The sequence below is a fragment of the Sediminibacterium sp. FW305-C-49 genome (assembly GCF_058231085.1).
Map to the genome: position 1 here is coordinate 1,354,866 of NZ_JBIQXS010000002.1, position 115,343 is coordinate 1,470,208.

Sequence of the window (115,343 nt, forward strand, 5' to 3'; positions counted from 1 at the left end):
CGAACCATGGCATCCAGAAAAGGATCTCCCGGAATGAGTGATCTACCGATATAGAGTTTTTTGTCGGTCGTCTGTTGACCAAATACATCGGTCAGTTCTTTGGGAATTTCTTTTGATTCACCTACCACTTTTCCATCCACATAAGTAACCAAAGATTTTGAAGGAATATCGATAACGATGGTAAGATGTACCCATCTGTTCAGTTCTATGACTGGCGCTGAAATACCTTTTTGGTCTCCTGTTGTCAGGGCTGTAACCAATCCCTGCTGTGAGTTCACTCCAGCGGGTGCTGCAAAAAAATGTTTGGTGGCATTTTGTCCGAAATCGAAGAAACGCTGACCTGGTTTTTGAGACCTGAGGTTGATCCATCCTGAAATACTAAGCGATTCCAGATCGGTGAGTGCTTCACCTGGTATACTGATATAGGAACTACTATCGCCGGATAATGATAATACTTTTCCAAAACGGGGATCATCAGCAAACTTTACCTGGGTACCCGGACGTCCATGCAGGTTGTTTCTCGACCAGTCTCTGGTATCTCCATTAAAAAGATACCGTGCCATCAATCCGGTTTCGCCAATACCATCCAGTATCTGGTCACCATTTTGTGCAGAAACAGTAGACATTCCATGAACCAATACTGCAACAAACAGTACAATACGCAAGCAAACTTTGTACATTTTCATAGTTAAATCGTTTTCATCAAAACACTGATCAAACAAGCTATCCTGACGGATAATTGTTTGTTTGACAATTAACCATAAAACTATAAAGATTCGCGGAGTTGACAGTAAGTCTATTTTAACTAATACTTACATGATATTAACAGGCAGGAATAGAAATGAAGTTTCGAATGATCATTTTAAACCTATGATGGTCTTATCTTAGTAAAATATACCATCTGTAATTACAACAGCTTTGTCTACAGTGTCTTTTTCAACTTTACCGACATTTTTTCATCCGTTTTTTTGATACTGACAATTTTTTTGATACCCGCTACGGCATTAGTGCCATATTTATAGGTTTCCGTATTGGCAGACGATCCCTGGAACATTCCGTTGATATACGTGTCGGTATAACCCACTACTTCTGTCCTCGTGGTAGTATGCACATATCCAAACTCAGTATAGAGTAAATATTCGCCGGGTTTGAGATTGGTGAATTCAAAATGCCCGTCATTGTCATATACGGTTGTCGTTTTAATACAAGCGGCTGCTTCTTTTGATAATGGTAATGCCCGACCCTGTTTTCTGAATTTTTCATTGAGTGATACCCATTCCTTGAAATAAGCAGTATAGGGTATAAGTATTACCGTTGTACCCATTTTAGCAAATTGCTTTTTATTGATGTTCAGTATGGCCATGCCCTTCAGTATGCCTTCATTTTCATTGTCTCTTGCAAATGCCTGCCCTTCAATGGTAGCCGCCCCCTCCTGTATAAGACTTAAAGTTTCTGCTTTGTTAAAAGTGGTAGTGAAAGGATTGTAGTCGAGTTCCTTATCCAGCATTAAAAATCGTTGTCCGTTGGCTGAGAGAATTTCAATCTTCCATAATCGCCTGCTGTCTTTGTCAATATAGTATTCATATTTTTCTCCTGTTGCCTCTTCCCATACACTGACCTGCCAAACCGCATGCTCACCGGTCATTTCACTTTTATACATATTTGTTTTGACTTCCTCTATCCTTGTTGTTTTTATATGGCTGTTGCTGGCTGGTTTGTAATCGTACACTTTCATGCTGCCCCTGTAACCTGACTGTAGTGGAAGTGCTCCCAGCAGATAAGGATAGATATAACCATCAAAAAAAAGATCTTTGACGGGTTCGTTAACAGATTGTTTCTTTTGGGTTTGTTTATCCAGGTAATAACCCTTTACTATTTTATCAAACTTTAATTCGAGTACCCTGTTAGGATTTACAGATGAACGATACAGTGGTTTGAAATCATTTGCATCGGCTATGCTTGAATCAATCCACTGTTCATTTGTACTCAGCATTGTTAAATTGGTATAAACACCCACTATTTTGGCGTTCACATTTACCTGAACAGCAAAAGAACTCACCTGTACCAATTGCTTTCCGTTAACAGCAAAACAGGCCATTTCATATTTAGCATTTTTGATCCATCGCTTATTAAATGCATTTACCCCCGGTGCAAGCATTTCCTGTGAAAAGCACTTGCCTGAGGAAAATAAAACAACACTGAGCAATAAAATATATTTGTTCATAAATGGTAAGGATGATGCACACTTGCTGCCTCATGTAAGCAATACATGAAACAGCAAGTATTTTATGCACGCTTTCTTTCTATTGAAATTAAAAAGTAATTACCGGAGCAGCTTTTGAGAAACTACCTGATCCATCTGCGGTGGCAGAAGTAGTAGAAAGCTGGGTATTCCCTTTTTTCACCACGACTGTTACCTGCTGACCCGCAACTCCCCCATTACCGGTTATGGCGATTATGGCTGCAGTTACGTTTGCGGCATAAACTATTTCTTTCTGCCAGGGAACACTCAGTAACTGTTCATTTTGCGTGCCTCCGTTACTGGTAGTATAGGAGGCAAATAAGGTGCCTGAATAATTACCTGTTATGGTATAAGTAATTTTTCTTTCACTGCTACCTGAAGGTGTATCTGACTTGCTACAGGAGAAGAACACAACAGAAAGAAGCAGCCATACAATTTTAAATCGATTGAGTGTTTTCATTTGATATGTGATTTTAGATGTTCAATATGTTTCCGGCAGTTGTATTTTAGATACTCAGTCCAAAAATGATCAGGTTATTATCCGGATCAAGTAAAGAGAACTCACGCTGTCCCCATGGCTTAGATTGCAAAGGACTGTTTAGATGTATCGACAGTTTACTGCGAAGTAATGACTGATACAGTTCGTCGATATTATTGGTTCGTATGTATACCTGTCCGTAATTTTCCAAAGGACGCAGTGTGGAATGTTCAAAAAAGTGAATTTTTAAATTGTCTTTTTGAACAACTAAATAATATTCATATTCATCGCTCCCAACATATTCAAAGCCTAATTGATTCACATAATAATCTCTTGTGATGGCTTTGTTACGCATGGGTAGCCTTGGGCAAATACCTGTGAGCATAGTTTGATTTATTTTTCCTGACAAGGATAGAATAATACATATCTTAATAAATTAACTTAAGTTAATTTATACTATCAGACTAATACATGTCAAATAGCCGATTAATCGCAATAAGTGTTTATTTTTTCTCTGCTCTTATACTTCCGTTGGGCTGAACAAGTATAAAAGCGATTATTTCGGCTTTATTATTTGCTTCAAATTTTACACTATAACCATTCACTCCCTTAATGGTAAACTCGTCTTTACTACCCGCTACAAGTGTGTACTCTGGCTGTCCGGGTATGACAGACATAAGTGAGGCTCCCTTTAGATAAACTTTAACCGTTTGTCCAGCCATATTATACTCACCAACATATTTTACAAAATCATTGTAAGTAGTTGTTGGTTTATTTTCCTGGCTCAACATAGCTGTCTCTTCTACTTTACCAGTTCCTACTTTCTTGACCCTGAACGTTCCATTGGGTTGAATGAATAGACCTGCCAGGATATTCCCCTTTTCATCTCTTTCAAATTTTATACTAACGCCTTTTGCCCCTTGTACTGCAAACTCATCCTGTTTTATCGGGAGCAAATCAAACTCGGGCTGACCGGCCACCAAAGCTTTGAGCCTGTTTCCATCGGTAACATAAATTCTGGCGATGGTTCCATTAAAATCGTAGTCTCCGATGTATTGCGTTACATCTACCTTAACAATCTTGCTGGCTGATACCTGTTTTTTAAACTCTATATCTTTTACACTGCTTTCAAAAGGCATTTTCAATGAAGCAACAGCGCCATCAACAGTAACAGTAAATTCGCCCTTTATTGCTTCGCTACCATCAAATACTTTTTCATCAATAGAGAATGTAAAATAGTTGTATTGAAAATGCTGAATCTTCAATTTCCAACGGTTAAATGTTCCGGTTAAGCCGTCTTTATTCTCATTGATAACAATTGTTCCATAGGCATCATTTTTATATATGCCACTGAAATCAGCAAATGTGTGAGAAGGTTTTGTTGCTTTATTATTGTTATCTGCAGTTACGGACTTATTATTTGCCTGCATCTTCATCATACCATTCCAGTCTCTGTAACCGGCACCAATCATCCTGTCAGCAATCAGGTTGTGAAGAATGCGAGGCACTTCAGAATTGTTTTGGTTAACAGATATAAATATTCCTATACTGTCGGTTGGCAGAAAAGAAGCAAAAGAACTAAACCCGTTTACATTACCAGCGTGCCCAACGCCATAATGTCCCCTGTAGTTAGCCGTATACCAGCCCAGACCATAATTGAAAAAATAATAATCAGGCATGTGTTTCGATGGCAAATTGGCTGAAGCAATCATTTGAGAACTGATGACCTGCTTATAATAATCGGGGGTGATGATTTCTTTGCCTTCAAACTTTCCCTCGTTGGTCCACATCAATAACCAGTTGGCCATGTCTTTTGCGGATGAAACAATACCACCTGCCGGGGCAATACCACATAAAGACGTTGGTAATACATCCAGTTGCTGTACCTGACCATTTTTATAGATGTACCCATAAGAGAAATCGGCTGCCTCTAAAATAGAACCAGTTGTAGAACTCCTCATTCCCAAAGGCTTAAAAAACTTTTCTTCCACAAGCTGTTCCCAGCTTTTCTGATAGGTTCTTTCCAATAATCTGCCAATAGCAACATAAGTCAGGTTATTGTACTGAAACCTTTGGCGTAAAGGAGCACTGGGTTCCAGGTAACGAATCAAACGCACCATGCTGTCTCTGTTACCCATGGCACCACTATACCAGGCATAATCATGTCTTGGTAAACCTGTACGATGGCATAACATATCCCTCACCGAAACATGGGTAGTGAGATCGTTGTTATAAAATTTCAATTCAGGAAAGTATTGGTGGATGGGTGCATCCAAATCAAGCTCAAAATCCTTTACCAAATAATTGACCAATGATGCCGTAAAAGCTTTGGTACAACTGCCAATGGCAAAAAGCGTATTTTCTGTAACAGGTTTCTGATGCTCCCTGTCTTTGAAGCCATAACCCTTTGCCATCAGAATTTTGTTCTTCTCTACGACCGAAATGGAAACACCTGGCACATTCCATTCTTTTAAAATCCGGTTTACCATACTGTCTATACCCGCTAAACGGGTATCATTTGTTTGTGCTTTAACTGTCATGGAAAGGCAGATCATCAACAGCGTTGTAATAGTTTGTTTCATTTTTGTTGGTTACTTCGTTTGAAATCTGATGGAGTGAACCGCTGATTCGTTCCATCATTTGTTTGCTAATCATGTTTTTTATCGGCTGTAAAAATCATTACACCTATTAGCTTTGAAGACCTGCCCTGCAATGAGAGACCGTTTCAAATAGAATTGAAAATCAATGTTTTATAAAAAAGATCAGCTAAGATTGACTTATATTACAAGATGAACCTTATAGAATGAAATAAACAGGTTATACCGGCTAAGATTTTTTTGCAGCATACTTAATATTATATGCTACAAAATGCCATTTCACATTTTGTATCCATTCACTTAAGTTGATATCAGCGTAAACGATACGTTAATACATTGCAGCATATTATTCGTTCATGAAATATTGCCAGGTTCTATGGTTTCCTGCACCTGATATGAAGAAAATAGGCTACAACCGTGGCACTTTGCAAGGATGGCTTTTCTTTTAGGATTTTATCAGATGGGCTCGGTTCATTGATCTCCTCAATTAAAAACCCAGCTTTAATAACTGCATTCATCCAGAAAGTCAAGGTTCTGTGAAAACGTGGCACCTGGAACTGTGGTGTTTTTAATTTTAATAATGGTGGGGTATTCCCAAATATCCACTGTTCAATTTCGCCGTCATTACCTGAAAAATACCTGCCTACTTCAACCGCATAGGTTTTCCCCTGGGTATCGCGCAACTTTTTTAAATAAGGTGGTTTAAAACATGGATGCTCTATGGAGAACTGGAAAAAGCCGCCCGGTTTTAAAACCCTGTATGCTTCCTGTATGGCTTTTTCAGGTTCAGGTAAATCCATCAGGCACATAAATGAAGTCGCAAAATCAAAACCTTCGTTTTGAAAAGGTAACCGAGTGGCGCTGGCTACTGTATAATTTATGCCTTGAGGAAATTCACGCTCTATCTCCTTGGCGTTTTCAATGAAAACAGGTGCAATATCAATAGCCTCCAATATTGCACCCTTGTCTGCCAACAACCTTGTATTATAACCTTCCCCGCATCCAATATCAATTCCTTTTTTATTCTGTATATCCGGTAATATGGCAAAGAATGCAGGTGTATTCAGGTAATCCCTGTACACATCATACCCTGACCTTACCAGGTTTGTCCAAACAGGCGCATTCTTGTTCCAATATTGACCTACTTCAGTTTCATTCATAAACTTGTATTTTTTACAGGCGTAATAATTAAAAGAATGGCGGCGATAATTATCCAACTGACAAGACTGAAAATAAATAAGCCGAAACCCCATACTGTAGTGAAATTAAACTTCATCAGAAGCCCAATCAGCGTAACAAGTACAATCAGCAAACCATAATAACCCAGCCATTTGGAAAGTTGGCCGTTGACTATCACAATAACCGACCAGATTAAAATGGCCATCGAAAGAGCTACAATAAAAAAATAATCCATGGATTTTCCTATAAGCCAGCCATAATCACGTATTGCCTGTAAAACAGAACCATCTACTGAACTGCCAGCGTAATTTGATGCAAAAGAAGGCAATACAAAACCGTTAACGGTTCCAGCCATCATTACCGCTATTAAACCAAAAAAGGTAACAGAAAATGCCAGGAATGATATGTTGCTTTTCGTTGTCAAAACTGTGGCCAATCCCCAAAAACCAAAGCAGATAAAAGGAATACTCACAATCGCTAACGCGTGTGAAAACATAAATATTCCTTTTTTCGTAGCGATCTCTGCCATACTACCACCTATTGGGTGCATCGCCATAGTAAGCGTAGCAAGAACCGCACCTGATAATAAACTAACCCCTGATGCCTTTTTAAATTGCTTTTCCATTTTATATTTTTTGAAAAGCAAAGATTGGAATGGGGTATTAAAGCATCACTTGACGAATGTCAATAAATGAAAACTATTTTCTTCCCCGAATGCGGCTAAGTGTTTCCGGAGCAATTTTCAGGTAGGCGGCAATCATTTTTAGCGGAAACTTCTGGAACAGTTCTGGTCTTGATGAAAAAAGCTGACTATGTTTTTCTTCGGCTGTATTTGTCTGATCAAAATACCGGACTCTTGATACGGTTTGTTCCAGCACTTTACCCAATTGAAAGAATGAAGGTGAGAGAGCGATTAATTCATGAACAGATTTCATCGGCAGCTCTAAAACTGTCAGATCAGAATATGCTTTGATGGTTAACGCAGAAGGCTTTTGGGTAACAAAGCTTGAATGATTAAGGCACCAATCATTGTTAGTATGAAGATCAATAATATTTTCGTCAATATCATTATACGAGAACTGGAATGCTTCTCCTGCAATAATATAATAAGCCGATTTACATACATCGCCTTCATTGAGCAGTATTTCATTCTTTTTAAAATTTCGACTGATCGCTTTTTCAGTAAAAAGGATTATTTCTTCCGCAGTGAAACGACCAATATTTTTAAGTAATTCTTCTGTTAGTCTCATATGTAACAGCTTTGATTGCCACTTTAAGTACCATGTCCAGATAACAATTTACGCTTTCCCGGAAAGCTGTTCCATATAGGCGGATGGTGACTGTCCGGTTACTCTTTTAAAGTTCTTGTTAAAAGAAGATTTAGCATTAAAACCACATTCATATGCAATACTCATGATGGTAAACTGGCTATTGGAAGGCAGCGCTATCAATCTTTTAAATTCTTCCACCCTTAACCCATTGATATAATCAAAGAAATTTTTGTTTTCTCTTTCATTGATTACCTGAGAAAGATAATTGGAATGAACGTTTAACCTGGCGGCAAGAGTCACCAGTGACAATTCGGGTTCTGTATAAAGTTTCTCCTCTACCATCAAATGCGTTAACCTGCTGTGCAAAGTTGTTGCCATCTCAGCTGTGAGACCTGAATTGGCATATTTTTTTCGAAGGTTATTTTCTGCCGTTTCTTTTACCTGATCTGTATTAATTGACTGTGTCAATTCGGGCAAGTCCGTCCCCTCTTCAGATTCCGCTTTGTTATCGGGTGCGAAAACCTGGTTTTTCCCAAATATGCCTACCTGCCTGATGCCGAGAAACCCGATCAGGGTAACAAAAACAACACCTGCCCCGAAAATGATTGAATTCTTTTTTAAGATAATAATGATTAACCAGATAATCAGCAGTCCATATATCAGGTAACGCAGCCAGTTGAGGTTAATGCGTTCCTCATATGAAAACTGCTCTCCTATATTCCGTTTATGGTTTCGCAATAAAATGAATGACCAGGTGACATATACCAATCCAGACAATTGAATCAGGGTCAGTAAAATGGTATTAGCTGTTTCGTACCCTTTTCCATTATTACGGTAAACTTCCATTTTCTCTTCGGCACTCAGCAGGTACAATGGTATGAGGTAAATAATAGTAACTAATGCCGGTAAAAAATGCATCCACCATTTCCTTTTATTAGAAGGAAGCTGGTTAGTAGAAGCTGCTGTGTACAAATAAAGAAAAGGACCATGTAAAAGCGGGAAAGCACTCGCTGTAGACATTATCCAGTGAATATTATGAATAGTTACCGGTTCGAGGTTAATGATATAAAAAACAGTATGCAGTGCAATAACAAAGAGCCATACAGCTAAAATAGTATCTGCAAGGTTTTTACCTTTCTTAGTAACCAGAAGCAAGAACAGAAAAAAATTGATACCTAACCCTATGTAGTAAATCATTTCGTTGACAATAACTTAGATTTTATCCCGCATTTCAGCTAAAGTTAGTTCAAAAAGTTAACCCAATAGCCCAATTAAAACCCCTAAAGTCTTTACCGATAAGTACGTTCGAATAAAAAAGAGTCCTAATTACTTAGAACTCTTTCCTGGTCGGGACGACTGGATTCGAACCAGCGACCTCTTGCACCCCATGCAAACGCGCTACCGGGCTGCGCTACGTCCCGTACTATTCTCCCTCTTTCAAATCAGACATCTGACATCAGCCATCCGTCATCCAAAAGGGGCTGCAAATATAGGGGTAAAACAAAAATTCAGGTTATATTGCACAAAATTTTATACCCGCTACATGAAGATCCTCATCAGGCAGGCTAAGATCGCCGATTCAAACACTTCAATCAATGGACAGGTCAGGGATATTTTAATTGAGGACGGTATCATTACTACAATAGCAGCGAACATAAATGTATCGGCCGACAAAGAAATGGCCGCCGATGGCTTAACCGTATCACCCGGCTGGGTCGATATTTTTGCACATGGCTGCGATCCAGGTTATGAATACAAGGAAACCCTCGACACACTGGCTGCTGCTGCAGCAGCAGGTGGTTATACACAAGTATTTGCTCTTCCCGATAATAAACCTGTTACCGATAATAAGGCCCAGGTAGAATACATCAGGCTGGGTTCACAACATTTACCCGCCAGCATCCACCCTATTGGTGCCATCACCAAAAAAATGGAAGGCAGTTCATTGGCAGAAATGTACGATATGCGCAATAGTGGCGCCATTGCTTTCTCCGATGGACTCAATCCCGTACAGTCACCCGGACTTTTCCTCAAAGCCTTACAATATGTAAAAGCATTTGATGGGGTATTGATTCAATTACCCATTGATAAAAGTATTGGCGCTGGTGGATTGATCAATGAAGGCATTGTTTCTACCAGACTGGGATTACCGGGATTACCCACATTGGCAGAAGAACTGTTTATTAAAAGAGACCTCGATCTTCTCAGGTATACAGGTTCCAGATTGCACATTACAGGTATATCTACCGCCAACAGTGTTTCGCTCATCAAAGCGGCTAAAGCAGAAGGTTTGTCCGTTAGCTGCAGCGTTACCCCCTACCATCTGTTCTTTTGTGATGAAGATTTACAACAATACGATACCAATCTCAAAGTAAACCCTCCCTTACGTTCAAGAGCAGATATGTTGGCTTTGCGAAAAGCGGTGGAAGAGGGTGTGATTGATTGTATCGCTTCACATCATATACCACAGGATTGGGATCACAAGACCTGTGAGTTTGAATATGCGGCTTATGGCATGCTTGGCTTACAGACCGTTTTTGCCGTCTTGAATGAAACCATACCCGGGTTAAGTAATGAAACACTGGTTGCACTGCTATCAGATAATGCCCGTAATATTTTTGGTTTGTCCAAGACCAATATACAGGAAGGTGTGCAGGCAGAACTGACTTTGTTCTCCAGGTCGGCCAACAGTATGCTGACAAAGGATACCCTGAAAAGTAAATCTGCCAACTCTGCTTTTATGAACAGACCCATGAAAGGCGCTATAGTGGCTACCATCCATAAAGGTCAAATTCATCAACCATAAACCAACTGATACATGAAACCCAACTTCAATCAAGCAGCCATTACGTATGGCGTGATTACCGGTTTAATTTTTCTGGCACTCAATTTTGGCGGCTGGGCCATGGCTAGTACAGATACATATGTATCGCTCATAGGTATTTGCACTTTTGTTCCGTATGTAATTGTAACACTCATCGTGGCAGGTATTAAACTGCGTAAACAAAATGGCAACCTGATGACTTTTGCAGAAGCCCTGAAATTTACTTTCCTGGCTTATGTAGTGTATGCTGTGATTGAAGCCATCGGCAATTATGTATTATATGCAATGGTTGATCCTGACCTTACCGCAAAAGTAATGGAGATCAGCCTCCAGAAAACACAGAAATTAATGGAATCTTTTGGTGCTTCTGAACAACAAATTGAAGAAGCCATGACCAAGGCCCAGAATGAACCACCGCATACTTCTTTCAAACAGGTATTCCTTGGTCTGGGTATAGGATTGATCTGGAACTTTGTTAAATCTTTACTCATCAGTCTTATTATCAGAAGAGAGCCTAAATTCGAGGATCAATTATAAATTCAACTATGGATCTGTCAATAGTCGTTCCACTTTATAATGAAGATGAGTCGCTACCTGAATTATGCGGGTGGATTGAATCTGTGATGAAGCAGAACGGCTATTCCTATGAAGTGATCCTGGTAGACGATGGCAGTACCGACGCCAGTTGGGAAGTCATTCAAACCATCGGGGTAAAAAATTCAAATTTCAAGGGCATCAAATTCCAGCGTAATTATGGCAAGTCAGCCGCGCTGAATGAAGGTTTTAAAGCTGCCACTGGCGACGTAGTCATTACCATGGATGCAGACATGCAGGATTCTCCTGACGAGATACCTGAACTTCGTCGCATGATCATTGAAGAGGGTTATGATATGGTGAGTGGATGGAAGAAGAAAAGATTTGATAACACACTCACGAAAAATCTCCCCTCCAAATTGTTCAATGCTGTTGCGCGGAAAAGTTCAGGTATCCGTTTACATGATTTTAACTGTGGCCTTAAATCCTACCGTAAAAAAGTAGTCAAGAGCATTGAGGTATATGGCGAAATGCACCGTTATATTCCTATTCTGGCCAAATGGAGCGGGTTCAGGAAGATTGGTGAAAAAGTAGTGGAGCATCGTGCCAGAAAATATGGTGTCACCAAGTTTGGCTGGCAACGTTTTATCAATGGCTTTCTCGACCTGGCCACCATTATGTTTCTTGGTAAGTTTGGAAAAAGACCCATGCAATTTTTTGGTTTACTCGGCACCCTGTTCTTCCTGGTTGGCCTGGGAGCCAGTATTTCGCTGGTCATCGCCAAATTTCTTTCATCCGATTTCTCACTCACCAACAGACCTAGTTTTTACATAGCCTTAACAACCATGATAATTGGTATGCAATTGTTCCTCACTGGTTTTGTGGCAGAACTGGTAGCCCGTAATGCTGCCGAAAGAAATGTATACCTCATTGAAGAAAAATCGGGACTGGACTGATTGAATGATGCATGAAGAAAAAAATTATCATCATCGGATCTGCCTGGCCACTCAGAGGAGGCGGCATTGCTACTTTTAATGAAAGGCTGGCCCGTGAATTTATACAGGAGGGGCATGAAGTCATCATTTATAGTTTCTCTTTACAATACCCTTCTTTTTTATTCCCCGGTAAATCGCAGTATGGCAATGAACCAAAACCTCCTGATCTTACCATACGGTCTGTTATCAATTCTATCAATCCTTTCAACTGGATACGTATAGGTAATAAGATCAAAAAAGAAAACGCTGATCTGGTGGTGGTACGTTATTGGCTTCCATTTATGGGGCCGTGTTTAGGCACTATACTTCGTATCATCCGCAGAAATCGTTGTTCAAGAATTATTTGTATTGCCGATAATGTAATACCACATGAAAAAAGAGCCGGTGATAAAGCTTTTACACGCTTCTTTGTACAACCGGTAGATGCATTTATTACGATGAGCGAAAAAGTGCTGGATGACCTGAAACAGTTCACACAAAAACCGGCTATTGCTACTGTTCATCCATTGTATGACAATTTTGGAGCGCCCATTACAAAAACGGCAGCCAGAAAAATACTGGATATCCCTACAGATAAAAACATCATCTTATTTTTTGGTTTTATCAGACAGTACAAGGGGCTTGATCTTTTACTGAAAGCCATGGCTATACTGAAAGAAAAGAAAGTTGCCCCTACACTGTTGATTGCCGGAGAATTTTATGAAAACGAGCAACAATACCAGCAATTGATTGATGAATTAAATATCCGGGATTTACTCATCCTTAGAACTGATTTTATACCGGACAATGAAGTGCGTAATTATCTCTGTGCCGCCGATTTTGTGATACAGCCTTATCGCCACGCTACTCAATCCGGTATCACACCACTATCCTATCATTTTGAAAAGCCTATGCTGGTAACCAATGTAGGAGCTTTACCCGCCATGGTACCACATGAACAGGTTGGGATCGTTACAGCATCCGATCCTGAAGCCATTGCCAACGGCATTCAACAGTTATACAGTTTAGGCGAAGAGCATTTTTTGTTTCATCTTCGCAATGAGAAAAAGAATTACAACTGGCAGGGACTTACAGACAGTATCTGGCAGTTGGTTGAAAAAAGTAAAGTATAATCATATGGCAACACGCATCCATGACATCATCGCCGCCTCCATTGCAGTGAAACAAACCATATTGAATGATGATCAGTTACAAAATACGGTACAACAAATAACAGATGCTGTTGTGGCCGCATTTGAATCAGGACATAAAGTAATGTTCTGTGGCAATGGTGGCAGTGCCGCAGATGCTCAACACCTGGCGGCCGAATTTTCCGGACGTTTTTTTAAAAACAGAAGGGCTTTGCCTTCTGATGCGCTTCATTGTAACAGCTCTTACCTCACTGCCGTGGCCAACGATTATAGTTATGATGATATTTATAGCCGCTTAGTGGATGGCACCATGGAAAAAGGAGATGTATTGATCGGTATCAGCACATCAGGCAATTCACCCAATATTGTAAAAGCATTTGAAACTGCTCGTAGCAAAGGCATTACTACCGTTGGCTTTACTGGCGCTTCAGGTGGTAGGATGAAAGACTTATCAGATTTTTTACTCAATATTCCTTCTACCGATACCCCACGTATTCAGGAGAGTCATATTATGCTGGGACATATTATTTGTGAGTTAACCGAAGCTGCCATTTTTAAAGGATAAGATTATGTTAGCACTGGAACAGGTAACCAATGACTGGACACTTTTTTTAGATAGGGATGGCGTGTTGAATCATGAAAAGAACAATGATTATGTGCTGAATTGGGCTGAGTTCATGTTTTATGACACTGTGCCGCAAGCACTCGCATCACTGAATAAACTTTTCAAACATATTGTCATTGTTACCAACCAGAAAGGTGTTGGTAAAGGGGTGATGAGCCTTGATGACCTGGAAAATATTCATCGTAACATGTTATCGGTCATCGAAAAAGCGGGTGGTCGTATTGACAAAATATATTTCTGCTCCGATCTGTCTGACGACTCCCCCAACCGTAAACCACAACCCGGTATGGCATTCCAGGCACAACAGGATTTCCCGGGTATCGATCTTTCGAAAAGCATTATGGTAGGCAACAGACCCAGCGACATGAAATTTGGCAGAAATGCGGGTATATATACCGTTTATCTGGCTACTACGCACCCTGAAACAGCTTTTCCACACCCTGATATCGACCTTCGTTTCAACAGTTTAGCAGAATTTGCTGCGGCGCTGACCACTGTATAAGAAAAACATAAAACTACTTTTCATCGTTTTGATTGATTTAATTTTACAGTCATGAGAGTTTTACTGTTTGCTTGTTTATTGCTTACCGGTGGTCTGGCCCCGGCAGCGGCGCAGGACGATCGTATGCGTATGCAACAAATGGAGGACGAAATAAAACCCCTTGCCTACAGCATCATGAACGAAGACGATTTTACAACCCGTTTTCGTGCCGACAGCGCTTTTATCCGCGGACTCGTAAGGGCTTTGCGTACACCTCATTCTTTTCGCTACCGTTTCGATTCGCTTACTACCATATCACAACTCTATGCACCCGATAGCAGTTTCCGCATTTTTACCTGGCAGTTGCAGATGGAGGACAGAAATCATTTCTGGCAGAAGGGCGCCATTCAAATGCGCACCACCGACGGATCGCTGAAACTTTTCCCATTATTCGATGTATCGAAATATACAGAGGCCCCGGTAGATTCTGTTCGTAATGCACAGAACTGGATTGGTGCAGTGTACTATAATATCATTCAAACCAAATACAATAACCGGAATTATTATACACTGTTTGGCTATGATGAAAACGATGCACGAAGCACCAAAAAATGGATGGAAGTATTAACTTTTGATGCGAATGGTGCGCCTATGTTTGGCGGTCGTTATTTTAATTACCGGGAAGATGACCTGAAACCCAAACAACCTGCGTTCCGCTTCTGTGTTGAGTTTAAAAAAGAAGCCAATGCCAAACTGAACTACGACCCTGAATTAGATATGATTGTACTCGCGCACCTGGTGAGCGAAGAAGGCGACACCAAAAAGAAACACACATTGGTGCCTTATGGAACATTTGAAGGTTTCAAATGGCTGGGTGGAAGATGGGTGCATCAACCCGATATCAAAGAAGCAAACCCGGATGCAAGGGTAAATCCGGATCAGACGAGGGGGAGAAAACAGTGAAATAGGAAATAAAAAATAGGAAGTAGGAAATAAGAAAGTTAAGTTGTCATTAAAATCATTTCCTACTTCCTATTTCTTATTTCATCAGTCCAGCTTCAGCACTGCCAGAAACGCTTCCTGTGGTACTTCTACGTTTCCGATCTGGCGCATACGTTTTTTACCTTCTTTCTGTTTCTCCAGGAGTTTACGCTTACGGCTGATATCACCACCATAACATTTAGCGGTTACATCTTTACGCATGGCACTGATGTTTTCACGTGCAATGATTTTGGCACCAATAGCGGCCTGTATGGCAATCTGGAATTGTTGTTTAGGCAATAACTCTTTCAATTTCTCACATAACCTTCGTCCAAAATCCTGTGCGCGACTGCGGTGAATCAAGGCGCTTAAAGCATCTACTTTATCATTATTCAGCAGAATATCCATCTTAACGATATCTGCTTCACGATAACCAATCGGGTTATAATCGAATGAGGCATAACCACGGGTTGAACTTTTTAATTTATCGTAGAAATCAAATACGATCTCTGTCAAAGGCATTTCAAAAATCAATTCCACGCGTGAAGGAGTGAGATAACTCTGGTTGATGAGTATACCCCGCTTGCCCAAACAAAGGGTCATAATATTGCCGATATAATCCGGCAGTGTAATGATCTGTGCTTTAATAAAAGGTTCTTCAATACGATCAATCTTCACCACATCAGGCATTTCGGCCGGATTGTTTACAATGATCTTTTCACCTCGGGTGGTGTATGCACTAAAACTTACGTTCGGTACAGTAGTAATAACTGTCTGGTTGAACTCCCGCTCCAATCGCTCCTGGATGATTTCCATGTGCAGCAGGCCAAGGAACCCGCATCGGAAACCAAAACCCAGTGCCTGTGATGTTTCCAGTTCGAAAGTGAGTGAAGCATCGTTCAACTGCAGTTTATCCATACAGTCGCGCAGTTCTTCAAACTCATCTGTGTTTACCGGAAAGATACCGGCAAATACCATGGGTTTTACTTCTTCAAATCCGTTGATCATTTCACCGGGATTGGCGGCCAGTGTAATGGTATCACCCACTTTTACTTCTTTGGCATTTTTAATCCCTGTGATGATATAACCCACATCACCTGCTCTAACTTCATCTTTGGGCGTCATGGTGAGTTTTAACACCCCTACTTCATCGGCAAAATAATCGTTACCGGATGCTACAAAGCGGATCTTGTCTCCTTTTTTAAGTACTCCATTCAGGATACGGTAGTACACGATGATACCACGAAAACTATTGAATACACTATCAAAAATGAGCGCCTGTAACGGAGCTTCGGTATCGCCTGAAGGTGAAGGAATACGTTCAACAATGGCTTGCAGTATTTCTTCAATGCCAATACCCGATTTACCACTGGCCAGTAAAATATCTTCCTGTTTACAACCAATCAAATCCACAATCTGGTCTGTTACTTCCGGGATTTTAGCCCCATCCATATCAATTTTATTGATCACCGGGATGATTTCAAGGTCATTCTCAATGGCGAGGTACAAATTACTGATCGTTTGTGCCTGTATACCCTGTGAAGCATCTACCAGTAGCAATGCCCCTTCACAGGCTGCCAGTGCACGGCTCACTTCATAGCTGAAATCTACGTGACCCGGGGTATCAATCAGGTTTAATACATATTGTTCTCCTTTGTAGGCATAATTAATCTGTATGGCGTGGCTCTTGATGGTAATCCCTTTCTCACGTTCCAGGTCCATATCATCCAGCACCTGATCCATCATTTGACGCTCGGTAATGGTTTTGGTATGTTCCAGCAAACGGTCTGCCAGTGTACTTTTACCATGGTCAATATGCGCAATAATGCAAAAATTCCTGATCTGCTTCATAAGTGCGCAAAGATACACTGAAAAGGGTCAGTAGCGAAGAGACAAGGCACAAGGTTATTCAGATTTCTGCCCTTGTTAGGTTCATTTTGATGGTTCTTCTTTCTTTCAATAGTCTTTTCTACTAAATTACGGGCATAACCCGGCAAATTATGCTGATCAGAAAATGGAACAAAAGGGCCCAGTTAAACAATGAAACAGGGCTGGGCACCAATACCACCCTCAGTGGAGGGGCACGTTTTTTCAACCGCGATGGTAATCCCAACATGCAGGTGGTGGGGATGAATTTATGGGGGCGTCTGAATATTTATCATTCACTGCTCACCATGTCGATGTGGAAATTTCTGCTGGTGGTGGTGGCTTATTTTCTCGGCACCAACCTCATTTTTACAGGTATCTATTACCTGATTGGTATTGAACACCTCGGTGGTTTATTACAGGTGAAAGGATTGGAACTGTTTGGCGAAGTTTTTTTCTTTAGCGCCCAAACATTTACCACAGTGGGTTATGGACGTATTAACCCAATGGGGTTTGCGGCTAGTTTTACTGCATCGATGGAAGCATTAACCGGGCTGATGACTTTTGCCATTGCCACCGGTATTATGTGGGGACGTTTTTCAAGACCGAAAGCTTATATCCGATATAGTAAGAATGCCATTGTTGCCCCTTTTAAAGATGGCATTGCACTCATGTTCAGAATGGTGCCTTTTACGCGGAATTATCTGGTGAATGTAGAGGTAAAAGTTACGCTGGCTATGCAGGTACAGGAAGAGGGACAAACCAAAAACCGCTTCTTCAATATGCCGCTCGATATCGCCAAAGCCAATACCATGACGGCGAACTGGACATTGGTACATGTTATCAATGAAGAAAGTCCCATTTATGGTTTCAGTAAAGAAGACCTGGCCAATGCACATGTGGAGATGCTGGTGTTTGTGCAGGGTTTTGATGAGAGCTTTTCCAATACGGTTATCTCACGGACTTCTTACACCTATGAAGAGTTTGTGTTTGGTGCAAAATTCCTACCCATGTATCATCCAAGTGAAGATGGTATGAAAACAGTGCTGCACCTTGATCAGTTGGATGCGTATGAACAAGTTGTATTACCAAATAAGCAATTTTAAGCGAAAGGAACTTGGATGATCATCCAAGTTCTATTTATTTAAGTGAATCAATAATCACTTTAAACTCGTCAGCCAATAGTGAAGCTCCTCCTACCAGACCACCATCTACATCAGGCTGGGTAAAGAGTTCTTTGGCATTGGACGCTTTTACGCTGCCTCCATATAATATGCTGATTTCATTGGCTACTGCTGCGCCATATTTGGTGGCTAACTGCGCACGGATATAGGCATGCATTTCCTGCGCCTGCTCACTGCTGGCCGTTTTGCCGGTACCGATGGCCCAGATGGGTTCATATGCAATGACCACCTGTTTGAGTTGATCTGCAGTAAGGTGATACAGAGATTCTTCCAATTGTTTTGCTACATATGTATTCTGTGTACCTGCTTCTCTGATTTGTAAAGGTTCTCCACAACAGAATATGGGTGTGATGGAATGTTCCAGTGCTATATTTACTTTTTCGGCAAGGAAATGGTTGCTCTCGTTAAAATATTCTCTTCTTTCAGAGTGTCCTAATACTACGTGAGAAACCTGAAGTGACTGTAACATCAACACAGAAATTTCTCCTGTATACGCACCGCTTTTTTTACTGTAACAATTCTGTGCAGCCACGGCTATATGTGCACTACCAGAAACTTTGGACTGTGCCATGGCCAGGTAGGGAGCCGGAACTGCAAATACCACCTGCCTGTTTTCATTCAATGCATAATGATTCGACAATAACTGATCGAGCAATTGTTCTCCTTCTGTAATGGATAGATTCATTTTCCAGTTGGCGGCGGCTATTTGTTTCCTCATTGAATTGTTTTTTGAGATGGCGAAAATAAGTGTTTTCTTCTGTGTTTCTCTGTGTTCTCTGTGGCAATTAAATGCCACTGAAGTCACAGAAGGACACAGAAATTATTTTTCATTTAGATGTATCAGTATCTTTTTTTCTGCTTCAGTTAAAGTAGCACTCTTGAGTTTCTTCCAGTTATCAATATCGTTCAAAGCTTTATCCATATTGTATTTTATCCCTTTACATCCCCAGCTAAAATCGGGGATGATATTGGGCAGCAACCCATCACCAAATACATTCGACGAAATACCAACTACCGTTCCTGTGTTGATGGATGAATTGATGGCTGTGCGTGTATAATCGCCCATGATTACGCCACATTTATATCCTGCATCGAGATAAGTATTGGCAGCTTCGTTCCATACTTTAACCATACCTGCTGTATTTTTCAGGTTGCTGTTACTGGTACCGGCTCCCCAGTTACACCACTCACCTATTACAGCATCGCCCATATAACCATCATGTGCTTTATTGGAATACCCCATCATAATACTGTTCTTGATTTCTCCTCCACCCATACAAAAAGGACCTAAAGTAGTGGCGCCATAAATACGACTGTTCATTTTTACAACTGAATGTTCTCCAATGGTAAAAGGCCCCCTGATGGCAGTACCTTCCATGAGCTCCGCATTTTTTGCCACATAGATGGGTCCGGTAGATGCATTAAGTATGCAGTGTTCAATGCGGGCTCCCTCCTCTATAAAAATCTGACCGGGATTGATGAGTTTGTTGGTAGCAGATAAGGTTGCTGATTGGCGTCCCCTGGTAATCTTTTCAAAATCGAAACGAAGCATGCGATCGTTCCACTGCATCAGTTGCCATGGGTATTCAATGCGTTCGGATAATGGGTGATCATGTATCAGCGTAAATGGTTGTATACTTTTTGTTGCATCAAAATCAGCAAAAGCCATATCCGTTTTACCAATGATCAGTCCTTTTTCATCGGCCCAACAGGAGCCGTTTGATAGTCCCTGTATTTTATCTATTAAATCTTGTGAGGGTAAAAGAGCCGCATCAATCCAGATATGTTCCCCTGCACCAGGAACTGTATATAAATCCTGCAGGTAGGCCTCGGTATGTATGTGTACAGACATGCCGGTTAGCTGTTGCCATCGTTCTGCCATGGTCCAGATACCCATACGTAAATGAGCCACAGACCTGGTTTTGGTGAGGGGAAACAATGCGTTGCGGTTGATTGAATCGAATAAGACGATTGCCATATATCAAACCTACAGGAAATTGATGAAAGATGGATTACCGGGCATACCTGTAATGTCCGATGATGGGATAACTAAACAAACAATCTTCCAGTACCTGTCCGTCGCCAATATTATGTACCATGAGATGTCTTTTTCCATCTGCCGATCTTGCTTTCACAACCAGCCCTATATGTTTCATGCCCCGTCTTAAAGACCAGCAAACAATGTCTCCGGGTTGATAATCGGCTGCATGATCGGTAACCGGTAACGAAGCGCCTGAACGTTTAAAAAATACCATGAGATTGGGCACCCTTCTGTGATCAATATTTTTATCAGGTCTGCTCAGTCCCCATGCATGTGGGTATTGACTGAAATGGGTACGCATATCTTCATGCACCAATGCCTGCAAATCGATATTTAGTTTTCTGTAGGCACGAATGATGACATCGGTGCAAACACCTCGATCCTGGGGTACATCTCCGTTGGGATAAGCGATGGAAAAGTATGAAAGATCATAGACTACTTTTTGTTGGGTAAGTGTAAGCGCAGCATCTGCCAGACGGGAATGGAAAACGGGTTGTGCAAATAATAACGTAGAAAAAATGATACAGCATACAATAACCATCCAGCTTTTCTTTGACAAAAACATAGCAGTGTGTTTGTATTGAAATGCAGGCTCACTGTTTTTACATAGAGAGAATTGTTAATGTTAGTTTAATCAGTTGCAGGGGTTGATCAGAGGGTACCCGGTACGGGAATCAAACCCGTCTTTCCTGAAAACAAAAAAGTCGCTCAAAAATGAACGACTTTTTGTGCCCCAGGCGGGAATCGAACCCGCACTCGCTTTTTCGGCGAACAGGATTTTAAGTCCTGCGTGTCTACCAGTTCCACCACCAGGGCAGGTGGTCAAAAAAAATCCCGTCACGCATGACGGACGGGAATGCTGAGCGGAAGACCGGGCTCGAACCGGCCACCCCGACCTTGGCAAGGTCGTGCTCTACCAAATGAGCTACTTCCGCAATCGATATAAGAACTAAATCGGGAGTGCAAAAATAGGATTCTACAGCTCCTGACAAAATTTTTTATGGATTTTTTATTTGTATTCAGGGTTGTATTTACTGCTTCCCTGTACCTCTACATCGGGTTTCCCTTTGTAGCGCTGGTTATACAGACGATAACATCCACCTAAAACAAAAGCAAGGATACAAAACACTTGCAGATAGAAAAGAAAACGTGATGAATTCACCCAGTTTCTGGTGAAGTCTTTTTCCTGTGCAGCTTGTTGTTCGTTCGACATATTTTTGAATTGCTTTGCAAAAATAAGGCAGCAGGTTTGATTATAAAATCTTTCTGCCAATAATTTCCTGAAAACGGGTCTGTTTCTTGATAAAATACTTCCATACAATCGTGCCCAAATACACGCCCTCCAACTGTTTCATCGATTTTGGCTTCAACTGTTTCCCCCCAAACCCTCTTTTCCACCAAATACCTACCACGGCCCAATGTGCTTTTACAATGGCCTTGAAAAATGCTGTATCACCTGTCAGCAATCCTTTCCAGCCAGATATGCCATCCAATGTAAAACGCAAAGGCAGTTTCCATATTTTCTCTGTCCAGGCAAGGTTCTTACCCAGCATCAGCAAATTGTTCCTGAAATTCAGGAATACTTTACGCCCACCCCTTGGCAATGTGCCCGCTCCAACATGGTACACAACAGACTGCGGACAACTCATGATCCTGTAACCGGCTAATTGCATGCGCCAGCAGAGATCGATTTCTTCCTGATGCGCAAAAAAACTGTCGTCGAGTCCACCCAGCTCATGGTATACTTTTGCCCTTACAAACATGGCTGCTCCCGATGCCCAGAAAACAGGCTGCGGATCATTGTACTGCCCCTCATCTTTCTCACAAACATCAAATACACGTCCGCGCGAAAAAGGATAACCCAGACTATCGATCCAGCCACCGGCAGCACCGGCATATTCAAATAATTCAGGCTGGTGATAGGATAATATTTTGGGTTGACAGGCGGCTATACTTTTATCTGCCTCCATCAGTGTAATAATGGGATCTATCCAGTCGGCAGTTACAGATACATCCGAATTGAGTAATACATAATAATCTGACTGCACCAGTTTAAGTGCCCAGTTATATCCACCGGCAAAACCTTCATTGGTGAGATTGTATAAACATTCAACAGATGGATAATTGTTTTTTACCAATTCCATAGAATCATCTGTCGATGCATTGTCGGCCACTATCACTCTTTTGTTTGAGTACGCAGATGCCAATACAGCTGGAAGAAAAGTTTCCAGGTAATTCCTTCCATTATAATTCAGGATAACAATAGCTACAGACGGCAGAGACAATGACAAATGGTTTAGTTGCGAAAATAGGGAGAAAGAGGCAAGAGACAAGCTGCAAGCCACAAGCTACCAGCCACTAGCTTCCTAAAAAAGAATAGGGTACAAAAGTCTTGACTATTTTTCCATTCATCATTGACGATTCACTCCTTTCATTTTCCAATTCCCCAGTTAATAAGGTATCTTACTTCTTTCGGAACGGTTCTTTCGCGGATTTTTGAGGCTTTCTCGCCTAAGCGTACAATGATTGTTTTTTTAGAGGGAATAACAATGATGTACTGCCCCAATATACCTCTTGCATAAAACACTTCAGGGTTAACAGGATCCAGCCACCACTGGTATCCATAGTAATCACATGACTTTCCTTTCAAATCAGTAATACCACAGGGTTTAACAGAATGAGCCCAGTAGCTGCTATCAATGATGGCTGTACCATTCCATTTACCACTATCCAGCATCAGTTTGCCTATACGTGCAAAGTCGCGCACATTTGAATTAAAACAACAGTAAGCTTTAATATGTCCATTCTCTTTATCGGTACTCCACAAGGCAGGATGCTCTGCGCCCATGGGCTGCCAGAGTTTTTGAGATGCATAATCGCTCAGGCTTTGTCCGGTTGCTTTCTCCAGTAAAAGTCCCAGCAACTGGGTATCTCCGCTTTTATAAGAATGAAGGGTGCCGGGTTTGTCTTTCATTTTTACGCCGGTTGCTGCTGCATAGACATCATGCCCATAATAAGCTTCTGAGGTTACAGAAAACAGGTTCCAATACGATTCGTCCCAGTCTGTTCCACTACTCATGGTAAGCAGGTCTAAGATTCGAACGGCTGCCTTATCTCCTTCTTTAAACTCGGGCAGGTAATTCCCTACCGGTTCTTCAAGCGATTTTATTTTTCCTTCTTTTAACGCAACTCCGATTAATATACTGGTAATGCTTTTAGCAACAGAGAATGAACCTGATTTAGAACTATCGCTATATCCTTTCCAGTATTTCTCAAATACAACCTGGTTATCTCTTATCATCAGTAATCCTACAGAGCCCAGCTCTTCCAGTAGTGCGTTCAATGAATCGGGGTATGCTATTTTGTTATAATCGGCAGCTTCGTTCCAGGGTTGTGGAGCGGCTACAGCCACTTCATTGTTACTGAATTTCTTGTAGTCATCTATGTTGGCAAAATTGTATCGGATAGCAGTAAAAAGAAAAGTTTTTCCGGAGATAAATACATAACTGCTAAATCCAATAATAGACAGTGTCAGGGCCAGCAATGTTATTTTCAAAAATTTTGGCATGCTAAAAAATTGTGATTTGAAAATACGCAATTTTAAGCATTATTGATTGTCGTTTGTAAATCGGCAGTTAACCATCCTCTTCATGTCAACATTTGTCCGTATCTTGCCAGCATATATATAAGACATGCGTTTTCTTCTCCTCAATCTTGATTTTCTTGACCATCCTTTTCTCTAAGGATGTTTTGCATGTAATTTTTTTTACCGACACTATTTTTTACTTACCAATAAGAAGCAATTTATGCTTACTCATACTATTTCAGCCAATACCGCTGCGTATTTGCAGTTGGAAGAACAATACGGTGCACACAACTATCACCCACTTCCGGTAGTACTGGAAAAAGGACAGGGTGTTTTTTTATGGGATGTGGATGGCAAACGCTATTACGATTTTCTGAGTGGTTATTCCGCCGTGAACCAGGGGCATTGTCACCCACGTATTATTCGTGCACTGACCGAGCAGGCACAAAAACTTACGCTTACTTCCCGTGCTTTTCACAATAACCTGTTGGGAGCATATGCACGCTTCATCAGTTCCTATTTCGGATACGATAAAGTGCTGCCCATGAACACCGGTGTGGAAGGTGGGGAAACGGCCATTAAACTAGCCCGCAGATGGGCTTATACTAAAAAGGGTGTGCCGGAAAACAAGGCCAAGATCATTTTTGCAGAAGGCAATTTCTGGGGAAGAACACTGGCTGCCATTTCTTCCTCCAATGACCCCAGCAGTTATAAAGGTTTTGGGCCGTATATGCCCGGATTTGAGCTTGTTCCTTACAATGATACCATCGCTTTGGAAAAAGCATTCCAGGACAAACACGTAGCCGCTTTTATGGTTGAGCCCATTCAGGGAGAAGCCGGCGTGGTAGTACCAGATGATGGCTACTTAACTAAAGTAAGATCACTATGTACGGAATATAATGTATTGTTTATTGCTGATGAAATACAGACCGGACTTGCACGTACGGGAAAAATGCTGGCCTGTGATCATGAAAATGTGCAACCTGATATACTTGTATTGGGCAAGGCATTGAGCGGTGGTGTATTACCTGTTTCTGCAGTACTGGCCAATGATGATATTATGCTGAATATTAAACCAGGCGAACATGGCTCAACCTATGGGGGTAATCCACTCGCCTGTGCTGTTGCCATGGAAGCGCTCACTGTATTAAAAGAAGAAAAAATGGCTGAAAATGCTGCCGTAATGGGCGATTTATTAAGATCGGAACTTCAGCAACTACAGTCGCCTTTTATCAAAACAATCAGGGGTAAAGGATTACTAAATGCCATAGTAATTGAACACCCAAAAGCTGATGCAGCCTGGGATTTCTGTCTGGCACTGAAAGAAAACGGTTTACTCGCCAAACCCACACATGGCGATAAAATTCGTTTTGCTCCTCCACTGCTCATCACAGCAGAGCAGGTGAAAGAAGCGGTGAATATTATTGGCCGATCGTTGGAAACCTTGGGGTAACAGGAGAACAGAGAAACAGAAGAACAGAGGAAGTAAGGTCAAAATTATTCGACATTCGAAATTCCTCTGTTTCTCTGTTCGTTATTTCTTCCCCCCAACGGGCATCTTAGGAAAAAGTACCATTAATTGTATAACAATGGCGCAGCCCAGTATGGCATAAAGTGCAGGTTGTTTTTCAGGACATTCTCCCAACATACAACTTGATACGAGTATATAATTACGAATGGCCCAAGCCAGGTTAACGGCTCCTACAAATACATTGGTTCTTTTGGCCCAGATACGTGGAATCATAAAAAACAAAACAGCCGCTGAGCAAAAAATCAGATGAAATAAACCTGGTCTTCCAAAACTGGTACCTTCTGCAGCAAAACCGGAAACACTCAGGTTTTTACTGATGATAATGCTCCAGGGAAAGAAACAACATACAATTAATCCGATAGCTGCCGCTATACCTATCTGTTGAGAATATTTCATGATGAAAAACTTAGGCTGCGAAGCTAAAGATTTTTAAGGAGCTGTGCGTTTTGAGCTGCAAGCTGCCAGCTACAAGAAGATGTTCCCATTTTATAGTATCCGATAAAATACTTATTTAAGAGTTCTTCTATTTTATTTTAGGCTAGCAGCTAGAAGCTGGGAGCTAGTAGCCGCTACCCTGCCTGCTCCCATTTTCACCAACTGAACAACCTTACGTTCTGTACCCTGTGTCCATTCAACGATATATTGTCCGGCTGCATACGCTTGTCCAAACTGGATGGTGCTGTTGGCAGATAATGACTGGCGTTGTTCCACCAGCCTCCCATTCATATCAGCAATACGCATGGATATGGGCAGATTGGTTAGCCTGCTTTTGAGCTGTACGGTGAAGTAACTGGTAGCTGGATTACCCAAAATAACAGGCGCCAATTTTTCTGTTGTAGCAGTCTGCTCAATGTTTACAGCAAAAGCGACCCGCTGACTCGCTACACCATTCTCTACACTCGCCACCCAAAATCTGTAATTGCCTGCTGTATTTTTCACCAATGGATCTATGGGTTTTGCATTAGGCGAAGCTGTTTCAAAGAATTGTAATGAGGTACCTGCTTTAGCAGTTACCTGATGATCGAAGCGAATAAAAGCTTGTTGTGCAGCTTGATCGTAACTGGCATCTTTCACCAATGGTGCTGCAGGTTGAACTGTTACAGGGATGGTTGTTTTTACTTTACACCCTTGCTGATCTATTGTTTCGAATGACACAACTGTGGTACCCGGACGATCAGCTTTAACGTATCCACGCTGATCAACCGTTGCGATTTGTGCTACCTCACTGCTCCATATTCCCTGAACTGCACCTACACTTAATTGCGCTGTATAACCGGTTGTTATTTTGTTATACCCCTGTATAACAGGTGCATTTGAAGGAGCCAAAACCACAAAAGTATTTTTGCTTTCAGACACACAGCCTTCATTTTCTGCCCTGTATGAAATAACCACCTCTCCTGGCCGGATAGCCTGAATCTTTCCTGCTTCGATTATAGCGATATTACTATCACTGCTGTACCACTTACCTGGTAATAAGATGTTGCTTAATGCTGTACTGCTCCCTGCACAAATCTGTTGTGTGTTGAATGATGCGCCAGTTGACTGTAGTAAAAGTTCAGGTGCCAATGTCAAAGGTGGCAATACCGGTGAAGCTTTTACTTCAATGGCTTTTGATACTGTATTTACACAACCAAACAGATCTTTAATTTCATAGGAAATCACTGCCTGTCCGTTTTGTTTTCCCAACAGCAATCCTTTTTCACTTATCTCCGCAATGGCGCTGTTACTGCTCATCCATTTACCGTCTTTGGCTTCTACTGTTAACTGGTATTCTTTCCCAGTGCAAAACAATGCAGCTGATACAATGGGTGCTACAGATGGCAGATCACGAATTTCAATCGGATCTGACACTTCTGTTTTTCCGTTTCTATATACGATATCAGCATTGTATATACCGGGGCGTGTTGCTTTCAAACGAAAACTATACCTGGTTGTTGATTCAGGATTCTGAAAGAACTGTATGCGGTGGTTGTACTGATCGGCCACATAAATATTATCTTCTGCATCTATACACAATCCATAAGGATAATTAAATTGATTCATCGTATTACCCTGGCCATTTCCGCCTGCAACCGTAATACCTGTTTTGGCGCCGGGTGTCCAGCGCTGAATACGCTGATTGGTCTGATCGGAAATAAACAGATCACCTGCTGCATTGATAACAATATCGGTAGGAAAATATAATTGTCCCATTCCTTTACCTCTTCCGGCTCCACCTGCCACTGTAATACCAGTTGATGCTGCATTTTTCCAGGCCTGTATTCTGTCGTTGGCCGCGTCTGCAATAAATAGTGTTCCGTTTTTATCGATTTTTACGCTACTGGGGTATTGTAACTGGTTGGCTGCATTCCCCTTTCCATTACCGCCCGCAACCGTAACACCGGCAGTTGCTCCATGAGCCCAGCGTTGAATACGATGGTTATAATTATCGGCTACATAAATATTTCCTGCCTCATCCAGGCAAATACCAAAAGGCATATTGAATTGTCCGGCTCCGTTACCCCTGCCATTACCACCTGCCACTGTAATACCAATAAACGAGCCGGGTGTAAACATTTGTATACGGCTGTTGGCCGCATCACTTACATAAAGATTTCCTTTTTTATCTACAGCCACTGCCATTGGATAATTCAACTGATCGGCACCGTCTCCCTGTCCGGCCAGACCTGCAACGGTAATACCATTAGATGCACCGGGTACCCATTTCTGTACGCGGTGATTAAACTGGTCGGCTACATATATATTACCGTCGGTATCTACTGCAATACCGGTTGGAAACCTGAACTGGTCCTCTTCAACACCCTCTCCTACACCTGCTACCGTTTTTATTAAAGCAGGCGTAAATGAGGTATGTAGTAATTGACCGTTGTGTTTCCAGTCAATACGTTCCACTTTTGGAGAAACAGCGTACATAGTAAGTTCTGTATTGATACAGAGACTGCTGCTGTTTAATACCGGCTTATTACCTGCATGTAACGTGCTATCGGTAGTTGATGCACTTACAAGAAAACAAATCATCATTATCCATATCAACAGCCCTGCTTTCAACAGAGGTGTTGATCTTTGATAAGATGTTTTGCTGTTTTGCATAAGGGCTGGTGTCGCTTTGGATTATACAATACAAAGTGACTTCACAGTGCTCCTCTGGCCTATAACAGCATCCGTGAAAAAGTAGTAGTAGCGAAAACCGGTATGGTAGCAACGGTACTACATTATAAAAAACATTACTATGCACCAGGGCAGTTATCCAATCCGATCAGTGGAAAGAAGAAAAAGATATTTGTAGTGGAAGGTGCAGCAAAATCAGGTATTTCAGCACACCTACAAACAGGTGCGTACTGAATGCACTACAAGGGTGTCGTTTAAAAATTTTTGATACGTAGTTAGGCTGCTACCAGTTCATCATTCCCATAAAAAGAAAAAGAGCGGTTCCTACGGAACTGCTCTTCTCTTTGGGGTTTTTCTGGACAGGTTTCTAAAAGATGATGGGGTTACATCAACAAGTTGAAATTATTTCACTTTCATCAGTTGAACCACTTTTCTGCGGCTTCCCTGTGTAAATTCTGCATAATAAGTGCCAGTGCTCAGGTTCTGACCAAATTGAACTGTACTGTTAGGTAACTGGTTGGCTTTGGCTTCAACTGCTCTTCCATACATATCAAATACCCTGATCTGTACCGGCTGGTTATGTTTGCTTTCGATCTTAACTGTAAACAAGGTTCTGCTTGGGTTACCCATTACAGTGAGTTTCAGGTCTTCGCTGGTTTCAGTCTGACTTTGTTTCACTGTAGCTTTTACTGATACAGTTTCTTCGGTTGCCGTAGCTGTGTTACCAAGGGCACCTGTACTTGTAGCAGCATTTGACACACAACCACCTAATCCTTTTCCAAGTATATCATTCGGATAGCGTTGTAAATGTGAGGCAACATCACTGGTCTTCACTTCCATCACATTATAGTTATTGCTATTGCCATTTCTTCTGGTGATATATACTTTTTGTGTATTACTGTTGCTGCCATTGTAGTAGCTGTACAACCATGAATACCAGCCCCAGTCGTTACAATCATCTTCAACCCTGATATCTTTCACACAAATACTTACCTGACTTGTGCTGGTACAACCCGACTGCGCAGTTACTTTTACTTCGAATGTATAGTAACCTTCGTTTGACGGTGTGAATACAGGTTGAGCGCTTGTTGTATTACTTAATATACCACCACCAGACAATGCTCTCCAGCTATAACTATAGCCAGTGCTTCCGCTTGCATTTACCTGTAATGTTACTTTCTGAGGTCCATAACCTAAGTACAGGTTTGTTGGTACGCCACCAGTATAAGTAGTATTCTCAGGTACAACCGTAATACTGCTGGTACATACAGGAGCCGGTGGAGGCGTTACCGCACAACCCTGGTCAGCGCATGAACCCAGTCTGTCACCAGGATGGTTAGTCAGGTGTGCAGCTACTGCATTGATACTGACTTTGAGTGTTTGCGGATTACCTGCGTTACCCGGAGGCACATGACAGAGGTATACCTTATAATTGCTGTCATCTTCGTCATCCTCATCGTGGTCGTCGTTATCCTGGCTATTGTATTTGTTTTTGCAAGACGATGAGCTATGCGATTTGTGATCACAATTATTGTGTCTGTGACCTTTGTGTTTACAGTTTTTATAGTCATGGGTCTTGTGATCACACTCATCATTATCATCATCGCCATCATCATATTTATCCTTACACTTGTCTTTACTGTGTGATTTGTGATCACATTTTCCATGGTTATGTTTACCATGTTTACAGTCTTTAGAACTGTGCGATTTATGATCACACTTATCATCATCCTGCTCTTTCACCCTGATATCTTTTACACAGATGGTTACAGTACTGGTAGATACACATCCGTTTTGTGCCCTAACGGTTACTTCGAATGTATAGTTACCCGATGTAGTTGGTGCAAATACCGGCTGTGAACTGGTTGTACTGCTGAGTGTACCATTACCTGCTACAGCTCTCCATGTGTAAGTGTATGATGTACCACCTGCTGCATTTGCTTTCAGTGTTACTTTTTGTGGTCCATATCCGATATAAATATTGGTTGGAATACCACCGGTAAATACTGTGTTTTCAGGAGTTACAGTGATAGAACTGCTACATGAAGTCGGGTTGGTTACCGTTACAGTTTGTGTAGCTGAAGCTGTATTACCAGCCGCATCTGTTGCTGTCCATGTAACCACTGTTACACCTACTGGATAAGTTGTTGGTGCATTGTTGGTAATAACAGGTATTCCACAATTATCAGTAGCGGTAGCTGTTCCAAGATTGATAGCCGAACCAGCTACCACACTAATATTTGCCGGAGCCGTAATTACCGGCGCCTGGTTATCGGTGATGGTTACGGTAAAGCTGCTTGAAACTGTATTTCCACTGGCATCTCTTGCCGTTACTGTTACCGTTGTTACACCAACAGGGAATACAGTTCCTGAAGCCTGGCTATAAGTATAAGTGATCGGACTTGCACATGCATCAGTTGCGCTCACTGTATAGTTTACAGTTGCTCCACAAATACTTGCTGCACTGTTTGCCGCAATATTTACCGGTTGTGAAAGTACTGGCGCTTCTGTATCGCTTACGGTTACCGTTCTTGTTTCACTGGTACTGTTTCCGGCTGCGTCTGTAGCTGTCCATGTTCTTGTAATGGTGTAATTATAGTAATTAGCCTGCGCAGGATTGGTTCCTCTGTTACTTGATTCAGTAAGTTGAACTGTTACCTGTGCATCATAATTATCAGAAGCTGTTACGGTACCTGCTGCAGGAATATTTCCACAACTTACCGTTACATTGGCTGGCACACCTTGCAGTACCGGTGCAGTGATGTCTTTCACGATCACCAGTTGCACACCTGTAGTGGTGTTTCCGGCAGCGTCAATGGCTGTCCAGATAACACTGGTAGTACCTATATTATATACTGTACCTGTTGCATTATTGGTAAGTGATACCAACTGAACATTATCAGTTGCCTGGGGATTACCAAGTGATGTAACTGTTGCTGTATTTGTACCAGGAGCTGCATTCACCACAACATTGGTTACTCCTGTAATTACTGGTGGCTCAGCATCTACTACCGTGATAACCTGTACCGCAGTTGTGCTGTTTCCTGAAGCATCAGTAGCAGTCCAGGTAACATTGTTAGCACCTAACTGGTATTGAGCAGGAGCATTGTTTGTAATAGTAACAGATCCACCACTATTATCTGTTGCAGATGCTGCACCCAGGTTTACACCTGAGGCATAATTCACACCTGCATTGGTATTTACTACTTTATTAGATGGTCCGGCCAGTGCAGGAGCCTGTTTGTCTTCTACAATAACTAATTGTGTAGCTGTTGCTTTGTTACCTGCTGCATCGGTTGCAGTCCAGGTTACAATTGTTGTACCCATTGGATATTGTACCAGTGCATTATTGGTTACAGTTACAGCACCACTGTTATCAGCGGCTGTAGCCGTACCCAGGTTTACACCTGAAGCAAATGCCTGGTTATTATTTGTAACAGTGATTACTGTTGGAGGCGCTGTAATGGTTGGCAATTCAGCATCCACTACTGTTACCAACTGAGTAGCAGTGGCTGCATTACCGGCAGCATCAGTTGCAGTCCAGGTAACCGTTGTTTGTCCTAATGGGAACTGTGCAGGTGCATTATTGGTAATCACTACACCAGATCCACTGTTATCAGATACAGTAGCCATACCCAGAGCAACAGCAGTTGCATAAGTAACACCCGGGTTGGCATTTACCGTTACATTGGCTGGAGCCGTAATGCCCGGTGCCTGGTTATCTACCACTACAACATTGAAACTAGCTGTTGCTGTATTTCCAGCTACGTCTTTCGCCGTAACATTTACAGTAGTTGTACCAATCAGGAAGAATGAACCAGAAGGCATACTGTAAGTGTACACAATTGGGCTTCCGCATGCATCAACAGCATTTACTGTATAGTTTACATTGGCACCATTTGTAGTGGCATTTACAGTGATATTATTCATTGAACCAAATACAGGAGCTGCATTATCAACCACCGTAATTACCTGAGCAACAGTTGCGGTGTTCAGACTTGCATCGGTGGCAGTCCATGTTCTGGTGATGGTATAATTATAGTGACCAATATTATTCGGATTGGCATCTTGTGTGCTTACCTGACTAAAGCTAACAGCAACCGGTCCGTCTGTTTCATCAATCGCAACCACAGTTGCAGGTGCAGGAACAGCAGTACAATTAACTGTAATATTAGCAGGGGCTGTCATTGCCGGAGCAGTTACATCAGATTTAACGATTTCAACCTGCTGGGTCTGAGAAGAGTTATTACCATTACCATCCGTATAATTCCATGTAATAGTATAGGTGCCGGCAATGGTATAAACCAATGGATTGCTGGTGGTTGCTGTAACCAGTCCTACACAATTATCATTGGCTGTTGGGCGGAATGTAATGGGTACCCCTGTACTACCAGATAATAACGGTAATGAAGCAACAGTTGGAACCGGAGCCAGATTATCTACAACCGTTACACTGATTGGGGCAGATATCTGCAGGTTACCATTCACGGTTACACCTACTGTATAACTACCTGTTTGTGTTGCCGGATAAGTTGCTGCATTCGAATTAGGAATGGCCACTTCATTCAGGTACCACTGATAAGTTGTACCAACAGTTGAAATAGACAACTGAACATTAGATGATGGGCAGATGGTAGTAGGTCCGTTGGCCTGTATGGCTGGTAATGGCGTTACAGTTAAACGTACACTTCTGTAGATCGTACAATTAATGAAAGGAACTGCAACAGTATATGTACCGGTGTTAACAGCCTGGGCATTCATGAGGAAAGGATCAGGCACATTCGCTGTAAAGCTGTTCGGACCAGTCCATGCATAAGCTGTACCACCGTTTGCAAACAAACGTATAGTGCTACCAATTCCAAACACAGCAGCATTGGACTGCGCAGTTACTGGAGGTTCTGAATATGTTGAACAGGTACCGTTTACTTTAAATTCAGACCAGTTTGAAGAAAGGCCATTCAATGCGAAACCGCCCAGAACACCATTGTTACCATTGGTACTTGCATCGATTAAATTGGTTTCAGTTGTATTTGGGGCATTTACATATCCCTGGTTGAACTTGTAATATGCAACCAGTCCAGTTTGAGCGGGCTGCAATTCACAATTCATGTTATTTATAATCTCACACTGGTTCAGTGCCCTGTTCCAGATTTTAGCTTCTTCTACTTTTCCTTTATAGTATTCCACAAAACCAATCTGCTGACCAAATACGAGGTTATTGGTATTGGTAGTTATTTCACCTGAAGCTTCTGTAGATGCAGCCAGAACACCATCAATATAAATACGCATGAAATAGCCATCGTAGGTAGCAGAAGCATGATGCCACTGATTGATACCAGGATAATTGGCTGTTAATACTTTCCACTGACCATTCAAATGGAGGAAGAAAGAGATCGTTTTCCAGCCATCATCCGTACGTGGGAAAATATAGCCGTTGTTATCTTTAGCGGTTGATTTACCCATTACATTCTGGATCGCCCTTGTATCATCAGTAGGGTAAATCCATGATTCAAGGGTAATATTCTGGCTGATGTTTAATGAATTGCTGTGAGCAACCAATACAGAATCATCATTACCATCAAAATCGAGTGTACCAGCCTTGTATGCTACTGTAATATTGGCACTGGCTGTACTGCTACATGAACCGCTTGCTACTGTTACTGTATACAGGCCAGAATTATTGGTTTGTGCGTTGGGGATTGTAGGGTTTTGCTGATTGGAGGTAAAGCTGTTTGGACCCGTCCATGAATAACTCGTTCCTCCTGAGGAAGCCAAACGGATCGTATTTCCTACTTCTAAAATAGGGCCGTTCACAGTAGCAGTAGACGGAATAGGTGTGAAAGGAGCACAAATCCCGTCACCTACATTACCGGTTGTCCAGTTGGAAAAAACGCTGGTCAGACCAAAACTTGTAAGGCTACCATTATTGTTATTCCCACTCTCATCTTCAACAGTGGTAACATTTGTGTTATTTACGCCAATCAATCCTTTATTAAAACGATAATAAGCAGCCAGTCCTGATTGTATAGCAGGATTAAGCTGACAACTCATGTTGTTATCAATTTCGCACTCATCCAATGCACGGCTCCAGATACGCACTTCATCTACATTACCAGCAAAAAATTCGCTACTAAATCCAGGCTGACCACCAATGGTTACCGGATTCTCATTTGATGAAATGGTACCGATTACTTCTTTTGTTGCTTTTAATTCCCCATCAAGATAAATCTTCATGACAAAGCCATCATATGTAGCGGCAACATGATGCCATTCATTCACACTTGGATAGGTGGCTGATATGATATTCCAACCCTGTCCAACAAGGTGTACATAAAAGGAAAATGATTTCCACCCATCATCAGTACGTGGGAAAATATAACCTCTCTGCTGTTCCGTAGATTTTCCGACTACACTCTGAGAAGGTGTAATCCCATCTGTAGGATATACCCATGTTTCAATGGTGATACCTGTTCCGGGATTCAATGAATTACTATTCGGAATATTTACAAAATCATCAACTCCATCAAAATTCAATGCACGTGCAGGTGTGGAAACCTGAATGGTAATACTTGCAGGAACAGAACAACCGGAAGCTGCTGTTACCGTTACTGTATATAACCCTGCATTTGAAAGAGACATATTATCAATAACAGGGTTCTGGTCTGTAGAAGTAAAACCATTCGGACCAGTCCAAGAATAACTGACACCACCTGATGCCGCAAGTTCCAATCTTCCACCAACTGCTATAGAAGGTGCATTACTTCCTATTGTTACAGCGGGAGGCGCAAAGGGAACACATGAAACGCCATTGGTTACTGCACCGTTGGTCCAGTTAGAGATAGCGCTCAGTAAACCAAAATCAACCAGTTCACCATGGTTAGCATTCGGCCCCGAATCAGTTAATTTATTTTCCAGGAGATTGGCTACACCACCCAATAAACCCTGGTTAAATTTATAATAAGCCACCAGTTTGTGCATGTCAGTAATCTCACAATTTCTATTAGCGGCAATTTCACAGGGATTTAAGGCACGATTCCAAATTCGTACTTCGTCAAGTTTACCTTTATAATATTCGTTGGTATATCCGTTCTGATAACCGAGGGTTAAGGGATTTGTATTAACCGTAATAGTACCGGTAATGGCCATCTGGTTAGCAAGCACCCCATCAACATATATACGCATATAAGCCCCATCATATGTGGCGGCTACATGGTGCCAACTGTCTTTACCTGGGAAAGGAGCAATTAACTGCCTCCATCCAAGTCCATTAAAGTTGATCAGAAAAGCAATATTGTTCCAGTTATCGTTTGTACGAGGGAAAATGTATCCGGTTTGCGCTGCGGTTGGAGATTTTTGTGATTTGGCCAATACAGACTGTACGTTGTTAGCGGCACCACTTTCTGGATAGATCCATGATTCAATTGTGATTACATCACTGATATTGAATGAGGTATCACCAATGGCAGTATTACTTGGGGGAGGTGTAGTGGCTCTGATCACACGCACTTTATCATTCACGCCATCAAAGCTGAGTCCGCCTGCAGTCAACTGACTCATAGCGGTAACTGAAATCATTAATGATAATGAGGTGAAGAAGGCTGTAAGAATTCTCTTTCTGGTAAAAAGGCGCATAATTAGTTCTAATTGCACTGGTTGATTTTATCAACAGCGATTTTCTGTTGAGGCTACACAGGATAAAAGAAAAATCAGTTTTGCTGATCAGTGGATAAAGGAATTCAAGCGATGGTTAGTCAGAGGATTTTCGAATTTTAACAGAGCTCAGCACAATCCAGTTTGCACAATGAACAATCGTTAGCTTTTGTTAATGAAATCCAAAACTAATCGAAATGCGTCAGAACTGCAAACATGATGCACTTTTTTTTTCATACATATTCGAATTAATAAATATGTTTAACGCTAAGGTTTTCGGAAACATGCAATCCACCTCTCCTGACTGGCCAAAAATAGATCTAGTAATTAATATCTAAATATTTGATTATAAATGAAATATATCGTATTTAAGTTACCTTTTTTACAAGTTTTTTTTGATCACACTTAAGGCTATTTTGGAGAGATTATAATTTGATTAAAATTTACATAAGAAGCAAAAAACAGCAGATATGCATTCAAAAAATTTGAGGAATTACGTGTTTTCACGTATCACCAACCGTGAAATCCACTACAAAAAATGGCATTATCACTACAATTAATAATCAATGACTTATAAAGAAAAAGGATCGCTAATGCGATCCTTTCAGAGGTCCCGAGCGGATTCGAACCGCTGTAGAAGCTTTTGCAGAGCTCTGCCTAGCCACTCGGCCACAGGACCATTTTCTGTAGCAGGCTGCGAAAATAAAGCAATCAAAGGAATTTCAAAATTCTAAATGCGAAAACCCGAAATTTGTCGGCATTAAGTCTTGAATATGAACAGAATTGCAGAAAGTGAACTGATAATCAATAACAGAGGAGCTGTTTACCACCTGAATGTAAGACCGGAAGAACTGGCGCATACCATCATCACCGTCGGCGACCCCGACCGCGTTGCCGAAGTGAGTAAACATTTTGATAAAACAGAGGGCAAATACCAGCACCGCGAATTTGTAACACATACCGGCTGGGTAGGCCATAAAAGAATTTCAGTGGTATCAACCGGTATCGGGACAGATAATATCGATATCGTACTCAATGAACTGGATGCGCTGGTGAATATTGATTTCGACACACGTACCATCAAACCACAACTCTCCCACCTGAATATCGTTCGTGTAGGTACTTCGGGCTCATTACAAAAAGATATTCCTGTAGACAGTTTTGTAGCGAGTACACATGGACTGGGTATTGATAATCTCCTCAACTTTTACCAGCAGCAGAACAATCCGGCAGAGAACGAAATTTTGGGAGCTTTTGCCAGCCAGGTTCAAATTGGCGGAGGTTTTGCATCTCCCTATATCGCTACAGCAGGTTCGGCATTGCTGAAACATTTTGTAGAAGGATTTCATCATGGCATCACCGTTACCTGTCCGGGGTTTTATGGTCCGCAGGGCAGAATTTTACGACTCGGACTAGTGAATACGGAACTGATCGACAGACTTACCGGCTTTTCCTATGGCAATCATCGTATCAGTAATTTTGAAATGGAAACAAGTGGCATTTATGGCCTTGGAAAATTATTGGGACACCAGTGCCTGAGTTTAAGTGCTATTGTTGCCAACAGAATCAGCCAGGAATTTAGTAAAGACAGCGCAGCCACGATGGAAAAACTGATTACACATACACTGGATATCATCGGGCAGATCAAATAGTAAAAGCATGACGATTCAATTTTATAAATACCAGGGCACCGGGAACGATTTTGTGATCATTGATAACCGCAATGGCAGCGTGCATCTTAACACCTCACAGATCAATCATATTTGCGACAGACGATTTGGTATCGGCGCAGATGGTCTCATGTTGTTGAATACACTGGGGGGGTACGATTTTGAAATGAAATACTACAATGCCGATGGTAAAGAAAGCAGCATGTGTGGTAATGGTGGGCGTTGCTTAACCCGTTTTGCCTATGACATGGGCATACACAAAACGACTTATCATTTTCTGGCCATCGACGGCGATCACGATGCAGAAATGGATGAACATGGATGGATCAGGTTGAAGATGAAAGATGTAAATGAAGTAACCGATTTCCATGGCGATGCAGTATTAAATACAGGCTCTCCACACTATATAAAGACAGTACAAAACATCATGGAACTCGATGTTTTTCAGGAAGGCCGTAGCATCCGCAACAGCAAAGATTTTATAGCAGAAGGTATCAATGTAAATTTTGTTGAACCTGAAAACAAACACATCATTGTTCGTACCTATGAACGTGGTGTGGAAGATGAAACCTTTAGTTGCGGAACAGGTGTAACAGCCGCCGCCATTGTATTTGCACATAATGAAAAAGGATTCAACCGTGTAGAAGTAAAAACTAAAGGCGGGAATCTTGCCGTCGAATTCGACAAAATAAACGATCAGCAATTCCAAAACGTCTGGCTCTGTGGTCCGGCAGAATTTGTGTATAAAGGAGAGATCAATATTTAGTGATGTGAGATGGCAGATATCAGATTTTTTTCCTTGCCATCTGATATCCGACATCTGACATCTGACATCAAACAATCATCCCATGATTCAATACTTCAAAAATATCAATGGTCAGACTGCGGAGATCGACAGGGCTGAAATGGGTGTATGGGTAAACCTGGTACCACCATTTAAAGAAGAAGAATTTATTCAACTGGCAGATGATCTCGAGATACCCATCGAATTTTTACGTGACTCACTCGATATTGATGAACGTCCGCGTTACGAGATCGAAGACAATGTGAAATTTGTTGTAATAAAAACGCCTACAGAGAATAATTCTTTTAACGACAGCGAGGCTTTTTATATTACCATACCCATCTGTATTATCCTTACGCATACACAGATCATCACTGTTAACTCTTTCGACAATGGTGCCATCAAGAAATTCCTGAACTCTTTTCAGAAAAGACATCCTGATAAGAAGAACATGATGATTCTGAAGGTATTTGAGAAAGTGGTGCAGAATTTCATGGAGTTCCTGAAAGAAATTAATCAAAGACGAAACCAATACGAAACCAGTTTATACCAGAGCAACAGTAATGTGGATTTGCTTAACCTCATGCGTATTCAAAAGAGTCTGGTATACTTTGTTACAGCATTGAGAAGCAACGAAATGCTGATGATGAAACTGGAAAGAACAAACTTCCTTGGATTGAATGAAGAAGAACGCGAATTCCTGAATGACCTCATCGTAGATACCAGCCAGGCCCTTGAAATGGCGAATATTTATACCAATATCCTTACCAGTACACTCGATGCATTTGCCAGCATCATCAGTAATAACCTGAACAATGTAATGAAACGACTTACGTCCATTACCATTATTCTTTCCTTACCGGTAATGGTAGCAAGTTTGTATGGTATGAATGTCGACAATATCCCTTGGGCCCACTCCTCTTATGCATTTTATGTTCCCATTGGTTTGTCCATAGCCATTGCAGTCGTGATCAGTTGGTATTTCATGAAAAAGAAATGGTTTTAGTATGCCCTTGTTCAATGTACGTGTATATGGTATTTTGTTAGACGAAAAAAAACGTTTGCTGGTAAGTGATGAATTTATTCGTGGCGCTTACATTACAAAATTGCCGGGCGGCGGACTTGAATTTGGAGAAGGTACCAGAGATTGTTTAAAAAGAGAATTCAAAGAGGAAACAGGGCTGGATGTAACCATTGGCGACCATATTTATACCACTGATTTTTTCCAGATCTCTGCATTCAACCAGAAAGACCAGATTATATCCATCTATTATTATGTTCATCCAGATGAACCTGTTTTATTAAACACCAAAACATCTGCTTTTGATTTTGCACCCGATCAAATCAGTGACCCTAATGGCGAGAGTGAAGTTTTTCGTTGGATTGAGTGGGATGAATTAAACGCAGAAAGTATGACACTGCCGATTGATAAAATAGTGATCCAGCTATTGAAAGCACAATAAGGATTTAAGCTGCAAGCCACAAGCTACAAGAAACTTGCGGCTTGTAGCTTGTGGCTTGCAGCTTGCAGCTTCCTACTCAGCCTCCTTCCCCATTGCCTGTAGTTTCATTTTTCTGGCAGTTTCTTCACCGAGGTAGCGATCAATTTGTTTTTCTGCAAAGTATATAACAGGTGTGAGTATAATAGCCATGCTGAATTTGTATAAATAATTCACCACACAAATGGCTAGTACCAGTTTCCAGCTCCAGCCATTACCAATTTTAAAGGCTATAAACAATACGATAAAACTATCTACCAGTTGCGATACAAAAGTTGACCCGGTTGCCCTTAACCAAACCCATTTCTGACCGGTTCTTTTTTTGATTTTGTGGAATACAGTTACGTCCACAATCTGGCTTACCAGAAAAGCGATGAGACTACCCAGAATAATCCACATACCCTGACCGAATATTCCGCCAAATGCATCCTGCATATTGGGTATACCTTCTGCCTGTCTTGATCCGATCCAGAAATCAGCGGGCGGGATATTCATGGCCGCATAAAACATGATAAAGGCATAGGATATTAAAGCAACAGCCGTATAACTGATGCGTTTAACTGCTTTGGGGCCATAATATTCATTCACGATATCAGTAATCACAAATTCAAGTGGCCAAAGCAGTACACCACAGGTAAGATTGAAGGAAAGACCGGTTTGTCCAAAAATGGTCATATCGGCTGGTTTCCATCCAAATATTTTTTCAAGAGAGAATATTTTACCACCAATACATTCGGCGATCAAAGCATTCGCCACAAAAAAAGCAGCAATACTGATAAAAAGTTTGGTGGGTTTGTCTTTTAAAATGGAATGTATCATGCTGGAAGTATGATGTAAAAAAAGAGCTGTCCAATTAAAATAAATACATTGAATAAGCGTAACCACAAGGGTCCTGTTACCTGCTTTTTACCCAATAACAACAGCAGGTACCAAAGGTTCACTCCCATGTTAATGATAGGTGAAAGCACCAGGCCCATAATCACTACTGTATTTCCAAACAACCCAAGTTCCTGCGCCTCATCCAAATGCATGAAAATACGTGCTGCCATGGCTCCCAGAAAGAATACATTACAGATGAATGCTAAACGCGACATAAAAGAAAAGCCTTTCATAATTCCCGGGATACTTGATGAACAGATTGGTTTTTACACAAAATACAATCAAACTCTTTCAATTGAGCCCAAACAGGTAAAAATGAAAGAATTTTTCCTGTAGGTTTGCTGATACTAGAAAAAAACAGCATGAAGCAGTTCCAATGGAAATCTCTATTACCACATGTCATTGCAGTGGGTATCTTTTTAATTATTGCAGTTATTTTTTGTAAGCCTGCCCTTGAAGGAAAAGTATTAAGCCAGACAGATGTATCGCACTGGAAAGGCATGGCGCAGGATCTGTTCAATTACAAAGAAAAACATGGCAACTACCCACTATGGAACAATAACCTGTTTGGAGGAATGCCTGCTTACCAGATTGCCATGGAAGCAGCTAATCCTATTACGCCTATTTATTTCCACCAGTTGTTCATGTTGTTCATGGGCAAACCCATTGGTTACTTTTTCCTGCTTTGTATTGGTTTCTATTTTCTTTCACAGGTCATCGGTACCAAACACTGGATTGGTATACTTGGGAGTATTGCCTATGCTTATGCCACATATGACCCGGTTATTCTTTCTGCAGGACACGATACCAAAATGCAGGCCATGGGTTATATGCCCGCATTACTGGGAGCACTTTGGCTGATCTATAAAAAAGAATATTGGTGGGGAGCAGCATTAACGGCCCTCTTTGCTTTCCTGTTAATTGCCATGAACCACTTGCAGGTGACTTATTATTTCCTGATCATGGCCGGGTTTATGACCGTTGGTTTTATCATACAATGGATCAAACAGAAAGATTACAAACACATGGGTATTTCGCTAGCACTGGCAATATCCATGGGATTATTGGCTGTTGGCCCGAATATCGTATCACTGGCCACTACCAAAGATTATTCAAATGCAACCATGCGCGGTAATGCTACCACGCTCGATTCAACCGGAAAAACAACAGAACGGAAAGGTCTACAAACTGATTATGCTTTTTATTATGGCAGTTATGGTATTGCAGAAACATATACGTTCCTTGTTCCCGGCATTTATGGAGGAAGCAGTGGCGGCGAGCTTGATATTAATTCCAATTTTGCCAAAAAAGCCATCGAGAAAGGTATTCCGGAAGACCAGGCTGCGGCGTTTGCTGGATATATGTCCACTTACTGGGGCCCTCAGCCTATGACTTCGGGTCCTGTTTATTTTGGTGCTGTCATTTGTTTCCTTTTCATACTCGGGTTGGTGTACCTGAAAACATGGCATCGCTGGTGGATACTGGCCGTTTGTGTATTGGCAGTAGTGATGAGCTGGGGAAGCAATTTACTTTCCTTCAATACTTTCCTGTTTAACAACCTGCCACTGTACAATAAATTCCGTGCTCCCAGTATCATACTGATTCTTCCACAACTATTGTTTCCACTGCTGGGGATCTTGGCACTGCAACAATTTTTATTTGAAGAGAAAAACAAAGCGGTTGCGATGGCTGGTTTAAAGAAAGCTATTTATATCACCGGTGCATTTTTGTTAGGTGCAGTACTCCTCTATTTATCATTTGATTTTATTGGTAAGAATGATGAAGCTGTAAAAAATGGTTTAGCTCAGTCATTGGGCGGCAATCAGGACGAAGCGAATAATTTCTATAACGCACTTAAAGAAGATCGCCGTTCATTGTTTGGCAGCGATTTACTAAGAAGTATTTTATTTATCGCTGCCGCAGCGGGTCTATTATGGCTGGCTATTAAAGAAAAATTGAAAACCATTTATGTGCTGATTGCCATACTTGTTTTAAGTTCTGCCGATCTGTTCACCGTAGGCAAGCGCTACCTGAATGAAAGAAATTTTCAGGAGGCAGAAATCGCAAATGAAGGTCAGTTTGCACCAACGGCCATCGATCAGCAAATACTCAGCGACACCACAAAACCACGTGTTTTAAACCTTACAGTAGATCCTTATACAGATGCCTACACTGCATACCATCACCGTTCAGTAGGCGGTTATCATCCGGCTAAACTCAGTATTTACAACGACCTGATCACCTTCCAATTGGCTAAACAGCCCATGAATATGGGTGTGTTGAATATGCTGAATACGCGTTATGTGATTGTTCCCAATCCACAGAACGGTCAGCCTTCTTTACAGGTGAATCCATCGGCACTGGGACATGCCTGGTTTGTAAAGGGTATCCGATATGAAAAAGATGCAGGTGCTGTGATGAAAGCCATGAACCAGTTTTCACCTGCAGATACTGCTATTGTAGAAGAACAATATAAAAATGCAGTACCGTTTGCGCCTGTGTACGATTCTACAGCCAGCATTACACAAGTCATCAATGACAATGATGTGGTTCGTTATCGCTCTATCAGCAACAGTAACCAGTTTGCTGTATTCAGTGAAATTTTCTACGACAGGGGTTGGAAAGCCACCATCGATGGCAAGGAAGCCCCGATTGTAAAAGTGAACTATGTACTACGTGGTCTTGCCGTTCCAGCAGGTAATCATGACATTGTATTTGAATTTAAACCGGCCTCTTATTATAACAGTGCGACGATAGCCGTGATTACATCAGCACCGATCTGGCTATTATTGATATTGGCTGCCTTCTTCTCACTCAGGAAAAAAAGAGAAGAAAAAGCCTGATGAAACAACCCGTTGTTCTCGGCATTATTTCCTATCCGGTGTTTCCGGCACAAATGGGTGGACAGAAATGCGTGGAGGGTTTTTATAAGCAACTCTCCACGCAAACCAAACTGGTACTCGCTGTAGCAAAACAAAACAGAACAGACTGTATACCAAATGCGCATACGGAAAACTTTCTTTTCGATCACTGGAAAGGGTTATTGAATATTGTTTACCTGATAAGACTAATCAGGCTGATCCGCAAACAAAAAGTAGATATCATCATTATTGAACACTCCTACTTTGGATGGCTGGGTCTGCTCCTCCGTTTTTTTACCGGAAAAAAAATGCTGATCCGGTCGCATAATATTGAAGCCTATCGTTTCAGGGATTTACAGCGACCTTTCTGGAAAATTTATTACCGGTATGAACGTTTTGTTCACCGCAAAGCAGATCATAATTTTTTTATCACCGAGGAAGATCTTGGTTATGCCTTGGACAACTGGAAACTCGATCCCAAAAAGTCCAGCGTTGTTACCTATGGTGTTTCTTTAGACAGTGCTGTTCTTGATCTAAAACCTACCCTTCGTAAACGACTCGTTGAGTATTTTAAAATACCGCATAATTGTACCCTATTCCTCTTTAATGGCACACTCAATTACACACCCAATATTGATGCTTTACATGTAATAGTATATGAATTGCTGCCCCGTCTGAGAAATCAACGCTTGTCATTTAGGATTTTTATTTGTGGTAAAAACCTGTCTGTACAATGGGAAAAGGTATTGAAAGAGCAACCCGAACTTATTGTAACAGGTTTTGTAGATGATATATCCATTTTCATGTCGGGTACAGACTGCTCCATTAACCCTGTTACACTGGGTGGAGGCATTAAAACCAAACTGGTAGAAGCATTGGCCTATCACCAGACAGTTATCACCACACAAACAGGAGCAAAAGGCATTCTACCACAATTAACCGGCAATAAAATGAGGATTATTCCGGATTACGACTGGGAACTGTTTGCCAATGCCATGAGCAATTTCAATCCGTACCAGCAGGCCAATACACCTGATCCATTTTTTGAGCGGTATCACTGGCCGGCTATTGTAGAGAAAGCTCTCGTATCTTTGAATCGTTTATGAACATGTCCGTACAGATATCTGTTGTCATCTGCACCTATAACAGGGCTCTCTATTTGTCGGAGGCGCTGGACAGTTTATACCAGCAAACACTTTCAAAAGATTTGTTTGAAGTGATCATTGCCAATAACAATTCAACCGATCATACTGAACAACTGTGTAAACAGTATATAGACACACATCCCGACATGCGGGTTATTTACCTGAATGAAAAGGAACAGGGAGCTTCATTTGCCCGTAACACCGGAGCAGCTATAGCTACATCTCCTCTCTTGTGCTTTATGGACGATGATGCTATTGCGAATGACGACTACTTAAGCCGTATTGTTCAGTTTTTTGATACACATCCTGACTCCGGTGGTTTGGGAGGAAAAATCATTCCCAGGTATATTCCTGCTGAACCGGAATGGATGAGCCATTATGTATCCTCGATGGTGGGCAACTTCGATTATGCACCCCAGGTAGCTGCTTTTAAACCCGGTAAGTACCCGCTCGAATCTAATATGATTGTCCCAAAACGTCTTTTTGACAAAGTGGGCGGTTTTAATACGGCTTTACCCGGTGTAAAAGGCGAATTAAGGATTGGCGGTGAGGGCAAAGATTTCTTTTTCCGTTTACAGGCTTTAGGACACCACATCTATTATGATCCGAATATTGTCGTTCATCATGTGGTGGAAGTAGCTAAGCTTACACCTGCTTACCTTTACCGCGTAGCAAGTGGTTATGGAAGAGGTGAGCGTGTTCGTACTTTACAGAAAAGCATACTGGCTTACCTGTTTAAGATTGTCGAATACCTGTTCAAACTCGGAGCATCATTTATATTGGGCATTTTATACCTGTTACGCGGACAAGCGGCTAAATCATGGCCGGTAATCCGTTTCAGGATTGATGCATTAAAAGGATTATTTAATTTATAAATTTCCCTGCACCGGACTTAAGTCGGTGGTGCAGGGAGTATAATTCATACATTTAAATATGAGTCTGGCAATTACACTGGAAAGAAAAATTAAAGGAACACTAAGTCGCTGGTTTGGCATGCGCTTCGTATCTCCCTCAGAAACATCGAAAGTTCGTCACTGGGTGGCCGCTTATTGTGTGGGCAAAGGTTGTGATATTGGTTTTGGTGGCGATAAAATCATGAAAACAAATTGTGATGGTATCGATTTCCCCCAACCATACACCCATACAGGAAAAGACAAGGTTGATATTGGTGTTGATGTCATCAACAACGAAATACCTGTTCCAGATAATACCTATGATTATGTTTATACGAGTCACCTCATAGAAGATTTTACTGATACGGGTGACGCATTGCGTAAATTCATACGTATTCTGAAATCGGGTGGCAATCTTATTCTGGTATTTCCTGATCAACCCAAATACGAAGTCTATTGCCGTGAAATGGGTATTCCGATGAACCCTTATCATATTCACGCCAATATGGGCTATGACCTGATGTTACAAAAAATGAATGAAGTGCCCGGCATACACTACGAAATATTATTCAGTAGTAACTGTGAGATTGATTACAATGTGGTCATTGTTTTAAAAGTTACCAAACAGAACCAGGCCTGATGTCTTTATTGAAAAAAATATGGATCGACTGGAAACTTTCCTACAATCACCGGCAGAAGGAAAAAAGTTTCGTGAATGGCATTACCCATCCACCACAGGTATTAGCACCGCTTGTACCCATTACAGGTGATACTGTTCACTTTAAACATACAGGTCATGCTGGTGATGTTATCTATTCCATTCCAGCCATGAAAGCACTGGCGAGTGGGAGAAGAATTCATTTGTATTTCGAACTGCATCAACCCAACCGTGACTTTACCAAACAAATGAAGCACCCGAACGGCAACGTAATGCTGAACGAAAAAAGTGTTGCCATGTTTGCGCCTCTCCTGCAGCAACAGCCCGATATTCATCATTTTGGTGCCTGGAGTGGCGAACCCATTCATTATGATCTTACGGCTTTTCGTTCCTTCCCTTTCGATTACCGCATGTATAGTATTACCCGTTGGTATTTTCTCACATTTGCAGTAACTGCCGATCTGGGTAAGCCATGGTTACAGGTGGAGCCCAATAAAAATTTTGCAGACAAAGTTGTACTCGCGAGAAGCAGTCGTTACCATACACCCGGTATTTCATATTCCTTCTTATCACAGTATGCCAACCTCGTTTTTGTAGGCGTACCCGATGAATATGAAGCCATGAAAAAAGAAATTCCCGGGCTACAATATCAATCTGTTAACAATTTTGCCGAACTGGCATCTATCATTGCAGGATCAAAATTATTTATCGGTAACCAGTCATTCCCTTTTTCGCTTGCCGAAGCATTAAAAGTCAAAAGAATACTGGAAGTGTACCATCAATGTCCGAATGTAGTACCTGAGGGGCCCGATGCCTACGATTTTTGTTACCAGCCACAATTTGAAAAGATTGTGTCAGATATCCTCAACAGGTAGTAATATTGCCAGACAACAAGGCCTTTTAAAGTATCTGTATGCGCAAACTGATAAGATCCCTGTTCAATAGTATAGGGTATGATATTGTAAAAGTGAATGTTCACAGTCATAAAAAAGTGAACAGGATCAAGAAAGTAACTGTTGGAAATTATATACTGGAAATGCCCGGAAACAATCCGCAGATCAGTACCTACAAATACGATCCGGGAGCCAATAGCCAGTTAGGACGTTTATCGGCCTGCGTTGCTCAAAAGTACCCCTCCTTATCTGTACTCGATATCGGCGCCAATGTTGGCGATACCATTGCCATTATTAAAACGGCCATTGAATTACCTGTGATCGGTATTGAAGGTGATGATTTTGCTTTTGAGTTCCTGAAAAGGAACACCATGGCATTAAAGAATGTAACGCTGATCAAAACATTCCTGGGAGAAAAAATAGAAAGTAAAAAAGTATCGATGGAAAAATCGGGATGGAACACCACCCTGATTCCCAATGACGATAATGGAGAAACCATCCATCTAAAAACACTGGATGAAGTGCTGGCAGAAGAACACCTGCAAAACAGAACACTGAAATTATTAAAGATAGATTGTGAGGGGTTTGATACCATCATCATTCGCGGCTCCGCCAAACTCATCCGTGAAAAGAAACCGGTTATCTATTTTGAATACAACCGTACCAATATGGATGCCATTGGGGAAGATGGTTTATCTACCCTGCTTACATTAGGAGCAGTTGGTTACCGAAATGTTATTTTCTTTGATAACAAAGGCCGGTACCTCATGAGTGCGCCAATAGACCAGGAAAATGTAATTGCAGACCTGCACCGTTATGCACAGGCCGATAACAGTTGTATTGCCTATTACGACATCTGTCTGTTCCATGAAGATGACAGTGATCTCGCTCAACAATTCATTGAATCGGAAAACAGCTTACAACCCTAATTGCTAAAGGCATGAGTGAACTGAAAAAATTTCTGGTAAAGATCAAGGGATATTTCAAAAAACGTACACCAACACAACGTTTACTGAATCGTATTCATACGCAGGAAATACTGGGCAATATTTTTCACCTCGGATTTTCTTATTGGGGTCCATTTTTTACTGCCTACCAACCCGATTCACATACGGCATTCCAGGCACACCCGGAATTCAAGGAACTGCAAAAAAGATTCTCTGCACATAACCGGCGAAACAATGGTGGTGATACCGCCCGTTTATGGAGTTTTATATTGAACTGTAAACAGGTTTTATCAGAAAATATCCAGGGCGATTTTGCCGAACTAGGTGTCTGGAGAGGTAATACTGCTTCCATTTTAGCACACTATGCAAAAGAGCATAATAGAAGTGTTTTCCTGTTCGACACCTATGAAGGTTTCAGTAAAAAAGACCTGGAAGGTATTGATGCATCCAAAGACACTGACTTCAACAATACATCGATTGAACTGGTTAAACAGGTTATTGGTCCTGCCGTTACGCAATGTTCATTTGTAAAAGGTTTTTTCCCTGATACCATTACCTATGAACATGCCGGCAGACAATATGCCATTGTAAGCCTGGATTGCGATCTGTATGCCCCCACCAAAGCCGGACTTGAGTTTTTCTATGAAAGAATGCCCAAAGGCGGCCTGTTTCTTTTACATGATTACTCCAGTCTCCACTGGGATGGCTCTAAGAAAGCCATTGATGAATTCTGCAAAAGCTCAGGCGAGCATGTAATACTCATGCCCGATAAAAGCGGAAGCGCTTTTATGCGAAAAACAAAAAACTAATTATTTACAAACTGATTGTACGCGGATGTCCCGGTTTGGTATACAGGTGATACCTGGGTGGTTCGTAATGATTGGCTGCTGTAAAGGGGCCTGTAAAATGTGATCCCATAACATCTTCTCTCACGAAATACGCATTTACACCTGCAAAACAGCAAGCGACCAGTTTATACCCCTTCTCTTCACCCAGTTTACAGAGCGATTCAAGACTGGCGCCTGTATTGCTTGACCCATCCCACATGGCAGCAGCGTCATAGTCTACCACAAATTCACAACCTGGCCGATACACTGCATTGTATTCAAGAATAGCCACACGAGGGCGATAACGCTGTATGGCTTTCCATACATGATAATCGTTACGATCAATATCGATCGATAAAAGATCAGGCTCAGCAGGAACACCTGCTTTTTCAAAGAGGTATTCAATGTTTTCAGCCGTTATGAATGCCTGTACCGCTTTCAGATCGCCACGCGCAATCGCTTTAGAACAAGTGGCATGGATAGCTTCAATATTGGACTCACTCCCATCCATCCATAAGCCTTTCCAGCCTTTGTACAATAAATAAGTGCTGTTGGTTTCACTGCCGTTTTCAACCCCAAACTCTACAAAATACTGATTGCTGGTACCAATTCTTCTGAATATTTCTTCGATGATGCCATCATCACCCACTTGCGAAAATGCCTGAAACTCGTAGCGGTTGAGTTTATCGGCCTGTTGGTAGCGTGGATTGTTATACAAATGTGTTTGCAGGTAATCTTCCACCTGTAACATGTTTACCCGGTTCAGTTTGCTATCAATCTGTTCCAGGTTCAGCGTCCGGCGGAGTTTGGTATAGAAACGATTCTTCAGATCACCCAAAAAGCCCATTGTTATAGATTTAATGAGGGTAAAAATACGCATCGTGGGCCAAGTCATAAAATCTGACTTCTTCTGTATTCAGATTGTACATTTGTAAGGATTAGCAAGATTCATGTTAAACCGCATTAAAGGAATTATATACGACTGCATAGTATGGCTGGCCCGTTCGGGTTACAGGCAAAAACCGCTTAAAAATAAACTGCTGATTATTCGGGTGGATGAAATAGGCGATTATATGCTTTGGCGTAATTTTCTGAACGAGATAACCTCTTCTCCCAGGTACCGCGATCACGAAATTCATTTTTGTGGTAACAGAAGCTGGAAAGCTTTGTTTGAGCAGTTTGACAGTTCAACTGTTGATCAACATTTCTGGATCGATAAAATTCGTTTTAAAAAAGAGATCAGGTACCGTTATCGTTTTCTCAGGATGATTTACCTGCAGGGCTATACAACTGTGATCAACCCTGTTTATTCACGCGACAAACGTTACGACGACAGCATTGTAAGAGCGGCCAAAGCCAAGGAAAATATTGGTATGCTGGCCAATACGGAAAGTGTACAATCTTATGAATTGGGATACGACAAAGGTTTATATACGCGGCTTTTTGATCATCCTCACAAACCCCTGTTCGAGTTTTACCGGAACAGAATGTTTACAGAATTTGTAACAGGTATGTACTCATCTGTTGTTGATACAAGTGTCCCTTCCGCTTTATTGCCGGCTTACCAGGGTTTGCCTGAAAACTATGTCGTTATTTTCCCCGGGTCAAGAAGCAAAACAAGAATATGGCCTACGGACAATTTCATTCAGGTGATGTCTTATCTCTATGAACAAAAAGGATCAACAGCCGTGGTTTGTGGTGCTGCAGGTGATAAACCATTTACAGATGCTTTTTGCAACGCGTATAACTATCCGCTACTTAATCTTACCGGGAAGACTTCCCTACCTGAAATGCTCTCCGTGCTGAAAAAGGCATCTATGTTATTATCAGTAGACACTGGTTCTGTTCACCTGGCCGCTGCTGTAGGATGCCCTGTAACCGGCATTTTCAATGGATCGCAGTATAAACGTTTCGCGCCTTATCCAAAAGAATTGTCACCAGATTTTATCGCAGTTTATCCCGAGCAGATTCAATCAGATTTGCAAAATGAAGCAACAGTAAGAACCAACTATGAATTTGTGGTAGACATCCCTTACGATTCAGTAACAGCAGTGCAGGTAATTGATAGGATCAGGAATAGGTTATAGTTTTTTTTGGCTGCGAGCTATGAGCCGTGAGCTACGAGCTTCAATATTATTATACTCGCTGCTCACAGATCATCGCCACAACAAAGCCCTAGGCTTCACCAGTTCTCCAGTCCCATTTTTTTCTTCCACCTAAACAGCCATTGACCAAAACCACTTTGCAGTAAATAATGCAGAAGCTTCAAACGTAACTGCCACAATTCAAGTTTCAGTGAGCGGCCAAAATATGATTCGTATACTTTTTTACTTTCAGCCAGCGATCGGAGATACTGCGTGGAGCTGATACCGGTATCATCAAAAACGGCAATGGTGGCAGGTATATATTGATAGGGTTCGTTGCCCATACGACACATCATATCATAATCCATGGCAATTTTATACTCCGATTTAAAACTGCCCACTCTTCCATACACTTCCTTTTTTACAAACCAGGTGGGGTGCAGAACACTCCGCATACCTCTGTATAATTTTGTTCGTTCAAAAGGCTTTCCTACCACTACTTTTTCTCCGCCACGTATCAGTTCAATATTCCCACTGATCCATTGCACATCTGGATGTGTCTGGAAAAATGCTGCCACTACCGAAAGCACTTCACTACGCGCATAGATATCTCCTGCATTCAGCAAGTGTGTAACAGGCCCGGCTGCTTTTTGTATTCCTTTGTTGAAAGCATCAGCAATCCCCTTATCTCTTTCATTGATCCATTTACGGTAAGATGGCTGGGGTGTTTTTTCTAACCAGTCGGCTATCTCATTGTTTGTAGACCCATTGATGATCCAATGCTCTTCCGGATAAACCGTTTGTGCATCTACAGATGCACAGGTTTTTTGTACATCAGTCAGGTTATTGAAACAAATGGTGATTACTGAAATACCTGCCATAGCGTTATCAGAGTTGAGCTAATTTTTGCAGAAACAGGTCAAGCCCTTTCCGTTTCCTTTCATCTAATGTATAACTGATATTCTGTGTATAGTATTTTTTGAGGTCATAATCTGTAAAATCCAATCCATCTACCACCTCATCTAAATGCTGGATACCATATGCATTGGCCCGGTTAAAAGCATCTTCAAAAGCTTCATCAACAGGTTTATTGGCTATCCATGCCGCAAATACAAAGGGTAAACCGGTGTGTTGTTGCCATGCTTCACTCAGATCGTAATAATAAGCCGATTTTTTATGTTGCGATAATGCCCTGTCGCCAATGACTACTGCAGCAGTCGTTCCCTTAATCAGGTGCCGGTAATCTTCGCTGGCCTGTTCAATCGCTACTTCCTTTTTCCAGTATTCCTTTAAGAGAATCCTGGCAAGGTTCACCGAAGTCCTGCTCTGGTAATCGAGTATCAGTGTCTCCACCTGCTCAAGCGCCACTTCACTGAAGATACCCACCGATTCAACCCTACCCACTGCACCAATACAATAATTAGTAATGATATGCGCTTCCTGTAAGCGGGGTATTATGGCTACAGGAACCAGTCCTATATCAATTTCATCGTTCAACAGCATGGAAGCTATATTGGCCGGGAAATCGGCCACTAAGTCTACTTTCTGTACAAGACCTGAACGTTGAACACCAAACATCATCGGGCGGGTATTCAAATAACTAACGGCTCCAATCCTTAATCTCTTGTCCAATTCAGCTAAATTTGCATGCAAAGAAAACCAATAATCAATAAATAACCTCAAAAACGCAGATGGAACTCACACCACTTACCGCTGTTACACCTATTGATGGCCGTTACCGTAAACAGGTGCAGCATTTAGATGACTTTTTTTCTGAGTATGCGCTCATCAAGTACAGGGTACTGGTTGAAATAGAATATTTCTTTTTCCTGGCCGATAAACGCTTTTTCAAACTACCTCCCAAAGCACGTATTCAGCTCAAAAAAGTACTGGATGGTTTCAGTATCGACGATGCCCAGCAGATTAAACAGATTGAATCTGTTACCAACCATGATGTAAAAGCAGTGGAATATTTCCTGAAAGAACAGTTAGACAAAGCAGGTATCAGCCATCTGAAAGAGTGGATCCATTTCGGACTCACTTCACAAGACATCAATAATACTTCCATACCACTGAGCTGGAAACATTGTATGGAACATGAATACCTCCCTTCACTGATTAACCTGCAGAATCATTTATACCAGTTGGCCGTTCAGTGGAAAGATATTCCCATGCTGGCCCGTACCCATGGACAACCCGCTTCTCCTACCCGTTTGGGTAAAGAGATCATGGTCTTTGTTGAAAGACTGAACCACCAGGTAGAGTTATTTGCCAGTATTCCTTATGCTGCCAAATTTGGTGGTGCCACAGGCAATTTCAATGCTCACCATATTGCTTTCCCTAAAAAGAACTGGGTTGCGTTGGGTAACGATTTTGTGGAAAATACGCTGGGGTTACAAAGAATGCAGTTCACCACCCAGATTGAACATTATGATAGCCTTGCCGCTCATTTTGATGCATTAAAACGCATCAATAATATACTGACCGATTTATGTCGCGATATCTGGACCTATATCAGCATGGATTATTTCAAACAGAAGACCAAAAAAGGGGAAGTGGGTTCATCGGCCATGCCACATAAGGTAAACCCGATTGATTTTGAAAATGCAGAAGGCAATTTGGGTATGGCAAATGCTTTACTGGAGCATCTTTCAGCCAAACTACCCATCAGTCGTTTACAACGCGATCTTACCGATTCTACGGTTTTAAGAAATATTGGTTCTCCTGTGGCACATATTGCCATTGCTTTTAAATCGATCGAAAAAGGATTGGGTAAACTGGTATTGAATGAAGCTAAACTGAAAGAAGACCTGGAGAACAACTGGGCTGTGGTGGCAGAAGCTATTCAAACCATTTTAAGAAGAGAAAACTATCCGAATCCTTATGAAGCATTAAAAGACCTTACACGTGGCAATCATAAGATCGATAAAAAAACCATGCAGACTTTTATTCAGTCACTCAAAGTAAGTGCAGCAGTGAAGAAAGAATTGAAAGCCATTACACCTTCAAATTATACAGGCGTAAACCCCGACTTTTAACCTTCTTTCTGTGCCCCGCTGTGCCTTCAGTGGCAAATACTTTCGGACTTTCGGTCTTGCTGACTTTCGGACGTTTTTGCCACTGATGACACAGAAAACACAGAAGTTTTCTTAACTTTTCTTCATGCATATCGGAAACCACTACAAACTAAGCGAGTTTCTTTTCTGGACGAGAAGAGATATTTATCGCCTGCTACTCTTTGCCAGTATTCCTACCGCTTTATATCATTTCTTGGGTTGGACCTGGCTGGCCATTCCCTGGGTACCCATTGCCATGATTGGTACTGCTGCCGCTTTTATCATTGGTTTTAAAAATACCCAAACCTATAACCGTTTATGGGAAGCGAGGCAAATATGGGGTGGTATTGTAAACAGCAGCAGATCGTGGGGCATGCTGGTTAAGGATTTTGTTGGTAATACAGAACAACAGAAAGCTGTTCATCAGGAATTGATCTATCGGCATATTGCCTGGCTCACTGCATTACGTTACCAGCTCAGGGAAACAAGACCCTGGGAAAACATCAATAAAATATACAACCTCGAATACAGGAGATTTTATTCCATTCCTGAACACCATACGCCTTTTGAAGAAGCTTTACAACCCTATTTGAGCGACAGTGATTTTCAATATGTATGGGGTAAGAAAAACAGGGCCACCCAAATCATCAGCCTGCAATCGGCTCAATTAAAAAAACTGAAAGATGCCGGATTGATCGACCCATTAAATTATGTGGAACTGGAAAACCAGCTTGTACAGTTATATGACCTGCAGGGTCGTTGTGAAAGAATAAAAAACTTTCCTTACCCTCGGCAATTTGCAAGCATTAACCTGTTTTTTATCAGGCTTTTTACTTTTATGGTGCCACTGGGTTTATTACAGGAATTTCACAAGTTGGGTGAGTATATGATCTGGTTGAATATTCCGTTTAGTGTTTTGGTGAACTGGGTATTTAATACCATGGAAAAAATCGGGGAAGCCACCGAAAACCCATTTGAAGGCAATGCCAACGATGTTCCCATCAGCACACTCAGCAGAACCATTGAAATTGATCTGAGAGAAATGCTGGATGAAAAGACTATTCCGCAACCACTGGCAGCTATGAACAGTATTCAGATGTAATGGACTTTGAATTTTTGATCTTTAATTTTTAAACTATATCACTTCAAAAACTGGAGCTGCAACCATCATCAACCAGCCTCTAGAAAACCATTTTTTCATTTGTTCCAATTTTTAGTATTAAAAGATACAACCGATCCTTATTTCATTTCTTTTTTTGCTTAAAAACAGATAAGAGGTCTTGCTATTTGGGCATTCAGTAAGGAATAAACTGATTTAGAGTATTTTGTGCCCAATTCAACAGGCATGAAAAAGAAATTGAAATGGCGCCTTGCCCAGGAGCTGGAATATAAATGGTGGCAACAATATCTTCACAAAAAAGATCCCACTCAATATCTCCAACAGAAAAAAACATATTGGCTTAAGGTTTTATCTTCCTTAGAGGAACCTATTTTAAAAGAAACCAACCAGTTCATTCTCGATGCAGGCTGTGGTCCGGCAGGTCTGTTCATGGTATTAGAAAATCACCAGGTTGTGGCTTTGGATCCGTTATTGGAACGATATAAAAACCTGCCGCATTTTAACGCAGATGCCTATCCCTGGACAACATTCATACAATCACCCCTTGAATTACTTTCCGACAAAGAACAATATGATATTATTTTTTGCATGAACGCCATTAATCATGTAAATGATATTACATTATGCTGTCGCCGTTTATTTGATGCATTAAAACCGGGCGGGTACCTTGTTCTGTCAACAGATGCACATAAATTTTCGTTATTAAAAAAAATATTTCAGTGGTTACCGGGTGATATGCTGCACCCGGTTCAATTAGATATCAGCGAATACCAGCAACACCTCACTGATCTTCATTTAGAGATCAAAAAAAGTATCAAATACAAAGAAACAGGAATATTTAATTATTACATATTGATTGCCCGGAAAAAGGAACAAGTTTAGCTGTGAATTTTGATCTATGATTCTTTTGATTTAAGGCTATCTCAAATCAAAAGAATCATAGATCAAAAATTACCCTACCATTTAATCACCGCATACCCCTTCAACTGATAAGTCGTGATGGTAGTTAAGGCTGAAGTAGCCACTCCAACACCTGCTGCCAGTGTTGATGGATCAATCCCTCTTTTCTTAAGGGTCTGACCACATACCACAATCTTAACACCTGCTTCCAGCAAGGCTTTGATCATGGGTAAGTTTGGGTTGTCTACTTTATATCTCGCGCGATATGCTTCGTTGTTCAAAACGGTATAACCGGCTGCATTGTGTACAGCCATCACCATATTGATTTTTTCTTTCGGCACCCCACCTACCCCATGCAGGTTCAGTAAAGTACAGGCTGCTTCAATACCAAGGTTAATAGTATCTGCTTTACTACTGGCCATTACCAGATCGACCAGGAGCTTATAATTGAGTTTGGGATCTGGCTTTTCTACTGCATCGGGTATTTCGTATACAGCGCCAAAATCTTTAATGATGGGATTTACTTTATTATCCTGTGCAAAAGATGCACTAAAGAGCATAGTGCCAAATAACAGGCAGATCATTTTTTTCATGGTACTTATTTAAAGGATACAAGATAACTGAAGTTCCTTATTCATAGCTACCATTCATCAACTCATTCTCTTACCTATCTTCTGCCCAAAGAGGTAAGAGAATCGCGCCGATACAGGTTATTGACCCATATCGGCGCGATTCTCTTATTTTCCGAATTTTTTCTTCAATGCATTCAGCGCATCATCCACGCTCATAGCAGAAAGGTCTTCTTCTTTTTTTACTAATGCAGAACCATTGGATCTTGTACCCTTGTTAGCTTGGGTCTTTACGCTTACTCCTTCCTCGGTTTGTTTGATAGATAAAGCAATTCGTTTGCGCGCCACATCTACCTCCATCACTTTTACATTTACTTTCTGCCCCAGCTTCAGTGCCTCACCCGGATCGCTGATATAACGATGGGCTATTTCGCTTACGTGCACCAGTCCATCCTGTTTTACACCAATATCAATAAAAGCGCCAAAGCGTGTAAGATTGGTTACCATACCAGGTACTACCATTCCCACATGAACATCTTCTATTTTATAAATCTGTGCAAATTCAAATTGTTCAAGTTCATTGCGCGGATCGAGTCCGGGTTTCTTTAATTCATGCAGGATATCGCGAAGTGTGAGTTCGCCAAACTGTTCGGTCACATATTGTTTGGGGTCGATCTTCGAAACCAGTGCTTCATTTCCGATCAATTCTTTCACACCAACATTTAATGCTGCGGCCATTTTCTCTACAATAGGATATGCTTCCGGATGCACGGCGCTTGCATCAAGTGGGTTACTGCCATCTTTGATTCGTAAAAACCCTGCACACTGCTCAAATGCTTTCGCTCCCAGTCGTGGCACTTTCAGTAACTGCCCCCTGTCTTTAAACCCACCCAACTCTGTTCTGTACCGGACAATATTATCGGCCATGGTTCCACCAATACCACTTACATAGGCCAGCAAATGTTTACTGGCGGTGTTCAGGTTTACACCCACTGTATTCACACAACTCACCACCGTTTGATCGAGTCTTTCTTTTAAACGAAACTGGTTTACATCATGCTGGTATTGACCAACACCTATACTTTTCGGATCAATTTTTACCAGTTCTGCAAGTGGGTCCATCAATCTTCTGCCAATACTTACCGACCCACGAACCGTTACATCATGGTCGGGAAATTCTTCTCTTGCTGTTTCAGATGCAGAGTATACCGATGCACCATCTTCATTGACCAAAAAAACAGGCAGTCCAAGGCTGAGTTTTTTAATAAACTGTTCTGTTTCCCTGCCTGCTGTACCATCACCAATAGCAATGGCTTCTACCTTAAACTGCTCCACCAGTTTTTTAATCTTATGTTCACTTTCGTAAATGCGGTTGTTTTCATGGATATAAATCAGATCTGTTGTTTGCAGGTCACCTTTATTATCAAGACAAACCACTTTACATCCGGTACGATAACCCGGATCAATCGCTAAAATATTTTTTCTACCCAATGGCGCACTCAGTAATAACTGTCTGAGATTTTCAGCAAATACGGTAATCGCTTCTTCATCGCCTTTCTGTTTCAATGCCGTTCTGAACTCTGATTCGAGGCTGGGTTGCATCAATCTCCGATAGGCATCACGAATGGCTTTTTTCAGGTGTTCAGACCATGGACTCATTCCTTTTACATATTGCTGCTCCAGAAGATACAACGCATCTTCTTCCTGTGGCGCAATACTCATCCGCAACACCCCTTCCAGAAAACCACGCAGAATGGCCAGGATACGGTGTGAAGGAATTTTATGGATAGGTTCAGAAAAATCGAAATAGTCTTTGTATTTAATACCTTCTGTTTCTTTATCAGTAAGTACTTTACTCTGCATGGTTGCCGTATCTTCAAACAGTTTACGCATTTTGGCACGTACTTCTGCATTCTCATTCACGAGTTCTGCAATAATATCTCTTGCACCCTGTAAAGCTTCATCAGCAGAACTTATTTTTTCATTGATGTATTTTGTGGCTTCTGCTGTTACATCATCCTGCTGTTGGGCCAGCATGGTTTCTGCCAAAGGCTCCAGACCATTTTCCCTCGCTGTCTGCGCCTTGGTTTTACGTTTGGGTTTATAAGGCAGGTAAATATCTTCCAGTGCTGCGAGTGTAGTAGCTGCATCCATCTTTTTCTGCAGCTCCTCCGTCATTTTACCTTGCTCGGTGATGGCTTTTTCGATGAAAGTTTTTCTTTCCGTAAACTCTTTTAAGAATTTAGCTTCATCCTGAATCTGCTGGATCTGGACTTCATCCAATCCACCTGTTTTGTCTTTTCTGTATCGCGCTATGAATGGAATGGTAGCGCCTTCTTCAAATAATTCCAATACTGCTTCTACCTGTACCACTCTCAGGTTCAGTTTGGCAGCAACCAATGGTGCAAAATTCGACATGAACAATTACCGTTTTAAAGTTTTAAAGGGGAGCGAATGTAGGGGGAAAACAGGTGTTAAAAAAAAGATGTGGAAAAGGAGTTTGGAAGACCGGAAGTCGGTAAGACCGAAAGTCCGAAAGATAAACTTAATGAAAGATGCTGTCTCCTGACTTTCCGACTTCCGGTCTTTCGGACGCTCCACCACCTAGGCTATCCGAATAACTTTTGCAGGATAACGTTCTGTAAAACTCCTGATCATAGAACGGATGGCTTCATTTTCCGGATAGCTGGTCAGGTGTTCCTTTAATACATCCAGTGCTTCGATCTGAATATCCTGATCGGGTGTACCCATGCCATAAAACACCCCGTTTTCTACCAGTACACAGGCAGTTTTATCGCGGATGATGAATGTTTCTTTCTGATCAATCGTCCATTGAATGGCTTCCCGCACTTTTCCATTGTACCATTCCACTTCCGGCCATTCTTTTTGTTCTGTCATATCCAGAAAACAAAGCGCTGCATTTAATTCAAATGTTTTCACCATCTTCCATAACATGCGATGGGCATCGGCCAGTAAAGCAAATGACAACAGTGGTTGCAGGTATTTTCTTTTTTTATCGATGGCCAGTCGCAGGTAACCACGGTTGTCTTCAAACATATAAATGCCCCACACCTGTTCAAATCTTTTCTGGCTCTTGTTATGTGCCGGCCAGAGTCGTTTTATTTCAACGCTTTCAAAAAGAGAAGCGATAAACTCGGTCGGACATTCCACATGTGAAATCCGGTGCACGGTTCTTAACAGTTCCTGGCGTTTTTTACTGGTATCCAGACCGGTAAAATGGCTCAAAACCCTTTTTTTAAGGTTTTTGGCTTTTCCTACATAAATCACTTTGTCTTTCTGGTCGTGGAAATAATAAACCCCGGGTAATTGCGGCAGGTTTTTAACCTGGTGTTCGGGTAAATGAGCAGGAAGGGTTTGACTATGGTTGTCTCTTTTTAGTAACTCTTTGATAAGCCGCATGCCATTGTTCTGCAAAACCAGGTCAAGTATCTGTGCCGTAGCGATGGCATCGCCACCAGCACGATGCCGGTTGGTGATCTGGATGTCTAATTCCCTGCATAAATGTCCAAGCCCATATTTCCGAAACCCTGGGAACACTTTCCGGGCCAGTCGAATGGTGCAGAGTTTAGACACATTTAATTGATAACCTGCCTGTTGCAAATGACACTTCACAAAAGAGTAGTCAAAATTCACATTATGCGCCACAAAAATCCGGTCTTTCAGCAGGTTGTAAATATGGGGAGCCACCTCCTCAAAAGAAGGTGCTTCAGCTACCATTTTGTCCGAAATGCCCGTCATATTGGCGATATAGGGTGGAATGGGCTGGTGAGGATTGATCAGTGTTTCGTAGCGCCCTTCCACTTCTGTTCCATTATGCAGTACAATGGCTATTTCTGTCATTCCATGTTGCTCTGGAAAGCCGCCGGTGGTTTCAATATCTACAATCGCAAACTGCATAAATCAGGCTTGTAAATTCGGTAATAATCACTTATCTTACAAACAAAGAATTTTAAATCTCCCCTTTAGCCCCGGAATTGACTGTCAGCCTGGTATTTCTTTCGATGTATTATATCCTCTGAAAGACCGTAAAACCTTTTTTACGTACCAAACTTGCTTGCCATGTCTAACACAAAATCTCATTTTCACCTGAGTGAAAATGCCCGCAATGCCACTATTGTGGCCCTCATCCTGGTTGTAGTGGTAGTGATTTCGTATTTTGAATGGAGAGGCCGGGCTTAAAAATTGTTGCTGCTGATTCTATTTAACGCTGTGGTTAACACTATGTAACCTGTGGCTATTTTTGCCATAGGGTGAACAGTGCAGGCCACAGCGTTTTTTATTTGTGTCAAAGCTGTATTACTGAAAAAGACAATGATTCAATAGAAAAAACGTTTATCAGGTTGTAATAAATCAGGCTGGCAACAGACTTATAAAAAAAGTTTGACCAAAACTGTAACCTAAGGTCTTAATAAACGTTAGGTATAATTAACAATGATTAACCTGTTATTGACAAATACAGGATTAGCTTTGCACCAGAAAACAAACTGACATGAAGAATATTATACTGATCTGCCTGCTGATCGCTTTTACCGGATGTAGCGGTAACCAGATCCGTATGCTTTGTAAGAATACCGGTAAAAAACTAGCCAGTTGCTGTACATCGATGACGATCCAGAAAAAAGAGGCTTTAGAAGCAGGTATAACTGCCGATTCGAAAGAGGAAAAACAATCACGCTACCAGGCCCCTGCCGCCATCTCCTTATTGGAATGGAATGAAGCGGTTCATGTTTGGTAATGAAGATCCCTACCCATATATCAGAAACCACGCCAGCGTGGTTTTTTTATGTGCATACCCATCTGCCCCCGGTTTTTCGTAAGTTTGCCACCCGTAAAAACAAGATCAGGAATGGAATTGAGCAAGAACTATTTACCAGGTGATATTGAAGCCAGATGGTACCAGCATTGGTTAGACAAAGGTTATTTTAACAGCAGCCCCGATCATCGGGAGTCTTTTACTGTGGTAATCCCTCCGCCCAATGTTACCGGTGTATTACATATGGGCCATTGTCTGAACAATACCATCCAGGATATTCTTGTTCGTCGTGCGCGTATGCAGGGCAAAAATGCGTGCTGGGTACCCGGTACGGATCACGCATCTATTGCTACGGAGGCCAAAGTAGTAGCCATGCTACGGGAAAGAGGTATCGCCAAATCATCTATCGGCCGCGAAGAGTTCTTGCAGTATGCCTGGGAGTGGAAGGAAAAATATGGCGGTATCATTTTACAGCAGTTAAAGAAAATGGGTTGCAGTCTCGACTGGAGCCGTACTTCTTTCACCATGGATGATGCTTATTACAAATCGGTCATCAATGTATTTGTTGATCTGCATAAAAAAGGGCTGATCTATCGTGGCAAACGCATGATTAACTGGGATGTAAAAGCCAAAACAGCTTTAAGTGATGAAGAAGTAATCTATAAAGAAGTTCAGAGCAAATTGTACTATGTACGTTACCAGGTAGCCGAAAGCGATGAATATATCACCATCGCCACGGTTCGCCCTGAAACCATTTTAGGCGATACCGCTATTTGTGTGAACCCCGATGATGAACGTTACAAACATTTACATGGTAAATATGCCATCGTTCCGTTAATCGGCCGTCGTATCCCCATCATCACTGATGAATACGTAACCACCGATTTTGGTACCGGCGCATTGAAAGTAACACCGGCACATGATATGAATGATTACCAGTTGGGACAAAAACACCAGCTTGAAGTAATCGACACCATGAACGACGATGGTACATTAAGTGAAGCAGCGCAGTTATATATTGGCGAAGACCGGTTGGAGGTACGTAAAAAAATTGTACCGGAACTGGAAAGCAAAGGACATATTGTAAAGATTGAAGATTATACCAACCAGGTTGGTTTTAGCGAAAGAACAGCTGCTGTTGTAGAGCCGAGACTCAGTTTGCAATGGTGGGTAAGTATGAAAGAACTGGCGGCACCTGCTTTAAAAGCGGTGATGGATGAAGAAATACAGTTTCATCCAGCCAAATTCAAAAACCTCTACCGTCATTGGATGGAGAATATCAAAGACTGGTGCATCAGCCGCCAGCTCTGGTGGGGCCATCGCATTCCAGCCTGGTATGCACCTGATGGACGTTATGCAGTAGCAGCCTCCAAAGAAGAAGCATTCATTCAACTGAATTCCACTGACCATTCAGCATTCACCATTGACGATCTCCGTCAGGACGATGACTGTCTCGACACCTGGTTCTCCAGTTGGCTCTGGCCTTTTGAAGTGTTTAAAGGATTATCTGAACCCGGCAATGCAGATGTAAAATATTATTATCCAACCAACACATTGGTAACTGCACCTGAAATCATTTTTTTCTGGGTAGCAAGAATGATCATGGCTGGTGAGGAATACATGAAGCAGATACCATTTAAAAATGTGTATTTCACAGGTATTGTAAGAGACAAACAGGGAAGGAAGATGAGTAAGAGTCTGGGTAATTCACCAGACCTGCTGGCTTTGATTGATCAGTATGGTGCAGATGCAGTACGCTTTGGCATCATGATCTCCTCTCCTGCCGGTAATGATATTTTATTTGATGAAACTGCCTTGGAACAGGGCCGCAATTTCAACAATAAACTCTGGAATGCGCTCAAACTTATCAAAAGCTGGGAATCGCGCATAGAAAGCGCAAAGCCTGCAGCGCAAAGCCCGCAACCTTCCTCCTTCGCTACCGAATGGTTTGAATCGCGTCTCAACCAGGCTAAACAGGAAGTAGAAACTTTGATGCAGCAGTTCAGACTCAGTGAAGCGCTGAAAACTTTGTACTCACTGATATGGGATGATTTCTGTAGCTGGTACCTCGAATGGGCCAAACCAGGTTTTGAACAACCTGTTGATCCGGTTATCTACGCAAAAACAATCGGATATTTTGAAGAAATGATGCAGCTACTGCATCCTTTTATGCCTTTTATCAGCGAAGAAATTTATCAGTTGTTAAGAACACAGCAGGAAGACCTTTGTGTAAAACAACAAACAGCTATTGGCACATCCAACAAAGCTATGCTGGAAGCTGGTGAATTACTGAAACAGGTAATTTCTGCACTGCGTGATGCGAGAAACAAAAACCAGATCAAACCAAAGGATCCGATTAAACTGCATATTGAAACAGCCGATCAGACTCCTTATAAAAATATCATTGGTATTCTTTCCAAACAGGTAAATGCTGAAACCATTGATTTTGAAATAGCCACCACTAATATGATTGTTGTGGCAGTAGAGAAAGACAAATTCTTTATTGAAACAGAAAAACAGTTAGATACAACAGCATTAAAAGCCGAACTCATAAAAGACCTCGACTACCAGAAAAACTTCCGCGACAGTGTTTTAAAAAAACTCGGTAACGAGCGTTTTGTACAGAATGCAAAACCTGAAGTGGTAGAACTGGAGCGGAAAAAAATGGCTGATGCGGAGGCAAGGATTAAAAACATAGAAGAAAGTTTAAAAAATTTATAGCAGTTTAACGCTGCATAGTTTAATAGGATCAAAAAAGATTAAATTATCCACTTGCATGGCTCCTTCTCTGCATATACGAACTGCAAATGATAACGACAGGGAATGCATTCGCCAGATAGCAGAAATTACTTGGCCCGTAGCTTATGGAGAAATTATATCACAGGAGCAAATACGTTATATGCTCGATATGATTTATTCTGATGAAGCATTGCTTGAACAGATGAAAAAAGGGCACCAGTTTTATATAGCAGAATATCAGGAGCAGGCGATTGGTTTTGCATCTGTTTCTCTTGAAGGAGAAGAAGGCTGCAAACTCAACAAACTATATATCCTGCCTACTATCCAGAAAACCGGTGCCGGCAAAGCATTGTTACAGGAAGTCATCAACTACACCCGTTCAAAACAGCAGACCCGTTTGTTTTTGCAGGTAAACAAAGAAAACAAAGCCAAAGATTTTTATAACAGGATGGGCTTTGTGGTTGAAAAAGAATATAAACTGGATATCGGAGGTGGTTTTTTTATGGATGATTATATTATGTCAACCACCGTTTAGTTTTTACCTGCAAATAGGGCGAAATACGTATGGCTGAATTTGCCCATGAACAATTTGCCAGTACCCAACTCCATCAGCTTGGCTGGATAACTGTATCAGATTATAATATTTTTGATTTGTCGACATCTCCCTTTAAAAGTTTTAATCTGTGTAATTCCTGATCCTACTGTTCTATTCAGGATACAAAAACTCTGTTAAACATCTGCTCGTAAATAGGAGGACTGCATTATATTACATCGTATTACGAAGATGATTCTCATGAGAAAACTGTTGTTGTTTTTCATATTCGTTAGTAGTTTAAAATCCCACGCACAGGTTCCCCGACCTGAGAATACCACTGCATTATATGAACAACTGAAAGCAGCCAAGGGAGAACAAAGGGCCACGCTGCTTTTACAGTTAGCCAGAATAGAATTCCCCAGACTACCCGATCAGTCCATGGCTTTCACTCAGGAAGCCCTCACCATTTACCGGCAGGAAAACAATGAAAACGGTCAGGCAGATGCCATGAATTCACTGGCGAATATGTATCGCAGAAAAAATAATTTTTCGCTGGCATATGAACTCGATTCAGTCAGCTATGTTCTATCGAAAAAAAATAATTACCTGAGGGGCATTGCAGGTGCATCACTCAACCTGGTACCCAATTATATGCGTTCGATGGAATACCAGAAAGCGCTTTCACTTGCCAATGAAGCCATTGACGCCGGAAAAAAAGCAGAACTGGATAGTCGTCTCATAATTGGTATCTATTTAACCCGTGGTAATATTTACATGCAAATGAAAGATGTGGATCGGGCTACGGATGATTATGAAACGGGTTATACGCTGGCTGAAAAAACAAATGATGACATAAGTAAACAAAGGGCACTGGCTGCCCTGTCGGCAGCATCACGAATGGCAGGCGATAAAGTGGCTTCACTCGACCAGATACTCAGGTCTATAAAAATGGCCGAAAGATTGCAGGACAAAACAGCGCTGGCCAATTTATACCTCTCCGCAGGCAACACATATACAACACTGAACAATACAGGCGAAAGTCTGCTGTATTATAAGAAAGCATTCGGGTTACAGCAATATATTTTACAGCCTGTTGTGAAGATGTCGGTACTCGGCAATATTGCCAGGTGTTTTATCAGGTTAAAAGAATATGATTCAGCAACAGCCTATACAACCGTACGTTTGAATATTGCTACTTCAGTAAAAGATTCTATGGCGATGGCCGCCACACATATTGATCTGGGTGACATAGCCACTGCCAAAGAAAATCATCGTCAGGCTATTGATTACTACCAGCGTGCATTGGCGACCTATGTATTCAAAAAGCAGGCACCAGAAATGACCAGGGTGTATAATGCACTTGCTTCAGCCCATCTCAAGATCAGACAATTTAAAAAGGCTGAAGACTATTTATTAAAAAGCTATGCACTACAGTCCAACGCTGTTGACAAAGGCTCAAAGCGTTATACCGATTATCTGCTAAGTAAAGTGTATGAAGAAACCGGTGAAATGGACAATGCCAGCCGGTTCCGGAATGAATACCTGGCGCTGGGTGGTGAAGCCATCAATGCAGAAACAGAACTGAAAATAAACAGGCTGCAATCCGATTATGAAATCAGCAAAAGGGAAGATGCACTGGCACTTGCCGCAAAGGAACAACAAGTAAAAGAATTACAGTTACAGAAAACCCGACTGAGGTTGTGGGGATCTGTTGGACTGATTGGCTTACTCGCCATCGTTGCTGTTATTCTGTACAGAAGCTATCGCCAGAAACTGAAAACTGCATTTGAACTGCAACAAAAAAATGAACGGATTGAAACGCTGATGCGAGAACTGCATCACCGGGTTAAAAACAACCTGCAGGTCATTGGCAGTGTGCTCAATTTACAGTCGCTCAAACTTACCGATACCAATGCCCGTTCTGCCATTGAAGAAGGTAAAGCAAGGGTGGAAGCCATGAGCCTGCTGCACCAGAAAATGTATATGGACGATAACCTGCGCGCCATTAATATCGAAGAATATATTACCTCCCTTACCCAAATGCTGGCGCATAGTTTCGGATACGATCAATCAATTGTTCAGACACGCATCCAGCTCAGTTCAAAAAATATGGATGTTGATCTCGCCACGCCACTTGCATTGATCATCAATGAGCTTATCACCAACGCATTCAAACATGCATTTCAACAGGTAGAGAAGCCGGTACTGACCATTGAACTGACCGAAGATAAAACCGATCAGAAAGTTTCACTAAAAGTGAGTGATAATGGGAAGGGTATTAACCTCTCTGCTGTTTCACCCTCGTCTTTTGGTTTAAAACTGATCCGTACCTTTGTACAGCAACTGGGCGCCACTATGGATATTTCCAATAATAAAGGGTCTGTGTTTAATATATCTTTCAATTATGCACAGTAGATCTATTTTATGACTGAAATAAAGATCCTGATAATAGAAGATGAACTGATCGTTGCAGAAAATATAGCTGCAGTGCTCGAAGAACAGGGTTACAGCATTGCTGGAATTGCCGACCGGTCTGCAACAGCTTTGTCGCTCTTCAAAGAAACCAAACCCCACCTGATTATTTGCGATATCCAGATCAAGGGGAAATTAAATGGTATTGAAACAGCTAAAGCCATTACTGCACTTGAACCTGTTCCCTTTTTATACCTGACGGCATATGCGGATGAAGCTACACTGTCGGAAGCCGCTACCACCGATTTTGAGGCCTATCTTTTAAAACCTTTTGTACCTGCCCAGTTAACGGTCGCCGTAAAACTGGCTTTAGAGCGGTTCTACACAAAACATACGCCTAAAGCTAAACTGGCACCGCCGGGTAAAAGAGAACTGGAAATTCTTGAATTGGTTGCATCCGGAAAAAGTTCGGGTGAAATAGCCGAAAAACTCTTCCTGAGTATACATACCGTAAATACCCATCGCAAAAACCTGATGAATAAATATGATGCGCAAAGCAGTGCAGAGCTTATTGCGCTTGCCATTAAACAAGGCTGGATTTCGTGAAACCTAATCCATCCCTATTCATTATCTCCCCTCCTTTCTCCCGAACACAACATTAAAATCTCCATAAAAGCTAAAAAAAGTTTGCAGGAAACAAAATTGATTATTTACTTTGCAATTCAAAGTACTTTTTAAGTAAAAAAGAAAAATATGTATCAATCTACTGAAATCAACCAAAAAGCCTATCCTGGCTCATTAGTTAAAAGAATGCTGCTTGGTGCTGGAATTGGCCTTGCACTCATCAGCTTCTTCCTTTTGAACGTAAAGAATCCAAACCCTGCATGGCCGGAATACTGGATGATCAGACCCCTCCTTATTGTACCGGCTGCTGTTGCCGGTGCTGGCCTGTGTTTTCATTTTCTTGACAAATACCGTTTTGAAAATGGCTGGAATAAAACCTTTATCACCGTGTTAGGTATAGTGGGACATATTGTTGCCCTGTGGATGGGAATGGTGCTGGGACTAGATGGTACTTTGTGGGATTAGGAGCTGCAAGCTACAAACTGCTGGCTACAAGTTCCAGGTTTTCTTTAACGCTCTGGTTAGACAAATACAGCAGCTTTCTGCTTCTCAAAGAAGTCCGGGTCAAAAGATTCTTAAAAGGAATTTTATCAACCGATGGGGCTGAGTTAAAAAACTTGTAGCTTGTAGCCAGCAGCTTCCCCCCTAAACTTTCCCATTTTTCTTCTTACAAACTGATTTATCTTGCCGCTTCTGTGTCTGATAAACAAACAGGACTCATGAAGATTGCAGATAATACCGATCAACACTCACTATCTACACGGTTCAGACGGAAAAGATTTGAATTTTTTCTTAGCCTGATCCGTCAGCTTCCCCGCCCATTGCATATTCTTGATATTGGCGGAACAGAAGCTTATTGGAATATGATGCAATTCGATGAACCTGGTGTTCACATCACATTACTTAATCTAAAAGCTGAACCTGTCTCAAATACACAAAGGTTTACCAGCATTGCCGGTAATGCCACACAGCTTGATGGTTTTGCAGACCATTCTGTAGATCTGGTTCATTCCAACTCAGTTATCGAACACCTGTTTACGTTTGAAGCCCAACAAAAAATGGCTGATGAAATACAACGGGTAGGTAAATCTTATTTCATACAAACACCTTATCGCTATTTTCCGATAGAACCACACTGGGTTTTCCCTTTTTTCCAGTTCCTGCCCCGATCTGTAAAAATTGCCCTTACCCGGCAGTTTTCATTAGGACATATCCCACGCGTACCAGACCCAGCCAACGCCGCCAGACAGGTAGATGAAGTTCGGCTGATGACCATTTCCGAATTAAAAAAATTATTCCCCGAAGCTTTATTGTATAAGGAGTTTTTTATGGGAATGGTGAAGTCGGTAGTGATGTATAAGCTTTGAGCCGCTAGCCCCTAGCTACTAGCTGCTAGCAGCAGGTTTTGACTAAACCAGATTTACTCTGCTTGGTAAAAAAGAGATATTATAAATTTAGTAACGCTTTGCACTCATACAAAAGCTGGAAGCTAGCAGCTAAAAGCTTGTAGCTCTCCTAGTACACCAATACATGCGTCTGCTTAATCACACCCATGACAAATACGCTTTGTACATGTCCGAGATTTTCGGCCTGGCTTAGTTTGTTGACGTGGAAATTATAGTAGTCATCCATATTCTCTGCTACCACTTTCAGCATAAAATCAAATTCACCTGAAATATTATAGCATTCAATCACTTCATGCATCTCCAGAATACTTTTGATAAAACGCTCGCCTGCATTCCGGTTATGTTGTTTGAGTGATACATAACAGATGACCATCAAACCCTTCTTTACTTTGGAATGATCGAGTAAAGTGGCATACTGTCGTATCACTCCCTGTTCCTCCATTCTTTTAATCCGTTCATGCACTGGGGTGGTGCTGAGCAATACCTTATCTGCTATTTCTTTCACCGTTGCACGGGCATTATGCTGCAGTACGCGGAGAATGGCCAGGTCTTTCTCATCCAGTTGTAAACTGATGGTAGTGGATTCGGCTGTGGGACGTGTTTTTGCCATCTTTTTTTGCTTATTTATGCTACAAAATAGCTATTTTATTAAACTTTATTCCAAAATAATTAAATATTTCAGAATATTCAGCTATCAATATAGATTTGCACTTCATAAAAACACTAAAATGTCAAATTTAACCTCTTCCATCGATTTCAGTTTGAAGTATAAGGTGGCCGATATCAGTCTGGCTGACTGGGGCCGTAAAGAAATTCGTCTTGCCGAAGCAGAAATGCCCGGTTTGATGTCGCTCCGTGCCGAATATGGTGCTTCTCAGCCCCTGAAAGGTGCGCGTATTGCCGGTTGTTTACACATGACTATCCAGACCGCCGTGTTAATTGAAACACTGGTTGCCCTCGGTGCTGAAGTGAAATGGAGCTCTTGTAATATCTTCTCTACACAGGATCAGGCTGCTGCGGCCATCGCTGCTGCCGGTATCGGCGTTTTCGCATGGAAGGGCCAGACACTGGAAGAAGCTGACTGGTGTATTGAACAAACTTTGTTCTTTGGTGGTGCCGATCGTCCATTGAACATGATCCTGGATGATGGTGGTGACCTTACCAATATTGTATTCGACAAATACCCTGAGCTGGTTCAGCATATCAAAGGTCTGTCTGAAGAAACCACTACCGGTGTTCACCGTTTGTATGAGCGTATGGCAAAAGGTACTTTACCTATTCCTGCTATCAATGTGAATGATTCTGTTACCAAATCTAAATTCGATAACAAATATGGTTGCCAGGAATCATTGGTGGATGCGATCCGTCGTGCTACCGATGTAATGATGGCTGGTAAAGTAGCCGTTGTTGGTGGCTATGGTGATGTGGGTAAAGGTTCTGCATTATCATTACGTGGTGCAGGCTGTCGTGTAATCGTTACTGAAATCGATCCGATCTGTGCTTTACAGGCTGCAATGGATGGTTTTGAAGTAAAGAAAATGATCGATGCGGTAAAAGAAGCTGATATCGTAGTAACTGCTTCAGGTTGTCGCGATCTGCTGACTGAAAAACATTTCCGTCTGATGAAAGACAAAGCGATCGTTTGTAATATCGGTCACTTTGATATTGAAATTGATATTGCCTGGTTGAATAATAATTATGGTCATACCAAAGATACCATCAAACCACAGGTTGATCTGTACAATATCGATGGTAAAGATGTGATCATTCTGGCAGAAGGTCGCCTGGTTAACCTGGGTTGTGCAACTGGTCACCCTTCATTCGTAATGAGTAACTCTTTCTCTAACCAGACTTTGGCCCAGATTGAATTGTGGACCAATTTCAAGAACTACGAGAACAAAGTGTACGTGTTACCTAAACACCTCGATGAAAAAGTAGCCCGTTTACACCTGGCGAAAGTAGGCGCTGAGCTGGATGAACTAACTGATGAGCAAGCCGATTACCTCGGTATCTCAAAAGTGGGTCCCTTCAAAGCAGACCACTATCGTTATTAATATTTTGTGTGATTTTATGAGAGCCCGGTATGTATGTACCGGGCTTTTTTGTGGGGGAAGTCCGCAAGTCGGGAGACCGAAAGTCTGAAAGCAGTCGTTTATATAACAGGATTTATTTTTCTACTCTGGTGTTACAGACTTTCGGTCTTTCGGACTCAAAAAAAACAACCTTGTCTTTTCTGAACAGCACTTACCGATTTATCTTATTTTTCAGTTCTAAATAGAAATCTGATGAGAAAGATATGGCTGATCCTGACCCTATTCTTTTTTTCCAACGCACTTAAGAGTGAAACAGCTACACGTTTAACTGCTATCATTCCGCAGCCGGTTTCACTAAAAGCCGAAGCAGGTTTTTTCAAATTAAAAAATGGCATGTCTATAGCGGCACTCGGTGAAGCAAACGCTGTAATGCAACATCTGATTACATCGTTGTCGCTCCCAACAGGATATACATTTCGCCAGATCGGTAAACAGGGCGACATTACAATACAGTTTCTGCCCAAAAGAGATCATGCATTGGGAGATGAAGGTTACTATCTGAAAGTTTCACCATCAGGTATCAACATCAGTGCCAATACACAGGCCGGACTTTTTTACGGTGTACAAACACTTTTGCAGATCTTTCCAAAAGAAATAAATGCAAAAAAACTTGTTACAACATCGGTTGATTGGTTAGTACCGTCTGTTTCCATTATGGACAAACCCCGCTTTGGGTGGAGAGGATTAATGTTTGATGTAAGCCGTCATTTCTTTACCAAACAGGAAGTAAAACAGTTTATTGATGAAATGGTGCGGTATAAATTCAACCTCTTACATCTTCACTTAACAGATGACCAGGGATGGAGAATACAGATCAAATCATTACCCCAGCTTACCGATATAGGCGCCTGGAGACCTGTTCGCGAAGGTAAATGGGCCAACACACCTGACCCTTCACCGGATGAACCTAAAACGTATGGAGGCTTTTATACACATGAAGATATCCGTGAGCTCGTGCAGTATGCCAAAGACCGTTTTGTGAATATTCTGCCGGAAATAGATATTCCTGGCCATAGTATGGCCATGCTGGCTTCTTTTCCCGATTTATCGGCCACACCCGGTACCAAATATTGGGTAAATGCCGGTGAAAAATTTATGGAATGGCCGGCAGGAGCACATTTCTATGCTTTAAAAGACAATAACCTCTCCCCTGCCAATGAAAAAGTGTACCAGGTATTGGATAAGGTCTTTACTGAAGTAGCACAACTTTTCCCTTTTGAATACATTCATATGGGGGGTGATGAAACAGCCAAGAATTTCTGGGAAAAAAGTGAGGAGATCAAAGCGCTGATGAAAAGAGAGAACCTGAAAGACATGGATGCGGTACAAAGCTATTTTGTAAAGCGGGTGGAGAAAATCATCAGCTCCAAAGGCAAAAAAATGATGGGTTGGGATGAAATACTGGAGGGTGGATTGGCGCCGGGTGCCTCTGTCATGAGCTGGAGGGGTATGAAAGGTGGTATTGCTGCGGCAAAAGCCAATCATACAGTAGTGATGTCGCCCACAGATTTCGCCTATCTGGACTATTATCAGGGTGAAAAAACGATGGAGCCGCCTGTATATGCGGGTTTGAGACTCCAGAAAACATATCAGTTCGACCCTTTGCCAGATAGTATTGATCAGAAATTCATACTGGGCGGACAGGGCAATCTTTGGACTGAGCAGATTCAAAATTTCAGGGCCGTACAATATATGTTATGGCCCAGGGCATTGGCCATTGCTGAATCGGTATGGTCGCCCAAAGCGCATAAAAACTGGCCTGATTTCATCGACCGGGTGGAACAACATTTTGAACGGATGAATTTTGCCAAAATCAGGTACAGTACTGCCATGTACGACCCCATTATTTCAGCACAGACTGATGGGAAAGGCAATCTGATCCTCGTGGTTGACAAAGAAATACCGGATATGGCTGTTCATTTCTCCATCGATGAAAGCAATCCAGACTACACATACCACCAATACCAGGCTCCTTTTACCCTGCCCAAAGACGTAGCCAATGTTAAGTTCGTCTGCTACAAAAACGGAAAACAGGTTGGGCGGCAGATTAATATTTCGGTGGAGGAGCTTAGGAAGAGAGCGCCGAGGAAGTAAGAAAACAAGCTGCGAGCTACGAGCTGTTAGCTTCTAGCTGATTGTACCAGTGTAGACATATATATGCTTAGTAAGGCATGAAATTATTTTTATGCCTTACGCTGAACACCCTGCTGGTAGCTAGAAGCTCGTAGCTCGCAGCTTTTCTCGCCGACTCTCCTGCCGTTCATCCTAAACCGTACATTTGGTTTCTGCTACTCATCACAGTAAGACGGCCTTTAATATTTCTTTAAGAATTCCCCTGAAACCCTTTACAGTAAAGGGTTTGATAGCCATGTTAACACTGCTTAACATTGGCATTAACACCACTCATAATATCACCCATCCTACGCTTGTAACTAATCACAATTCCCTTCGTCTATATATCACTCGGTTCTACTTTTGACTTGTCAATTCAATCAAAGGAAAAACGACAAACTAATTATAAACACATTAATAAGAAGAAAATGAAAAAGTTATTTATCCTCACTTTAGCCGTGATTGCCCTTGGAACCAGCGCTTTTGCTGATACCAACAAAAAAACAAGTTATAATGGCGCGGGCCATTTCAAATCAACTTTCACTGCAGCCAAAGAAATAAGCTGGAGCGCAGATGCCAATTTCGAAAAAGTAAGCTTTTTGGAAAACGGTATCAAGAAAGAGGTATTCTATACCCACCAGGGTGAACTGATTGGTTCTGCAAAGACTTTTGCTTTTGACAAATTGCCAAAATCTGCCCTGCAGACCATCACTACCAAATACACTTATCCTGAATTTCAACTGGAAGATGTTATCCAGTTTGAAAATGCAGATGGCGACAGCAGCTATTTTGTTTCTATGGATAACGCCAGCATGAAGATCGTTTTAGAGATTTCAGCTTACGGTCAGGTAACTGTATTCTCTAAAGAAGCCAAATAAAACAGCCCTTAGCATTGATTCGATATAACCCGGCCCGTAAGCCGGGTTTTTTGTGTTCGTTATAAGCTTTTAACATTTATGTCTTAACTAAGACTGATTCCTTAACTTCCCGGAGATTATTACCAAATGAAAACGGGATCCGTTAAGGAATGTTTGTGCGTACTATTTTATATCGTTTGTTATTGATTGCCTGCTGGTTTACCTGTTTTTATCCATGTTTTTCGCAAAACAGGCTTCAGGAAGATACTGTTTTCTTTCTCGCACATAAAAAGGGGTTGCTTGGAAAGTTGGGTCGTGCTGTTTCTATCCGGGGTCAGGAAGACATCATCACCGAAAATAAGGGCGCTATTAAAAACGAAACTGTTTTCCAGCCATACCGGGGTAAAATCATTCGCCAAATCAGGGTAGAAAAACTGTCTTTTGATAATTCAGTAAATGATACTTCCCGCTCGGGCAGAAGACTGATGAACAATATCAGCGACGCTATTTATACAGGTACTACTAATAAGACCATTCTACGCAATCTTTTCTTTGTAACAGGCGATACGCTTTATCCATACCTGATGGCCGATAATGAAAGATTCCTGCGTGAACTGTCTTATCTCCAGGATGCCAAAATTGTAGTTTCGGCTGTGAAAGATGACCCCGATGCAGTTGATGTAGTTATCAGATGGAAAGACCTCTTCCCCATTGGCGGTAGTGCCGAAATTGGTTCAGCTACCAGTATGAGTCTTGAGCTGAACAATGATAATTTATTTGGCTCCGGAGACCGTATCCAGTTCAGGGGCTTATACGACATGGATCGCAAACCCGATTTTGGTTCCGGCATCGAATACATCAAACGAAATGTGGGCGGCAGTTTTCTTAACCTTGCCTTTGGCTTCCAGACACAGGCTCCTGCTTTCAATAGCGGAAGAAGAGAAGAAAAAGCATTGTATGTTCGTGGCGAATTGCCATTGGTGAGCCCTTACCATCAATGGACCGGCGGCTTTGAAGTGGGTAAACATTTCACCAACAACAGTTACCTCACCGACTCTTTATACAAAGCAGGATTCAAATACAATTATCGTTTACTGGATGGATGGCTTGCATTCAATATTGGCGCCAGAAAACAACTGAAACAAAACCTTACTTCAAGGTTGAAAAAATTTGTAGGTATAAGAGGCCTACAAAGATTATTCAACGATATACCCGATCAGTTCAAAACCACTTACAACTATTATTATTCAAATGTAGAAGCTGTTCTGGGTAGCTTTACTTTATTTGAGCAGGATTATTATCACACCAACTTCCTATATGGCTTTGGGAGAAACGAAGACGTACCAGAAGGTTTTAGCTTATCGCTGCTTGGTGGTTGGGTTCGCAGGAATAACATAGAGAGGCCTTATATTGGATTCGATTACCAGCGCGAATACTTCTCAGACAATAAGAACTATGTCAATTATACCATCCGCTTTGGAACCTATTTTAATAAGGAGCAGTTTGAAGATATCAGTGGTTTAACAAGTGTAGAATACTTTACACGTTTGCGTAAAATCAGCGGTAGCAATTGGTTCAGCAGGCATTTTTTTAGTGGCAGTGTTACACAGCAGATAAGAACTGTTTTAAATGAACCGCTCAGACTTACCAGCATTTTCGGCATTCCCGAGTTAAACACAAACCTGGTACGGGCCTCTACCCGCATAAGTGCTAATGGCGAATCGGTTTTTTACAATACAACCAAAACCTTTGGCTTTAGCTTTGCCCCTTTTGTATTTACCAATATCACTTACCTGAAAACCATCGGTGAGAATTTTGACAAAGGAGATATTTACACTTCTTTGGGAGCCGGTGTTCGTACCAGAAACGAGAACCTTGTTTTTGGTACCATGGAGCTTAAACTTTATTATTATCCAAGGACAACGGGAAGAATGACCCCCTGGAATCTCACGTTCAATACCGGTCTCCGGTTCAAGTACAATAGCCAGTTATTACGCAAGCCCGATTTCATACAGGTTAACTAACTGATTTTAACAGACCAATCATCATAAAGCCATACGACAGATCAACCTTTTCCAGTAATTTTCGTTTATAAAAAAAACAAGTATATCATGAAGAAGTTATTCTCTCTTTCAATCCTGATGGGATTGATGTTTACCAGCATCAGTGCTTGTGCCCAGGGCGGCGGCGATCCATCTAAAAGACCAAGTCCTCCGGCCAAAGCCACAGAAACCATTGCAAGTGGCGCTACTATTACGATCGATTACAGTTCACCTTCACTCAAGGGACGTACCATTGGTAAGGATGTAGAACCTAAAAAAGGAGAAGTATGGCGCGCAGGTGCCAATGATGCTACTGTATTTGAAGTAAGCAAAGATGTAACCATTGAAGGAAAAACATTACCTGCCGGTAAATACGCCTTTTTTACACTCGATAATGGCAATGATTACACCCTTATTTTCAACAAAACTTCCAAACAGTGGGGTGCCTATTCATATAAACAAGCCGATGATGCCCTGCGTGTAAACGTTAAGCCGGGTAAATCAGATACCTCAGTAGAAAAACTGACTTATACCATCAGTAAAGCCGGTGTTGTTTCGCTGACCTGGGGCACACTGAAAGTTGATTTTACTGTAAAATAATTGCAAACCGATTTTGGCCGCGGATTCGCAGATAATAGCGAATCTGCGGCTTTTTTATTTCTATTCAGCTAAAATGCAGAACCTTTGTAACAGCTATCTGTATATATAAGAATGGTACAAGCATATAATTTTCTGGCAAGCTGGCAATTGTTTCCCGAGAAATGCGATTTTCAATCGGGTATTCCTCCCAAAAGTGGCAACTATAAAATTGAATCCATTGAGAATGGTCATGCACTTGGCATCAGCATCAACTGGGTGTCGATGGACAATGAAGCGTATTATACCCAGTATAAAATTATTCCTGATGGAACAATCAGGGATTTTGACAATACAGAACTGGCCGATACAGCGGAAGCTACTATCATCAACTCCTCTACCCTCCTTTTTCGATTTTTTAAAAGTGAGCAGACCATACTGGAAGTAAAACATGAAATCTTGCCCAATGGTTATCTCCGACTAACACAACAGGGTACTGATAGTTCAGGAAAAGCTTTTGTGAACATAGAGATTTATCATAAGCAACTGAGTGTATTACCTTACGCTTCTTCTGTAGCAGGTGTAGCCATTCGTCCAACAAAGGAAGGTGTTATCAAACACAAAGCTTTGTCGGCCATGGAAGACCAGACCAATATGCAACTGGATCAGATAAGACAGCAGATTGAATTACTAGCACGCCAGGCACAGGAAATCAGGAAAAGAAAAGAACTGAGTATGATGATCTATGAAGCCAAACTCAATTTCAAGCCACAGATCGGCCATGTTTATCACCTGTATGAAAAACATGATGGCCAGCATATTCTTTCACTTGTATCACCACAGGAATGGGGCAGTTCAGGGCCTTTCAGACAATTTGTTTCATCGGTACGTCTGCTGGCCGATCATACATGGGTAGAAATAAATAACTAGCACCCCATTTATCAAGTAAACAAGACATAAGTATGGTTATAGATCATTTACAACATGCTGCCAAGTATTACCATTTAGGCACAGGCATTGAAAAAGCACTTCGCTTTTTACAGGAGAACGACTTGTTGTCGTTGGAGAATGGCAAACACCCTATCATTGAAGACCAGGTTTTTGCAATGGTACAGGAGTATGAGACAAAAGACCCGGCGCTCGAAAAGCTTGAGTCGCACAAGAAATTTATTGATGTACAATATGTAGTCAAAGGTGCCGAAAGAATGGGGCATGCATTGTTGGCAACACAAACCCCATCCCGCGCCTACAATCCGGAAGATGATTATATGTTATTTGATGAAAAACCTGCCTTTTTTTCATTGATAAAAGAAGGCATGTTCACCATATTTTATCCCACCGATTTACATATGCCCTGTATTCAGGACCATGAAGCATCATGGGTAAAAAAGATTGTGATAAAAGTGAGCGTTGATCTGGACTGATCATCAGAGATAAGATACCAGTTCTTTCACAGATGCTCTTTTTCTGTAATCGGGATTGAAGAATACGTATTTAATTTTACCGTTTTTTCCGATCACATAAGTGGCAGGCACGGGAAGATTGGCTCCGTTTACTCCGTTGGCTGTATTAAAATCAATTCCAAAATTTTTGTACCGGTCGATGGTTGCCTGCGGAACAGCAAAATTTACCTGGTAATCTTTCATGATTTTCATTTGCACATCGCTGATCACAGGGAATGATGCTTTGGTTTTTTCAATGGTCTTCGTTACATTTTCCTGTATCTCCGGTGAAATGGCTACTACAGTAGCACCTTTCCCGGTAATCAGTGAAAGCGAATCATTCATCTGACTCATCTGCTTATTACAGTAAGGACACCATTGTCCACGGTAAAACATCAACACAACATCACCTTTACTTAAGGCAGCTTCCAGAGAAAAAGATTTTCCTGTATGATCGGTTGCTGTAAACAGCGGAGCTGTATCTCCTACTTTTAAACCCTTGGGCTCAGTTGTTTGCGCAACGCTGAATAATGAAAATAAAATGGCTACAATGGCTGATACATATTTCATGGTTCTTTTTGGGGGTATGGACGGAACTGATAGATTGACCTTACAGTAAGATAGATTTTTTTATCCAGCTACATTACTTGCCCTTAACACCATAAAGGCTGCCTCCTTTTTCAAATAGCCTGTCTACTTTTTTCTCGATAGCAGGATCTTTTACCACAGGCGGTGCATGGTGAGGTTTAATTCTAGCATCAACAATCATTGGTCCGGTACAACCCCAATGTTTATGTTCCGTAAATGCACTTACACCATGTATATCATGAGAAGGGTTACAACGGGTATAAGTGACCCATAAATAATTATTGAGTGTTGCAGCAGTAAATGCCGCATCATCACACACAACAATCTGCACCAACCCATTCAAATCGTTTTGCACCTGTTTTAAAGCTTCATCCAGTATTGCTATTTCTTTTGTTGCTGAAGCAGGATCCGTATAAGCATTCATTTGCAAACAGATAACACCTGGCATTGCCATAAATGCCGGACCAAATGAATTCCGTTCATTAAATACCGATGGAATTTCGGTAGCGAGTGTTCGCTTCACATCACCATAAGCAGCTATGACTACTTTACTTCCCGTATTCAATCCCGTACCTGAATAATCCAGTGTATCAATCGTTGTATTGGTATGAAAATGAATATCACGGGTCAGGTCCACTCTCTCAAACACATATGTAAGAAATGATTGCACATGGTGCGTGGTCAGTTGCTGTGTATCATCAGCCGTAATAAATAAAAATTTGGCCAGACTTAGCTGTCCAGTACCGAGTATATGATTGGCGATGGTTAATATTTCGGCAGGTTGCTTGGTCGGCAAGTAGGGTGTATACCGTTCACTTCCGATAGCAAGTAATAAAGGGTGTACTCCCGCTGCATCAACCGCATGTACTTCTTTTACACCGGGTATTTCCTGTGGTATGGCATCGCCTGTAATTTCATGTATCAATTGTCCGAAACTGGTATCTTCCTGCGGAGGCCTGCCTACCACTGTAAATGGCCAGATGGCATTTTTTCGCGCATACACTTTGTGAACACGCATCAGTGGAAACGGGTGCTTCAGACTATAGTATCCAAGATGATCGCCAAAAGGACCTTCCGGTTTATTTTCACCCGGATACACTTCTCCGGTAATCACAAAATCAGCATCGGTGCTGATGCAAAACCCGTCGCGGTAAGTATACCTGAACCTTCTGCCTCCCAGCACGCCTGCAAATGTCATTTCGCTGATCCCTTCCGGCAAGGGCATCACTGCCGATACGGTATGCGATGGTGGTCCACCTACAAAACAACTCACTTTTAAGGGCAGCCCTTTCCGGTTGGCTTTGGTCTGATGAACACCTATACCACGATGTAACTGATAATGTAAACCAATTTCACGATCGGTTGCGTAATCGTTCCCGTTTAACTGGATACGATACATACCCAGATTGGATTTCATGATACCTGGCTGATCCACATCCTCCGTGTATACCTGTGGCAAAGTAACAAATGCCCCACCATCCATAGGCCAGTGATGAATCAATGGCAGATCACTGATCCTGATTTCTTCAAACAAAACAGGTTTGTTAAATGGGTTTTTCAGTGGAAGTGCTTTCAATGCCGCTAACCCGGTTCCAATATTTTGAATGGGATGTTTAATCGCTTTGATGGGGTCGCCTTTCAGCTCGATCAGTTTTTGTACCAATGCCAGTGTTTCCCGGAAAATAAAACGACTCCGGTCCAGTGTTCCGAATATATTCGATGCTGCCCTGAAACCTGAGCCTTTTACATGCTCAAACAACAAAGCCGGGCCTCCCATTTCATATACACGTAAATGGATAGCAGCCATCTCAAGATAGGGATCCACTTCTTCTTTTATACGTATCAACTGCCCATTCTTTTCCAGGTCAGTTAAACAAGATTCGAGAGATGAATATGCCATAATGATAAAACACTAATCGGTAAAAATTGTTGCAAAGGCTTATATATATGCAAAATACACTATTGCCGGCATCCTGTTGATGCTTTGAATTTTATTTACGATCTTGTTTTATTCTAAACCCAAAACAACCTGCCATGCTTCATCATTTTACCGACCATGTTAACTGGTTATCATTGTTCCTCGGATCACTTGGCTATTTTATGCTTGGTGCCATCTGGTATGGACCCATTTTCTCCAAAGCCTGGGTACGCTTATCCGGTATTAATATGGAAGATCCCAATATGAAAAAAGGGGTAGCTGCTACCATGATCAGCAGTTTTCTTTTTATGGTATTAAGCTGTATCGGTCTTACCATTTTCAGACAACTGGTTCCCATGAACAGTTATGCAGATGCATTTCACCTTGCCGTACTCATTGGCATCTGTTTCAGCACACCTGCCATTAGTATTGGCTATCTGTACAATAAAAAGCCCTTAGGTTTATATTTTATTGATTGTGGTTACCACCTGCTGGGTCTGGTTGCTGCCAGTATGATCATGCAATACTTCGGGTAAGTTATGGAATCAGAAGTCGGGACATCCGGAAAATCCCGACTTCTGATTAACTTTACCGCATGACGAAGCTCAGTGTAAACATCAACAAGTTTGCCACACTCAGAAACAGCCGGGGTGGTGATAATCCGAATGTGTTGAAAGCGGCTGTTGATGCAGAGAAATTTGGTGCCGATGGCGTTACGGTTCATCCACGCCCGGATGAAAGACATATACGTTACGATGATACACGAGCCATCCGGAAAATCATTACTACCGAATTCAATATTGAAGGCAATCCCACCGAACAGAAATTTGTTGATCTTGTACTCGAAACAAAACCTCACCAGGTAACACTGGTTCCTGATGCACTCGGACAACTTACCAGTGATCATGGATGGAACACCAGGGAGCATAAAGATTACCTTATTCATATGATCGGTATTTTCAAAAAAGCAGGTATCCGCGTATCCATTTTTGTTGATCCAGTGATTGAAATGGTTGAAGGTGCGGCCTTAACAGGCACCGACCGTATTGAACTGTACACAGAAGGATATGCTAAGTTATTTGCAGAAGGTAAAGCTGCTGAAGCGGTTGCACCTTATGTAAGAGCAGCGGCTAAGGCAAAAGAATTAGGATTGGGTATCAATGCAGGTCACGATCTTGATCTAACCAATCTCAAATACCTGAAACAACATATCCCCTATCTCGATGAAGTGAGTATTGGTCATGCGCTGGTTTGTGATGCTATCTATCTCGGGTATGAGAATACGATTCAAATGTATAAACGTCAGTTAGCATAATTTTCTTTACCCCGGATTGAAATCCGGGGCAAAGAAATGAACCTGATGCTTTACTGATTTCTATTTAAACTATGCCTGTGAAAAAAATTATCATTGCCCTATCCCTTCTACTATCCTACCAATCCAAATCCCAGAAGATACAACCCGTTTATCCCGTTCCCAGCAAACAACAACTGGCATGGCACGAAAAGGAGTTTTATCTCTTTATTCATTTTGGCCCCAACACTTTTACGGATAAAGAATGGGGTGAAGGTGATGAAAGACCAGACATCTTCAATCCAACGTCATTGGATTGCCGTCAATGGGCCCGTATTGCAAAACAGTCTGGCGCCAAAGGCATTATTCTGACCGCTAAACACCACGATGGTTTCTCTTTATGGCCCAGTCAATACAGTACACATACGGTTAGGGAAAGTAAATGGATGAATGGAAAAGGCAATGTGGTAAAAGCATTATCAGAAGCCTGCAAAAAAGAAGGCATTGAAATGGGTGTGTATTTATCTCCCTGGGACAGGAATCATCCCAAATATGGCACAGCAGCGTACAATGATATTTATATCGCCACCATGAAAGAGCTGATCCAGCAATATGGTCCATTTTTTGAATTCTGGTGGGATGGTGCCAATGGTGAAGGCCCAAATGGAAAAAAACAGGTGTATGATTTTAAGCGATTTGAGGAAGCAGTGTTTAAGCTACAACCCAACATGATCATCTTTAGTGATATTGGTCCGAGCATTCGCTGGTGTGGAAATGAAAAAGGTTTTATTGGCAATACCAACTGGAACCTGTTGGATACAGCGGGTTTTGCAAGAGGATTAGGTGCCCCGCATGTAGACACTTTAAACCAGGGAAATGTGAATGGTAAACACTGGATACCGGCTGAAGCAGATGTATCGATCAGACCGGGATGGTTTTATCACAAAGAAGAAGATGATAAAGTAAAAACCGCTGAAACCTTATTCAATATCTACTTACGATCTGTTGGCAATGGAGGTAATTTATTATTGAATGTACCTCCCGACAGAAGAGGGCTGTTCCATCCGACTGATTCTGCTGCGCTCATGGGTTTTGCCAAATTAAGGGCGGAAGCATTTCGTAACGATCTGTTTAATCACGCAGTGATTACAACCAATGATCAACAACAAAACTTATCCAACCTTACCGATAAAAATATCCGCACATACTGGGCGGCTAAGTCGGGGAAAGATGTGCAATTAACTTTCAGCATTCGTGGCGAACAAACATTAAATGCACTGAGCCTGGAAGAAATGATTGATTACGGACAAAGGGTCATTTCTTTCAGTATTGAATACTGGAACAATGGGCAGTTTGAAAAAATATACAGTGGCACTACCATCGGCAGAAAAAAAATTGCCAGTTTTGCTACCATCAAAACCAATCGTATTCGTGTTACGATACATGAAGTAAAAGCACCGGTAGTACTTAGATCTGTAAGCGCTTATCATATCAAATCCATACCCTAATGCCTTTTCAGGCTATGCATCGTTATATGTAAATAGGCGACCTGCTTTTTTGCCTGTTATCCACAGAAATATTCATTCGTCATTTTAAGTATGATGAACAAATGCTTCTGTGTAGATTGCCAGTATAAAACGATACAACATGAAGAAATTATTGCTTGCCTGCTGCCTGTTAAACATAGGCTTTGTTCAGGCACAAAGAATACTCACTACCCCACCCAGCGGGGGCAACAAAAAAGCCATGGTGGGTGAACAAGTTGGATTAACCACCGTTACCATTCACTATGACAGACCTGCAGTGAAAGGCAGGGAAGGAAAAATATGGGGGCAACTCGTTCAGCCTGGTTTTTTTGACCAGGGATTTGGCAATACAACGGCTGCTCCCTGGCGTGCAGGTGCCAATGAAACCACAGTCATTGAATTTGATAAAGATGTTACCATTGAAGGTAAACCCCTGAAAGCAGGCCGTTATGGTTTTTACATTGCCTATGGCGCTGAACAATCCATCTTAATTTTCTCTACTGATAACCAATCATGGGGCAGTTATTATTACGACCCTAAGAAAGATGCATTGCGCGTTACCGTAAAACCTGTAGCTACTACACAGTCTGCAGAATGGTTGCGCTACGATTTCTCCAACCAGACAGAATCTGCTGCTACCATTAGTCTGTTATGGGATAAATTAGCCATCCCTTTTAGAGTAGAGACCGATCTGGTTCAGCAACAGCTTGATTTATACAGAAGAGAACTCAGAACCGACAAGGGTTTTTATTGGTCGCCCTGGCAGCAGGCTGCACAATGGTGCCTGGATAAAAATGTAAACCTGGAAGAAGCCTTACAATGGGCCGATACATCTGTAAATGCAGCATTGGGTGATCGCAATTTTGCCACCCTCTCCACCCGTGCAAAAATACTTGAAAAATTGGGTCGTACTGCCGAAGCTGCTGCTGGTATGAAAGATGCATTGAATATGGGCAATATGAACCAGATTCACCAGTATGCCCGTCAGTTATTACAACAAAAGAAAAACAATGAGGCCCTGGAGATTTTCAAATTAAACCTGCAGAAAAATCCCGGTCAGTTCACGCCTTTACTGGGTATGGCCAGAGGCTATTCAGCTATTGGCGATTACAAGAAAGCATTGGAAATGGCTGAAAAAGCCCTTCCGCTGGCTCCTCCGGGTGCCAATAAAACATTTGTTGAACGTGCGGTGGTATTGTTGAAAGAAGGAAAAGATATCAACTAACATCATTTATTTCATAGCCCCGGACTTAAGTCCGGAGCTATGAAATATGGATAATATTTGATTTATTATCTTTGACACATGACTAATCCTTCTCCCCTCGTTGGTATTATTATGGGTAGCGACAGCGACCTGAACATTATGCAGGCTGCTGCTGATATACTCAAACAGTTTGGTATTGCTTTTGAATTAACGGTGGTATCTGCTCACAGAACACCACAGCGTATGGCTGATTATGCAGAGAAAGCAAAATCCCGGGGATTGCAGGTGATTATTGCAGGGGCAGGTGGTGCGGCACATTTACCGGGAATGGTAGCGGCCATTACCACTTTACCTGTGATTGGTGTTCCGATCAAATCATCTAACTCAATTGATGGCTGGGACTCTGTATTATCCATTTTACAAATGCCAAACGGTGTTCCGGTTGCAACCGTTGCTTTGAATGCGGCAAAAAATGCTGGTATTCTTGCTGCACAAATTATTGGATCGACCAATACTGTTATTGGGGAGAAACTGGCTGCTTATAAAAAGCAAATGCAGGATGAAGTGGGAAGCAAAATAGATGGACTTAAAAAAGATTGGCCCAATCATTTTGATCAGGCATGATCCTGCTCCATCGTCAGTATGACAAATGCTGACTCAAGGCTTAATGAGTTTTGCAGGATCATATCAATCCATACAGTGCCATAACGACCATACCAGCCTGAAATATTATCTACACGTTCCTGTAAGCTATCATTAGGGAATAATTGCGCTTTGAGTGATTGAATCTGTCTTCCCTCAGCCTCATATTTTCTTTTCTCAGCCCGCAACATTTTCTTTTCCAGTTCTATTAACCGTTTGGCTGCTTTTACCTGTAAAGAAGCTACATGGGCCGTCAGTGTTTCATCAATGGCACCCGCCTGCAGCTTTATTTGATCATACAAATTTGAAAGCAGGTTCATTTCGCTTGTTAAGCTGAGTTGTTGGTTTGTGTTCTTTTTAACCAGTTGTTCCAATAATACATCGGCTTTGCTAAAAAGTGCCTGGTGATTGAGTTCCAGTTTTTGCATTCTTTTCTCCTGCTCCGAAGTCATGACCAGAAAAGAATTACGCAATACCAGTACGGGATATGGTACTTCAATAGCTTCGAATACTTTTTTCAGTTCCAACCAGTAAGCCAATTCTCCCCCACCGCCAATAAAAGCAATATTGGGCAGGATGGTTTCCTGGAAAGCCCCTCGCAATATTACATTCGGACTAAACCGTTCGGGATAAGTATTCAACTCATCCAGTATCTGCGTCTGGGTAAAACGAAGATTTAATGCATTTACCACAAAATCATCGCCTTCTTTTTCAATTCTCTCCCGCCTGTCATTAATCAGGTAAAAAAGATTGATGGCCCTTCCACCAGCCTGTACCTTATAATTTTTTTCCAGTTCGCCAATTGTGTTGCTTACTATTCGGTGTGAAAATCCTTCTATTAATTCTTTTTGTATAACAGAACTGAATTGCGCTTTCAGCATCTGCTGATCTGGTATCAGCACAACCAATCCAAACCTGCCAAATAATGCATTCACCAGATGCAATGTAGCTTCCTGAATGGTTCTGCCGCTTGTATAAGCCTGTCTGAATAATTCAGTGAGTTCTTTTCCAAATGGCAGTACGCCGGTTTGTCCTTCAATAGCGCTTAATAATTTAAGCAGCTCTTTGTCTACTGTCATTCTACCCACGGCACCTGTTTGCGAGGTAGACCAGTTCAGTTTATTTCCATCAATACTGATTTGTCCGAGTTCATCCAGATCCGCGTCTTCACTTCCCATATAATACACGGGTACAAAACGATAAGCCGGTAATTGTTCCGACAAATGTTTCGCCAGTTGAATTGCATGTAAAATCTTGTAGATAAAATAAAGTGGGCCGGTAAATATATTGGGTTGATGTGCTGTTACTATCGTAAAGGTTTTTGTATCAGCCAAGGCTTCAATATTAAACGTTACTGACTTATCTGTGTGAACTGCTTTGTATTGTTCCTGTAAAGCACTGACCAATACATTCCTTGGCGTAGCAAATTTTTCACGTGATTGTATGGCGCTACTGATCCCGTCTAGATTGGGCAGATGCGTATAAAAAGGGCGAATTGTTGCTGCCTCTGCTAAATAATCGGCTACAATCGATGAAAAATATCCGGTGCTTTCGTAAGATAAACGGGTACAGTGATGCTTCATATTGAGGCGTAAAAGTACAATTTACTGCAAATACGTGAAGCCGTTGGTCATTTTTAACAAGGGTGGGGCGTGAATAGTGAATGGTGAATGGTCAATCGTGTATAATAGGGTTTGATGTTGACCGCAAGCAACCCTGGCAAACTTCCCTCTCCACCATTGCTCGTTCACCATTGACGATTCCCGGAATATCCTTACATTTATCTCTACTACGATTGCATATGGAAACCTACGGAAAAATCATCCTGATTGCCATGCCTGTGTTTTTATTGCTGGTACTATTTGAAAAATGGTATGGCTGGTACAAAGGAAAAGAAACCGTTCGTACACTTGATATGATTTCCAGCCTGAGTTCGGGTGTTACCAATGTTACCAAAGACGTACTTGGCCTTGGTTTTGCCATCATCAGTTATGAATGGATGGTAGAACATTTTGCCATTACAAAAGTATCATCCGGTTTTCTGACTTATTTTATCGCCTTTATGGCACTGGATTTTGCCGGTTACTGGATACACCGTATTGCACATGAATATAATTTCTTCTGGAACAATCATATCATCCATCACAGCAGTGAAGATTTTAACCTGGCCTGTGCATTAAGACAAAGTATTTCTTCGATTGTAAAAATCTTTACCATCTTTTTATTGCCCGCAGCCCTATTGGGAGTACCCGGACAGGTAGTAGCTATTGTGGCACCTTTACATTTATTTGCACAGTTCTGGTACCATACGCAGCATATTCATAAAATGGGGTTCCTCGAAAATATTATTGTAACACCTTCCCATCACCGTGTACACCATGCCATCAACAAGGAGTATATGGATAAAAATTATGGCCAGATTTTCATTTTCTGGGATCAACTGTTTGGCACTTACCAGAAAGAATTACCGGATGTTCCCGCCGTATATGGCATCACCAGACCTGTTCGTACCTGGAACCCGATCAAGATCAATTTTATGCATATGTGGCTGCTGATAAAAGATGCCTGGCATGCACAAAACTGGAAAGATAAATTCCGTATCTGGCTCATGCCCACTGGCTGGCGCCCGGCAGATGTGGCAGAAAAATACCCGGTTTATAAAATTGAAGATGTGTATCATTTTGATAAATACGAAACCGGTAACACCCAAACCTTGCTTGCATGGTCATGGATACAAATGGTGACTACACTTCTACTCATCAGTTACTGTTTTGGTAATATTGCCAGCATTGGAAGTCCGGGTATATTTATTTATGGTGGCTTTATTTTTTTACAGGTATATGCTTTTACTGAACTGATGGACAGAAATAAATATGCCTGGTTCTGGGAAACGCTGAAATTCGCCTTTGGTATTACTATATTGATCCGTACCGGCGATTGGTTTGGTATGAATAACCTGTTTAACGGAGCTTTTTATGTAATGATCACCTACCTGTTGGTTTCACTCGCCATTGCTTTCTATTTCTCATGGATAGAAAACCCGCGGCTGCTAGCAAACAGAAGAACAGAGAAACAATAGAATATCCAATTACGAATTAATACGACTTGACCATTGGACATTCTATTGTTTCTCTGTTGTTCAAATTGCTTCCCCTTCCAGATCGTAATCGTAGGCTTTTGTAATTCGTACCTGAACGAATTCACCGGGGGTTAATTTTTTGGCGGAATGAACCACTACCTCATTATCAACTTCCACACTGTCAAATTCTGTTCTGCCCAGATAGCGGCCAGCTTCTTTTTTATCGATTAACACTTTAAATATCTTTCCTACTTTTTCCTGGTTCTTTTCATAGCTGATTTCCTGTTGCACTTCCATGATCTCCTGCGCTCTTTCTGCTTTTACCTCTGCTGAGATATTATCTTCCAGGTCGTAGGCACTGGTATTTTCCTCATGGCTGTAACTAAAAATTCCTACGCGGTCGAAACGGTGTTCGCGCAGAAAATCTTTCAGTTCTTCCACATCTTCTGCTGTTTCGCCGGGGAAGCCCGCAATTAAAGTGGTCCGCAAACAGATACCCGGTACTTTTTCCCTGATCTGCTGAATCAGTTCACCCATTTCTTCTCGGGTAATATTCCTTCGCATGGCTTTCAGCATATTATTGCTTGCATGTTGTAAAGGCATGTCGAGGTATTTACAGATATTATCCCGTTCACGCATCACATCCAATACTTCCAGCGGAAACTTACTGGGATAAGCATAATGCAAACGTATCCATTCAATCCCTTTTACATCGGCCAGCGCATGTAATAGTCTGGGGAGTTCACGTTTTTTATAGATATCGAGTCCGTAATAAGTCAGTTCCTGGGCAATGAGCATGATTTCTTTCACCCCTTTTTTTACCAGTCCTTCCGCTTCGGCTACTAACTCTTCAATGGGTTTACTCACATGTTGACCACGCATCAATGGAATGGCACAGAAAGAACAGGTACGGTTACAACCTTCACTGATCTTCATGTAGGCATAATGCTGCGGTGTACTCAATAATCTTTCCCCGACCAGTTCTGCCTTATAGTCGGCTTCAAATTTTTTGAGGATGAGGGGCAGTTCCATCGTACCAAACCAGGCGTCTACTTCCGGCATTTCTGCTTCCAGATCGCCACGATAGCGCTCGCTTAAGCAACCTGTAACATATACTTTATCGAGCTTCCCTCTTCTCTTCAGTTCTACCTGGTCGAGAATGGTATTGATGCTCTCTTCTTTTGCTTTGTCAATAAAACCACAGGTATTCACCACCACAATATTGTGATCCAGTTTTTTATTTTCATGCACCACATCAATGGCATTGGCACTTAGTTGTCCGCTCAGCACTTCACTGTCTACCAGGTTCTTGCTGCAACCAAGGGTAATGATATTGACCTTATCTTTCTTGAGTGTTTTCGATTTCATAAGTGGCGGCAAAGGTAGTAATTAGGTGGCAGAAGCAGGTTGCTGTAGTACGGTTGTACGCTGAATCATGAACACATTCAGTTTTTTTCCATGATCAATGATATCCGGCATCGGTTGAAAACCAGCTTTTTGCAGCAAAGCTACCGATACTATATTAGCCGGTTCTGTAATGGCAAAAATTTCAGGTCTTTCGCTTTTAACTGCCAACCATTGCAAGCCACCCTGTATCAGTTCTTTTGCCCAACCACGACCCTGTGCCCAGGGCATGAGTGCATAACCAATATGAAATGCATCTCGGTCTGGCATCATGAGTACAGAAAAAGTACCTGCAAACTCACTGGTGGATTTTTCGGCCACATGATACCGCCCAATAGCCGAGCCATCCTGGTATAATTGTATATTTTCTCCCAAAAAAGTATCGCACTCTTCCCTGCTTTTTACTGGTCTTATATAACGCATCACGTCTGGATGACTGTTTAACTGAAAAAAGTGCTCCACATCTGAAAGATTAAATTGCCTGATAATCAATCTATTAGTATCAAATAAATACATTTTTTAATCTTTTTTTAAGTTTTACCCCCCTTTACGGTACAAAGAAAGCATTTTTGTAATGCAATCCTTATATAACAATTTATGAGAAACGCCTACCATTTGTTTTCGAGACCTGGTTTTTTGTCATCGAATTACACATTGAAATTTTTATTTATTGCTTTTATTGGCGTTCATATACCCCTGATCGTACTGATTATTGCAATTGTATTTGACTGGATGCCGTTAAAGGGCTGGACTGTAATAATCGTAGCTTTAGCTGCTACTTTGGTTGCCACCGGTCTCACGCTACTGTTATTAAAAAGTCTACTATGGCCCATTCTACAGGCTAAAAATGCATTACAGGATTATACCCGTAAAAAAATCATTCCAGCTTTACCTGTGCATTATACCGATGAAGCAGGACAACTATTACAACAGGTTCAGGTTACGATTGACTCCATGGATGCACTTTTAAAAGAGCGAAGAGACATCCTTACATTGTTATCGCATGATCTTCGTACTCCTTTTTCCCAATTAATTGGTTTGGGAGAATTATTACAATCGGAAAAAGATCCTGAGACCTCTGCTAAATATGGAGCTGCTATACAGAGATTGTCTGAGGAACAATTAGTTTTTATTAAAGATATTATTCAGATTCTGGAAACAGGAAATGAAAATGAAATTTCTCATGTTTTTGAGGCAAAAAACATGAGAGATATTTTATTGCAGTCGATCGATATGCAACAGTTATCTGCCTCAAGAAAACAAATCAAAATTACAGTTCACCCGATTCCAGACATCCAGGTAAAATGTAACAGTCGCCTTCTCGCCCAGGCTATTTCGAATATCATCGCAAATGCCATCAAATTCTCTCACCGCGATGCTGAAGTCATCATCAAACTACATGTATTCAGCGGACATATCCATTTACTGGTAGCGGATAAAGGAATTGGGTTTGAATCTGGAAAGGCAGAACTACTTTTTCAAAGATTTACTTCAGAAGGAAAAACAGGCACTGATGGTGAAGTATCCTCAGGTGTAGGATTATACCTTACCCGAAAAGTCATTCAAAACCATGGAGGCATGATTGCTGCTTTCAGTGAAGGTAAAAACAAGGGTGCTGTATTTACCATTCAGTTACCCATAGCCAATTAATCTCTGCACTCTTATTTCTCTGCGGTAATAAACAACCACAGAGAAATAATAAGAACCCTTTACTTGTGTATTTCGCTGGAGAAATGAAATTTGATATCAGGATTGTTGGTAATCTCTGTATTCAGGAACCATTCGCTTTGCGCAAGATATACAGGATGTCCGTCTTTGTCTTCTGCTGAATTCTGTTGCTTGAAACGAAGGAAATCATCCAGTTTTTTCTGATCGGTACAGGTGAGCCAGCAGGCTTTATAGAATGGCAAGGTCCTGAATTCACAAGCTGCTCCATATTCCTGTAATAACCTGTATTGAATCACTTCAAACTGAAGCTCCCCCACACAACCAATAATTTTTTTATTCCCTCCAAACTGTGTAAACAATTGCGCCACCCCCTCATCTGTTAACTGGCTGATTCCTTTTTCCAGTTGTTTGGTTTTCATCGGATCCTTGTTCACCAGCTCCTTAAATATTTCCGGTGAAAAAGTGGGGATACCTGTAAAATAAAAATCCTCTCCTTCGGTCAATGTATCACCAATTTTAAAATTACCTGTATCAAACAACCCTACTACGTCGCCTGCATACGCATCTTCAATCACATCTTTGCTGCGGGCCATGAAACTGTAAGGGTTGCTGAAACGCATATCCTTATCCAGCCGAACATGATGATAGTATTTATTACGCTCAAACCTGCCACTACAAACACGCATAAACGCAATACGGTCGCGGTGCTTTGGATCGAGGTTGGCATGTATTTTAAAAATAAATCCGCTGAATTTATCTTCTCCAACTTCTACTGTTCTGGCAGATGTATTCCTGCTTCTGGGCACAGGTGCAATACGGATAAATGTGTCGAGCATTTCCTTTACCCCGAAATTATTAACAGCACTACCAAAAAATACAGGTGCAATTTTAGCCGTGAGGTAATCTTCTACTTTCAATTCTCCATACACTCCATCAATCAACTCTACGTCCTCTCGTAGTTGCGCTGCATCTTTTTCTCCAACTTTTTCATCCAGTAAAACAGAAGAGAGATCATCAATCGCAATGGTATCATCGTCATCGGCTTTGGTGCTGGCTGTAAATAAACGCAGACTTTTATTGTCCAGGTTATATACACCTTTAAACTCTTTACCACTGTTAATGGGCCATGTCATCGGGTGTAGCGAAATATGCAGTTCCTTTTCAATTTCCTCCAAAAGGTCAAAGCGATTCTTACCATCCCGATCCATTTTGTTGATGAAAACGATCACCGGTGTATCGCGCATCCGGCACACTTCCATCAGTCTGCGGGTCTGGTCCTCAACCCCATTTACACTATCAACCACCAGTATTACGCTATCGACAGCCGTCAGCGTACGATAAGTATCTTCCGCAAAGTCTTTGTGCCCCGGTGTATCCAACAGGTTGATCAGGGTATTACTGTATTCAAAAGACATCACTGAGGTAGCTACCGAGATACCTCTTTGTCTTTCAATCTCCATAAAATCGGAGGTCGCATGTTTTTTGATCTTATTGCTTTTAACAGCACCAGCCGTCTGAATGGCACCTCCAAATAACAACAGTTTTTCTGTCAGCGTGGTTTTACCCGCATCGGGGTGAGAAATAATGGCAAATGTTTTGCGACGGTTGATCTCTTTTTCGTACTTCATAATGCTTAGTCAGAGAGACAGAAAGTCGGAAAGTCCGGAAGAACGGGAAACTGTTGGCAGTTTCTTCGGACTTCCGGACTTCCGGAACTTCGGACTTTTCAGGCCGCAAACTTACGATTTGTAAGGCAAAAAAGGGCTAATACTTCATCTGCTTAGCTTCTGCCTTACCGTCTTTTACGGTCACAATCCAGTAAGTATCATATACTGATTCATCGAGATTGGGGAACTTATTTTCCTTGAGGAGCAAATTTACCAGCATGGGGGTTGAATTGGAATGCCCTGCCACTACGACTGTTTTACCCTCCATTTTGAGTAGCTCCTCGGCAAATCCTTTCAGGTTACGGGGGTCATATACCTGTATTTCCTTACCTACTTTTTTTGAAAGTGGTGTTACGGTTGATTTGGTTCTGATAAAATTGGTAGAATAAATCGCGTCAGGAGAAAATGCTTTTAATACTTCAGGAATGCTTGCGGCCCTGGTTTCACCTGCAGCACTCAGCTTGGGATCGGCCTGCATCATTGTTGAGCCTTGTGTACTGGTATCTTTCTCCGCATGACGCATCAGGATAAATGTACTGGTTTGCGCTTCACCATTAATGGCGGTGAGTACCAAAAAAGAAAGTAATACAAGGGTAAACAGTTGTTTCATGCTTCATATTTTATGGATACAAGATAAGCGCTAATTGTAATTCCGGACAACCGTCCGTCCATTTTACCCCTTGCCGGATCATTTTATAAGTTATCCTTCACATCTTTATCTTGTTGAACGGTATATTTTTGATGTATCCGATTTGGTATCATTTTTGAACAGGTTATAAAAAAGCAGTATGAAAAGAATCGTTACCCTATTTGTTTTGATCGTTCTACAATTTAATACAGATGCCCAGGGACTGGGAGGATTAATAAATAAGGCTAAAAATGCAGTATCTGGTAACCAGACAGGTCTGGCAAATGACGATATTGTAGCCGGTTTAAAAGAAGCATTGGTGCAGGGCACACTCAAAGGTTCGAATCTTTTATCGCAAACCGACGGCTTTTTTGCCAATGCGGCTTTAAAAATATTGCTGCCACCTGAGGCCCAGAAGATAGAAAAAACATTACGCAGTGTTGGATTGGGCAAACAGGTTGATGAAGCCATTCTGAGCATGAACCGGGCTGCAGAAGATGCCTGTAAAAGTGCAGCTCCCATTTTTACCAATGCCATTAAACAAATGAGCGTACAGGATGCAGTAGGTATATTAAAAGGATCAGATACAGCAGCCACTGCTTACCTGAAAAATAAAACAACGGATCCCCTTACTGAAGCTTTTCGTCCGGTGATTGAAGCTTCCCTGCAAAAAGTAGATGCTACCAAACATTGGAACAGCCTGGTGACCAGCTACAATAAACTTCCTTTGGTACGTCAGAAACTGAACCCTGATTTATCAGCTTATGTTACTGAGCGTGCTATGAGTGGTATTTTTTTCCAGATAGCACTGGAAGAAAAAGAAATCAGGAAAAATCCATTGGCAAGAACAACGGATATTTTGAAGAAAGTGTTTGGCGCGAAATAAGAAAGATGTCTAATGTCTGATTTCAGATGTCGGATTTGACTTTTTTGCTAGTCGTTAAATTGCGACTGAGTACACTGACTGATGTTGAGTGCTCAGTCGCAATTTTCTTTTAGGCGAACTGTATATCGTCTGTAAATGGCATTCTTCTAAATCGCTTGCCTGTTGCAGCAAACAGGGCATTGGCCAGTGCCGGTGCAATAGGTGGCAGACCGGGTTCTCCCAATCCGGTTGGATTTTCTTCGGATGGTACAAATTCTACCACTACATCTAATGGTGTATTACGCATCTTCACAAAATTATAAGGGCCGAAATTGGTTTGCACCGCTGCACCATCTTTAAACGTAAGCTTGGTGTACATGGCATGGCCTAATCCATCCACTACTGCACCCTGTACCTGGTTTTCAGCACCACTCAGGTTCACCACTCTACCACAATGAACGGCGCAATACACTTTTGTTATTTTGGGTTTGCCTTTTTCCATCTGTAATTCTACTACCTGCGCCACATAACTGTTAAAAGAAAACCAGGTTGAAAATCCGTGATAAGTATTGGGTGTTGTTTTACCCCAGTTACTCATTTTAGCCACCAGTTCTATCACACTGATGAATTTATCAGGTTCATAAGCCAATCTTCCAACCGGTTGTTCTTTGGCTTTCTTCAATAACTCAAGACGTAGTGCTACAGGATCTTTTTTTAGTTCTGTTGCCACTTCATCCATAAAACATTCATTGGCAAATGCCTGCACATTATGTGTAGGTGCACGCCATGGGCCGGTTGGAATATTGGTAGGTAAGCTATGGCTTTCAATCCGCAGGTTTTTTAAAGCGCCTGCAGGGTAAGTGTCGGGACTTCTTCCATTACTTAAACAGGCAAATGACTGCTGCCATGCTTCCAGGTTACCATCTTTTATAGCTGCCCTGAAACGGAACATCCCGCTTGCTCGATAAAAATCGTTCTGCATATCATCTTCACGTGTCCATTGTACCTGTACCGGACATTGAGCAGCCTGTGAAATCAATGCGGCTTCTACTCCGTTATCGGGGCGTAATTTTCTTCCGAATCCTCCACCCTGTCTGGGTAAGCCCAATGAAATATTTGCTGCAGGAATATTCAGCTCCCGTGCCACAGTAGTCACAAGATTTTGTGGTACCTGTGTAGGGCCATATAAGTCGGCTTTACCATCGCGTACATCTGCATAAAAATTCAGAGGTTCCATTTGTGCATGCGATAACACCGGTACTTCATAATATACATCCAGCAGTTTTGTTGCTGATGACATGGCCGCATCAACATCCCCATCATTACGGTTGGGTGTAGCGGCAGGTTTACTCAATAAATCTTTAAATGTTTTTTCATGATCGCCTGTGCTTTCAAGTTTCGATGCATCTTCCCAGTTTATTTTTAATGCTGCTCTTCCTTTAATAGCAGCCCAGGTTGAAGTTGCCAGAACAGCTACACTACTTTTTACCTGTACTACTTTTTTTACGCCATTCACTTTTAAGGCGGCACTGTCATCAAATGACTGCAATTTTTTTCCGTGTGCAGGTGGACGTGCCACTACAGCAAATAACATTCCTTCTCTTCTCGTATCTATACCAAACAATGGTTTTCCGGTTACGATGGCTTGGGCATCTACATCTTTGATACGGGTTCCGATGATCTTGAATTCTTTGGGATCTTTTAAAGGAACATTGGTTGGTACCGGCATGGAAGCCGCTTTGGTAGCCAGTTCCCCAAAAGAAAGTTTTTTACCCGATGTTTTATTCACAACAAACCCATTCTCTGCGTAACAATCAGCGGCTGCTACGCTCCATGTATCCGCAGCAGCAGCTATCAGTAATACCCTCGCTGTGGCACCTGCCTGCCTGAGCGGTGTATAACGGCTCCTGATGGCACCACTACCACCTGTTGTCTGGCTACCATATTTTGCATCGAGTGGCGCTATTTCAACCTGTATTTTTTGCCAGTCAACATTCATCTCTTCTGCAATAAGCATTACGAGAGAAGTTTTTACCCCCTGACCAATTTCGGGATTGGGCGAAACCAGTGTAATCTTACCATCCGGGGCTATTTTAATATAAACGTTTGGAGAAAATGGTGATGCTTCCAGTTCCTGCTTTTCATCATTACCCAAGGTTGAAAAACCAACAAGCATACCACCTCCGGCGATCATGCTCACTCTCAGGAAATTTCTTCTTGATACAGATGGAATACTCATAGCTTACCTCCTTTTGATGCAGCCAGGTGAATGGCTTTGCGTATACGGACATTGGTTCCGCAACGGCAGATATTGGTAATGGTGGAATCGATTTCTTCATCGGTGGGCTTTGGATTCTTTTTCAGTAAAGCCACTGCAGCCATGATCTGGCCAGACTGGCAATAACCACATTGTGCCACATCCATTTCTATCCATGCCTGTTGTACCGGATGATCTCCTTTTTCACTCAATCCTTCAATGGTACCCACTTTTCCTGTTCCTACCGCCGAAACGGGAAACTGACATGAACGTACAGGGCTCCCATTGTAATGAATGGTACAGGCACCACATTGCGCCACACCACAACCGTATTTGGTACCCACCAGGTTTAACTGGTCTCGTAATACCCAAAGCAAAGGGGTATCGGCATCCGCTTCAACAGATACCGGTTTATTGTTAACGGTGAAATTATACTTCGGCATATCAGAAATGGATTTAAGTGAATTGTAAACTAAGTATTATCTGAGAAAAACAGAAGCCAAATCATCAAAAATCGGTCAACTGCTTTTGAAAGCTACCTGTTTGGGTTGGCGAAGGGTTTTATTAGCCGATGGATATTATTCATGACGCTCGCCTTTCGCCACTTTGAACAAATGAAGCACATGCGGAAATAAAGCATCCATTGTTTCTTTCACGCCTTTTACAGACCCGGGTAATGTAATCACCAGGGTATTTTTTACATAACCCGCCACCCCTCGAGATAACATAGCGTAGGGTGTACGTTGCTGTCCATAATTTCTTGCTGCTTCCATGATACCCGGAACAACCCGGTCGAGCAAAGGTTCAATGGCTTCGGGTGTAATGTCGCGTGGTGACAGACCCGTTCCGCCGGTAAACAATACTAGCTGGCAGTCCTGATCAACATAGGTTTTTAACCGATCCTGTATTTGTTGAATATCATCGGGAATAACCTGGTAAGCCGCCACTTTAACACCCAGTTGCTCCATTTTTTGTACGATGAGTTGACCCGAAGCATCTTCCTTCTCTCCTGCGGAGACCGTATCAGAACAAACAATGACTGCACAGGATAATTCGCTTGCATGCTCCAGCCATTGATCTGTTTTTCCTCCTTTCTTTTGTTCCAGCCTGATATTGGTTATTTCAACGCCTTTATCCAATGGCTTCAGCATATCGTACATGGTTAATGCAGTAACAGATGCGCCATGCATGGCTTCCACTTCTACCCCTGTTTTGTATATGGTATGTACTTCAACCGTAATTAAAATACTCAGTCCGTTTATTTCATGCTTGATCGCAGCAAATTCAATGGGTAAAGGATGACAGTCGGGAATGACATCACTGGTTTTTTTGATGGCCAGTAATCCGGCGGCTCTTGAAAATTCGAATACATCACCTTTGGGTACCTGCCTGTTACGAATGGCATCGATTGTTTCCTGTTTGGATACAGTAAGTGTTGCCGTAGCAATGGCTTCGCGAAGAGTGTTTGATTTTGATGTTATGTCAACCATAATTATTGATTCACTTTCCATTGATGACTATTGTCCTCAAACAGTTCTGCACCCCATACAGGTAGTTCAGCCTTGATTTTTTCTACCAGCTCATCACAGGCTTCCATAGCAGCTTTGCGATGGGGCGCTGATGTAAAAACAAACAGACAGATTTCTCCTGCCAATACTTTTCCTAAGCTGTGGTATACATGCATACAGGTTAATGCATGCTTCTCAAAAATCGCTTCCCTGATCTCATGCATCTTTTGCAAAGCCATTTCTTCATACGAGGTATAATCAATAGCAGTAACTTTTTTCCCATTGATTTCATCTGCACGAACCTGACCGAGAAAAATACTATGTCCACCTATACCCGTTTTAGAACTATGTTTCTGGATACTCTCTCCAATAAATGAAGCAGGTATACTACCCTGAACAAATATATTTTTAGGTTTTACTTCTTTCATATCATTTTGTTTGACAAAATGTCTTCCAGGCTACAATTCCACCCTTTAAACTATGGATGCTTTTAGTGGTACCAAACTGTTCTGATAATAGTTTAACAGCCTGCCGGCTTCTTTTTCCAGACTGACAAAATACAACAACTGTGTCACTTTTCAGTTGCTTTGCTGCAGTTCCAATCTGTGTTAAAGGAATCTGTTGGTGCTGAAATTCATTGATCAGTGGAATTTCACCCGGTTCACGCACATCTACCACATCAATATTGTTTTGATGTATGAACTGATTGAAGGTCTCCACATCAATTTCGCTTACACTTATCGTTCCACCGCAAAGCCAGGCATAATCAGTTGCCTCAAAGGCCGCTGCAGTATCCGGTATGAATGAATTCGTTTCTTTTTTTGCTGCGATGTTCAATATGTAAAACTGATTGGTCATTGCATTAAAAGTCAATAACTGATTAACCAAGGGGTCTCCCAAACCCGTAATCAGTTTAATCGCTTCGCTGGCCTGCATAGCACCAATCATTCCGGGCAGCACACCTATTACACCCGCATCTGCACAATTCAGCACTTCATCTTCTTTGGGTGGCTCTGGAAAAAGGTCGCGGTAATTGCATGAGCGTTTACCTTGTTCCAAAGGATAATTGAATACAGCCACCTGCCCTTCAAATCTTGAAACAGCACCATAGATCAATGTTTTTTTCATCAGCACACAGGCATCATTAATCATATACCGTGAAGCGAAATTGTCTGTGCCATCAATGACAATATCAAATGCAGTGATCAGTTGCAGTAAATGCAGGTTGTTTACATGCTCAGGAATTGAAATGATTTTGATTTCAGGATTTAGTCTTCGCAAATAATCTGCAGCCACATCGGCTTTATTTTTTCCGATATCTGTTGTATGAAATAATATCTGTCTGTGTAGGTTGCTGAGCGATACAGTATCCCCATCTGCAATACCAATAGTACCCAGCCCGGCACCTGCGAGATACTGCAACGTCGGACAGCCCAGTCCTCCCGCACCTATTACGAGTACGCGTGCATCAGACAATCGCTGTTGCGCCTCCTCACCAAATCCGGGGAGTATCATTTGTCGTTGGTATCTTTCGTATGAAATTTCTTTTTGCATATTATCCTCCTGAGAATGGCGGCAAAAGAGCTACTACACTGTTATCGGTTAAATTTGTATTTCCTGCAATCATTTGCTGATTTACAGCCATTACATATTTTGATTGTGCCAGTAATGGATACTTTTGATGTAATGCAGTCATCAATGATACTGAATCCGCATACCCATCCATCTGCAATTCTTTCGAACCGATGGTTTCCGCTAGCTGACCAAATAAGAGAACTGTTATTTTCATACGTTTTACTAAACTTATTCTATATTATGCTGCTGTGAATAATAACTTATACGATGCTACAGCTAACACGAGTGCCAGAACTTTTTTCATCATACTCTGCCTGAATTTCATCGACCCAAAATAGGCACCAGCTATCCCACCCGCAAATGCAATCGCTACATACGCATACATATCTACACCGAACTGAATTCCATTCGTCAGCTGCCCCATTAAACCGGAAGCTGAATTTACAAAAATAAACAGGGCACTGATAGCGGCCGTTTGTTTCTGATCGGTCCAGTTAAAAAAGATCAATAATGGCGAAAGGATAATACCTCCTCCGATACCAATCATTCCCGACAGTAATCCAATGATACCTCCCATCAATAAGGCTCCGTAAAAATGAGCCGGCTTTAGTTGATCCGTGTTATTTTTTGTCGGGATGAGTAATCGAATGACTGAAAACACCAGTAACACTCCCAATACTTTTTTATAGATCGTGGCGTCAATGGAAATAAGCCCCCCTACAAATGCCATCGGTACCGATGCGAGTGCCAGTGGAAAAAATACTTTCCAGACGAAATGCTTTCCCCTGTAAAATTGAAGAAATGCAGTAAGTGATACAAAAAGATTCAACAATAATGCAGTAGGTTTCATTACTTCTGGCGCCACACTAAATAATGCCATCAATGCCAGGTAACCGCTGGCACCGCCATGTCCTACTGAGGCATAGAGAAACGCCACCACCAGTAATAAAATATAAAATAGGAATACACTATCCATGAAAGATCATTAAACAGATAAAAGATGAATATCGACCATCGTTCCTTCCATACAATCTGTAACCTGCTCTTCTATTTCAATCAAACAGTTGGCTTCTGCAAACGAACGCATTCTATATGATTCCTGTGCACCAAGTGGCAACACCGTATGGCCATCATAATATCCTTTCAAAAAATGCGTAAGTCCTGCGGCTTTCTGGCAGGGCTTTGAAAGTGGAACTTTTTTCTTAGTCAATCCATTATTGTGATTGCTCATGGCTGTTATCGCTTGCGACACATACATATAGAAACAGGTGAGTACAGAAGATGGATTACCTGGCAATCCAAAAATGAGTTTAGATTCTTTTGTTCCAAAGAAAAGTGGTTTGCCTGGTCTTTGCTTAATTTTATGGAATATTTTGGTGATGCTACAGCGTGTAGCCGCTTCGAGCACAAAATCATAATCACCCACACTCACCCCACCTGTTAATAATACCAGATCAGACTGTTCCAATGCCTGCTGCAATTTGACAGTTAATTGATCCAATACATCCGGCACTTGTACCACCTGTACTCCTTTTACACCATATGCTTGTAAAGCAGCTTTCAATGCAAAGGAATTGGAATCATATACCTTTCCATACGCTAACGGCTGACCAGGGCTTTGTAATTCATTCCCGGTAATAATAATTGTAACGGCTGGCGGTGGAAACACAACAACATCTGTAACACCCATTCCTGCCAGAAAACCAATAGCAGCAGGTGTTAGGATGCTGTCTGACTTTACTGCAAGCTCCCCTTTCCTGATTTCAGATCCCTGTAAACGAACATTTGCGCCTTGCTTCAATTGTTCGTCCTGAATTTGTAACTGATCGTTTTTAATATTGGTTTTTTCCTGCATCACCACGGTATCTGCTCCATGAGGAACAGGTGCACCTGTAAAAATACGGGCAGCAGTTTTTGGTTCAATCTCAAGTTTCTTATTGCTACCTGCAGCCATTTCTCCTTTAACAGAAAGTTCTGTATTCAACTGCCAGTCGGAAAAAGAAAAAGCATACCCATCCATGGAAGATTGCGGATAAGCTGGTATATCGAGGGGTGCCAGTATATCTACTGCTAATCTGTAACCAGCCGCATCCTGTAACTTCATTTGCACAGGTGGTAAAGCCTTAACATGTTGCTGAATTATTTTCCTGGCTTCTGGTACACTGATCATCATCTTCAATTATTTAACCCATGTGCGTCTACCCGCCAATGGTGATCATACTTCTGTTTTGAATAATATTGGCTTCCAACTGTTCATAATCCTGCGTAAACTGTCCTCCCAGTTGTGCCGCTTTTGTTGAGATGGATTGATGAATCAGCGGCAATACTGTTTCGCCATTTCTCAATGGAGTCAATAAATCAACTTCATCCTTTGAAAAAAGGCAATTCTTCATTTTGCCATCTGCTGTTAATCGAATGCGGTTACAGTCGCCGCAGAAATGGGCACTCATGGTACTGATCACGGCAAATGTTCCCTGGTGGCCTGGTATCATAAATTTCTTGGCTGTATCGTTTTTTTCTGCCTGCAATGGAATGAATTCATACTGTTCAGCAACTACCGCTAATATTTCCTCCAGTGTAAATACTTTATTGCTTGTCCAGCGGTTACCACTAAAAGGCATGAATTCAATAAAGCGTACATGCAGAGGCAGGTCTTTTGTCCATTCAATAAAATCAATGATTTCATTGTCATTTACACCACGCATCACCACCACATTTACTTTGGTGTGAAAACCATGGGTGATCATGAGTTCAATATTTTTCTGAACAATATTAAACTGATCTCTTTTTGTCAATAATTGAAATTTATCAGCCTCTAAAGTGTCTAAGCTGATATTGACTGATTGTACATTGCTTTCTTTCAATACCTCAATAAAGTCGTGTAACCTGGTTCCGTTGGTTGTAAGTGTTAGTGTAACCGGCAATTGAGAGAGTCGTCTGATAATTTCTTTTGCGTCCTTTCTTACCAATGGCTCTCCACCTGTTAACCTGATCTTATTGACTCCCTGACTCACAAATAATTTTGCCAATGCTTCAATTTCATCAACCTGCATCAATTGCTGAGCGGAAGCAAAATCGTATTCTTCCTCCGGCATACAGTAAAAGCAACGGAGATTACAATTATCCGTTAACGATATGCGTAAGTAATTATGTACCCTTTTATGCGTGTCTACAATCATGTTTTATTGTTTAATCAATCGCTCATAATCTTCCTCAGTATCAATATCAATATCTCCAAGTGGAAAGTTAACCAATCCTACCCGATGCTGGTCTTTATTTAACAGATGTCTTGCCCCTTTATCACCGCTTAATTCCTTTAATTCCCCGAATATACTTTGATGAAACAATACGGGCGTACCAATGGTATCTGCATATACACACGCAATCATCGGCTTTTTTGTCTGCTGATATGTGTCTATCATTTCCTGCAACAACCCAACCGACACATATGGCTGATCGCAAACAGTAACAATGACCGTTTCAATGGATGGGAATGTTTTTTGCAATGTTTCAATACCGCAATGAATGGATGTTGACATGCCTTCCTGCCACCGGTGGTTGATAATCGTTTTGAAGGTGTCAGACTCCGGCAGCAAGGTTTCGCTATTCAATACAACCAGCACAGGACCTGCTTTCAGATCAGTAGCGGTTGCGATGATACGACGTAACAATGTCTGGTCATGAAAAAGAAGTTGCTGTTTGGGTTTACCCAGTCGCCTGGAAGCACCGGCAGCTAATATCAATACAGCAGTGGAGGTTGATTTCATCATGTTCAGACGGATGGTGATGCCGCTTTTATGACCAGATCGGCTCGATGATGAATAGCATCCTGTTTGGTACGTAACTGTTCGGCATTCGATGCAGTGAGTTTAGATTGAATTTCTGCGATGATGGAGACTGCAATTTCTTCTGCTGTTTCGGCACCAATATTCAATCCAACAGGTCCATGGATAGCTTCACGCTGCTGTTTCGATAATTCGATTCCCTCTCCGGCCAATTCATCCATCATCATTTTCATTTTCTTATGAGGACCCAGTACACCTATATACAATACTTCTTTGTTTATCAGCGATTTTAAAATCGAAAGATCATAGTTGTAATTATGAGACATCAGCACAAATACGGTACGGTCGTCGATTGTTATATGCTCGAGCAAATGATCTGCTTTTGCGTGTACCACCATACAGGATGGCATCGGAAATCTTTCCTTACTGGCATACATCGGTCTTCCATCTATCACAGTCGACTGCCAGCCTAAAATTTCAGCCATTTTAACTAGTGGTATTACATCATTGCCGGCTCCAATTACCACCAATGATACAGGAGGCTGAATAAATTCGGCAAATGCAATTATTTCTGCTCCTTTATTTTCATATTTGCTGAATGAAGATTTTTGCAGTTCCATAACCTGTTTCAACTCAGTTCTTAGCACTGTATTGTCTAATAGTGGTATTGTACCAAACACTTCCTGTTGTTCCGTTACTAAAAAACAGGAACCATATTGCGGCGCTCTTTTATCCTGAATAGAAAACAAAGTAAGCAGTACAGATTTTTGTCTTGATGCCGTAGCTTTTATTAGTAAATCAACAATGGCTGCTCCTCTCTCTCCCTGTAATGGTTCTATCAATACCTGGATCACACCCTGACAACCCAGTCCCATTCCGAATTTCGCGTCATCATCATCGGCGGTATCGTAAGTTACCAGCATCGGTTTTTCCGACAATATAACATGCAATGCTTTACGAAATGCATCTCCTTCCAGACATCCGCCACTGATAGAGCCAGTGAGTTCGGCTTCTTCGGTAATCAACATACGGGCTCCGGGTCTTCTGTATGAAGAGCCTTCTACATGTACCACTGTTGCAAGCGCCGTTTTTTTACCGGCTGCTGTTGCTTGCTGGTATGCTTTTATGATTGCAACTATTTCGTGCATAACAATTTCTTGTACCCACTTACTTACGCTGCGCTTTTACCATAGCAGGTGTAATGGTGCCCGGGATTTTATTTCCCCAACTGTTTTTGATATAATTGAGTACATCGGCAATCTGTTCATCATTCAGGTATTCCTGCGCGGGCATGGCTCCGAGGTATTTTTTTCCATTGATGGTCATACTCGCGGTAGAGCCCTTTAATATAACACCGATCAGTGTATTGGCTGGCTTTTTCATATAATCAGCTTTTGCCAGTGGTGGATTGATCTCCCCCATTCCTTTACCATCTGCCATATGGCAGTTCTGGCAATAGAGTTCATATACTTCTTTTCCCCTGTTGATACTTTGCGGTGTATTGTTTTGCACAATAGCACGTCCGGTAATAATAAAACCGGTAGCTATCAAAACCATGAAAATTTTCTTCATACGTTATTTTTCTTCTTTTATATTCCTAAATCTTTGCCAAAAGGCTGGTTGTAAAAACGTTTACCTGTTGCTTTATACAAAGCATTGGCGACTGCCGCAAAAATGGGCGGAAATAAAGGCTCTCCCAATCCGGTCGGATCTTTTTCATTCTTTACAAAATGTACTTCTATCGCTTTTGGTGCTTCTGAATGACGAATCATGCGGTATGCATTGAAATTATTTTTTTGCGGTACACCATTTACAAAAGTCAGTTCACCATACAGCGCATTACCGATACCATCAATAATGCCTCCTTCCGACATATTCGCAGCTGCATCCGGGTTTACCACGATACCACAATCAACTGCTGCATATACTTTTTCAACCACAGGTTTATTATTTTTCATCACGATATCCAATACCTGTGCTACATAGGAGTTGTGACAGAAATAAGCCGATACCCCACGTGAGACTTTTGCACCGGGAGTACCCCATTTGGATTTTTCTTTCACCAGTTTCAACACACCTGCATAACGGTCTGCTTCATAGTCGTTGTTTTTTCCCACCGGATTTTTGGCAGCTCTTTCTAATAGTTCCAGTCTGAAATCAATCGGATCTTTTTTAGCGAGTTCTGCCAGTTCATCCAGGAATGATTGTTCTGCACTGGCCATGAAATTAGAACCAGGTGCACGGAAAGCACCAATGGTAATATTTGAATTGATCTCCCACTCTTCTGCCAGGAAATTGTCTACAGCACCTGCAGGAAACCTGTTATGAGATCCGTCTATCGGGCTTTCAGGAATACCACCTGCTTTTACATGAAAGGCAATGAGTTTATTGTCTTTGTCCAACGCTGCTTTATAAGTTGCGGTGTACATGGGACGATAAATACCATAAGTCATATCATCTTCTCTGGTATAAACAAGTTTTACCGGCGCATTGAGTTTTTGAGAAATTACTGCCGCTTCCACCAGGTGATGGCCATAGGCCCTTAACCCAAAACCACCGCCCATTCGGGCCAGCCTGATATGTATTTTATCCTGCGGCAAACCCAATCGTGCAGTCAAAGCCTGCATAATAAACATGGGTATCTGGATAGGTGCATATATCTCGGCTTTATCCGCTGTTACATGTGCAAAGCAGTTCACGGGTTCCATGGTATTGTGTGCAAGGAATGGCGCAGTATAAGTGCGTTCCAACACTTTGGCTGCTGTTTTAAATGCAGCTTCCGGATCACCGTCTTTTCGCAATACTTTACCGGGTTGTTTGGCTTTAGCGGCCATTTCAGCTTTATGCTTAGTTGTACTTTCCAATCCACCCGGTATCACAACGGTACTTTTGCCTGTCCAACCGTTGACCACTACAGATTTATCTGCCAGATTCTCCCATTCTACTTTCACTGCTTTTTTTGCATTCATCACTTCCCAAGTCGTTTTACCTACTACAACAACCATATCGGTAAATGAAGTCGTATCGAATGCATTTCGTTCATAGGTATCGGCCAGTGTTTCAATTTTGAATACATCTTTAATACCCGGCATGGCTTTGGCCGCAGTGGCATCAAATGATTTTACTTTTTGTCCGAATGCAGGCGCATGTATCACCATGGCGATTAACATGCCCTCTGTTTTATAATCCATTCCGAACAAAGGCTTTCCTGTAACGATGTGTTTACCATCCACATTCTTTTTTGATGAGCCAATGATTTTGAAATCAGCCAGTTTCTTTAACGGTACATTTTTAGGAGCAGGAAGTGTTGCCGCTTTGGCAGCCATTTCACCATAACCTGCTTTTTTACCGGATGACTGATGAAACAGTACGCCTTTCTCTGTGGTAATTTCTTCGGCAGGTACATTCCAGCTAAGGGCTGCTGCGCTGATCAGCATTTGTCTTGCGGCTGCTCCGGCATTGCGAAGTGGTCTCCAGGCTGAGCGTATGGCCTGACTGCCTCCCGTAAATTGACGTTCAAATTTTTTGGGTGCAAAATCGGCCTGTTCTACTATTACATCTTTCCAGTCTACATCCAGTTCCTCTGCCAGTATCATGGGCATGGAAGTTTTTACGTTTGAACCGAATTCAGGATTGGATGAAACCAATGTGATCTGGCCATTTTCACTGATTTTGATGAAACTGTTTAACTCCAGTGTCTTATCTCCTGCCGCATCTTCCATTCCCGGGATACCAATTAATCCGGCCAGTGAACTGAAACTGATCATCAATCCGCCGCCGGCCAATGATGAAACTTTTAAGAAAGACCTTCTGTTGAAATTATGTTGAGTTGACATTTGACGAGCATTTAAAGTGATTAAGATTTGGCCGCCGTTTTAATAGCAGCTTTAATACGCAGGTAGGTAGCACATCTGCAGATATTACCATTCATAGCCGCATCAATTTCTGCGTCTGTGGGGTTTGGTTTACTCTTTAACAAAGCTGCTGCAGACATAATCTGTCCGGTCTGGCAATACCCACATTGAGGCACATCGTGTTCAAGCCATGCTTTTTGTAATGGATGATCCCCATTTTCAGAAAGACCCTCAATGGTGGTAATTTTTTTACTCGCCACTCCCGCTACCGGCAACTGGCATGATCGCACTGCTATGCCATCCAGATGAATGGTACAGGCGCCGCAGGATGCTACCCCACAGCCAAATTTGGTACCGGGGAGATCGAGGTGTTCACGCAATACCCATAAAACCGGGGTACGGGGATCCACATCTACTTCTTTTTCTTTTCCGTTTACATGTAGTTTAATGATTGCCATGTGTATATGATTTATTAAATCAAGTATGTTTTTTAGTACAGATTTAGGAAGGAGTAAGTTCCGACTTTTTTCTCAATCGGAATAATTGATTATAAACAAAAGGTCAGCATTTTTTTATATGTATGCCTTTTATGGGCATACCGTAAAACCACCTCTCTACAAAGGTCCTTTTTATCAAAAGCCATCTGTTATACATTTTACGGTTTCTCTTACCATAATTCCGGATAGTGTGGTAAGGAATCAGCAACAGCCTGCTAAAACTGTACATTTGATTGCATTAAATAACCAGTGATGGAAGATATCATCCGGCGTTTTGAAACCGTTGATCAATACAACGCATTCAACAACAATGAAACACTACACCCTCTTGTGAGTGTCGTCGACCTGTCGAAAGCGGATCCAAGAGCCGGATCGCGTATGTATTTTGGGTTTTATACCATTTTCCTGAAAGATGTTAAGTGTGGCGATCTTGTGTATGGAAGGCATACCTACGATTACCAGGAAGGTACGCTGGTATTTATTGGGCCCGGACAGGTTGCAGGCGTTAAAAGCAATGGTGAAATGTATCAGCCGAAAGGATATGCTTTGGTTTTTCATCCCGACCTGATTCATGGCACTTCTCTTGGAAAACATATACAGTATTATCATTTTTTTGGTTACCAGTCGAATGAAGCACTTCATTTATCTGACCGTGAAAGAAAAATCATACTCGATTGTTTCTCCAAAATTGAATATGAGCTGGAACGTGCCATAGATAAGCATAGCAAGAAACTAATCGTTTCAAACATTGAACTTTTTCTCCACTATTGCGAACGTTTTTATGACAGACAATTTATTACAAGAGAGAAACCCCATCAGGGGGTACTGCAAAAATTTGAGACCTTGCTGAAAGAATATTTTCAGACAGACAAGCCACAACAGTTCGGTTTACCTTCAGTCGCTTATTTCGCTGGCGAACTGCATTTATCAGCCAGTTATTTCGGGGATCTGATTAAAAAGGAAACAGGAAAAACAGCACAGGAATACATCCAGGAAAAAGTAATTGATCTTGCCAAAGAAAGAATATTCGACATCGACAAATCCATTGCTGAAGTGGCTTATCATTTAGGGTTTAAATATCCGCAGCATTTTACCCGTTTATTTAAACAGAAAACGGGGATATCACCCACGGAATACAGATCATTACAATAATAACTACCATGCAAAAAGATCAACTCCAATATCAGTTCCAGATAAAAAGATCGGCACTACGTATTGTATTATCAGCAGCTTTTATGTTATTCCTCTCCCATACTTTGTTTGCGCAAAAAAATGAACAGATGGTAAGACTGGCTAAGATTAAAGTTGATCCTGCACAATTAAATGAATACAATAAAGCGTTGCTTACACAAATGAAAGCAGCCATTGCGCTTGAGCCGGGTGTATTAACGTATTATGCTGTTGCAGATAAAAAGGATCCGGCAAATATTACCATCCTTGAAATTTATGCCGACACTACTGCCTACCATAAACATATCCTTACCCCTCATTTCAAAAAATACAAAGACAGCGTAAAAGACATGGTAAAATCGCTTGAACTGGTGGATGTAAACCTGATCGGCTCGGCTAAAAAGCCAGGTAACTGATCAAATCCGCTTCGGCCCTCCTTTTCCTTGCCCGGGATTTAAATCCCGGGCAAGGAAAAGGAGGGCCGATATTAAAAATGCCGGAACAAAGTCCGGCATTTTTTATATGTATTCATTCAAATCAGACATCTGCCATCAGACATCCGACATTTCCTAGATATCGATCGCTTCTCCATAAGCCGCTGCAGTAGCTTCTTTCAGCGCTTCGCTCATGGTGGGGTGTGGGTGAACGGCATTGAGGATTTCATGTGCTGTAGTTTCCAGTTTACGGGCTACTACTGCTTCGGCAATCATTTCAGTTACATTGTAACCGATCATGTGACAACCCAGGAACTCCCCGTATTTCGCATCGTAGATTACTTTTACAAAACCTTCGGTTGCTCCTACCGCAGTTGCTTTACCACTGGCAACAAATGGCAGTTTACCTACTTTGATTTCATAACCCGCTTCTTTTGCTGCTTTCTCTGTGTAACCCACACTTGAAATTTCAGGTGTACAATACGTACAACCCGGAATATTGTTATAATCGATGGCTTCCGGTAAATGATGGTGTTTCTTTTCCAGGTAAGCCATATGTTCGGCCGCATTAATACCTTCTTTTGACGCTACGTGTGCCAGTGCCTGTCCGGGAGAACAGTCTCCGATGGCATAAATACCCGGAACGGAGGTCTGCTGGTATTTATCTACCACAATCTTTCCTTTCTCGGTTTTGATACCATTTTCTTCCAGTCCAATGTTTTCAATATTCGCTACTACCCCAACAGCACTTAATACCACTTCTGCTTCCAGGGTAACGATTGATCCATCCTGTTTTTTTACCTGTGCTTTTACGCCGGTGCCACTTGTATCAAGCGATTCAACAGAAGCATTGGTCATAATTTCAATACCCTGTTTTTTGTAATTCTTTTCCAGTTCTTTTGAAATGTCTTCATCTTCTACCGGAACAATACGTGGCATGAATTCTACGATGGTTACTTTGGTACCCATGCTGTTGTACACATAAGCAAATTCAACACCTATGGCACCGCTACCTACGATGATCATGCTTTTGGGCTGCTCAGGTAATACCATGGCTTCACGGTAACCGATTACTTTTTTACCATCCTGTTTCAGGTTAGGCAATTCACGGCTGCGGCCACCAGTGGCGATGACAATGTATTTTGCTTCCAGTACCTGTTTGCTTCCGTCAGCAGCAGTTACTTCTACTTTTCCTTTTGACTGTACTTTACCATACCCCATGACTACATCGATCTTGTTCTTTTTCATGAGGAACTGAACACCTTTGTTCATTTTTTCAGCAGCTCCGCGGCTGAATTTGATGACACCACCAAAATCATGTGTTCCGCTGGCATTGATGCCATATTTGGCACTATGTTTTACATATTCATATACCTGGGCACTTTTTAATAAAGCCTTTGTGGGAATACAACCCCAGTTCAGACAAACACCACCCAGACTTTCTTTTTCAATGATTGCCACTTTAAAGCCAAGCTGTGAAGCACGAATAGCTGCCGGATAACCACCCGGACCACTGCCAATTACGATTAAGTCGTATGCCATAAAAAATATTGATGATTAGAAGAATACCGGCTTGCGCCGTTGCGGATGCGAAAATACTGAAAAATGTGAATGGTGAATGGTCAATTGTAAATAGGGAAATGGGGAGTGAGTACTCAGCAGTGAGTAGAGAATACCACCTAATAGCTAAGGGTTGAAAGAAAGCCGTTAGCAACTAGCCATTAGCTTTTAAAAATTAAACTGCAAATTTACGGGGGAACCAAATTGGCTAAAGGCTAATAGCTAATGGCTTATAGCTACTTCACCCCTCAAAAAATACCCTCACTGTCTGGTAAAACCAACTGGTATCTACAGATGGGGCTTTCTGGAGTTCTTCATTAAAACCCTGCAGACCAAAAAGACCGGCCATATTGCCATTCCGGAGGGCAATCTCAAGGTATCCGGCCGAGTTAAACCAGGCTAGTTTCTCTGTTTCAGGAACAGATGCATAACTCTTACTGATGGTTTCAATAACTTCATTTCGCTTGAATACAATTTTGAAACCCCTGTCCTTTCTGTGTTCATTAAATTCTGTTTCTGTTATATTAATCACCACATTTTCGAACTGATCAATAAACAATATCTGCCCTTCAATCCAATCCGGACCAACAGTGGGTCGGAGTGGATATTTTTCGTCGATGGCTTCAATGGGTTTGCCAACACTGCTTAGCTGACCTGTTTTGGACACGGTATTCACCGCTACAGCAATAGCAGATGTGATTTGCAGCAGATTATGAACATTACTTAAAGCAATGGTTACCATTTCTTTTGGCTTTTCGCCGGTAATCATGGTAAGTAATCCATTGTCGGCACAAACAATGTATTGCTGCTGGTATTTAGCCATCAGTAAATATTTGATGGGTGTTTCGTAAAGGTTAGCAATTACGATGTGAAAAGTACCGGAAGGATAATGTTTGAATGCATTGGCACAGATATAAGATGCCTGCGGAAAATTCGTTTGGGGGAGGTAATGCGTGATATCGCATATGTTGACAGTAGGGTCGAGTTGCAGGAACTGTCCCTTGATAGCGCCAACAAGAAAATCGCGCTGGCCTATATCAGTTGTCAACGTTACAATGGGCATGCCGCCTAATTAACGTAAGGATGGCGTTCTTATTTCACCAGCGATCCGTTTTTGAAGAAAAACTTCCGTACGAGTTTATCGGCCAGTGAGGGGAAGAAACGATTGAGTAACACGGTTTCTTTCCCTGTAAAAGTGAGGACGATGGTACGTTTTCTTTTTACGATGGCCTTTATAATGTGTTGCGCACATTCCTCAGCGCTCATCATTTTACCCTCATCCATGGGTGACTCTCCCTGCGATTGTCCGGCTTTGTTCAAAGCTGCATTTCTGATATTGGAACTGGTGAACCCGGGACATACCCACATAACATTCACGCCAGATTCGAGCAATTCGGTACGCAGGGCTTCAAGCCAGCCATGGACGGCAAATTTGGAAGCAGAATAACCACTTCTCCCGGGTAATCCGCGATAGCCTGCAATAGATGATACACCTACAATCGTTCCTTTATTTTTGATGATATACGGAAGTGCGAATTTGGTACAGCATACGGTTCCCCAGAAATTAATGTCCATCACTTTACGGATGGTATCAAGCTCTACATCCTCTACCAATGCCCGCATGGATACGCCGGCATTGTTGATCAGTATATCGATGGTACCAAATGATTTGATGACCTGGTCAATAAATTGTCTGCAATCCTGTTCTTTACTCACATCGGCTGTATGAATGAGTAAGGGCTGACCTGTATGTGTTGACTGTAACTGGTATAATTTGTCATAATTCCTTCCACAAGTGGCTACTTTGGCTCCCTGTTGTAAAAATGTTTCTACCAATGCTTTACCGATACCGTCGGACCCTCCGGTTACGACAACGACTTTGTTGAGGAATTGAGACATAGCATATTGATTAAGAAACAAAAATACAAGAATGAGGGTCGCTAGAAAAGAATGGCCATAAAAAAAGGCTACTGATTACAGTAACCTTTTTAGTGTGATCCCGCTGGGACTCGAACCCAGGACCCATACATTAAAAGTGTATTGCTCTACCAACTGAGCTACGGAATCTTCCCTTTAATTCAACAAGTTATATTACTTATTCCTTGTTTTGGGAGTGCAAAAATAGGTGAAATAAAAAACCAGCCAAATTTTTATGCCTCTTTTTTATACGATTTACTCACATTCAATTCATTACATCTGTCTGGAACTGCTCATTTCCACCTGAATACCACCGTTGAGCGCTCTCCTCCCCAATAATTCAGTTTTTTAAATTCAGCCAGTTTTTCAAGACGGGCATCGGTTTCGAGCGATTTTAATGATACATGTCCTTCCACCACAGCAAACCAGTCATCCCAAATAATAAAATCGCCTGGCTGAAATTCATTTTTAACAAATGCATCCAACAGCCTTTTTCTATTATGCCTGTTGAACCAGTCAATATCCAACACTTCACTGATATACACCGCTTCATAATAAAAATTATTGCGCTGATAGTCGGGGTAATTTTTTTGTACCCATCTACCCATCTCCTGTTGTGCATATTGGTCTGCTTTGGGTTGAAAATCCCGTTGCCAACGATAGGCAAAAATATGTCCGCTGAACGGATAAAGAAATATGATGGTTACCAGTACAGCAACCAAATACTGTTTTACACTTTCCTTTTCAATAAATGCTACTCCATATGATATACCCCGATAACAAATAATGGCCATCAATGGCATGATCGTGATCATTACCCTTAAAATCCCCCCGCTGTTAAAAATGCCCAGCGCCCAGAATGCACTATGTGCAAGAAAGAAAACAATACAGCTTCCATACAGTAGAAAAAGTTCAGGTTCCTCCTTCTTTTCCGACTGTTTCCGGAAATACCGGACAAGCAACACAAATCCATATAAAATACCCAATGATAAAAACAAAGTCAGGCAGGTACCCGTAATTTCGGGCAGGTTCTTTACAAAATGAAGCCATTCTCCACTGCCATAGGCACTCGACCAGGTAGCATAACTTAATTTATTAACCACCCAGAAAACACTATCGTGGTAAAAAGAGCCTGCAATACCATATATAAAATGACCCGATAAAAGCAATGGAAGGTATTTGTATTGCGACCTGATCAGCATATATAGAAATACTGTTCCCAGCATCAACAGACCTTCGGAGCGAACAAATGGAAGAAATGATAGCAGCATGCAGGCACTCATCCATTTTTCCCTGCACATCAGATAAAGTCCAAACACGAGCATACAAGCACTCATCGGCTCTGTTAACCCACTCAGACTTAAATGATTAAACATGGGCATAGAAATAAGTAGTACAGCCGGTATCCAGGGGCGTTTCATCTGCAAACAGTCTGACAGCTTGTAAGTATACCAGACAGTTCCCGCATTCAGCAATATATTCATCAACTTTACTCCTATCAAGCCGAATTGTGCGAAAGGGAAGGCAATGAGTACATATACAGGTTTAGCCCAATGATCAAAAAAATGCTGTTTGTATTGCCATGCCTGTTTGGCAAATAAATAAT

102 protein-coding genes and 5 tRNA genes (2 of these 107 cut by a window edge) are annotated in these 115,343 nt (G+C 41.7%); 49 read left to right on the top strand and 58 right to left on the bottom strand.

Features of this window, described 5'->3' with window-relative positions; translation table 11 throughout:
- From ACH3Z1_RS13440 to ACH3Z1_RS13485, 10 genes are all read right to left on the bottom strand, one after another.
- On the bottom strand, positions 1-680 hold the beginning of the coding sequence (locus ACH3Z1_RS13440; protein WP_490822511.1) for a beta-L-arabinofuranosidase domain-containing protein. It extends 2,368 nt beyond the left edge of the window; only the first 680 of its 3,048 coding nucleotides appear in the window; the start codon lies at positions 678-680; the stop codon falls past the left edge of the window.
- Positions 681-922: 242 nt separating this feature from the next.
- Positions 923-2,224 carry a DUF3108 domain-containing protein gene (locus ACH3Z1_RS13445; protein ID WP_490822512.1) on the bottom strand — a complete coding sequence of 434 codons (1,302 nt, stop codon included), beginning with the start codon at positions 2,222-2,224 and terminating at the stop codon, positions 923-925.
- 88 nt (positions 2,225-2,312) lie between these two features.
- Positions 2,313-2,702, bottom strand: a complete 390-nt coding sequence (locus tag ACH3Z1_RS13450) for a hypothetical protein (protein WP_490822513.1) — start codon at positions 2,700-2,702, stop codon at positions 2,313-2,315.
- A gap of 46 nt (positions 2,703-2,748) precedes the next feature.
- Positions 2,749-3,105 (bottom strand): bleomycin resistance protein, encoded by a 357-nt coding sequence (locus ACH3Z1_RS13455; protein ID WP_490822514.1) that lies wholly within the window; start codon positions 3,103-3,105, stop codon positions 2,749-2,751.
- A gap of 118 nt (positions 3,106-3,223) precedes the next feature.
- Positions 3,224-5,302 carry a serine hydrolase gene (locus ACH3Z1_RS13460; RefSeq protein ID WP_490822515.1) on the bottom strand — a complete coding sequence of 693 codons (2,079 nt, stop codon included), beginning with the start codon at positions 5,300-5,302 and terminating at the stop codon, positions 3,224-3,226.
- 389 nt (positions 5,303-5,691) lie between these two features.
- A complete protein-coding gene (locus ACH3Z1_RS13465; protein ID WP_490822516.1) occupies positions 5,692-6,477 on the bottom strand; it encodes a class I SAM-dependent methyltransferase in 786 nt (261 codons plus the stop codon).
- A complete protein-coding gene (locus ACH3Z1_RS13470; RefSeq protein WP_490822517.1) occupies positions 6,474-7,121 on the bottom strand; it encodes a hypothetical protein in 648 nt (215 codons plus the stop codon). The genes ACH3Z1_RS13465 and ACH3Z1_RS13470 overlap by 4 nt, the downstream gene beginning before the upstream one ends.
- A gap of 73 nt (positions 7,122-7,194) precedes the next feature.
- A complete protein-coding gene (locus tag ACH3Z1_RS13475) occupies positions 7,195-7,746 on the bottom strand; it encodes a Crp/Fnr family transcriptional regulator (RefSeq protein WP_490822518.1) in 552 nt (183 codons plus the stop codon).
- A gap of 48 nt (positions 7,747-7,794) precedes the next feature.
- Positions 7,795-8,964 (bottom strand): helix-turn-helix domain-containing protein, encoded by a 1,170-nt coding sequence (locus ACH3Z1_RS13480; protein ID WP_490822519.1) that lies wholly within the window; start codon positions 8,962-8,964, stop codon positions 7,795-7,797.
- Positions 8,965-9,111: 147 nt separating this feature from the next.
- Positions 9,112-9,188: transfer RNA gene (locus ACH3Z1_RS13485), tRNA-Pro, on the bottom strand.
- A 122-nt stretch (positions 9,189-9,310) separates the two neighbouring features.
- Here ACH3Z1_RS13485 and ACH3Z1_RS13490 point away from each other — a divergent pair.
- Genes ACH3Z1_RS13490 through ACH3Z1_RS13520 form a run of 7 tightly spaced genes read left to right on the top strand, consistent with a single transcriptional unit; the run spans position 9,311 to position 15,319 of the window.
- A complete protein-coding gene (locus ACH3Z1_RS13490) occupies positions 9,311-10,573 on the top strand; it encodes a dihydroorotase (protein WP_490822520.1) in 1,263 nt (420 codons plus the stop codon).
- Between the two features lie 12 nt (positions 10,574-10,585).
- Positions 10,586-11,128, top strand: coding sequence for a DUF4199 domain-containing protein (locus tag ACH3Z1_RS13495; RefSeq protein ID WP_490822521.1), 543 nt, complete (start codon positions 10,586-10,588; stop codon positions 11,126-11,128).
- 8 nt (positions 11,129-11,136) lie between these two features.
- On the top strand, positions 11,137-12,081 hold the full coding sequence (locus ACH3Z1_RS13500; RefSeq protein ID WP_490822522.1) for a glycosyltransferase family 2 protein: 945 nt from the start codon (positions 11,137-11,139) through the stop codon (positions 12,079-12,081).
- Between the two features lie 11 nt (positions 12,082-12,092).
- Positions 12,093-13,232 carry a glycosyltransferase gene (locus tag ACH3Z1_RS13505; protein WP_490822523.1) on the top strand — a complete coding sequence of 380 codons (1,140 nt, stop codon included), beginning with the start codon at positions 12,093-12,095 and terminating at the stop codon, positions 13,230-13,232.
- A 4-nt stretch (positions 13,233-13,236) separates the two neighbouring features.
- Positions 13,237-13,815 carry a D-sedoheptulose-7-phosphate isomerase gene (locus ACH3Z1_RS13510; protein WP_490822524.1) on the top strand — a complete coding sequence of 193 codons (579 nt, stop codon included), beginning with the start codon at positions 13,237-13,239 and terminating at the stop codon, positions 13,813-13,815.
- Between the two features lie 4 nt (positions 13,816-13,819).
- Entirely contained in the window at positions 13,820-14,377 is a 558-nt protein-coding gene (locus ACH3Z1_RS13515; RefSeq protein ID WP_490822525.1) for a D-glycero-alpha-D-manno-heptose-1,7-bisphosphate 7-phosphatase, read from the top strand.
- Between the two features lie 51 nt (positions 14,378-14,428).
- Positions 14,429-15,319 carry a hypothetical protein gene (locus ACH3Z1_RS13520; RefSeq protein ID WP_490822526.1) on the top strand — a complete coding sequence of 297 codons (891 nt, stop codon included), beginning with the start codon at positions 14,429-14,431 and terminating at the stop codon, positions 15,317-15,319.
- A gap of 84 nt (positions 15,320-15,403) precedes the next feature.
- Here ACH3Z1_RS13520 and lepA read toward each other — a convergent pair whose 3' ends face one another.
- Positions 15,404-17,188 (bottom strand): translation elongation factor 4, encoded by a 1,785-nt coding sequence (lepA, locus tag ACH3Z1_RS13525; protein ID WP_490822527.1) that lies wholly within the window; start codon positions 17,186-17,188, stop codon positions 15,404-15,406.
- A 149-nt stretch (positions 17,189-17,337) separates the two neighbouring features.
- On the opposite strand from lepA, the gene ACH3Z1_RS13530 reads away from it, so the two are divergent.
- The gene (locus ACH3Z1_RS13530) at positions 17,338-18,309 is read left to right on the top strand and encodes an ion channel (RefSeq protein WP_490822528.1); all 972 of its coding nucleotides are present in this window, start codon (positions 17,338-17,340) and stop codon (positions 18,307-18,309) included.
- A 34-nt stretch (positions 18,310-18,343) separates the two neighbouring features.
- Here ACH3Z1_RS13530 and tpiA read toward each other — a convergent pair whose 3' ends face one another.
- The 8 genes from tpiA to ACH3Z1_RS13570 form a co-directional block, all read right to left on the bottom strand.
- Entirely contained in the window at positions 18,344-19,105 is a 762-nt protein-coding gene (tpiA, locus tag ACH3Z1_RS13535) for a triose-phosphate isomerase (RefSeq protein ID WP_490822529.1), read from the bottom strand.
- 102 nt (positions 19,106-19,207) lie between these two features.
- Entirely contained in the window at positions 19,208-20,365 is a 1,158-nt protein-coding gene (locus ACH3Z1_RS13540) for a putative sugar nucleotidyl transferase (protein WP_490822530.1), read from the bottom strand.
- Positions 20,366-20,399: 34 nt separating this feature from the next.
- Positions 20,400-20,993: a DUF1287 domain-containing protein gene (locus ACH3Z1_RS13545; protein ID WP_490822531.1), complete on the bottom strand. Its 594-nt coding sequence runs from the start codon at positions 20,991-20,993 to the stop codon at positions 20,400-20,402.
- Positions 20,994-21,157: 164 nt separating this feature from the next.
- Positions 21,158-21,244 (bottom strand) — tRNA-Leu (locus ACH3Z1_RS13550).
- Between the two features lie 46 nt (positions 21,245-21,290).
- Positions 21,291-21,363: transfer RNA gene (locus ACH3Z1_RS13555), tRNA-Gly, on the bottom strand.
- 74 nt (positions 21,364-21,437) lie between these two features.
- Entirely contained in the window at positions 21,438-21,641 is a 204-nt protein-coding gene (locus ACH3Z1_RS13560; protein ID WP_295204439.1) for a hypothetical protein, read from the bottom strand.
- A 40-nt stretch (positions 21,642-21,681) separates the two neighbouring features.
- Entirely contained in the window at positions 21,682-22,719 is a 1,038-nt protein-coding gene (locus ACH3Z1_RS13565) for a glycosyltransferase family 2 protein (protein WP_490822532.1), read from the bottom strand.
- A gap of 140 nt (positions 22,720-22,859) precedes the next feature.
- Entirely contained in the window at positions 22,860-23,996 is a 1,137-nt protein-coding gene (locus ACH3Z1_RS13570) for a serine hydrolase domain-containing protein (RefSeq protein WP_490822533.1), read from the bottom strand.
- A gap of 238 nt (positions 23,997-24,234) precedes the next feature.
- Here ACH3Z1_RS13570 and rocD point away from each other — a divergent pair, with 238 nt between their 5' ends.
- Entirely contained in the window at positions 24,235-25,467 is a 1,233-nt protein-coding gene (rocD, locus tag ACH3Z1_RS13575) for an ornithine--oxo-acid transaminase (protein ID WP_490822534.1), read from the top strand.
- An 81-nt stretch (positions 25,468-25,548) separates the two neighbouring features.
- Here rocD and ACH3Z1_RS13580 read toward each other — a convergent pair whose 3' ends face one another.
- Both ACH3Z1_RS13580 and ACH3Z1_RS13585 read right to left on the bottom strand, forming a co-directional pair.
- The gene (locus tag ACH3Z1_RS13580) at positions 25,549-25,941 is read right to left on the bottom strand and encodes a hypothetical protein (RefSeq protein WP_490822535.1); all 393 of its coding nucleotides are present in this window, start codon (positions 25,939-25,941) and stop codon (positions 25,549-25,551) included.
- 132 nt (positions 25,942-26,073) lie between these two features.
- Positions 26,074-28,635, bottom strand: coding sequence for a T9SS type A sorting domain-containing protein (locus ACH3Z1_RS13585; RefSeq protein WP_490822536.1), 2,562 nt, complete (start codon positions 28,633-28,635; stop codon positions 26,074-26,076).
- A 102-nt stretch (positions 28,636-28,737) separates the two neighbouring features.
- Here ACH3Z1_RS13585 and ACH3Z1_RS13590 point away from each other — a divergent pair, with 102 nt between their 5' ends.
- A complete protein-coding gene (locus ACH3Z1_RS13590) occupies positions 28,738-28,887 on the top strand; it encodes a hypothetical protein (protein WP_490822537.1) in 150 nt (49 codons plus the stop codon).
- A gap of 168 nt (positions 28,888-29,055) precedes the next feature.
- Here the strand turns inward: ACH3Z1_RS13590 and ACH3Z1_RS13595 are convergent, their stop codons facing one another.
- Both ACH3Z1_RS13595 and ACH3Z1_RS13600 read right to left on the bottom strand, forming a co-directional pair.
- Positions 29,056-36,285, bottom strand: a complete 7,230-nt coding sequence (locus ACH3Z1_RS13595; protein WP_490822538.1) for a LamG-like jellyroll fold domain-containing protein — start codon at positions 36,283-36,285, stop codon at positions 29,056-29,058.
- Positions 36,286-36,911: 626 nt separating this feature from the next.
- A tRNA-Cys gene (locus ACH3Z1_RS13600) sits at positions 36,912-36,982 on the bottom strand.
- Between the two features lie 94 nt (positions 36,983-37,076).
- Here ACH3Z1_RS13600 and ACH3Z1_RS13605 point away from each other — a divergent pair.
- From ACH3Z1_RS13605 to ACH3Z1_RS13620, 4 genes are all read left to right on the top strand, one after another.
- Positions 37,077-37,955, top strand: a complete 879-nt coding sequence (locus tag ACH3Z1_RS13605) for a nucleoside phosphorylase (RefSeq protein WP_490822539.1) — start codon at positions 37,077-37,079, stop codon at positions 37,953-37,955.
- A 7-nt stretch (positions 37,956-37,962) separates the two neighbouring features.
- Positions 37,963-38,739: a diaminopimelate epimerase gene (dapF, locus tag ACH3Z1_RS13610; protein WP_490822540.1), complete on the top strand. Its 777-nt coding sequence runs from the start codon at positions 37,963-37,965 to the stop codon at positions 38,737-38,739.
- Positions 38,740-38,821: 82 nt separating this feature from the next.
- On the top strand, positions 38,822-39,763 hold the full coding sequence (locus tag ACH3Z1_RS13615; protein ID WP_490822541.1) for a magnesium transporter CorA family protein: 942 nt from the start codon (positions 38,822-38,824) through the stop codon (positions 39,761-39,763).
- 1 nt (position 39,764) lies between these two features.
- Entirely contained in the window at positions 39,765-40,220 is a 456-nt protein-coding gene (locus tag ACH3Z1_RS13620) for an NUDIX hydrolase (protein WP_490822542.1), read from the top strand.
- Between the two features lie 72 nt (positions 40,221-40,292).
- Here ACH3Z1_RS13620 and ACH3Z1_RS13625 read toward each other — a convergent pair whose 3' ends face one another.
- Together ACH3Z1_RS13625 and ACH3Z1_RS13630 are read right to left on the bottom strand one after the other, a co-directional pair.
- Positions 40,293-41,075, bottom strand: a complete 783-nt coding sequence (locus ACH3Z1_RS13625; protein ID WP_490822543.1) for a queuosine precursor transporter — start codon at positions 41,073-41,075, stop codon at positions 40,293-40,295.
- Positions 41,072-41,350, bottom strand: a complete 279-nt coding sequence (locus ACH3Z1_RS13630; protein ID WP_490822544.1) for a hypothetical protein — start codon at positions 41,348-41,350, stop codon at positions 41,072-41,074. Before ACH3Z1_RS13630 ends, ACH3Z1_RS13625 begins: the two co-directional genes overlap by 4 nt.
- Positions 41,351-41,497: 147 nt before the next feature.
- Here ACH3Z1_RS13630 and ACH3Z1_RS13635 point away from each other — a divergent pair, with 147 nt between their 5' ends.
- The 7 genes from ACH3Z1_RS13635 to ACH3Z1_RS13665 are packed head-to-tail and all read left to right on the top strand — an operon-like array spanning position 41,498 to position 49,341.
- The gene (locus tag ACH3Z1_RS13635) at positions 41,498-43,978 is read left to right on the top strand and encodes a YfhO family protein (RefSeq protein WP_490822545.1); all 2,481 of its coding nucleotides are present in this window, start codon (positions 41,498-41,500) and stop codon (positions 43,976-43,978) included.
- Positions 43,978-45,102, top strand: a complete 1,125-nt coding sequence (locus tag ACH3Z1_RS13640; protein WP_490822546.1) for a glycosyltransferase — start codon at positions 43,978-43,980, stop codon at positions 45,100-45,102. Before ACH3Z1_RS13635 ends, ACH3Z1_RS13640 begins: the two co-directional genes overlap by 1 nt.
- A 2-nt stretch (positions 45,103-45,104) precedes the next feature.
- A complete protein-coding gene (locus ACH3Z1_RS13645) occupies positions 45,105-46,016 on the top strand; it encodes a glycosyltransferase (protein WP_490822547.1) in 912 nt (303 codons plus the stop codon).
- Positions 46,017-46,074: 58 nt separating this feature from the next.
- Positions 46,075-46,674 (top strand): class I SAM-dependent methyltransferase, encoded by a 600-nt coding sequence (locus ACH3Z1_RS13650; protein WP_490822548.1) that lies wholly within the window; start codon positions 46,075-46,077, stop codon positions 46,672-46,674.
- Entirely contained in the window at positions 46,674-47,567 is an 894-nt protein-coding gene (locus ACH3Z1_RS13655; protein WP_490822549.1) for a glycosyltransferase family protein, read from the top strand. The genes ACH3Z1_RS13650 and ACH3Z1_RS13655 overlap by 1 nt, the downstream gene beginning before the upstream one ends.
- Before the next feature lie 38 nt (positions 47,568-47,605).
- Positions 47,606-48,514: an FkbM family methyltransferase gene (locus ACH3Z1_RS13660; protein WP_490822550.1), complete on the top strand. Its 909-nt coding sequence runs from the start codon at positions 47,606-47,608 to the stop codon at positions 48,512-48,514.
- A gap of 11 nt (positions 48,515-48,525) precedes the next feature.
- Positions 48,526-49,341: a TylF/MycF/NovP-related O-methyltransferase gene (locus tag ACH3Z1_RS13665; RefSeq protein ID WP_490822551.1), complete on the top strand. Its 816-nt coding sequence runs from the start codon at positions 48,526-48,528 to the stop codon at positions 49,339-49,341.
- 4 nt (positions 49,342-49,345) lie between these two features.
- On the opposite strand, the gene ACH3Z1_RS13670 is transcribed toward ACH3Z1_RS13665, so the two are convergent.
- Positions 49,346-50,254, bottom strand: coding sequence for a hypothetical protein (locus tag ACH3Z1_RS13670; protein WP_490822552.1), 909 nt, complete (start codon positions 50,252-50,254; stop codon positions 49,346-49,348).
- Positions 50,255-50,309: 55 nt separating this feature from the next.
- Between ACH3Z1_RS13670 and ACH3Z1_RS13675 the strand changes: the two genes are divergently transcribed.
- Positions 50,310-51,446 (top strand): glycosyltransferase family 9 protein, encoded by a 1,137-nt coding sequence (locus tag ACH3Z1_RS13675; protein ID WP_490822553.1) that lies wholly within the window; start codon positions 50,310-50,312, stop codon positions 51,444-51,446.
- Positions 51,447-51,541: 95 nt separating this feature from the next.
- On the opposite strand, the gene ACH3Z1_RS13680 is transcribed toward ACH3Z1_RS13675, so the two are convergent.
- Both ACH3Z1_RS13680 and ACH3Z1_RS13685 read right to left on the bottom strand, forming a co-directional pair.
- Positions 51,542-52,324, bottom strand: a complete 783-nt coding sequence (locus ACH3Z1_RS13680; protein WP_490822554.1) for a glycosyltransferase — start codon at positions 52,322-52,324, stop codon at positions 51,542-51,544.
- Positions 52,325-52,331: 7 nt separating this feature from the next.
- The gene (locus tag ACH3Z1_RS13685) at positions 52,332-53,075 is read right to left on the bottom strand and encodes a menaquinone biosynthetic enzyme MqnA/MqnD family protein (RefSeq protein ID WP_490822555.1); all 744 of its coding nucleotides are present in this window, start codon (positions 53,073-53,075) and stop codon (positions 52,332-52,334) included.
- 59 nt (positions 53,076-53,134) lie between these two features.
- Here ACH3Z1_RS13685 and purB point away from each other — a divergent pair, with 59 nt between their 5' ends.
- The 3 genes from purB (at position 53,135) to ACH3Z1_RS13700 (ending at position 56,501) form a co-directional block, all read left to right on the top strand.
- On the top strand, positions 53,135-54,481 hold the full coding sequence (gene purB, locus ACH3Z1_RS13690) for an adenylosuccinate lyase (RefSeq protein ID WP_490822556.1): 1,347 nt from the start codon (positions 53,135-53,137) through the stop codon (positions 54,479-54,481).
- A 124-nt stretch (positions 54,482-54,605) separates the two neighbouring features.
- Positions 54,606-55,601: a bestrophin family protein gene (locus tag ACH3Z1_RS13695; RefSeq protein ID WP_490822557.1), complete on the top strand. Its 996-nt coding sequence runs from the start codon at positions 54,606-54,608 to the stop codon at positions 55,599-55,601.
- Between the two features lie 243 nt (positions 55,602-55,844).
- On the top strand, positions 55,845-56,501 hold the full coding sequence (locus ACH3Z1_RS13700) for a class I SAM-dependent methyltransferase (RefSeq protein ID WP_490822558.1): 657 nt from the start codon (positions 55,845-55,847) through the stop codon (positions 56,499-56,501).
- Between the two features lie 74 nt (positions 56,502-56,575).
- Here the strand turns inward: ACH3Z1_RS13700 and ACH3Z1_RS13705 are convergent, their stop codons facing one another.
- From ACH3Z1_RS13705 to ACH3Z1_RS13715, 3 genes are all read right to left on the bottom strand, one after another.
- On the bottom strand, positions 56,576-57,112 hold the full coding sequence (locus ACH3Z1_RS13705) for a DsrE family protein (RefSeq protein ID WP_490822559.1): 537 nt from the start codon (positions 57,110-57,112) through the stop codon (positions 56,576-56,578).
- A gap of 144 nt (positions 57,113-57,256) precedes the next feature.
- Complete coding sequence (locus ACH3Z1_RS13710) at positions 57,257-59,506, bottom strand: Tex family protein (RefSeq protein WP_490822560.1); 2,250 nt, start codon at positions 59,504-59,506, stop codon at positions 57,257-57,259.
- 186 nt (positions 59,507-59,692) lie between these two features.
- Positions 59,693-61,006, bottom strand: a complete 1,314-nt coding sequence (locus ACH3Z1_RS13715; RefSeq protein ID WP_490822561.1) for an exonuclease domain-containing protein — start codon at positions 61,004-61,006, stop codon at positions 59,693-59,695.
- 592 nt (positions 61,007-61,598) lie between these two features.
- On the opposite strand from ACH3Z1_RS13715, the gene ACH3Z1_RS13720 reads away from it, so the two are divergent.
- The 7 genes from ACH3Z1_RS13720 (at position 61,599) to ACH3Z1_RS13750 (ending at position 69,539) form a co-directional block, all read left to right on the top strand.
- On the top strand, positions 61,599-61,844 hold the full coding sequence (locus tag ACH3Z1_RS13720) for a hypothetical protein (RefSeq protein WP_490822562.1): 246 nt from the start codon (positions 61,599-61,601) through the stop codon (positions 61,842-61,844).
- A 111-nt stretch (positions 61,845-61,955) separates the two neighbouring features.
- Complete coding sequence (locus ACH3Z1_RS13725) at positions 61,956-64,583, top strand: valine--tRNA ligase (protein ID WP_490822563.1); 2,628 nt, start codon at positions 61,956-61,958, stop codon at positions 64,581-64,583.
- Positions 64,584-64,638: 55 nt separating this feature from the next.
- Positions 64,639-65,136, top strand: coding sequence for a GNAT family N-acetyltransferase (locus ACH3Z1_RS13730; protein ID WP_490822564.1), 498 nt, complete (start codon positions 64,639-64,641; stop codon positions 65,134-65,136).
- Positions 65,137-65,394: 258 nt separating this feature from the next.
- A complete protein-coding gene (locus ACH3Z1_RS13735) occupies positions 65,395-67,551 on the top strand; it encodes a tetratricopeptide repeat-containing sensor histidine kinase (RefSeq protein WP_490822565.1) in 2,157 nt (718 codons plus the stop codon).
- 9 nt (positions 67,552-67,560) lie between these two features.
- The gene (locus ACH3Z1_RS13740; RefSeq protein ID WP_490822566.1) at positions 67,561-68,154 is read left to right on the top strand and encodes a response regulator; all 594 of its coding nucleotides are present in this window, start codon (positions 67,561-67,563) and stop codon (positions 68,152-68,154) included.
- A gap of 147 nt (positions 68,155-68,301) precedes the next feature.
- Positions 68,302-68,637, top strand: a complete 336-nt coding sequence (locus tag ACH3Z1_RS13745; protein ID WP_490822567.1) for a hypothetical protein — start codon at positions 68,302-68,304, stop codon at positions 68,635-68,637.
- 254 nt (positions 68,638-68,891) lie between these two features.
- Positions 68,892-69,539, top strand: coding sequence for a methyltransferase domain-containing protein (locus tag ACH3Z1_RS13750; RefSeq protein WP_490822568.1), 648 nt, complete (start codon positions 68,892-68,894; stop codon positions 69,537-69,539).
- Between the two features lie 148 nt (positions 69,540-69,687).
- Here the strand turns inward: ACH3Z1_RS13750 and ACH3Z1_RS13755 are convergent, their stop codons facing one another.
- Positions 69,688-70,188: an Lrp/AsnC family transcriptional regulator gene (locus ACH3Z1_RS13755; protein WP_490822569.1), complete on the bottom strand. Its 501-nt coding sequence runs from the start codon at positions 70,186-70,188 to the stop codon at positions 69,688-69,690.
- A 118-nt stretch (positions 70,189-70,306) separates the two neighbouring features.
- On the opposite strand from ACH3Z1_RS13755, the gene ahcY reads away from it, so the two are divergent.
- From ahcY to ACH3Z1_RS13790, 7 genes are all read left to right on the top strand, one after another.
- Entirely contained in the window at positions 70,307-71,632 is a 1,326-nt protein-coding gene (ahcY, locus tag ACH3Z1_RS13760; RefSeq protein ID WP_295204677.1) for an adenosylhomocysteinase, read from the top strand.
- A gap of 231 nt (positions 71,633-71,863) precedes the next feature.
- Positions 71,864-73,765 (top strand): beta-N-acetylhexosaminidase, encoded by a 1,902-nt coding sequence (locus ACH3Z1_RS13765; protein ID WP_490822570.1) that lies wholly within the window; start codon positions 71,864-71,866, stop codon positions 73,763-73,765.
- A 446-nt stretch (positions 73,766-74,211) separates the two neighbouring features.
- Positions 74,212-74,661 carry a hypothetical protein gene (locus ACH3Z1_RS13770; protein WP_490822571.1) on the top strand — a complete coding sequence of 150 codons (450 nt, stop codon included), beginning with the start codon at positions 74,212-74,214 and terminating at the stop codon, positions 74,659-74,661.
- A gap of 155 nt (positions 74,662-74,816) precedes the next feature.
- Entirely contained in the window at positions 74,817-76,664 is a 1,848-nt protein-coding gene (locus ACH3Z1_RS13775) for a hypothetical protein (RefSeq protein ID WP_490822572.1), read from the top strand.
- Between the two features lie 87 nt (positions 76,665-76,751).
- Entirely contained in the window at positions 76,752-77,282 is a 531-nt protein-coding gene (locus ACH3Z1_RS13780) for a DUF2911 domain-containing protein (RefSeq protein ID WP_490822573.1), read from the top strand.
- 111 nt (positions 77,283-77,393) lie between these two features.
- Positions 77,394-78,188 carry a DUF2452 domain-containing protein gene (locus tag ACH3Z1_RS13785; protein WP_490822574.1) on the top strand — a complete coding sequence of 265 codons (795 nt, stop codon included), beginning with the start codon at positions 77,394-77,396 and terminating at the stop codon, positions 78,186-78,188.
- A 32-nt stretch (positions 78,189-78,220) separates the two neighbouring features.
- Positions 78,221-78,682: a NanQ anomerase/TabA/YiaL family protein gene (locus tag ACH3Z1_RS13790; protein WP_490822575.1), complete on the top strand. Its 462-nt coding sequence runs from the start codon at positions 78,221-78,223 to the stop codon at positions 78,680-78,682.
- Positions 78,683-78,685: 3 nt separating this feature from the next.
- On the opposite strand, the gene ACH3Z1_RS13795 is transcribed toward ACH3Z1_RS13790, so the two are convergent.
- Both ACH3Z1_RS13795 and ACH3Z1_RS13800 read right to left on the bottom strand, forming a co-directional pair.
- A complete protein-coding gene (locus ACH3Z1_RS13795; RefSeq protein WP_490822576.1) occupies positions 78,686-79,270 on the bottom strand; it encodes a peroxiredoxin-like family protein in 585 nt (194 codons plus the stop codon).
- A 73-nt stretch (positions 79,271-79,343) separates the two neighbouring features.
- Positions 79,344-81,188: a UbiD family decarboxylase gene (locus ACH3Z1_RS13800; protein WP_490822577.1), complete on the bottom strand. Its 1,845-nt coding sequence runs from the start codon at positions 81,186-81,188 to the stop codon at positions 79,344-79,346.
- A gap of 134 nt (positions 81,189-81,322) precedes the next feature.
- Between ACH3Z1_RS13800 and ACH3Z1_RS13805 the strand changes: the two genes are divergently transcribed.
- The 5 genes from ACH3Z1_RS13805 (at position 81,323) to purE (ending at position 85,851) form a co-directional block, all read left to right on the top strand.
- Positions 81,323-81,742, top strand: coding sequence for a DUF1761 domain-containing protein (locus tag ACH3Z1_RS13805; RefSeq protein ID WP_490822578.1), 420 nt, complete (start codon positions 81,323-81,325; stop codon positions 81,740-81,742).
- Positions 81,743-81,801: 59 nt separating this feature from the next.
- Positions 81,802-82,521, top strand: coding sequence for a pyridoxine 5'-phosphate synthase (locus ACH3Z1_RS13810; RefSeq protein ID WP_490822579.1), 720 nt, complete (start codon positions 81,802-81,804; stop codon positions 82,519-82,521).
- Between the two features lie 77 nt (positions 82,522-82,598).
- Positions 82,599-84,005: an alpha-L-fucosidase gene (locus ACH3Z1_RS13815; protein WP_490822580.1), complete on the top strand. Its 1,407-nt coding sequence runs from the start codon at positions 82,599-82,601 to the stop codon at positions 84,003-84,005.
- A gap of 139 nt (positions 84,006-84,144) precedes the next feature.
- Entirely contained in the window at positions 84,145-85,248 is a 1,104-nt protein-coding gene (locus tag ACH3Z1_RS13820; protein WP_490822581.1) for a DUF2911 domain-containing protein, read from the top strand.
- 78 nt (positions 85,249-85,326) lie between these two features.
- Complete coding sequence (gene purE, locus ACH3Z1_RS13825; RefSeq protein ID WP_490822582.1) at positions 85,327-85,851, top strand: 5-(carboxyamino)imidazole ribonucleotide mutase; 525 nt, start codon at positions 85,327-85,329, stop codon at positions 85,849-85,851.
- Here purE and bshC read toward each other — a convergent pair.
- Positions 85,842-87,452, bottom strand: a complete 1,611-nt coding sequence (gene bshC / locus ACH3Z1_RS13830) for a bacillithiol biosynthesis cysteine-adding enzyme BshC (RefSeq protein ID WP_490822583.1) — start codon at positions 87,450-87,452, stop codon at positions 85,842-85,844. The genes purE and bshC overlap by 10 nt on opposite strands.
- Before the next feature lie 218 nt (positions 87,453-87,670).
- On the opposite strand from bshC, the gene ACH3Z1_RS13835 reads away from it, so the two are divergent.
- Entirely contained in the window at positions 87,671-88,948 is a 1,278-nt protein-coding gene (locus ACH3Z1_RS13835; protein WP_490822584.1) for a sterol desaturase family protein, read from the top strand.
- 60 nt (positions 88,949-89,008) lie between these two features.
- Here the strand turns inward: ACH3Z1_RS13835 and rimO are convergent, their stop codons facing one another.
- Positions 89,009-90,316, bottom strand: a complete 1,308-nt coding sequence (rimO, locus tag ACH3Z1_RS13840) for a 30S ribosomal protein S12 methylthiotransferase RimO (RefSeq protein ID WP_490822585.1) — start codon at positions 90,314-90,316, stop codon at positions 89,009-89,011.
- A 21-nt stretch (positions 90,317-90,337) separates the two neighbouring features.
- A complete protein-coding gene (locus tag ACH3Z1_RS13845; protein WP_490822586.1) occupies positions 90,338-90,868 on the bottom strand; it encodes a GNAT family N-acetyltransferase in 531 nt (176 codons plus the stop codon).
- An 81-nt stretch (positions 90,869-90,949) separates the two neighbouring features.
- Between ACH3Z1_RS13845 and ACH3Z1_RS13850 the strand changes: the two genes are divergently transcribed.
- On the top strand, positions 90,950-92,002 hold the full coding sequence (locus ACH3Z1_RS13850; protein WP_490822587.1) for a sensor histidine kinase: 1,053 nt from the start codon (positions 90,950-90,952) through the stop codon (positions 92,000-92,002).
- Between the two features lie 59 nt (positions 92,003-92,061).
- Here the strand turns inward: ACH3Z1_RS13850 and ACH3Z1_RS13855 are convergent, their stop codons facing one another.
- Both ACH3Z1_RS13855 and ACH3Z1_RS13860 read right to left on the bottom strand, forming a co-directional pair.
- On the bottom strand, positions 92,062-93,648 hold the full coding sequence (locus ACH3Z1_RS13855) for a peptide chain release factor 3 (protein ID WP_490822588.1): 1,587 nt from the start codon (positions 93,646-93,648) through the stop codon (positions 92,062-92,064).
- Between the two features lie 136 nt (positions 93,649-93,784).
- Entirely contained in the window at positions 93,785-94,297 is a 513-nt protein-coding gene (locus tag ACH3Z1_RS13860) for a phosphoglycerate mutase family protein (protein WP_490822589.1), read from the bottom strand.
- 178 nt (positions 94,298-94,475) lie between these two features.
- Here ACH3Z1_RS13860 and ACH3Z1_RS13865 point away from each other — a divergent pair, with 178 nt between their 5' ends.
- Positions 94,476-95,201, top strand: coding sequence for a DUF4197 domain-containing protein (locus tag ACH3Z1_RS13865; RefSeq protein ID WP_490822590.1), 726 nt, complete (start codon positions 94,476-94,478; stop codon positions 95,199-95,201).
- A gap of 109 nt (positions 95,202-95,310) precedes the next feature.
- Here the strand turns inward: ACH3Z1_RS13865 and ACH3Z1_RS13870 are convergent, their stop codons facing one another.
- From ACH3Z1_RS13870 to ACH3Z1_RS13935, 14 genes are all read right to left on the bottom strand, one after another.
- Positions 95,311-97,419 carry a xanthine dehydrogenase family protein molybdopterin-binding subunit gene (locus tag ACH3Z1_RS13870; protein WP_490822591.1) on the bottom strand — a complete coding sequence of 703 codons (2,109 nt, stop codon included), beginning with the start codon at positions 97,417-97,419 and terminating at the stop codon, positions 95,311-95,313.
- Entirely contained in the window at positions 97,416-97,880 is a 465-nt protein-coding gene (locus ACH3Z1_RS13875) for a (2Fe-2S)-binding protein (protein ID WP_490822592.1), read from the bottom strand. The genes ACH3Z1_RS13870 and ACH3Z1_RS13875 overlap by 4 nt, the downstream gene beginning before the upstream one ends.
- 135 nt (positions 97,881-98,015) lie before the next feature.
- Positions 98,016-98,927, bottom strand: coding sequence for a bifunctional molybdenum cofactor biosynthesis protein MoaC/MoaB (gene moaCB / locus ACH3Z1_RS13880; RefSeq protein WP_490822593.1), 912 nt, complete (start codon positions 98,925-98,927; stop codon positions 98,016-98,018).
- A 2-nt stretch (positions 98,928-98,929) separates the two neighbouring features.
- Positions 98,930-99,373: a molybdenum cofactor biosynthesis protein MoaE gene (locus ACH3Z1_RS13885; protein ID WP_490822594.1), complete on the bottom strand. Its 444-nt coding sequence runs from the start codon at positions 99,371-99,373 to the stop codon at positions 98,930-98,932.
- Position 99,374: 1 nt separating this feature from the next.
- The gene (moeB, locus tag ACH3Z1_RS13890; protein ID WP_490822595.1) at positions 99,375-100,499 is read right to left on the bottom strand and encodes a molybdopterin-synthase adenylyltransferase MoeB; all 1,125 of its coding nucleotides are present in this window, start codon (positions 100,497-100,499) and stop codon (positions 99,375-99,377) included.
- A gap of 1 nt (position 100,500) precedes the next feature.
- Positions 100,501-100,734 (bottom strand): MoaD/ThiS family protein, encoded by a 234-nt coding sequence (locus ACH3Z1_RS13895; RefSeq protein WP_490822596.1) that lies wholly within the window; start codon positions 100,732-100,734, stop codon positions 100,501-100,503.
- Positions 100,735-100,758: 24 nt separating this feature from the next.
- Positions 100,759-101,496, bottom strand: coding sequence for a sulfite exporter TauE/SafE family protein (locus ACH3Z1_RS13900; protein ID WP_490822597.1), 738 nt, complete (start codon positions 101,494-101,496; stop codon positions 100,759-100,761).
- A gap of 9 nt (positions 101,497-101,505) precedes the next feature.
- Positions 101,506-102,693: a molybdopterin molybdotransferase MoeA gene (locus tag ACH3Z1_RS13905; RefSeq protein WP_490822598.1), complete on the bottom strand. Its 1,188-nt coding sequence runs from the start codon at positions 102,691-102,693 to the stop codon at positions 101,506-101,508.
- Positions 102,694-102,718: 25 nt separating this feature from the next.
- Positions 102,719-103,699, bottom strand: coding sequence for a GTP 3',8-cyclase MoaA (moaA, locus tag ACH3Z1_RS13910; protein ID WP_490822599.1), 981 nt, complete (start codon positions 103,697-103,699; stop codon positions 102,719-102,721).
- A 3-nt stretch (positions 103,700-103,702) separates the two neighbouring features.
- Positions 103,703-104,290 (bottom strand): nucleotidyltransferase family protein, encoded by a 588-nt coding sequence (locus tag ACH3Z1_RS13915; RefSeq protein WP_490822600.1) that lies wholly within the window; start codon positions 104,288-104,290, stop codon positions 103,703-103,705.
- 2 nt (positions 104,291-104,292) lie between these two features.
- On the bottom strand, positions 104,293-105,453 hold the full coding sequence (locus ACH3Z1_RS13920) for an XdhC family protein (RefSeq protein WP_490822601.1): 1,161 nt from the start codon (positions 105,451-105,453) through the stop codon (positions 104,293-104,295).
- 19 nt (positions 105,454-105,472) lie between these two features.
- Positions 105,473-105,877 (bottom strand): c-type cytochrome, encoded by a 405-nt coding sequence (locus ACH3Z1_RS13925; protein WP_490822602.1) that lies wholly within the window; start codon positions 105,875-105,877, stop codon positions 105,473-105,475.
- 17 nt (positions 105,878-105,894) lie between these two features.
- Entirely contained in the window at positions 105,895-108,141 is a 2,247-nt protein-coding gene (locus ACH3Z1_RS13930) for a xanthine dehydrogenase family protein molybdopterin-binding subunit (protein WP_490822603.1), read from the bottom strand.
- Positions 108,142-108,161: 20 nt separating this feature from the next.
- Complete coding sequence (locus ACH3Z1_RS13935; RefSeq protein ID WP_490822604.1) at positions 108,162-108,617, bottom strand: (2Fe-2S)-binding protein; 456 nt, start codon at positions 108,615-108,617, stop codon at positions 108,162-108,164.
- A 291-nt stretch (positions 108,618-108,908) separates the two neighbouring features.
- Here ACH3Z1_RS13935 and ACH3Z1_RS13940 point away from each other — a divergent pair, with 291 nt between their 5' ends.
- The gene (locus ACH3Z1_RS13940) at positions 108,909-109,808 is read left to right on the top strand and encodes a helix-turn-helix domain-containing protein (protein WP_490822605.1); all 900 of its coding nucleotides are present in this window, start codon (positions 108,909-108,911) and stop codon (positions 109,806-109,808) included.
- 8 nt (positions 109,809-109,816) lie between these two features.
- The gene (locus tag ACH3Z1_RS13945) at positions 109,817-110,242 is read left to right on the top strand and encodes a putative quinol monooxygenase (RefSeq protein WP_490822606.1); all 426 of its coding nucleotides are present in this window, start codon (positions 109,817-109,819) and stop codon (positions 110,240-110,242) included.
- Between the two features lie 153 nt (positions 110,243-110,395).
- Here the strand turns inward: ACH3Z1_RS13945 and lpdA are convergent, their stop codons facing one another.
- The 5 genes from lpdA to ACH3Z1_RS13970 all read right to left on the bottom strand — a co-directional run.
- Positions 110,396-111,802 (bottom strand): dihydrolipoyl dehydrogenase, encoded by a 1,407-nt coding sequence (gene lpdA, locus ACH3Z1_RS13950; protein ID WP_490822607.1) that lies wholly within the window; start codon positions 111,800-111,802, stop codon positions 110,396-110,398.
- A gap of 259 nt (positions 111,803-112,061) precedes the next feature.
- Positions 112,062-112,883, bottom strand: a complete 822-nt coding sequence (locus ACH3Z1_RS13955) for an SAM hydrolase/SAM-dependent halogenase family protein (protein WP_490822608.1) — start codon at positions 112,881-112,883, stop codon at positions 112,062-112,064.
- Between the two features lie 29 nt (positions 112,884-112,912).
- The gene (locus ACH3Z1_RS13960; RefSeq protein ID WP_490822609.1) at positions 112,913-113,719 is read right to left on the bottom strand and encodes an SDR family oxidoreductase; all 807 of its coding nucleotides are present in this window, start codon (positions 113,717-113,719) and stop codon (positions 112,913-112,915) included.
- Positions 113,720-113,814: 95 nt separating this feature from the next.
- A tRNA-Lys gene (locus tag ACH3Z1_RS13965) sits at positions 113,815-113,887 on the bottom strand.
- Between the two features lie 143 nt (positions 113,888-114,030).
- Positions 114,031-115,343, bottom strand: the 3' portion of a protein-coding gene (locus tag ACH3Z1_RS13970) for a hypothetical protein (protein WP_490822610.1). It continues 142 nt past the right edge of the window; the window shows 1,313 of its 1,455 coding nt (coding positions 143-1,455); its start codon lies beyond the right edge, outside the window — the gene reads right to left on this strand; the stop codon is at positions 114,031-114,033.

Bases quoted from the DNA above. Each gene is read 5' to 3' on its own strand.
- ACH3Z1_RS13445 (WP_490822512.1), bottom strand. From the start codon at position 2,224: ATGAACAAATATATTTTATTGCTCAGTGTTGTTTTATTTTCCTCAGGC.
- ACH3Z1_RS13450 (WP_490822513.1), bottom strand. From the start codon at position 2,702: ATGAAAACACTCAATCGATTTAAAATTGTATGGCTGCTTCTTTCTGTT.
- ACH3Z1_RS13455 (WP_490822514.1), bottom strand. From the start codon at position 3,105: ATGCTCACAGGTATTTGCCCAAGGCTACCCATGCGTAACAAAGCCATC.
- ACH3Z1_RS13460 (WP_490822515.1), bottom strand. From the start codon at position 5,302: ATGAAACAAACTATTACAACGCTGTTGATGATCTGCCTTTCCATGACA.
- ACH3Z1_RS13465 (WP_490822516.1), bottom strand. From the start codon at position 6,477: ATGAATGAAACTGAAGTAGGTCAATATTGGAACAAGAATGCGCCTGTT.
- ACH3Z1_RS13470 (WP_490822517.1), bottom strand. From the start codon at position 7,121: ATGGAAAAGCAATTTAAAAAGGCATCAGGGGTTAGTTTATTATCAGGT.
- ACH3Z1_RS13475 (WP_490822518.1), bottom strand. From the start codon at position 7,746: ATGAGACTAACAGAAGAATTACTTAAAAATATTGGTCGTTTCACTGCG.
- ACH3Z1_RS13480 (WP_490822519.1), bottom strand. From the start codon at position 8,964: ATGATTTACTACATAGGGTTAGGTATCAATTTTTTTCTGTTCTTGCTT.
- ACH3Z1_RS13490 (WP_490822520.1), top strand. From the start codon at position 9,311: ATGAAGATCCTCATCAGGCAGGCTAAGATCGCCGATTCAAACACTTCA.
- ACH3Z1_RS13495 (WP_490822521.1), top strand. From the start codon at position 10,586: ATGAAACCCAACTTCAATCAAGCAGCCATTACGTATGGCGTGATTACC.
- ACH3Z1_RS13500 (WP_490822522.1), top strand. From the start codon at position 11,137: ATGGATCTGTCAATAGTCGTTCCACTTTATAATGAAGATGAGTCGCTA.
- ACH3Z1_RS13505 (WP_490822523.1), top strand. From the start codon at position 12,093: ATGAAGAAAAAAATTATCATCATCGGATCTGCCTGGCCACTCAGAGGA.
- ACH3Z1_RS13510 (WP_490822524.1), top strand. From the start codon at position 13,237: ATGGCAACACGCATCCATGACATCATCGCCGCCTCCATTGCAGTGAAA.
- ACH3Z1_RS13515 (WP_490822525.1), top strand. From the start codon at position 13,820: ATGTTAGCACTGGAACAGGTAACCAATGACTGGACACTTTTTTTAGAT.
- ACH3Z1_RS13520 (WP_490822526.1), top strand. From the start codon at position 14,429: ATGAGAGTTTTACTGTTTGCTTGTTTATTGCTTACCGGTGGTCTGGCC.
- lepA (WP_490822527.1), bottom strand. From the start codon at position 17,188: ATGAAGCAGATCAGGAATTTTTGCATTATTGCGCATATTGACCATGGT.
- ACH3Z1_RS13530 (WP_490822528.1), top strand. From the start codon at position 17,338: ATGCTGATCAGAAAATGGAACAAAAGGGCCCAGTTAAACAATGAAACA.
- tpiA (WP_490822529.1), bottom strand. From the start codon at position 19,105: ATGAGGAAACAAATAGCCGCCGCCAACTGGAAAATGAATCTATCCATT.
- ACH3Z1_RS13540 (WP_490822530.1), bottom strand. From the start codon at position 20,365: ATGGCAATCGTCTTATTCGATTCAATCAACCGCAACGCATTGTTTCCC.
- ACH3Z1_RS13545 (WP_490822531.1), bottom strand. From the start codon at position 20,993: ATGTTTTTGTCAAAGAAAAGCTGGATGGTTATTGTATGCTGTATCATT.
- ACH3Z1_RS13560 (WP_295204439.1), bottom strand. From the start codon at position 21,641: ATGTCGAACGAACAACAAGCTGCACAGGAAAAAGACTTCACCAGAAAC.
- ACH3Z1_RS13570 (WP_490822533.1), bottom strand. From the start codon at position 23,996: ATGCCAAAATTTTTGAAAATAACATTGCTGGCCCTGACACTGTCTATT.
- rocD (WP_490822534.1), top strand. From the start codon at position 24,235: ATGCTTACTCATACTATTTCAGCCAATACCGCTGCGTATTTGCAGTTG.
- ACH3Z1_RS13580 (WP_490822535.1), bottom strand. From the start codon at position 25,941: ATGAAATATTCTCAACAGATAGGTATAGCGGCAGCTATCGGATTAATT.
- ACH3Z1_RS13585 (WP_490822536.1), bottom strand. From the start codon at position 28,635: ATGCAAAACAGCAAAACATCTTATCAAAGATCAACACCTCTGTTGAAA.
- ACH3Z1_RS13590 (WP_490822537.1), top strand. From the start codon at position 28,738: ATGGTAGCAACGGTACTACATTATAAAAAACATTACTATGCACCAGGG.
- ACH3Z1_RS13595 (WP_490822538.1), bottom strand. From the start codon at position 36,285: ATGCGCCTTTTTACCAGAAAGAGAATTCTTACAGCCTTCTTCACCTCA.
- ACH3Z1_RS13605 (WP_490822539.1), top strand. From the start codon at position 37,077: ATGAACAGAATTGCAGAAAGTGAACTGATAATCAATAACAGAGGAGCT.
- dapF (WP_490822540.1), top strand. From the start codon at position 37,963: ATGACGATTCAATTTTATAAATACCAGGGCACCGGGAACGATTTTGTG.
- ACH3Z1_RS13615 (WP_490822541.1), top strand. From the start codon at position 38,822: ATGATTCAATACTTCAAAAATATCAATGGTCAGACTGCGGAGATCGAC.
- ACH3Z1_RS13620 (WP_490822542.1), top strand. From the start codon at position 39,765: ATGCCCTTGTTCAATGTACGTGTATATGGTATTTTGTTAGACGAAAAA.
- ACH3Z1_RS13625 (WP_490822543.1), bottom strand. From the start codon at position 41,075: ATGATACATTCCATTTTAAAAGACAAACCCACCAAACTTTTTATCAGT.
- ACH3Z1_RS13630 (WP_490822544.1), bottom strand. From the start codon at position 41,350: ATGTCGCGTTTAGCATTCATCTGTAATGTATTCTTTCTGGGAGCCATG.
- ACH3Z1_RS13635 (WP_490822545.1), top strand. From the start codon at position 41,498: ATGAAGCAGTTCCAATGGAAATCTCTATTACCACATGTCATTGCAGTG.
- ACH3Z1_RS13640 (WP_490822546.1), top strand. From the start codon at position 43,978: ATGAAACAACCCGTTGTTCTCGGCATTATTTCCTATCCGGTGTTTCCG.
- ACH3Z1_RS13645 (WP_490822547.1), top strand. From the start codon at position 45,105: ATGTCCGTACAGATATCTGTTGTCATCTGCACCTATAACAGGGCTCTC.
- ACH3Z1_RS13650 (WP_490822548.1), top strand. From the start codon at position 46,075: ATGAGTCTGGCAATTACACTGGAAAGAAAAATTAAAGGAACACTAAGT.
- ACH3Z1_RS13655 (WP_490822549.1), top strand. From the start codon at position 46,674: ATGTCTTTATTGAAAAAAATATGGATCGACTGGAAACTTTCCTACAAT.
- ACH3Z1_RS13660 (WP_490822550.1), top strand. From the start codon at position 47,606: ATGCGCAAACTGATAAGATCCCTGTTCAATAGTATAGGGTATGATATT.
- ACH3Z1_RS13665 (WP_490822551.1), top strand. From the start codon at position 48,526: ATGAGTGAACTGAAAAAATTTCTGGTAAAGATCAAGGGATATTTCAAA.
- ACH3Z1_RS13670 (WP_490822552.1), bottom strand. From the start codon at position 50,254: ATGACTTGGCCCACGATGCGTATTTTTACCCTCATTAAATCTATAACA.
- ACH3Z1_RS13675 (WP_490822553.1), top strand. From the start codon at position 50,310: ATGTTAAACCGCATTAAAGGAATTATATACGACTGCATAGTATGGCTG.
- ACH3Z1_RS13680 (WP_490822554.1), bottom strand. From the start codon at position 52,324: ATGGCAGGTATTTCAGTAATCACCATTTGTTTCAATAACCTGACTGAT.
- purB (WP_490822556.1), top strand. From the start codon at position 53,135: ATGGAACTCACACCACTTACCGCTGTTACACCTATTGATGGCCGTTAC.
- ACH3Z1_RS13695 (WP_490822557.1), top strand. From the start codon at position 54,606: ATGCATATCGGAAACCACTACAAACTAAGCGAGTTTCTTTTCTGGACG.
- ACH3Z1_RS13700 (WP_490822558.1), top strand. From the start codon at position 55,845: ATGAAAAAGAAATTGAAATGGCGCCTTGCCCAGGAGCTGGAATATAAA.
- ACH3Z1_RS13705 (WP_490822559.1), bottom strand. From the start codon at position 57,112: ATGAAAAAAATGATCTGCCTGTTATTTGGCACTATGCTCTTTAGTGCA.
- ACH3Z1_RS13710 (WP_490822560.1), bottom strand. From the start codon at position 59,506: ATGTCGAATTTTGCACCATTGGTTGCTGCCAAACTGAACCTGAGAGTG.
- ACH3Z1_RS13715 (WP_490822561.1), bottom strand. From the start codon at position 61,006: ATGCAGTTTGCGATTGTAGATATTGAAACCACCGGCGGCTTTCCAGAG.
- ACH3Z1_RS13720 (WP_490822562.1), top strand. From the start codon at position 61,599: ATGAAGAATATTATACTGATCTGCCTGCTGATCGCTTTTACCGGATGT.
- ACH3Z1_RS13725 (WP_490822563.1), top strand. From the start codon at position 61,956: ATGGAATTGAGCAAGAACTATTTACCAGGTGATATTGAAGCCAGATGG.
- ACH3Z1_RS13730 (WP_490822564.1), top strand. From the start codon at position 64,639: ATGGCTCCTTCTCTGCATATACGAACTGCAAATGATAACGACAGGGAA.
- ACH3Z1_RS13735 (WP_490822565.1), top strand. From the start codon at position 65,395: ATGAGAAAACTGTTGTTGTTTTTCATATTCGTTAGTAGTTTAAAATCC.
- ACH3Z1_RS13740 (WP_490822566.1), top strand. From the start codon at position 67,561: ATGACTGAAATAAAGATCCTGATAATAGAAGATGAACTGATCGTTGCA.
- ACH3Z1_RS13745 (WP_490822567.1), top strand. From the start codon at position 68,302: ATGTATCAATCTACTGAAATCAACCAAAAAGCCTATCCTGGCTCATTA.
- ACH3Z1_RS13750 (WP_490822568.1), top strand. From the start codon at position 68,892: ATGAAGATTGCAGATAATACCGATCAACACTCACTATCTACACGGTTC.
- ACH3Z1_RS13755 (WP_490822569.1), bottom strand. From the start codon at position 70,188: ATGGCAAAAACACGTCCCACAGCCGAATCCACTACCATCAGTTTACAA.
- ahcY (WP_295204677.1), top strand. From the start codon at position 70,307: ATGTCAAATTTAACCTCTTCCATCGATTTCAGTTTGAAGTATAAGGTG.
- ACH3Z1_RS13765 (WP_490822570.1), top strand. From the start codon at position 71,864: ATGAGAAAGATATGGCTGATCCTGACCCTATTCTTTTTTTCCAACGCA.
- ACH3Z1_RS13770 (WP_490822571.1), top strand. From the start codon at position 74,212: ATGAAAAAGTTATTTATCCTCACTTTAGCCGTGATTGCCCTTGGAACC.
- ACH3Z1_RS13780 (WP_490822573.1), top strand. From the start codon at position 76,752: ATGAAGAAGTTATTCTCTCTTTCAATCCTGATGGGATTGATGTTTACC.
- ACH3Z1_RS13785 (WP_490822574.1), top strand. From the start codon at position 77,394: ATGGTACAAGCATATAATTTTCTGGCAAGCTGGCAATTGTTTCCCGAG.
- ACH3Z1_RS13790 (WP_490822575.1), top strand. From the start codon at position 78,221: ATGGTTATAGATCATTTACAACATGCTGCCAAGTATTACCATTTAGGC.
- ACH3Z1_RS13795 (WP_490822576.1), bottom strand. From the start codon at position 79,270: ATGAAATATGTATCAGCCATTGTAGCCATTTTATTTTCATTATTCAGC.
- ACH3Z1_RS13800 (WP_490822577.1), bottom strand. From the start codon at position 81,188: ATGGCATATTCATCTCTCGAATCTTGTTTAACTGACCTGGAAAAGAAT.
- ACH3Z1_RS13805 (WP_490822578.1), top strand. From the start codon at position 81,323: ATGCTTCATCATTTTACCGACCATGTTAACTGGTTATCATTGTTCCTC.
- ACH3Z1_RS13810 (WP_490822579.1), top strand. From the start codon at position 81,802: ATGACGAAGCTCAGTGTAAACATCAACAAGTTTGCCACACTCAGAAAC.
- ACH3Z1_RS13820 (WP_490822581.1), top strand. From the start codon at position 84,145: ATGAAGAAATTATTGCTTGCCTGCTGCCTGTTAAACATAGGCTTTGTT.
- purE (WP_490822582.1), top strand. From the start codon at position 85,327: ATGACTAATCCTTCTCCCCTCGTTGGTATTATTATGGGTAGCGACAGC.
- bshC (WP_490822583.1), bottom strand. From the start codon at position 87,452: ATGAAGCATCACTGTACCCGTTTATCTTACGAAAGCACCGGATATTTT.
- ACH3Z1_RS13835 (WP_490822584.1), top strand. From the start codon at position 87,671: ATGGAAACCTACGGAAAAATCATCCTGATTGCCATGCCTGTGTTTTTA.
- rimO (WP_490822585.1), bottom strand. From the start codon at position 90,316: ATGAAATCGAAAACACTCAAGAAAGATAAGGTCAATATCATTACCCTT.
- ACH3Z1_RS13845 (WP_490822586.1), bottom strand. From the start codon at position 90,868: ATGTATTTATTTGATACTAATAGATTGATTATCAGGCAATTTAATCTT.
- ACH3Z1_RS13850 (WP_490822587.1), top strand. From the start codon at position 90,950: ATGAGAAACGCCTACCATTTGTTTTCGAGACCTGGTTTTTTGTCATCG.
- ACH3Z1_RS13855 (WP_490822588.1), bottom strand. From the start codon at position 93,648: ATGAAGTACGAAAAAGAGATCAACCGTCGCAAAACATTTGCCATTATT.
- ACH3Z1_RS13860 (WP_490822589.1), bottom strand. From the start codon at position 94,297: ATGAAACAACTGTTTACCCTTGTATTACTTTCTTTTTTGGTACTCACC.
- ACH3Z1_RS13865 (WP_490822590.1), top strand. From the start codon at position 94,476: ATGAAAAGAATCGTTACCCTATTTGTTTTGATCGTTCTACAATTTAAT.
- ACH3Z1_RS13870 (WP_490822591.1), bottom strand. From the start codon at position 97,419: ATGAGTATTCCATCTGTATCAAGAAGAAATTTCCTGAGAGTGAGCATG.
- ACH3Z1_RS13875 (WP_490822592.1), bottom strand. From the start codon at position 97,880: ATGCCGAAGTATAATTTCACCGTTAACAATAAACCGGTATCTGTTGAA.
- moaCB (WP_490822593.1), bottom strand. From the start codon at position 98,927: ATGGTTGACATAACATCAAAATCAAACACTCTTCGCGAAGCCATTGCT.
- ACH3Z1_RS13885 (WP_490822594.1), bottom strand. From the start codon at position 99,373: ATGAAAGAAGTAAAACCTAAAAATATATTTGTTCAGGGTAGTATACCT.
- moeB (WP_490822595.1), bottom strand. From the start codon at position 100,499: ATGCAAAAAGAAATTTCATACGAAAGATACCAACGACAAATGATACTC.
- ACH3Z1_RS13895 (WP_490822596.1), bottom strand. From the start codon at position 100,734: ATGAAAATAACAGTTCTCTTATTTGGTCAGCTAGCGGAAACCATCGGT.
- ACH3Z1_RS13900 (WP_490822597.1), bottom strand. From the start codon at position 101,496: ATGGATAGTGTATTCCTATTTTATATTTTATTACTGGTGGTGGCGTTT.
- ACH3Z1_RS13905 (WP_490822598.1), bottom strand. From the start codon at position 102,693: ATGATGATCAGTGTACCAGAAGCCAGGAAAATAATTCAGCAACATGTT.
- moaA (WP_490822599.1), bottom strand. From the start codon at position 103,699: ATGATTGTAGACACGCATAAAAGGGTACATAATTACTTACGCATATCG.
- ACH3Z1_RS13915 (WP_490822600.1), bottom strand. From the start codon at position 104,290: ATGATGAAATCAACCTCCACTGCTGTATTGATATTAGCTGCCGGTGCT.
- ACH3Z1_RS13920 (WP_490822601.1), bottom strand. From the start codon at position 105,453: ATGCACGAAATAGTTGCAATCATAAAAGCATACCAGCAAGCAACAGCA.
- ACH3Z1_RS13925 (WP_490822602.1), bottom strand. From the start codon at position 105,877: ATGAAGAAAATTTTCATGGTTTTGATAGCTACCGGTTTTATTATTACC.
- ACH3Z1_RS13930 (WP_490822603.1), bottom strand. From the start codon at position 108,141: ATGTCAACTCAACATAATTTCAACAGAAGGTCTTTCTTAAAAGTTTCA.
- ACH3Z1_RS13935 (WP_490822604.1), bottom strand. From the start codon at position 108,617: ATGGCAATCATTAAACTACATGTAAACGGAAAAGAAAAAGAAGTAGAT.
- ACH3Z1_RS13940 (WP_490822605.1), top strand. From the start codon at position 108,909: ATGGAAGATATCATCCGGCGTTTTGAAACCGTTGATCAATACAACGCA.
- ACH3Z1_RS13945 (WP_490822606.1), top strand. From the start codon at position 109,817: ATGCAAAAAGATCAACTCCAATATCAGTTCCAGATAAAAAGATCGGCA.
- lpdA (WP_490822607.1), bottom strand. From the start codon at position 111,802: ATGGCATACGACTTAATCGTAATTGGCAGTGGTCCGGGTGGTTATCCG.
- ACH3Z1_RS13955 (WP_490822608.1), bottom strand. From the start codon at position 112,883: ATGCCCATTGTAACGTTGACAACTGATATAGGCCAGCGCGATTTTCTT.
- ACH3Z1_RS13960 (WP_490822609.1), bottom strand. From the start codon at position 113,719: ATGTCTCAATTCCTCAACAAAGTCGTTGTCGTAACCGGAGGGTCCGAC.